Origin of the sequence: Chimaeribacter coloradensis (assembly GCF_002858715.1) — a bacterium.
Classification (GTDB): domain Bacteria; phylum Pseudomonadota; class Gammaproteobacteria; order Enterobacterales; family Enterobacteriaceae; genus Chimaeribacter; species Chimaeribacter coloradensis.
Map to the genome: position 1 here is coordinate 57,672 of NZ_PJZH01000009.1, position 81,227 is coordinate 138,898.

The 81,227-nt window shown below is 58.6% G+C and carries 75 protein-coding genes and 1 pseudogene (1 of these 76 only partly in view); 34 read left to right on the forward strand and 42 right to left on the reverse strand.

The window, feature by feature from the left end:
- The 5 genes and pseudogenes from CYR32_RS10890 to CYR32_RS10910 form a co-directional block, all read left to right on the forward strand.
- Positions 1-328: the final stretch of a sugar ABC transporter ATP-binding protein gene (locus CYR32_RS10890; RefSeq protein ID WP_101824494.1), read on the forward strand. 1,184 nt of this gene lie to the left of the window's left edge; 328 of the gene's 1,512 nt are visible here — the last part of the coding sequence; its start codon lies beyond the left edge, outside the window; its stop codon occupies positions 326-328.
- Positions 329-1,333, forward strand: a complete 1,005-nt coding sequence (locus CYR32_RS10895) for an ABC transporter permease (protein ID WP_101824426.1) — start codon at positions 329-331, stop codon at positions 1,331-1,333.
- Complete coding sequence (locus tag CYR32_RS10900; protein ID WP_101824427.1) at positions 1,330-2,343, forward strand: ABC transporter permease; 1,014 nt, start codon at positions 1,330-1,332, stop codon at positions 2,341-2,343. The genes CYR32_RS10895 and CYR32_RS10900 overlap by 4 nt, the downstream gene beginning before the upstream one ends.
- A gap of 475 nt (positions 2,344-2,818) precedes the next feature.
- Positions 2,819-2,938: pseudogene (locus tag CYR32_RS10905) on the forward strand (ash family protein); the annotation flags it as partial.
- Between the two features lie 83 nt (positions 2,939-3,021).
- Positions 3,022-3,225 (forward strand): hypothetical protein, encoded by a 204-nt coding sequence (locus tag CYR32_RS10910; protein ID WP_047065768.1) that lies wholly within the window; start codon positions 3,022-3,024, stop codon positions 3,223-3,225.
- 51 nt (positions 3,226-3,276) lie between these two features.
- Here CYR32_RS10910 and CYR32_RS10915 read toward each other — a convergent pair whose 3' ends face one another.
- From CYR32_RS10915 to CYR32_RS10930, 4 genes are all read right to left on the reverse strand, one after another.
- Complete coding sequence (locus tag CYR32_RS10915) at positions 3,277-4,278, reverse strand: potassium channel family protein (RefSeq protein ID WP_101824429.1); 1,002 nt, start codon at positions 4,276-4,278, stop codon at positions 3,277-3,279.
- 255 nt (positions 4,279-4,533) lie between these two features.
- Positions 4,534-5,586 carry a helicase RepA family protein gene (locus CYR32_RS21870; RefSeq protein WP_101824430.1) on the reverse strand — a complete coding sequence of 351 codons (1,053 nt, stop codon included), beginning with the start codon at positions 5,584-5,586 and terminating at the stop codon, positions 4,534-4,536.
- A 3-nt stretch (positions 5,587-5,589) separates the two neighbouring features.
- Positions 5,590-6,558 (reverse strand): primase-helicase zinc-binding domain-containing protein, encoded by a 969-nt coding sequence (locus tag CYR32_RS21875; protein WP_101824431.1) that lies wholly within the window; start codon positions 6,556-6,558, stop codon positions 5,590-5,592.
- Positions 6,555-7,430 carry an integrase domain-containing protein gene (locus CYR32_RS10930; protein ID WP_101824432.1) on the reverse strand — a complete coding sequence of 292 codons (876 nt, stop codon included), beginning with the start codon at positions 7,428-7,430 and terminating at the stop codon, positions 6,555-6,557. The genes CYR32_RS21875 and CYR32_RS10930 overlap by 4 nt, the downstream gene beginning before the upstream one ends.
- 758 nt (positions 7,431-8,188) lie before the next feature.
- Between CYR32_RS10930 and CYR32_RS10935 the strand changes: the two genes are divergently transcribed.
- Positions 8,189-9,064, forward strand: a complete 876-nt coding sequence (locus tag CYR32_RS10935; protein WP_101824433.1) for a hypothetical protein — start codon at positions 8,189-8,191, stop codon at positions 9,062-9,064.
- 25 nt (positions 9,065-9,089) lie between these two features.
- Positions 9,090-9,803, forward strand: coding sequence for an FRG domain-containing protein (locus tag CYR32_RS10940; protein ID WP_101824434.1), 714 nt, complete (start codon positions 9,090-9,092; stop codon positions 9,801-9,803).
- Positions 9,804-9,890: 87 nt separating this feature from the next.
- Here the strand turns inward: CYR32_RS10940 and CYR32_RS10945 are convergent, their stop codons facing one another.
- The 8 genes from CYR32_RS10945 to rpmH all read right to left on the reverse strand — a co-directional run bounded on the left by CYR32_RS10945 (position 9,891) and on the right by rpmH (position 17,168).
- On the reverse strand, positions 9,891-11,018 hold the full coding sequence (locus CYR32_RS10945) for a helix-turn-helix domain-containing protein (RefSeq protein WP_101824435.1): 1,128 nt from the start codon (positions 11,016-11,018) through the stop codon (positions 9,891-9,893).
- A gap of 3 nt (positions 11,019-11,021) precedes the next feature.
- Positions 11,022-11,639, reverse strand: a complete 618-nt coding sequence (locus CYR32_RS21880) for a hypothetical protein (protein ID WP_241523807.1) — start codon at positions 11,637-11,639, stop codon at positions 11,022-11,024.
- A 143-nt stretch (positions 11,640-11,782) separates the two neighbouring features.
- A complete protein-coding gene (locus tag CYR32_RS10955) occupies positions 11,783-13,003 on the reverse strand; it encodes a tyrosine-type recombinase/integrase (RefSeq protein WP_101824437.1) in 1,221 nt (406 codons plus the stop codon).
- 320 nt (positions 13,004-13,323) lie between these two features.
- Complete coding sequence (gene mnmE / locus CYR32_RS10960; protein WP_101824438.1) at positions 13,324-14,688, reverse strand: tRNA uridine-5-carboxymethylaminomethyl(34) synthesis GTPase MnmE; 1,365 nt, start codon at positions 14,686-14,688, stop codon at positions 13,324-13,326.
- Positions 14,689-14,785: 97 nt separating this feature from the next.
- Entirely contained in the window at positions 14,786-16,426 is a 1,641-nt protein-coding gene (gene yidC, locus CYR32_RS10965; RefSeq protein ID WP_101824439.1) for a membrane protein insertase YidC, read from the reverse strand.
- A gap of 2 nt (positions 16,427-16,428) precedes the next feature.
- Complete coding sequence (gene yidD, locus CYR32_RS10970) at positions 16,429-16,686, reverse strand: membrane protein insertion efficiency factor YidD (protein ID WP_101824440.1); 258 nt, start codon at positions 16,684-16,686, stop codon at positions 16,429-16,431.
- Entirely contained in the window at positions 16,650-17,009 is a 360-nt protein-coding gene (gene rnpA, locus CYR32_RS10975; RefSeq protein WP_101824441.1) for a ribonuclease P protein component, read from the reverse strand. Before rnpA ends, yidD begins: the two co-directional genes overlap by 37 nt.
- Before the next feature lie 18 nt (positions 17,010-17,027).
- Positions 17,028-17,168 (reverse strand): 50S ribosomal protein L34, encoded by a 141-nt coding sequence (gene rpmH / locus CYR32_RS10980; protein ID WP_015842368.1) that lies wholly within the window; start codon positions 17,166-17,168, stop codon positions 17,028-17,030.
- A 679-nt stretch (positions 17,169-17,847) separates the two neighbouring features.
- Here rpmH and dnaA point away from each other — a divergent pair.
- The 5 genes from dnaA (at position 17,848) to yidA (ending at position 24,938) form a co-directional block, all read left to right on the forward strand.
- Complete coding sequence (gene dnaA / locus CYR32_RS10990) at positions 17,848-19,236, forward strand: chromosomal replication initiator protein DnaA (RefSeq protein ID WP_101824442.1); 1,389 nt, start codon at positions 17,848-17,850, stop codon at positions 19,234-19,236.
- A 4-nt stretch (positions 19,237-19,240) separates the two neighbouring features.
- On the forward strand, positions 19,241-20,341 hold the full coding sequence (gene dnaN, locus CYR32_RS10995) for a DNA polymerase III subunit beta (RefSeq protein ID WP_101824443.1): 1,101 nt from the start codon (positions 19,241-19,243) through the stop codon (positions 20,339-20,341).
- Between the two features lie 84 nt (positions 20,342-20,425).
- Complete coding sequence (gene recF / locus CYR32_RS11000) at positions 20,426-21,514, forward strand: DNA replication/repair protein RecF (RefSeq protein ID WP_101824444.1); 1,089 nt, start codon at positions 20,426-20,428, stop codon at positions 21,512-21,514.
- A 19-nt stretch (positions 21,515-21,533) separates the two neighbouring features.
- Complete coding sequence (gene gyrB / locus CYR32_RS11005; protein WP_101824445.1) at positions 21,534-23,948, forward strand: DNA topoisomerase (ATP-hydrolyzing) subunit B; 2,415 nt, start codon at positions 21,534-21,536, stop codon at positions 23,946-23,948.
- Between the two features lie 174 nt (positions 23,949-24,122).
- Complete coding sequence (yidA, locus tag CYR32_RS11010) at positions 24,123-24,938, forward strand: sugar-phosphatase (RefSeq protein WP_101824446.1); 816 nt, start codon at positions 24,123-24,125, stop codon at positions 24,936-24,938.
- A 95-nt stretch (positions 24,939-25,033) separates the two neighbouring features.
- Here yidA and CYR32_RS11015 read toward each other — a convergent pair whose 3' ends face one another.
- Positions 25,034-25,237, reverse strand: coding sequence for a Hok/Gef family protein (locus CYR32_RS11015; protein WP_101824447.1), 204 nt, complete (start codon positions 25,235-25,237; stop codon positions 25,034-25,036).
- A gap of 282 nt (positions 25,238-25,519) precedes the next feature.
- Here CYR32_RS11015 and CYR32_RS11020 point away from each other — a divergent pair, with 282 nt between their 5' ends.
- Complete coding sequence (locus tag CYR32_RS11020; RefSeq protein WP_420912831.1) at positions 25,520-26,800, forward strand: YidR family protein; 1,281 nt, start codon at positions 25,520-25,522, stop codon at positions 26,798-26,800.
- Between the two features lie 60 nt (positions 26,801-26,860).
- On the opposite strand, the gene CYR32_RS11025 is transcribed toward CYR32_RS11020, so the two are convergent.
- Positions 26,861-27,202: a YceK/YidQ family lipoprotein gene (locus CYR32_RS11025; RefSeq protein ID WP_165698227.1), complete on the reverse strand. Its 342-nt coding sequence runs from the start codon at positions 27,200-27,202 to the stop codon at positions 26,861-26,863.
- 321 nt (positions 27,203-27,523) lie between these two features.
- On the opposite strand from CYR32_RS11025, the gene ibpA reads away from it, so the two are divergent.
- Together ibpA and ibpB are read left to right on the forward strand one after the other, a co-directional pair.
- Positions 27,524-27,934, forward strand: coding sequence for a small heat shock chaperone IbpA (ibpA, locus tag CYR32_RS11030; RefSeq protein WP_101824449.1), 411 nt, complete (start codon positions 27,524-27,526; stop codon positions 27,932-27,934).
- A 189-nt stretch (positions 27,935-28,123) separates the two neighbouring features.
- Positions 28,124-28,576 (forward strand): small heat shock chaperone IbpB, encoded by a 453-nt coding sequence (gene ibpB / locus CYR32_RS11035; RefSeq protein ID WP_101824450.1) that lies wholly within the window; start codon positions 28,124-28,126, stop codon positions 28,574-28,576.
- A gap of 76 nt (positions 28,577-28,652) precedes the next feature.
- Here the strand turns inward: ibpB and CYR32_RS11040 are convergent, their stop codons facing one another.
- The 6 genes from CYR32_RS11040 to CYR32_RS11065 all read right to left on the reverse strand — a co-directional run bounded on the left by CYR32_RS11040 (position 28,653) and on the right by CYR32_RS11065 (position 36,395).
- A complete protein-coding gene (locus CYR32_RS11040) occupies positions 28,653-29,903 on the reverse strand; it encodes a valine--pyruvate transaminase (RefSeq protein WP_101824451.1) in 1,251 nt (416 codons plus the stop codon).
- Positions 29,904-30,013: 110 nt separating this feature from the next.
- Entirely contained in the window at positions 30,014-32,080 is a 2,067-nt protein-coding gene (locus CYR32_RS11045) for an alpha-amylase (RefSeq protein WP_101824452.1), read from the reverse strand.
- A 115-nt stretch (positions 32,081-32,195) separates the two neighbouring features.
- Positions 32,196-33,173, reverse strand: coding sequence for a glyoxylate/hydroxypyruvate reductase GhrB (gene ghrB, locus CYR32_RS11050; RefSeq protein WP_101824453.1), 978 nt, complete (start codon positions 33,171-33,173; stop codon positions 32,196-32,198).
- Between the two features lie 116 nt (positions 33,174-33,289).
- Positions 33,290-34,558, reverse strand: coding sequence for an MFS transporter (locus tag CYR32_RS11055; RefSeq protein WP_101824454.1), 1,269 nt, complete (start codon positions 34,556-34,558; stop codon positions 33,290-33,292).
- Positions 34,559-34,682: 124 nt separating this feature from the next.
- Positions 34,683-35,639: a sugar kinase gene (locus tag CYR32_RS11060; protein WP_101824455.1), complete on the reverse strand. Its 957-nt coding sequence runs from the start codon at positions 35,637-35,639 to the stop codon at positions 34,683-34,685.
- A gap of 3 nt (positions 35,640-35,642) precedes the next feature.
- Positions 35,643-36,395 (reverse strand): sugar phosphate isomerase/epimerase family protein, encoded by a 753-nt coding sequence (locus CYR32_RS11065; RefSeq protein ID WP_101824456.1) that lies wholly within the window; start codon positions 36,393-36,395, stop codon positions 35,643-35,645.
- Positions 36,396-36,619: 224 nt separating this feature from the next.
- Here CYR32_RS11065 and CYR32_RS11070 point away from each other — a divergent pair, with 224 nt between their 5' ends.
- Entirely contained in the window at positions 36,620-36,856 is a 237-nt protein-coding gene (locus CYR32_RS11070; RefSeq protein WP_101824457.1) for a helix-turn-helix domain-containing protein, read from the forward strand.
- 9 nt (positions 36,857-36,865) lie between these two features.
- On the opposite strand, the gene CYR32_RS11075 is transcribed toward CYR32_RS11070, so the two are convergent.
- From CYR32_RS11075 to CYR32_RS11105, 7 genes are all read right to left on the reverse strand, one after another.
- Positions 36,866-37,891 carry a LacI family DNA-binding transcriptional regulator gene (locus tag CYR32_RS11075; protein WP_101824458.1) on the reverse strand — a complete coding sequence of 342 codons (1,026 nt, stop codon included), beginning with the start codon at positions 37,889-37,891 and terminating at the stop codon, positions 36,866-36,868.
- An 80-nt stretch (positions 37,892-37,971) separates the two neighbouring features.
- A complete protein-coding gene (locus tag CYR32_RS11080; protein WP_101824459.1) occupies positions 37,972-39,246 on the reverse strand; it encodes an MFS transporter in 1,275 nt (424 codons plus the stop codon).
- 57 nt (positions 39,247-39,303) lie between these two features.
- Positions 39,304-41,430 carry an alpha-galactosidase gene (locus CYR32_RS11085; RefSeq protein WP_101824460.1) on the reverse strand — a complete coding sequence of 709 codons (2,127 nt, stop codon included), beginning with the start codon at positions 41,428-41,430 and terminating at the stop codon, positions 39,304-39,306.
- Between the two features lie 152 nt (positions 41,431-41,582).
- Positions 41,583-42,587 (reverse strand): LacI family DNA-binding transcriptional regulator, encoded by a 1,005-nt coding sequence (locus CYR32_RS11090; protein ID WP_101824461.1) that lies wholly within the window; start codon positions 42,585-42,587, stop codon positions 41,583-41,585.
- 94 nt (positions 42,588-42,681) lie between these two features.
- On the reverse strand, positions 42,682-43,344 hold the full coding sequence (locus CYR32_RS11095; protein ID WP_101824462.1) for an OmpA family lipoprotein: 663 nt from the start codon (positions 43,342-43,344) through the stop codon (positions 42,682-42,684).
- Positions 43,345-43,510: 166 nt separating this feature from the next.
- Entirely contained in the window at positions 43,511-43,945 is a 435-nt protein-coding gene (locus tag CYR32_RS11100; RefSeq protein WP_101824463.1) for an N-acetyltransferase, read from the reverse strand.
- Positions 43,942-44,505: a DNA-3-methyladenine glycosylase I gene (locus CYR32_RS11105; RefSeq protein WP_101824464.1), complete on the reverse strand. Its 564-nt coding sequence runs from the start codon at positions 44,503-44,505 to the stop codon at positions 43,942-43,944. Before CYR32_RS11105 ends, CYR32_RS11100 begins: the two co-directional genes overlap by 4 nt.
- Positions 44,506-44,682: 177 nt before the next feature.
- On the opposite strand from CYR32_RS11105, the gene CYR32_RS21695 reads away from it, so the two are divergent.
- On the forward strand, positions 44,683-44,853 hold the full coding sequence (locus CYR32_RS21695) for a YgdI/YgdR family lipoprotein (protein WP_165698228.1): 171 nt from the start codon (positions 44,683-44,685) through the stop codon (positions 44,851-44,853).
- A 208-nt stretch (positions 44,854-45,061) separates the two neighbouring features.
- The gene (locus tag CYR32_RS11110; protein ID WP_101824465.1) at positions 45,062-47,059 is read left to right on the forward strand and encodes an autotransporter outer membrane beta-barrel domain-containing protein; all 1,998 of its coding nucleotides are present in this window, start codon (positions 45,062-45,064) and stop codon (positions 47,057-47,059) included.
- A gap of 43 nt (positions 47,060-47,102) precedes the next feature.
- On the opposite strand, the gene tssD is transcribed toward CYR32_RS11110, so the two are convergent.
- The 4 genes from tssD to CYR32_RS11130 form a co-directional block, all read right to left on the reverse strand.
- Complete coding sequence (gene tssD, locus CYR32_RS11115) at positions 47,103-47,588, reverse strand: type VI secretion system tube protein TssD (protein WP_101824466.1); 486 nt, start codon at positions 47,586-47,588, stop codon at positions 47,103-47,105.
- 1 nt (position 47,589) lies between these two features.
- Complete coding sequence (locus CYR32_RS11120; RefSeq protein ID WP_101824467.1) at positions 47,590-48,099, reverse strand: hypothetical protein; 510 nt, start codon at positions 48,097-48,099, stop codon at positions 47,590-47,592.
- A complete protein-coding gene (locus tag CYR32_RS11125) occupies positions 48,096-48,455 on the reverse strand; it encodes a tlde1 domain-containing protein (protein WP_101824468.1) in 360 nt (119 codons plus the stop codon). The genes CYR32_RS11120 and CYR32_RS11125 overlap by 4 nt, the downstream gene beginning before the upstream one ends.
- A gap of 180 nt (positions 48,456-48,635) precedes the next feature.
- A complete protein-coding gene (locus CYR32_RS11130; RefSeq protein WP_101824469.1) occupies positions 48,636-50,036 on the reverse strand; it encodes a PTS transporter subunit EIIC in 1,401 nt (466 codons plus the stop codon).
- Positions 50,037-50,330: 294 nt separating this feature from the next.
- On the opposite strand from CYR32_RS11130, the gene CYR32_RS11135 reads away from it, so the two are divergent.
- Complete coding sequence (locus CYR32_RS11135) at positions 50,331-51,530, forward strand: enolase C-terminal domain-like protein (RefSeq protein WP_101824470.1); 1,200 nt, start codon at positions 50,331-50,333, stop codon at positions 51,528-51,530.
- A 4-nt stretch (positions 51,531-51,534) separates the two neighbouring features.
- On the opposite strand, the gene CYR32_RS11140 is transcribed toward CYR32_RS11135, so the two are convergent.
- Positions 51,535-52,245 (reverse strand): GntR family transcriptional regulator, encoded by a 711-nt coding sequence (locus CYR32_RS11140; protein ID WP_101824471.1) that lies wholly within the window; start codon positions 52,243-52,245, stop codon positions 51,535-51,537.
- A 233-nt stretch (positions 52,246-52,478) separates the two neighbouring features.
- Positions 52,479-53,810, reverse strand: a complete 1,332-nt coding sequence (locus CYR32_RS11145) for an MFS transporter (protein WP_101824472.1) — start codon at positions 53,808-53,810, stop codon at positions 52,479-52,481.
- A gap of 285 nt (positions 53,811-54,095) precedes the next feature.
- On the opposite strand from CYR32_RS11145, the gene glyQ reads away from it, so the two are divergent.
- Positions 54,096-55,010: a glycine--tRNA ligase subunit alpha gene (glyQ, locus tag CYR32_RS11150; RefSeq protein WP_101815878.1), complete on the forward strand. Its 915-nt coding sequence runs from the start codon at positions 54,096-54,098 to the stop codon at positions 55,008-55,010.
- A 9-nt stretch (positions 55,011-55,019) separates the two neighbouring features.
- Positions 55,020-57,089: a glycine--tRNA ligase subunit beta gene (gene glyS, locus CYR32_RS11155; protein WP_101824473.1), complete on the forward strand. Its 2,070-nt coding sequence runs from the start codon at positions 55,020-55,022 to the stop codon at positions 57,087-57,089.
- Between the two features lie 95 nt (positions 57,090-57,184).
- Here the strand turns inward: glyS and CYR32_RS11160 are convergent, their stop codons facing one another.
- A complete protein-coding gene (locus tag CYR32_RS11160) occupies positions 57,185-57,469 on the reverse strand; it encodes a helix-turn-helix domain-containing protein (RefSeq protein WP_101824474.1) in 285 nt (94 codons plus the stop codon).
- 319 nt (positions 57,470-57,788) lie between these two features.
- Between CYR32_RS11160 and CYR32_RS11165 the strand changes: the two genes are divergently transcribed.
- From CYR32_RS11165 to CYR32_RS11190, 6 genes are all read left to right on the forward strand, one after another.
- Positions 57,789-58,505, forward strand: coding sequence for a DUF3053 domain-containing protein (locus CYR32_RS11165; protein WP_101824475.1), 717 nt, complete (start codon positions 57,789-57,791; stop codon positions 58,503-58,505).
- Positions 58,506-58,716: 211 nt separating this feature from the next.
- Positions 58,717-59,502 carry a DsbA family protein gene (locus CYR32_RS11170; RefSeq protein WP_101824476.1) on the forward strand — a complete coding sequence of 262 codons (786 nt, stop codon included), beginning with the start codon at positions 58,717-58,719 and terminating at the stop codon, positions 59,500-59,502.
- Positions 59,503-60,018: 516 nt separating this feature from the next.
- Entirely contained in the window at positions 60,019-61,947 is a 1,929-nt protein-coding gene (locus tag CYR32_RS11175) for a PTS mannitol transporter subunit IICBA (protein ID WP_101824477.1), read from the forward strand.
- A 167-nt stretch (positions 61,948-62,114) separates the two neighbouring features.
- Positions 62,115-63,260, forward strand: a complete 1,146-nt coding sequence (locus CYR32_RS11180; RefSeq protein WP_101824478.1) for a mannitol-1-phosphate 5-dehydrogenase — start codon at positions 62,115-62,117, stop codon at positions 63,258-63,260.
- Positions 63,261-63,388: 128 nt separating this feature from the next.
- Positions 63,389-63,970, forward strand: coding sequence for an MltR family transcriptional regulator (locus CYR32_RS11185; RefSeq protein WP_101824479.1), 582 nt, complete (start codon positions 63,389-63,391; stop codon positions 63,968-63,970).
- A gap of 131 nt (positions 63,971-64,101) precedes the next feature.
- Complete coding sequence (locus tag CYR32_RS11190) at positions 64,102-64,464, forward strand: YibL family ribosome-associated protein (RefSeq protein WP_101824496.1); 363 nt, start codon at positions 64,102-64,104, stop codon at positions 64,462-64,464.
- Between the two features lie 39 nt (positions 64,465-64,503).
- On the opposite strand, the gene yiiM is transcribed toward CYR32_RS11190, so the two are convergent.
- From yiiM to fdhD, 3 genes are all read right to left on the reverse strand, one after another.
- Complete coding sequence (gene yiiM, locus CYR32_RS11195; protein WP_101824480.1) at positions 64,504-65,187, reverse strand: 6-hydroxyaminopurine reductase; 684 nt, start codon at positions 65,185-65,187, stop codon at positions 64,504-64,506.
- Between the two features lie 129 nt (positions 65,188-65,316).
- The gene (sodA, locus tag CYR32_RS11200; protein WP_101824481.1) at positions 65,317-65,940 is read right to left on the reverse strand and encodes a superoxide dismutase [Mn]; all 624 of its coding nucleotides are present in this window, start codon (positions 65,938-65,940) and stop codon (positions 65,317-65,319) included.
- A gap of 186 nt (positions 65,941-66,126) precedes the next feature.
- Entirely contained in the window at positions 66,127-66,915 is a 789-nt protein-coding gene (gene fdhD, locus CYR32_RS11205) for a formate dehydrogenase accessory sulfurtransferase FdhD (RefSeq protein WP_101824482.1), read from the reverse strand.
- Positions 66,916-67,110: 195 nt separating this feature from the next.
- Between fdhD and fdhE the strand changes: the two genes are divergently transcribed.
- The 4 genes from fdhE to exaC all read left to right on the forward strand — a co-directional run bounded on the left by fdhE (position 67,111) and on the right by exaC (position 71,322).
- Entirely contained in the window at positions 67,111-68,040 is a 930-nt protein-coding gene (gene fdhE / locus CYR32_RS11210; RefSeq protein WP_101824483.1) for a formate dehydrogenase accessory protein FdhE, read from the forward strand.
- 122 nt (positions 68,041-68,162) lie between these two features.
- Entirely contained in the window at positions 68,163-68,837 is a 675-nt protein-coding gene (locus tag CYR32_RS11215; RefSeq protein ID WP_101824497.1) for a DcrB/PsbP domain-containing protein, read from the forward strand.
- 59 nt (positions 68,838-68,896) lie between these two features.
- Positions 68,897-69,502: a glutathione S-transferase gene (locus CYR32_RS11220; RefSeq protein ID WP_101824484.1), complete on the forward strand. Its 606-nt coding sequence runs from the start codon at positions 68,897-68,899 to the stop codon at positions 69,500-69,502.
- A gap of 281 nt (positions 69,503-69,783) precedes the next feature.
- Positions 69,784-71,322 carry an acetaldehyde dehydrogenase ExaC gene (exaC, locus tag CYR32_RS11225; protein ID WP_101824485.1) on the forward strand — a complete coding sequence of 513 codons (1,539 nt, stop codon included), beginning with the start codon at positions 69,784-69,786 and terminating at the stop codon, positions 71,320-71,322.
- A gap of 67 nt (positions 71,323-71,389) precedes the next feature.
- Here exaC and CYR32_RS11230 read toward each other — a convergent pair whose 3' ends face one another.
- A complete protein-coding gene (locus tag CYR32_RS11230) occupies positions 71,390-72,628 on the reverse strand; it encodes an MFS transporter (protein WP_101824486.1) in 1,239 nt (412 codons plus the stop codon).
- A gap of 238 nt (positions 72,629-72,866) precedes the next feature.
- Between CYR32_RS11230 and CYR32_RS11235 the strand changes: the two genes are divergently transcribed.
- The gene (locus CYR32_RS11235) at positions 72,867-73,862 is read left to right on the forward strand and encodes an acyltransferase (RefSeq protein ID WP_101824487.1); all 996 of its coding nucleotides are present in this window, start codon (positions 72,867-72,869) and stop codon (positions 73,860-73,862) included.
- Here the strand turns inward: CYR32_RS11235 and CYR32_RS11240 are convergent.
- The 4 genes from CYR32_RS11240 to xylA all read right to left on the reverse strand — a co-directional run bounded on the left by CYR32_RS11240 (position 73,804) and on the right by xylA (position 78,944).
- A complete protein-coding gene (locus CYR32_RS11240; RefSeq protein WP_101824488.1) occupies positions 73,804-74,820 on the reverse strand; it encodes a GlxA family transcriptional regulator in 1,017 nt (338 codons plus the stop codon). The two genes, CYR32_RS11235 and CYR32_RS11240, sit on opposite strands and share 59 nt — an antisense overlap.
- A gap of 50 nt (positions 74,821-74,870) precedes the next feature.
- Positions 74,871-75,893 (reverse strand): cysteine hydrolase family protein, encoded by a 1,023-nt coding sequence (locus tag CYR32_RS11245; RefSeq protein WP_101824489.1) that lies wholly within the window; start codon positions 75,891-75,893, stop codon positions 74,871-74,873.
- A 160-nt stretch (positions 75,894-76,053) separates the two neighbouring features.
- Positions 76,054-77,511, reverse strand: a complete 1,458-nt coding sequence (gene xylB / locus CYR32_RS11250; RefSeq protein WP_101824490.1) for a xylulokinase — start codon at positions 77,509-77,511, stop codon at positions 76,054-76,056.
- A gap of 113 nt (positions 77,512-77,624) precedes the next feature.
- A complete protein-coding gene (gene xylA, locus CYR32_RS11255) occupies positions 77,625-78,944 on the reverse strand; it encodes a xylose isomerase (protein WP_101824491.1) in 1,320 nt (439 codons plus the stop codon).
- 379 nt (positions 78,945-79,323) lie between these two features.
- On the opposite strand from xylA, the gene xylF reads away from it, so the two are divergent.
- Together xylF and CYR32_RS11265 are read left to right on the forward strand one after the other, a co-directional pair.
- Positions 79,324-80,319: a D-xylose ABC transporter substrate-binding protein gene (gene xylF, locus CYR32_RS11260; protein ID WP_101824492.1), complete on the forward strand. Its 996-nt coding sequence runs from the start codon at positions 79,324-79,326 to the stop codon at positions 80,317-80,319.
- Between the two features lie 78 nt (positions 80,320-80,397).
- A partial coding sequence (locus CYR32_RS11265) for an ATP-binding cassette domain-containing protein (protein WP_146000692.1) occupies positions 80,398-81,227 on the forward strand: 830 nt, incomplete at its 3' end.

An 81,227-nucleotide genomic window follows, 5' to 3' on the forward strand; every position in this document is an offset into this window, starting at 1 on the left:
GCCGGTGGAGACGCTCTCCGGCGGCAACCAGCAGAAGGTGGTGATCGGCAAATGGCTGGCGACCCAGCCTACGGTCATCATCCTCGATGAGCCGACCAAGGGCATCGATATCGGCTCCAAAGCGGCAGTACACCAGTTTATGTCGGAGCTGGTGGGGCAGGGGCTGGCGGTGATTATGGTGTCATCGGAGCTGCCGGAAGTGATGGGCATGGCGGATCGCATCATCGTCATGCACGAAGGGCTGATGGTGGCGGAGTTCCGCGCCGGGGAAGCCAGTGCGGAAAGGATTGTCAGCGCCGCCAGCGGCGCGGGCGAGGAGGCAGCATAAATGTGGCAAGCATTGCTGAAACACCGTGAAGCCCTGCTCGGCGGGGTGATTCTGCTGATGGTGCTGGCGATTGGCAGCCGGGTACCCTCTTTCCTGCGGCCGGGCAACCTGGTGGAGATCTTTAACGACACCTCTATCTTGATCATCCTGGCGCTGGGCCAGATGATGGTGCTGCTGACCAAAGGCATCGATTTGTCGATGGCGGCCAACCTGGCGCTGACCGGCATGATCGTGGCGCTGCTTAACTTCCACCATCCGGAAATCCCGGTCGGTGTGCTGCTGGTCATCGCCACACTGCTGGGACTGGTGATGGGGATGATCAACGGGCTGCTGGTGTGGAAGCTCGGCATCCCGGCGATTGTGGTGACGCTCGGCACCATGAGCATCTACCGCGGCATTATCTTCCTGCTCTCCAACGGCGGCTGGATCAACGCGCACCAGATGAGCAGCGACTTCCTCGGCCTGCCGCGCACCCCCCTGCTGGGCATGCCGGTGCTGAGCTGGTGCGCCGTGGCCGCGCTGCTGCTGGTGGGCTACTTCCTGCTCTACAGCCGCACCGGGCGCGCGATGTACACCGCCGGCGGCAACGCCACCGCGGCTTACTACACCGGCATCAACGCTGGGAAGATGCAGTTCATCAGCTTCAGCCTCTCCGGCGCGCTGGCCGGGTTCTGCGGCTACCTCTGGATCTCCCGCTTTGCGGTGGCCTACGTGGATGTGGCGAACGGGTTTGAGCTGCAAATCGTCGCCGCCTGCGTGATTGGCGGCATCAGTACCATGGGCGGCATCGGCCGCGTCTGGGGCTGCCTGATGGGCGCGCTGTTCCTGGGCGTGATCAATAACGCGCTGCCGGTGATTGGTATCTCGCCGTTCTGGCAGATGGCGATTTCCGGCGCGGTGATTGTCGTCGCGGTGCTGCTGAATGAGCGGGGCAATAAACGTAAAGGGCGGCTAATCCTGCGTGATGTGGCTCTCTCCAGACAACAAGAAGGGATGAAACCATGAACAAGACGCTGATTTCCGATCGCGCTGCGCCGGCCGTTTCACCGCCTTCCCGCATGAAGCGCCTGTTATGCTGGGAGAGTTTCCTGCTTGCGGTGACGCTGGCGGTTTTCCTGGCGAACGCGCTGGCCTCGCCCTACTTCCTGAACATCTGGAACCTGTCGGACGCCACCTTTAACTTCACTGAAAAAGCGATCATCGTGCTGCCGATGGCGATGCTGATTATCGCCCGGGAGATCGACCTGTCGGTGGCCTCAACCATTGCCCTAAGCTCAACGGTGATGGGCTTCTGCGCGCAGGCAGGCGTAGGCACGGCGGGGCTGGTGGGCATCGGGCTGGGGGTGGGGCTGCTGTGCGGGTTGATCAACGGCCTGCTGGTGACGCGCTTCAACCTCTCGTCCATCGTGATTACCATCGGCACCATGAGCCTCTACCGCGGGATCGCCTACATCCTGCTGGGTGACCAGGCGCTGAACGCCTATCCGCCGGAGTTTGCCTGGTTCGGCCAGGGTTACGTCTGGGAGGCGCTCTCTTTTGAGTTCGCGCTGTTTATTGTGTTGGCTATCGCGTTCGCCTTCCTGTTGCATAAAACCAACTTTGGCCGCCGCACTTACGCCATCGGCAATAACCCGACCGGTGCCTGGTATTCCGGCATCAACGTCAAACGCCATAACCTGATCCTGTTTGTGCTGGTAGGCGTGATGGCCGGGCTGGCCGCCGTGCTGCTGACCTCGCGCCTCGGCAGCACGCGGCCGACCATCGCCGTGGGCTGGGAGCTGAGCGTGGTAACGATGGCCGTGCTGGGCGGCGTGAATATCCTGGGCGGCTCCGGCAGTATGCCGGGCGTGATCATCGCCGCCTTCCTGATGGGGCTGGTAACCTTCGGCCTGAGCCTGCTGAACGTGCCGGGCATCGTGATGTCGATTATCGTCGGCCTGATGCTGATCACGGTAATCACCCTGCCGATACTCACCCGGCGGGTAATGCAGCGGCGGCGGGGCAACGCCGCCTGACAGGCTGCCCGGCAAAAAATAAAAAAGCCCGCATTAACCTTGGTTAATGCGGGCTTTTTACTGCCTGGCAGCGCGCGATGCAGAAACTGGAAAATCGAGCTAACTCGTTAATCTATCAGCGATACGTTGCCTTGAAAACATGGCTATGGGCACATTCAAGGACACAAAAACCAAATAGCTGGTGGAACCACGGTTAAAACCATCAACCTATGAGGACTTAGGGGAGTTCAGCTTTTATTGCGGTGTTCCCGTAATGGCGATAGCTTTTACCAATGAATCTCGCCTTCTTAATAACTGAGCATAAGATTTTATGCGGGACGCATAAGCTCCCCTGTTATGAGGTGATAAGCATAGTTTTTGCGTACTAACTTGCGTTATAGTCCCCACGTTGCGGCAAAACCGCAACCGGAATTGGCGTTCCGAATTATCACGAGTGTCGGTAGCGATGTTTGCAGTGCTACTGGCGTGGCCTGCGCTCGCCCCTTCAATGGTGGCTCAGGCAGGGGCTTCGAAAGAAGCGCCGGGTCGTGATAACCGGTACGCCAACCCTGTCTGGGTCACCACCAGTGAGCCTGGCGTCTCCGGTGGTGGCGTTAACCTGCTTATCACGAAGCGGAGCGCTGCGTATGTGTCCTGTCCCTGAATTTCCCATTACACCAGCCTCCGCCGGAGGTATCTATGAAAATCACCGTAGAACAACCCTCAGCCAGAGAACTGGTCGATCGCTCGCGAGTTCTGGTGCATGTGATGCTCGAACATCCTGATGATATCGGCCCGAATTATGCGTTGCTTCTCATCCTCGCCGATCAGCTACAACTGTTAAGAGATGCTTTTGAAGAGGATGAGGTCAGACGGCTTAGAGATGAAAAACTTCCTGTTTAAGTGTCCATCTCAAACAATATCAAGGACGATATTGTTTGAGATTTAATTAATTCAGAATGGCCCAAATTTTATTATAGGTGCAATGGCTGAACCTACAGATGGAGCTGTTCCATTTTGTAGATATATAATCATCTCCAACGACTCACACTTTGTTTTTTTCTCAATTAAATCAATTAGTGTTAACAGTAAATTGTGAAAGTCTTTTATTGTTGTTGGTTTCTCTGGAATCTGGATGCTGCTATGCTCAATACTAAGCATTGAAAAAGGTGGAATTTTTACACCATGAGTATGATTCCACTCTGCCATATTTAATGCTTGTTTAGCATGGTTCAGATAATGATGATCTTTTATATTCACCAATAGTTCAACTATGTCTATAGTTAATACGGTGGAGAATTTAATAAGGTAATTATCTATACTCTCCTTTAATTTATTGTTTTCAAGATCTATGAATTTTCCCCATGACATTATATTGGAACCATATTTTGTTTGCTGAGATGAAAAGTTTTGAACAGAAATTTGATCAAAATAGTCTTGGTTGAATAAAGATTTTGGTCGTATTCTCAATGTATCTCTTTCAGTGTTGAATGTTACTTTATATGTTTCTGCAAGTATCTCCAAATAACTAACTATAATTGGCTTTAGGATTATAAGTAATTTTGCTATTTTTTGCTCTTCTATTTCTTTCTCATGTTCTTCTTTTATTTTATCCTTTTTATCGCTTAGTTTTTGAGATATACCATTTAAAAACAAGCCAATCGTAATTACACCTAATACGACTTGGGTTGTTATAGCAATTAAAAGAGATGATGAGTCAAGTTTAGGGGTTATATCACCGAAACCGAGAGTTGTCACTGTGACAACACTAAAGTAAGTTGCTTGTATGAAATTTAAATATCCTGATTTAAAATCGTTGCTGAAGAAAATGTTGTATATTAAAGCAAATGAGATAATATTGATGAAGTAAAATAACGCATATGCATAAGGCGGGTATGATGTTACATCAAAAAATTTTTTTGATGTGTTGTTACTTGTCATTTCAATATTTTCCATTTTATAAAAATTTCTTGATATCGATATTTTATCTTGATTGATGACGAACGCCAAATAAATATTCTTATGCTGTCTTTAGATTTTAACACTTTATATATCTGGATGTTCCCCCATTTTTACTAGCATAACAAACAGAAAACCAGCAATGGCGCGGGTTAAAAGGGCATCCCCCATCTTTCGCTGTTAAAGGTGAATAATGTGGGGGGGAGTCGAGTACCTGCCAGTGTATCCCCCCACAGATTCCGAGTTCCATCATCATTTCCCCGTATCCAGGAGCCGGATCTGTTCTCCATCGAGCACAATCAGTTGCTCGCGCAGCAGCTTCTCCAGCCAGCGCGAAAATTTCTTCTCGACGTTAATTCCCTTTGCGCGTAGATCGTCGCGCAAGAGCGCGCGGGTACAGGGCTTATTCTGGCTGATGCGTTGGTTAATACAGCGCCATAGCGCCGTATGGTTGCGGGTGATATGAGGAACACCGGATGGAATGCCGCTACTCAGTAAGTCATTGTCTGGTTGCCGGGGATCGTCGTTCAGCACCAGCGAGGTCACTGGTTCGCCATCGCTATCGGTATAGATAACGACTTCCTCAAGATCGTAGGCGGTGACCTCCGGCATCTCCGCATCTTTCATCTTTGTACAACTCAGGGTGATAGCGTTGCGACGTCCCTCGCGCCTGACGTTAAACTCGGCATCCAGCGCGGCCTGAAAAGCACTTGAACCGCGTGCGCCCCGTTCCTGATCCTTACCCGAATGATGAACGATCATCATCGCCGCGCGGGTATGATACCGAATGGCGTCGCAACCCTGGATAAATGCGCCCATATCCCGCGCGGTGTTTTCATCTGAGTTACCAAAACAGCGGGCCAGCGTATCGAGGATGATCAGCCGTACCGGCATTCCGGTCATAGTCTGAATGTCATGCGTCGCCAGGATCACCTGTTCGATGCTTCCCGGAGCGGCTGGAAAGATCGGGCAGTCGACGCGAAACAGGTTATCGAGCGCCATCTCGTCATTAACGCTGAGTTCCCAGGCGCGGATCCGCCGCGATACACCGGTTCCTCCTTCTCCGGCGATAAACAGCACAGCCCCTTGATTGACTCGCCTTCCGCCCCATGACGTACCGCTGGCAATATGGCACGCCAGCGATACCGCCAGAAAGGATTTAAAAGAGCCGCCGGGGCCGTAAATACTGCACAGCGCCCCGGCGGGAATAAGCCCTTTCACCAGATAATCCTGACTGGTGTTAAACCCTTCAGAGCCCCGGCGCAGCGGAAGGGAGGTGGTGAGAGTACGGTCTGATGCTGTCATGGCTTACGACCTGAGATTTGCAGGAAGTTGCTGGTTGAACACAATCCGGGAAATGGATTCACCGTAGTGACGGTAAAATTCATCCCAGTCGCTTAATGTAGTGTCTGCAGGGAGAACCACACAGCCCTTCACTACCTCCGCAGCGGCGGTTGCATTCAGCGACCCGGTATTTTTCTCCTGACTGCAATCATTATCGCCAGCCAGGATAAGGTGGCATTCAGGCCACTGCGCCCGGAAAGCGATGGCCACATTTTTCAGGTTGTGCGCCGACAGGGCAGCAACGACCGGAAAATGATGAAGGCATGAGACCGCAAGCGCGGTTGCATATCCTTCGGTAATGATGATGCCTTCCGGTGGTTTGTTGTCCGGTGCCCAGGGTTCCGGTCTACCGTTGCGGCTCGCCTGATGTACCGGGCAAAAACAATCCTTCAGATGGCTACCGGGCAGCAGGTACTTTTTCCCTCCAGGATGAATGAACTGCGCACCTGTATTTCGAATTGGCAATACCAGCGTACCCGCCCCGAAATGCACGCCGCAGATTGTCCGGCTACTACGTTCAGTCAGAAGCCACTGGGCTCGTCGCCAGCCTCGCGTTGTCAGATATGGCGCTTCTCCGGATTCACAATGGCGAAGCAGTGTCTTAATACGCGATTCCATATTCAAAACCTGTGATTTTTCCCTGGCTGGCGGAACCAGCGGTACAGGATCCATGTCCTGCACCATTCCGGCGGCCGCAACCAGTGCGCAACCGAAGAAGCGGGAAACCGGATCCAGTCCGTCACCTGCGCCGCACTGATTGCAGAACCATGTGCCGCGCCCCTCCAGATCATCCATCCTGAAGCGATCCTTACCCCCACAACAGGGACACGGGCCATGCCGATGATTTGGTGGAATGGGAATACCAAGTTGTTCAAATATTTTCGGCCAGTTATTGCGTGCCCGATCGGAGACGGCAGAAACGTAATAGCTCATGATTGCCTCCCATACACCTGCTGGATGTAGCGCCCTCGACCATCGCCATGACCAAGATCCATCGCAACCATCGCCCTGGCTTCCTTTATACTCAGCCCCAGTCCCTGGTAGTGCGCCATCGCCTCCTGCGCCCATGAATAGCGCAGACTGTGTGGTGCATAGGGGCCAGTCAGCCCTGCGCGAACTGCGCTGGCACGCCAGTAATTCATTGCGGCGCGCAGATCGGGTTTATTGAGCAAACGTCCCCCGCGTTGTGCCATAAGGGGTATAGCCCGCTTCAGGATGTTGCGTAGCCTTTCAGGTTCGAGCACCACCGTCTGACGGGAACGTGATCCTTTGGTGCCAAAAATCACCTGCAATCGGTTTTCTCCACGCTCTAACGCAGCGGCCCAGGTCTTCAGAGACTGACAACACTGCACCGCTTCCTGTGAACGCAAACCCATTGCTCTGGCAAGCTCCAGCGTCAGAGCCAGTCCTTCATCTTTTTCATGAAGAGCAGACAGTGCCGACAACCAGCGTTCTGAGGTTAATGGCAGATGAGTTCCTGCACGACTGGTGTTACCCAGCCCAAGCGCTTTATTGCTGATGCGCTCCGATTGGGCAAATTTTTGACGTCCAGACTGAGCAAGGATGGTGCGCAGGGCGGCCATCTCGTTTTGTAGCGTGCGTGGCGTAATTCCTGCTTCCCGTCGTGCCATCACGTAGCTTTCAATATGTGACGATTTCAGATGCTGGAGATCCTGAATCTGGATATTCAGCTTGTGCAGATGCTGGCTTAAACGCCCGGCGATACGGAGGCGGTCATGGACTGTTTTAAAACTGCCGCCAACCAGCAGGGCGAGTTTTTCCATGCGTTTTGTAAGTTTCGACATAGCTACTCTCCACTCAATTCTCCGACGCGCGGTTGGGCACAGCGTGCTGTGCTGAACGATACCGGTGCGCCGGAGAATGCGCGGATGAGGTATGACGGGGTACGGTGATGCACGAATGCAGCCGCCTGCTCAGGCAGGTATATCCCCACAGGTAAAATAACCTGTCCTCCGGTATCGGTTCGGTAGTGCTGGTTTCTCCTCCTGGTAAGTGAATTTCTGACATCTGTTTGAGTGTCAGCCTGTTTGTTGCAGTGGATTTGCAGGCAGTAGCTGGGTTGAAGCTGATCTGCGCGCTGGCGTCACTTTCACTCGCTTGCGCTCTTAAAAGTGACGCCGCGTTTTGCACATTCAGCAGGAAGTACGGACGCAAAGCCTTCGGCAATGCCGTCCGACTTCTCTACAGCGTTCTGTCTGTCGCTACGCTTGCAACAGGGTAGCGATAAAGGGTGTGGTCACCTGTATCGAGACAGGAGGTCAGTTTCAGACCACGCTTCGTTCCCTGGTTGACCGGGGGGCTGACCGCCAAAGGCGCTTCTTACAGGTCGCAGTTCGTCTTAGAACAGGAAGCTTTTAGGGGTACTGCTATGAGTTGGGGATAGGGTAGAGCGTGGGGAGGGAGAAAGCTGTGGGAAACTGTTAGGGGGATTTGAAAGTTTTATATGTAATGAAATAAAAATTTATGGCAGGTATAATCGAAAACACTTATTCGATAATGCTATTAATTAGAATGTTAATTATACATATTAAGGTTGCGAAAAATGAATGCTCATAAAATATATATGCCACCCCCCTCGAATTGGCAGGATTTTCAAACGTTAGTGGGTGACGTTGCCAGATTGAAATATGTTCCAGAGTCAGTTCAAGAGTATGGAAGGCAAGGTCAAAAACAAAATGGAGTAGATGTTATTGCAGAGAGTATAAATGGAGATATAATTGGCTTTCAATGCAAAGAGACAAAGAAAGGCACTATTACTAAAGAGGTTGTTGACTGTGAGATTGAAAAAGCTAAAAACTTCGTGCCTAATTTATCTGTGTTCTTTATAGTTACAACTTCCCCTAGAGATGTACATTTGCAAGATTACTGTAATAAATTAAATAAAAATGGTGGTCTTGGGTTTAAAGTTTATATGAAGTTTTGGGATGATATGATTGACGATATTAATCGGTCTAGATCATTGCTTGTATCATCTTATAAGTATTACCTCGAGGAATTCGGAACGCGGGAAAAAGAAGCCCATCTGTATGCAATAGCTCAAGCCTTTAATCGGCCAGCATTTACAGATGATTTTTTGCATGAAAGAAATATATCTGACTTCGAGTCTGCATTGGTTGATACCAAGGCTTTGCTAAGAACAGGATATTTATATGATCGCTTTGGTAAAAATTTAGTATTGCAAACCATTCCCTCATCGGCAATCGGTTGCATAGAATATAAGGCATTTATCGATGAGGTTGATAAAAACATTGAGGTAATTTATCAGGCTGTATTAAAGGATAAAAAGTTGCTACAGAAAAACCCCCGGCAATTTGATGAGCGCGCTGGGGAGTATAATATAAAAAGGAGAAGGCTTATGCGTAAGATAAATGAAATCTTAAATGATAACAATATACAAAAAATAGATTGTCATTATTGATTTTTACTATTGTTGGAGATGGTAGATGGAAATTAACTCCTTTACAGAATTTCATAGTGTTTTTGGTGAATATAGGAAAAATAATCAATGGATGTTTCGTGGTCAAGCTAATAATTCATGGGAAGTAAAGCCTAAGGCAGGAAGGCATCCTTATCTTGAAAAGGATGATTTAGAATATCTTGAGGGTTGGAAACGAAAAGCGTCTGAATACATTAAAGCTAAGCCGCAAAATGATTGGGAATGGATGGCTATTGCACAACATCATGGATTACCAACGCGATTGTTAGATTGGTCTTATAATCCTTTAGTAGCTGCTTTTTTTGCGTGTCTCTCTGAACCTGAGGAAGATGCCGCTATTTACTGCTTATCCCCACATTGGGAGATTATCCCTGATAAAGCGAAACCGGGTAAGCATAGTAATATCGCTAGATATAAACCTACTATGGTTGCATCTAGAATTGGTTTGCAAAGTGGGTTATTTACAGCCCATCCAAACCCTGATGAAGATATTTCAAAAGGTTTAAGTAAAGAAGATAAATTTGAAAAACATATTATCAAGTCATCTTATAAGAAACAGATGCTCTTTGAGCTCAATCATTATGGTATTAATAGATTGACATTAATGGGGGATCTTGATGGATTGTCATCACACATGTGTTGGATTCTAGAAAACCGACGTTATTGGGTTGATCATGATGAGTTTTTAAGTGAGTTATCAGGGAAAAAACCTGTTAAGTGATATGGTTAATTTATTATGCCGCCTTTTGAATGACGGCATAAATAGTTATAGAAAACGCCTAATTATAAGAGAGGAATCTCTATTAATTTAAAATTTAAACGGAACCACTACATTTTCGTAATTATCTTGTTTAGGCGGAGTATACTCGATACCACATATATCTGCTAACAAATGAGGTTTTACACACAGTTTATCTGCAAGCATTTCGAATGAAATACCCAACTGTTCTTTTAAAACCAATAAACTCTCTTGTAGTATATGAGGTTCTTCCATTGGGATGGAATCATCATATTTTTCTTTTTTAGTTTGTCTAGTCTGGCTAAACCAAACATTGGCACTTCTGTACTGCTGAGCATTAATAAATCCTAAGAAATGAGCACGATATATGATCGCTCTTGCACTCATTTTCCACCTTAATTTTAGGTGGTATACTTTTTTCCAATCAATTGTTCCTCTTGATGTTATACAAACAGGAAATTCTCGGGCAAAAGATTTGCGTGGAAATAAAAATGCACTAGCAAAAGCATCGGCTTCTCTTTCTGTTTTTTTACAACCAGTTTCAATGCCATCATGCATGATTAGATGACCGCATTCATGTGCTATATCAAAACGCATTCTACAAACGCTTTCTTTCGCAGTATTACGAATGATAATGGGGTATTTCCTGTTAATTGAAAGAGCGTCAACTTTATCTGAGACACCATCAAAAGTCGTAACTATTGCTCCTTGGTTTTCAACAACGTTAACCATATTATCTATAGGGGCATCATCTGTTAATCCCCAGCGAACTCGAGCACCCTCTGCAATCTTTTCAATAATAGGAGCCGTGAGTTCAGGGATCTTCTCATTATCAATTAGATTAAAACGGTTCTCAGGTAAGTCTAAGTGCTCATATAATTCAGATACTAATTGTTCAAGAATAGTACTATACGATTGCACCCTTTCCTTCACACCCGCTGGTGTTGTCTGGCGTTTACGAAAATGGCACTGTTCTGGTTTTACATCACCAGCCAGAGGGTATTCAAAAAATTTAGGCGATACCTGCAAGAGTTCTGCCAAAGCATTGCGTATATCATGTGCAGGTGCTCTGGCATCACTCTCATACTGGTGGATGCTTTGTCTTGTAACCGCAACGGCATCCCCCAATTCTTGCAGGGTATAACCTTTTAGTAAACGGGCGAGCCTTAACCGCTCGCCATAAAATGTCATGGACATAGCTTACTGACCATTATTCGTATCATCATTTTTTGCTTTTTTCTCTTCTTTCTTTTTAACAGAAACGACTGGTTTCTCGACTTTCACAGGCTCAGGAAGTTCGGCATCAATTGAGCTGATAGCAGGCACTTTCTCATTGAGTGGAATCTCCCAGCATGAAACTTGGGCACCTTCAAGAAAACCAGTGAATGTGACCCGATCCACGTATCTGAATTCGTCTACTTCAATAGCAAAAAACCATATGATATCTGCTGCATCACCAACTTCCTCAAATAAAAAACTAGCCTGGCTCAAAGCTTCATAACATGGAATTAATCGACGTTCTTCAGGACTATCTGGCTTACCTCTATAGAGTCGCACTGGTACTGATTTGATGGAAAACGTAAATTTACCATCTTTTTTTACAATTCCAAGCCAGGGCCATTCTTCTGAGTCCATAGAAGCACGAGCTATCCGTGTTCTGCAACATTCATATGCCCGCATACCGGTTGCGCGCGCTGAGTCGCCTAAATCATCATCATGTCTGTCGACCACATCATCTCTAACGTCGCGGATGAGAGAGGCCAGTTTCTTTAGGCGTTCTTGTGTAAGTTCAGGATTTAGTTCCCATGGTTGTTTCATTATTAAAAGTAATCCTTGTAGCGTAGGGCTGGTGTAGATCCTGATCGGATTCAGGTGAAATGTAACTTAATAATCTTGCGTTTTTATGGATTTGTCAAGCTTGAATTGAAAAGTCACTTTATCGTCATCTTGTCAATTTTCTTTTAATTATTTGATTCATAAGCCTTCCCAAACTTCCCGATAACCACCTGCCGCCCTTCCTCAATCTGCGCATCAACAAAGTCCGCCCAGGACTGAAGCATCCCCCGGCGCTGATTCAGGTACTCCGCACGGTTGTAGACACCACGAACGCCGCCGATCTTATGCGCGAGGCATTTCTCCACCCAGTCGGAGTTGTAGCCTTGCTCATGTAGCAATGTGCTGGCAGTACGCCGGAAGTCATGAATAACAAAATCCCTAACGTTCAGATCCAACGTACGTACCGCGCAGTTAAGCGTTGTTTTGGAGATCGGGCGTCGGTGGTCGTTTCGGCTGGGGAAGACGTATGGAGAGTCTCCGGCCAGAAATTTTAACTCTTCGAACATCGCCAGCGCCTGCTTTGACAGCGGAACAATATGCGGGTTATCCATCTTCATTCTTTCGCCGGGGATACGCCATTCCAGCGCGTTGAAGTTAACTTCGCTCCATGTCGCTTCAATCATCTCCGATTTACGCACCATGCAGATGATCAGCAGGTGCAAAGCCAGCTTGTGGCGTCGATTCATGTTAGAGGTGTAGATCCCCCGTAGCAGGATACCGATCTCTTCTGCTGTTAGCGCCACGTCGCGGCTTGTTGCTTGTGCGATATAGCGGGCCTCGATAGCGGCTGCCGGGTTGTTGAAGATGATTCCCCTGGAAATCGCATAGGCCAGCATGCGTTTAAGCACGTTTCGCGTCAGTAGCGCGACGTGATCCGAACCTCGTTGCTTGATGCGGTCGAGCACGACCTGAATGTGGGCAGTTGTGAGTTCTTCGAGTTCCAGCTTCCCGATGATGGGAATGATGTCCTTCTCGATAACGCGAGTGATGTTGCGCGGATCGCGGTTACTTTTTTCAACGATATCGGTCAGCCAGCGTTTGGCGAATGTTTTGACTGTCGTTGGGTCTTTCTGTTTAAGCTTTTCTTCCTGCTTTTTCTGCGCGGGATTGATGCCATGGGCAACCATTGAGCGGCACTTTTCACGCCAAAGCCGCGCTTCTGCAAGTGAGAAAGCCGGGTATTCGCCCAGCGTGATCTTTTGCGATTTGTTGTCAAAGCGGTAGCGTAAACGCCAGATTTTCCGTCCGGTGGGAAGAACTTCAATCACCAGCCCGTCATGATCGGCAAGTTGCCAGGGGCGGTTTCTGGGAGTAAGTGTGCGTAGTTTGGTATCTGAAAGAGCCATATCTCACCTCTACAGTGTGTCCATGAGTATCCTTTCTAAGAGATTGTTTAATATTGAATTATTAACGCCTTCTTTTTCACTGTGTCCGTGAGAAGGCAGATTTGAGCGTTTTTTATACCGTTTTTTGTGTCCATTTGATGTGATTTTTAGCTCAAAAAATAAGCAATGACACGCGAGAAATTTAAAGATAGGCACAATTCAGGACACAAAAATCGCGGATGAACCCGCACGACTATGGACGAGTATGGAAAGTAAAAACCCGCATTAACAGGCAGTTAATGCGGGTTAGTGAACGTTCACGGACGAAGATGGACTAAAACTTACTTACCAATGCAGAAGCTGGAGAAAATTCGACCGAGCAGGTCATCGGAGGTGAATTCCCCGGTGATCTCACTCAGGGCCTGCTGCGCCAGCCGCAGCTCTTCGGCCAGCAGTTCACCCGCCCAGGCACCCAGCAGCTGATCCTTGCCCTGCACCAGATGCTGCGCCGCCAGTTCCAGCGCCTGCAAGTGGCGGCGGCGCGCCAGGAAGCCCCCTTCCATATTGGTGTTGAAGCCCATGCTGGCCTTGAGGTGGTCGCGCAGCACGTCCACGCCGTCACCGGTACGGGCAGAGAGGCGGATCAGCGTATGGCCGTGGGCGGCACTGATGCCCAGCGCCTCACCGGTGACATCCGCTTTATTGCGTACCACGGTGATCGGCAGGTTGGCAGGCAAGCGCGCCATAAACTCCGGCCAGATCTCAGCAGGTTCCACCGCGTCGGTGGTGGTGCCGTCCACCATAAACAGCACGCTGTCAGCCTGCTCGATCTCTTTCCAGGCGCGCTCAATGCCGATGCGCTCTACTTCGTCGCTGGCTTCGCGCAGCCCGGCGGTGTCGATGATGTGCAGCGGCATCCCGTCGATGTGGATATGCTCGCGCAGCACGTCGCGCGTAGTGCCGGCGATGTCGGTAACGATCGCGGCGTCGCGCCCCGCCAGCGCATTCAGCAGGCTCGATTTCCCGGCGTTTGGCCGACCGGCGATTACCACTTTCATCCCTTCACGCAGCAAACTGCCCTGGCGCGCCTCGGCCCGCACCGCGTCCAGATCGTCCATTACCGCGTTAAGCTGCTTCTCAATTTTGCCGTCAGAGAGGAAGTCGATCTCCTCATCCGGGAAATCGATCGCCGCTTCCACATAGATGCGCAGGTGGGTGAGGGCTTCAACCAACTGGTGAATACGGGTGGAGAACGCGCCCTGCAACGAGTTCATGGCCGAACGGGCCGCCTGCTCGGAGCTGGCGTCGATCAGGTCAGCAATCGCTTCAGCCTGCGCCAGGTCGAGTTTGTCATTCAGGAACGCGCGCTCGGAGAACTCTCCCGGCCGGGCGATGCGCACACCCGGCAGCGCCAGGATGCGCTTGAGCAGCAGATCCAGGATCACCGGCCCGCCGTGGCCCTGGAGTTCCAGCACATCTTCCCCGGTAAAGGAGTTCGGGCCGGGGAACCAGAGCGCAATGCCCTGATCCAGCGTGCTCTGGTCCGCATCGCGGAAGGGCAGGTAGTCAGCGTAGCGCGGCTTGGGCAGTTTACCGAGGACGACCTGGGCCACCTCGCGGGCAGCCCGGCCGGAAATACGCAGAATGCCGACGCCGCCGCGTCCCGGTGGCGTCGCCTGCGCAACGATCGTGTCGGAGGTACTCATAACGTTCTCTTTGGTAGTGGGCGTTAAAGGATGAAATAAAAAAGAAGGCGGTCATCTGACCGCCTTCTTTATGCTTTCCGTCGCTTACCGGTGCAGATTAACTCTTTTTCACCCGGCTGTGCAGGCCACGTTTTTCCAGGCCACGGTAAATCATCTGCTGCTGAAGAATGGTCACCAGGTTGCTGACGATATAGTACAGCACCAGGCCGGACGGGAACCACAGGAAGAACACCGTGAAGATGACCGGCATAAAGGTCATGATCTTCTGCTGCATCGGGTCGGTTACCGTGGTCGGGGACATCTTCTGGATGAAGAACATCGTCACGCCCATCAGAATCGGCAGGATGTAGTACGGGTCTTGTGCGGACAGGTCATGGATCCACAGGGCGAACGGCGCATGGCGCAGCTCAATAGAGCCCATCAGCATGTAATACAGCGCCAGGAAGATTGGCATCTGGATAACCAGCGGCAGACAGCCACCCAGCGGGTTCACTTTTTCTGCCTTGTACATCGCCATCATTTCCTGGCTCATGCGCTGCTTGTCGTCACCCAGGCGCTCACGCATGGCCTGGATTTTCGGTTGCAGCATACGCATTTTCGCCATCGAGGTGTACTGCGCCTTGGTCAGCGGGTACATGATGCCGCGCACGATGAAGGTGATCACGATGATGGAGAAGCCCCAGTTACCGATGAAGCTGTGCAGGAATTTCAGCAGCTTGAACAGCGGTTGGGAGATGAACCAGAGCCAGCCGTAATCTACGGTCAGGTCAAGGTGCGGTGCCACAGCAGCCATCTTGTCCTGGATTTCCGGGCCAACCCACAGGATGGCAGACACGTTCTGCTGCGCGCCCGGCTGCACCACAAACGGCACGCCTTTGAAGCCGATAGCGGCCAGGTCGCTGCCCATGCTGGTGGAGTAGAAGGTGTTGCTGTCTTTGGCAGACGGCACCCAGGCGGTGGCGAAGTACTGTTGCAGCATCGCTACCCAGCCGCCCTGCGTGGTGATGTTCAGGTTCTCATCTTTGATGTCGCCGAAGCTGTACTTTTTGTACTTGTCATCAGAAGAGGAGAAGGCCGCGCCGCGGTAAGTGTGCAGGGCGAAGTTGTTGCTGCCGGTGTCGCGGTGCTTCGGCAGGTCAACCGTCTGCTTGAGCTGGCCGAACAGGGTCATCTCTTGCGGGGTGGTGCTGGCGTTGTTGATATTGTAATCAACATTGACCGCATACTGGCCGCGCTTCAGCACGAAGGTTTTGGTGTACACCACGCCGTGGGCGTCGGTGTAGGTCATCGGGATACGCAGCTCGTCCTGGCCGTCAGCCAGGGTGAAGGTGTCCTGAGGAACCTGGAACAGCGGGCGCGGGCCGTTATTCGGGTTGTCCGGGCCATTTTTGCCGGTCAGGCCGCTTTGCGCCTGATAAACAAAGGAAGGGGAGGTTTCCAGTAACTGGAACGGCTCGCTGGCACCCAGGGTGTGTGGGTAGGCTAACAGCAGCGCTTGTTCGATGTCGCCGCCGCGGGTGTTGATTGTCAGCGACAAGACGTCCGTTTTAACGGTGATCAGTTTGCCCTGACCGCTGGCGGGAACCGCCTGGCTGGAGGCATCGCCGGAAGCTGTGTTGGCAGTCTGTTGCGTGGTCTGGTTGGCCGGTTGCGGAGCGTGGTCCGTTTGCCAGGCCTGCCAGATCATGAAAGACACAAACAGCAGAGCGATGAGAAAGAGATTGCGTTGCGAATCCATCGTTAATGTTCTCTGTTATTGTCGGTTTTCGGCGGCACCGGATCATCGCCACCTGGGTTCAGGGGATGGCATTTTAATACGCGTTTGATTGTCAACCAACTCCCTTTTACCATGCCAAAACGGCCCACAGCCTCAATTCCATAGTGAGAGCAGGTGGGCCTGAAACGGCAATGTGGCCCCAGTAGCGGGCTGATAAAAAGCTGATAGCCGCGTATCAGCCCGATCAGGAGGCGGGAGCCTGGCGACAGTGGCGGCGCCATAATTTTTCCAACGCTTCCGTCAGCGTCCGGTTATCAAGGTCTTGAATTCCCTTTTTGGCGACCACCACAAAGTCCATCGGCGGCAGCTCATGCTGGTGCAAACGGAAGCTCTCGCGCGTAAGGCGTTTGATCCGGTTGCGTTCATGGGCGCGTTTGACGTTCTTTTTGGCGACGGTAAGACCGATGCGGGGATGCCCCAGCGTGTTCAGGCGGCCGAGTATAGTCAGTTGCGGCGTGCCAGCCCGTTGTGGCTGCTGGAAGACGAAAGTGAAATGAGTGGGAGTTAACAAACGTAACTCCCTGGGAAATGCGAGCTTGCCCACTAAGAGGGTTAGCTTTTATTACTTAGAAACAGACAGACGAGCACGGCCTTTCGCACGACGGCGGGCCAGAACTTGACGACCATTTTTGGTGGCCATACGAGCACGGAAACCGTGGCTACGGTTGCGCTTCAGTACGGACGGTTGGAAAGTGCGTTTCATAGCGATTTCTACCTAAACTTAAATAATTACTGATCAGTAAACGCGTTTGGCTATTCGGCGTGACAACGACCGACGCCTCAATCGCAACATATAAAGAAGCGGGATTGTAATAATTGTACAGTCCTGAGTCAATTCACATTGCACGCCTACCCGGTTGTTTACCAAGTGGCCCGTGGTCACCCTCCCATCCCTTCAGGTTCGACCATCAGGAACACAGGCATCACACGTAGGGCGAAGATTATACGGACTCCCCCGGAAAGCGCAAGGATCGCAGGCCGATCCTCCGGCCGGCACCGCGATCCGGGCGCGCCCGATCGGACAATTCTCTTTTATTCACAGGGCCGGGCGAAGGTGGAGCAAATTTAGCCCGATCGCGTACACTTAATTTCGCCTCCGGATCGCCTTTACCGGCGCGATGTCACCAGGAAAGTCACAGGGAAACCAAAACCTGTGGATAAAAAGGATCTAATCTGTGAGGAAGGGGAGGATCTCTTGTGCGGATTGCGTTATGATCCGCCATTCCGATCGCGATCCCACCGCTGGATCACGGCGGACACAAACCGTCAAAATCGGTTCGCATGCCGCTGCCTCTGCATAACCTGGCATGTGTCAAAAATCATGAATTTAAAACGTATCCTGATCCTTTTCTTTTGTTGATCTTGTTCGAGTGGAGTCCGCCGTGTCACTTTCGCTTTGGCAGCAGTGTCTTGCCCGATTGCAGGATGAATTACCTGCCACAGAATTTAGTATGTGGATACGCCCCCTACAGGCGGAACTGAGTGACAATACCCTGGCACTGTATGCCCCAAACCGGTTTGTCCTGGACTGGGTTCGCGATAAATACTTAAACAATATCAATGGGCTGCTGAACGATTTCTGTGGTTCGGACGCGCCGCTGCTGCGTTTCGAGGTGGGCAGCAAGCCCGCCATGCCGGCGATGGCGGACGTCGCCGCCGCCAGCATCAGCGCCCCGGCGGCCCCGGTGGTCCGCGCCGCCCCTGCCCGGCCCAGCTGGGACCGCGCTGCGCTGCAACCGGAGCTCTCCTACCGCTCCAACGTCAACCCGAAACACACCTTTGATAACTTTGTTGAAGGTAAGTCGAACCAGCTGGCGCGCGCGGCGGCCCGCCAGGTGGCTGACAACCCGGGCGGCGCGTATAACCCGTTGTTCCTTTATGGCGGCACCGGCCTGGGTAAAACCCACCTGCTGCACGCCGTGGGCAACGGCATCATGGCGCGTAAGGCCAACGCGAAAGTGGTCTATATGCACTCTGAGCGCTTTGTTCAGGACATGGTCAAGGCGCTGCAGAACAACGCCATTGAAGAGTTCAAACGCTATTACCGCTCGGTGGATGCCCTCTTAATCGATGACATCCAGTTCTTTGCCAATAAGGAGCGCTCGCAGGAGGAGTTTTTCCACACCTTCAATGCGCTGCTGGAAGGCAACCAACAGATTATCCTGACCTCTGACCGCTACCCGAAAGAGATTAACGGCGTGGAAGACCGGTTGAAGTCCCGCTTTGGCTGGGGGCTGACGGTGGCGATTGAGCCACCGGAGCTGGAGACCCGCGTCGCGATCCTGATGAAAAAAGCGGACGAGAACGACATCCGCCTGCCGGGCGAGGTGGCCTTCTTTATTGCCAAGCGCCTGCGTTCCAACGTGCGTGAGCTGGAAGGGGCACTGAACCGGGTGATCGCCAACGCGAACTTCACCGGCCGGGCCATCACCATCGACTTCGTGCGTGAGGCGCTGCGCGATCTGCTGGCGCTGCAGGAGAAGCTGGTCACCATCGATAATATTCAGAAAACAGTGGCTGAATATTATAAAATTAAGGTCGCTGACCTGCTGTCGAAACGACGCTCGCGCTCGGTGGCCCGCCCGCGCCAGATGGCGATGGCGCTGGCCAAAGAGCTGACCAACCACAGCCTGCCGGAAATCGGCGACGCATTTGGTGGCCGCGACCATACCACGGTGTTGCACGCCTGCCGCAAGATCGAGCAGCTGCGTGAAGAAAGCCACGACATCAAAGAAGATTTTTCCAATTTAATCAGAACATTATCCTCGTAGCGCTATGAAATTTATTGTTGAACGTGAGCATCTGTTAAAACCGCTGCAACAGGTCAGCAGCCCGCTGGGCGGCCGGCCGACGTTGCCGATCCTCGGTAACCTGCTGTTGCAGGTGACGGACGGCGTGTTGCTGCTGACCGGTACCGATCTGGAAATGGAAATGGTGGCGCGCGTGGCGCTGTCCGGCGCGCATGAGCCGGGCGCGACCACGGTGCCGGCCCGCAAATTCTTTGACATCTGCCGCGGCCTGCCGGACGGCGCAGAGATCAGCGTTATGCTGGACGGCGAGCGGATGCTGGTGCGCTCCGGCCGCAGCCGCTTCTCGCTCTCCACGCTGCCTGCGACCGACTTCCCCAACCTGGATGACTGGCAAAGCGAGGTGGAGTTCACCCTGCCGCAGGCCACGCTGAAGCGCCTGATCGAAGCGACCCAGTTCTCTATGGCGCATCAGGACGTGCGTTACTACCTCAACGGGATGCTGTTTGAAACCGAGGATGAGGAGCTGCGCACCGTGGCCACCGACGGCCACCGCCTGGCGGTCTGTTCGATGCCGGTGGGGCAGTCTCTGCCGTCACACTCCGTGATTGTGCCGCGCAAAGGGGTGATGGAGCTGGTGCGCCTGCTTGATGGCGGCGACACGCCGCTGCAACTGCAGATCGGCAGCAATAATATCCGTGCGCACGTGGGCGACTTCATCTTTACCTCCAAGCTGGTGGATGGCCGGTTCCCGGATTACCGCCGCGTACTGCCGAAAAACCCGGACAAAACCCTGCAGGCGGGCTGTGACCTGCTGAAACAGGCGTTTGCCCGCGCGGCCATTCTCTCCAACGAGAAGTTCCGCGGCGTGCGGCTCTATGTCAGCCATAACCAGCTGAAGATCACCGCCAACAACCCGGAGCAGGAAGAGGCGGAAGAGATTCTGGATGTCATCTATGACGGTGCCGAGATGGAGATTGGCTTCAACGTCAGTTACGTGCTGGATGTGCTCAATGCGCTGAAGTGCGAGAACGTGCGCCTGCTGCTCACTGACTCCGTCTCCAGCGTGCAGATCGAGGATGATGCCAGCCAGGCCGCGGCCTACGTTGTCATGCCGATGCGCTTGTAATTGGTCATTTTGCCCCCATATCTATTCCTGAAACCGGCAGAGGTCACTGCGTGATCTCTGCCACCACAGTGGTTGCCTGATTACATGGCTTTGACGCGTCTCCTGATTAAAGACTTCCGTAATATTGAATCGGCAGACCTGCCGCTGGATGCCGGCTTCAACTTTCTGGTTGGGGCCAACGGCAGCGGCAAAACCAGCGTGCTGGAGGCGGTCTATACGCTGGGGCACGGGCGCGCGTTCCGCAGCCTCCAGGCCGGGCGGGTGATCCGCCATGACCAGCCGGAGTTCGTGCTGCACGGGCGGATCGACACCGGCGGCGAGCGCGACGTCTCCGTCGGCCTGGCAAAAAGCCGCCAGGGCGACACCAAAGTCCGTATCGACGGCGGTGACGGCCACAAAGTGGCGGAGCTGGCGCATCTGCTGCCGATGCAGCTGATTACCCCGGAGGGGTTTACCCTGTTGAACGGCGGGCCAAAGTACCGGCGCGCCTTCCTCGACTGGGGCTGTTTCCATAACGATCCCGGTTTCTTCCAGGCCTGGAGCAACCTGAAGCGGTTGCTGAAGCAGCGCAACGCCGCGCTGCGCCAGGTCAGCCGTTATTCACAGCTGCGCGCGTGGGATCAGGAGCTGGTGCCGCTGGCGGAGCGCATCAGCGCGTGGCGCGCCGCCTACAGCGAGGCGATCGCGGCGGACATTACCGCCACCTGTGCGCAGTTCCTGCCGGAGTTTGCCCTGAGTTTCTCTTTCCAGCGCGGCTGGGACAAAGAGAGCGACTATGCCGAACTGCTGGAGCGCCAGTTTGAGCGCGACCGGGCGCTGACCTACACCGCTGTCGGCCCGCACAAGGCTGACTTCCGCATCCGGGCGGAAAACACCCCGGTAGAAGATCTGCTTTCCCGCGGCCAGCTTAAGCTGTTGATGTGTGCGCTGCGGCTGGCGCAGGGTGAGTTCCTCACCCGACAGAACGGGCGGCGTTGCCTGTATCTGATTGACGATTTTGCCTCTGAACTCGACACCGACCGTCGCCGCCTTCTGGCACAACGCCTGAAAGCGACCCACGCCCAGGTGTTTGTCAGCGCTGTCAGCGCTGAACAAGTCACCGATATGGCAGGCGAAAAGGGCAAGATGTTCCGCGTAGAACAGGGTAAAATAACCGTTCAACCACAGGACTAAAAATGAGTGAGAAACGTTGATGTCGAATACTTATGACTCCTCAAGTATCAAGGTATTAAAAGGGCTGGACGCGGTGCGCAAGCGCCCGGGCATGTATATCGGCGATACCGATGACGGCACCGGTCTGCACCACATGGTATTCGAGGTTGTGGACAACGCTATCGACGAAGCACTCGCCGGCCACTGTAAAGAGATTCAGGTCACCATCCACGCGGATAATTCTGTGTCCGTACAGGATGATGGGCGCGGCATCCCGACCGGCATCCACGAAGAGGAAGGCGTCTCCGCGGCGGAGGTCATCATGACCGTACTCCACGCCGGCGGTAAGTTCGACGACAACTCCTACAAGGTGTCCGGCGGCCTGCATGGCGTGGGGGTGTCAGTGGTTAACGCCCTGTCCGAGAAACTTGAGCTGGTGATTCGCCGCGAAGGGAAAGTGCATGAGCAGACCTACGCCATGGGCGAACCGCAGGGGCCGCTGAAAGTCGTCGGTGAAACCGAACAGACCGGGACGATGGTGCGCTTCTGGCCAAGCTTCGCCACCTTTACCAACCACACTGAATTCCAGTATGACATTCTGGCCAAACGCCTGCGCGAGCTCTCCTTCCTGAACTCCGGCGTGGCGATCCGCCTGAGTGACAAGCGTACCGACAAGGAAGACCACTTCCACTACGAAGGCGGCATCAAGGCGTTTGTTGAGTACCTGAACAAGAACAAAACCCCGATCCACCCGAATGTGTTCTACTTCTCCACCGTGAAAGATGACATCGGCGTGGAAGTGGCGCTGCAGTGGAACGACGGTTTCCAGGAAAACATCTACTGCTTCACCAACAACATCCCGCAGCGCGACGGCGGTACGCACCTGGCCGGTTTCCGTGCCGCGATGACCCGTACCCTGAACAGCTACATGGACAAAGAGGGCTACAGCAAGAAGTCCAAGATCAGCGCCACCGGTGACGATGCGCGTGAAGGGCTGATTGCCGTGGTCTCCGTGAAAGTGCCGGACCCGAAATTCTCCTCCCAGACCAAAGACAAGCTGGTCTCCTCGGAGGTGAAATCCGCGGTTGAGTCGCTGATGAACGAGAAGCTGGTGGACTACCTGATGGAGAACCCGAACGATGCGAAAATCGTCGTCGGCAAAATCATCGACGCCGCCCGTGCGCGTGAAGCGGCGCGTAAAGCCCGTGAGATGACCCGCCGCAAGGGTGCGCTGGATCTGGCCGGCCTGCCGGGCAAACTGGCGGATTGCCAGGAGCGTGACCCGGCGCACTCCGAACTCTACCTGGTCGAGGGTGACTCCGCGGGCGGCTCCGCCAAACAGGGTCGTAACCGTAAAAACCAGGCGATCCTGCCGCTGAAAGGGAAAATCCTGAACGTGGAGAAGGCGCGCTTCGACAAGATGCTCTCTTCCCAGGAAGTTGCGACGCTGATCACCGCGCTGGGCTGCGGCATCGGCCGTGACGAATACAACCCGGACAAGCTGCGCTACCACAGCATCATTATCATGACCGATGCCGACGTCGATGGTTCGCACATCCGTACCCTGCTGCTGACCTTCTTCTACCGTCAGATGCCGGAAATCATCGAACGCGGCCATGTGTTTATCGCCCAGCCGCCGCTCTACAAGGTGAAAAAAGGCAAGCAGGAGCAGTACATCAAAGACGATGAAGCGATGGATCAGTACCAGATCGCCATCGCGCTGGACGGTGCCACGCTGCACAGCAACGCCCACGCCCCGGCCCTGGCCGGTGAGGCGCTGGAGAAGCTGGTGGCAGAGCACTACAGCGTGCAGAAGCTGATCAAGCGTATGGAACGCCGCTACCCGCGCGCCCTGCTGAATAACCTGATCTACCAGCCGACGCTGGCAGAAGGTGACCTCAGCGACCAGGCGAAAGTGCAGGCGTGGATGGAGCAGCTGGTGAATGCGCTGAACGAGAAAGAGCAGCACGGCAGCACCTACAACGCAGTGGTACGCGAAAACCGTGAGCGCCAGCTGTTTGAACCGGTGCTGCGCATCCGTACCCACGGTGTGGATACCGACTACGATCTGGACTTCGACTTCATCCACGGCGGCGAATACCGCAAACTCTGCACCCTGGGTGAGAAGCTGCGCGGCCTGATCGAAGAAGATGCCTTCATCGAACGTGGTGAGCGCCGTCAGCCGGTGGCGAGCTTCGAACAGGCACTGGAATGGCTGGTGAAAGAGTCACGCCGCGGCCTGTCGATCCAGCGCTATAAAGGGCTGGGCGAGATGAACCCGGAGCAGCTGTGGGAAACCACCATGGACCCGGAAAGCCGCCGTATGCTGCGTGTGACCGTGAAAGATGCGATCGCTGCTGACCAGCTGTTCACCACCCTGATGGGTGATGCCGTGGAACCGCGCCGTGCCTTTATTGAAGAGAATGCCCTGAAGGCGGCCAACATCGATATCTGATGCACCATCGCGGCAGGCGCAGGCTATGCGCCTGCTGCTGAGCGGTAAAACCATCCGGCCCAGGCAACTGCGGCCGGATTTTTTTTCGGAAAAACACGGGCGGCACTGTTCTATTAATGTGCGGTGAATCACGCTAGCATGGCGTGACACCTTTCCCCTGATACTGAGGACGCTATGGCTATTGAATTAATCGCAATCGATATGGACGGCACGCTGCTCAACCCGCAGCACGAGGTCACCCCGGCCGTGAAACAGGCCATAGCCGCGGCCCGCAAACAGGGCGTCCGGATCGTGCTGGCGACCGGCCGTCCCTATATCGGGGTGGAGCGTTACCTGATGCAGCTGGATTTGCAGCAGGAGGGGGAATACTGCATCACCAATAATGGCGCGCTGGTGCAGCGCGCGGTCAATGGGGAGTGTGTGGCGGAAGTGACGCTCTCATTCGATGACTACCTGTTCTTTGAGAAGCTGTCCCGTGAACTGGGCGTGCATTACCACGTGCTGACGCACTCTACGCTCTATACCGCCAACAAAGACATTAGCCCCTATACGGTGCATGAAGCCAACCTGACCGGTATGCCGTTCAAATACCGCAGCGTGGAGGAGATGGATCGCTCCCTGACGTTCCCGAAAGTGATGATGATCGATGAGCCGGAGATTCTGGATGCCGCGATCCGCCGTATCCCGGACGAGGTTAAAGCCAGCTACACCATTATGAAAAGCGCGGAGTACTATCTCGAAATCCTCAATAAACGCGTCAACAAAGGCGAAGGTGTGAAGGCGCTGGCGCAGAAGCTCAATATTCCGCGTGAGAACATCATGACGCTGGGCGATCAGGAAAATGACATCGCCATGCTGGAATACGCCGGGCTGGGGGTGGCGATGGGCAATGCGATTGATAAAGTCAAAGAGTCGGCGCAGTACATCACCAAAAACAATACGGAAGATGGCGTCGCATACGCGATTGAGAAATTTGTGCTGAATGCCTGAAAAAAGCCCGCCGGAGCGGGCTTGTTGAAAGGGTGCATGGCAGCGATGCGTTGCAACGAAGGGGCGGGCAAGCGCCCGCCCCGGTTGCCTTACCCTCAGGATTCGTAGTCCATGATGACTGCAACGTCGATTTGGTTATTTCTGAACCGCACCTCGCAGAGCGAACTGCGCGTTATCCACATAAAAATCAACAGGGTGACGCAGATAACGATCAAACAAATAACCCCACTTTTTTGCAGCATACTGGCCTCCAATTCCTTGCCTCGCGGCGGGTAAAAGGCTAACCTGATGTTGTTCATGCATCGAGATTGGCCTCACTTGATTTACATTGAGTGGGGCCTTTTCTTTGTCTGCACCGGATAACCCGGAACAGACATGTCCAGGCACCCGCCGGTAGCATACGCCTTTCTTTTTATTACGCAACGCTTTGATTATTTAGGATTTTATTTAGATAATGTCTGCGTTATGTTTCGTATGCGCGTTATTTTTTCCGGAAATAGATTGCGCCGTTTTTCCCCCTGCCTTGCGGCGTTCACAGGATCGGTTACCCTGACGCTATACGTGCAACAGGAATCCCCCTTGTGACTAACGAAACCCAACTGACCTTTGATGACCGCGGCCATCAACTGACCAATATCAATGTCTGGACGCCTGACAGCCAGTGGCTGGTGTATGACGTCCGCCCCCACGGCGGGGAATTCAGCGGCCTGACCATCGAACGGGTCAATGTGAAAGACGGCACCACCGAGGTGATCTATACCGCCCGGGACGGTGCGCATGTCGGGGTGGTGACGGTCAGCCCGGACGCGCCTGCACGCTATGCCTTTATCCACGGCCCGGAGCGGCCGGACAGCGAATGGCGTTATGACTTCCACCACCGGCGAGGCGTGATTGTCAGCGAGCCGGATCGCCGGGAGGCCGTCACGCTTGATGCCATGAGCATCACCGCCCCCTACACGCCCGGCGCGTTGCGCGGCGGCAGCCATGTGCATGTTTTCAGCCCGGACGGCAGCCGTCTCAGCTTCACCTATAACGATCATGTGCTGCATCAGCGTGACCCGGCGCTGGATCTGCGCAACGTCGGCATCGCCGTGCCGCTCCATGCCGTTGTCCCGGTGAAGCACCACCCCCGTGAATATGACGGCAGCCACTTCTGCGTGCTGGTGAGCCGCACGACGCCGCAACCGCAGCCCGGCAGTGATGAGGTCAGCCGTGCCTATGAAGAGGGTTGGGTCGGCCAGCAGGGCTATGTGAAAGAGGATGGCCGCCGCCAGCGCTGGGCGCTGGCCTTTATCGGCGATACCCGCGCGCCGTCGGGCGAGAAACTGCCGGAAGTGTTTATCGTGGATTTGCCGGAAAATGATGCTGACCTGGCGCACGCCGGTGAGATCCCGCTACAGGGCACGGAAACCGACATGCCGGCCCCGCCGCGTGGCGTGATGCAGCGGCGGCTGACTTTTACCGCCTCGCGCGCTTTCCCGGGCGTGGTCAGCCAGCCGCGGCACTGGCTGCGTGCCGCGCCGGACGGCAGTGAAATCGCCTTCCTGATGAAAGATGAGCAGGGCGTGGTGCAACTGTGGGGCATCTCGCCCAACGGCGGCGAGCCGCGCCAGATTACCCACAGCCCGTGGGCGGTGCAGTCCGCCTTCAGCTGGCGGGCCGACGGCAAAAAGCTGGCGCTGATCTGCGACAACAGCGTCATGCTGTGTGATGCCGCCACCGGCGCGCTGTCACGGCTGACCGCCCGCAGTGACGAGCCGCCACTGGGCGATGCGGTGGTGTTCTCCCCGGACGGCACCCAGGTGGCGTTTATGCGCAACATCGGGGGCCGGGCGCAACTCTTCGTCACCCACGTGCGCTGAAAAGCAGCAGGCCGGGGTGCGGTTCGGGCAACCCGGCCGGGGTTTCACGGTGATAAGCGGTCAGGGGTTCGCGGCGACCTGGGTCGCGCCGCTGGTGGCCAGGGTTCTGGCCTCACTCTGGCGGATACGTTCACGCGGCGAGTCGGGCGCTTTGTCACGCCCGGCGCGGTAGTAGTCATACGGCAGCATCAGGGTGTCCGCCACCGCGCTGAAAGGCAGGTCGACCGCCAGCAGCGGCGTCAATGCCCAGCTGGTGTCGTCACTTTTCATCATCGCCACATTGGCACGGGTACCGGGGTAATACCCCTGATCGGCGCCGGTGTGGCTCATTACGCTGGAACAGCCGGCGGTTGCCATAAATGCACAGCCGGTTGCTATCGGCAATAATGTTGTTCTTATCATAGTAATCCATCCCACGCTACGCGCTGGCCTGTCTGCTGTGTCATCAGACTTATAGCATTAGTCCGCTCTTTTTAGGTGCTTACACACAGGCACTGTGGCGGTCGTCTCATTTCAGTGTAAATCATCAGGCGGATTTCGCCGGTTTGTTTTGCGCCGCGCCAAAAAAGCGGTAAAAAAATGAAAAAAATGATCTTGAAAAGCACGGCACCGGCACCATCTTATTCTTGCGGTCAGAAAAGAGTACGCCGTCAGGGTATTCGCACCGCAGCCTGTCCATCCGGAAGGCTTTTATATTCACTCGCTGCCTGTCAGGAGAAGAAAATGCGTAATTATGATCTTGCCCCGTTATACCGTTCCGCCATCGGCTTTGACCGTCTGTTTAATCTGATCGAGTCCGGCCAGAATCAGGGCGGCGGTTACCCCCCTTACAATGTCGAGCTGGTTGACGAAAACCACTACCGTATCGCCATCGCCGTGGCCGGTTTTGCTGATGACGAACTGGATATCACCGCCCATGACAACCTGCTGGTGGTGAAAGGCGCGCGGGCCAATCCGCCGGCTGACCGCACCTATTTATATCAGGGCATTGCCGAGCGCAATTTCGAGCGTAAATTCCAGCTGGCCGAACATATTCAGGTAAAAGGCGCCAATATGGAAAACGGTTTACTGTTTATCGACCTGGAACGTATTGTGCCGGAAACCCTGAAACCACGCCGGATTGAAATTAAATAAGCCAGCGAAGGTTTACCGGTTATATATGACATGGTGATGACATTCTCTGGCGGTAATTTCATAACGAATTAATTCCGTCAGGAAAACATCACCTGTACAGCCTGTTATTGTCTATTTCCATCAGCCTGCCGTCAGGAGGCTGCCCGGTTTACCGGGAATATCATCTCGCTTCATAGAAGGAGTTTTAGTATGCGTAACTACGATCTGTCCCCTTTACTGCGTCAGTGGATTGGCTTCGACAAACTGGCCAGCTCCATGCAGGGCGGCCCGGACGCCCAGGGCTTCCCGCCCTATAACATCGAAAAAAGCGATGACAACCACTACCGCATCTCACTGGCGCTGGCCGGCTTCAAACAGGATGAACTGGATATTGAAGTCGAAGGCCCGCGGCTGACCGTGCGCGGCACGCCGACACCGCCGAAAAAAGAGGTGCAGTACCTGCATCAGGGCCTGATCTGCAAAGAGTTCAGCCTGAGCTTTACGCTGGCGGAGCATATGCAGGTGACGCAGGCGGAGTTTACCAACGGCCTGCTGCACATCGACCTGGTGCGTGAAGTGCCGGCCGAGCTTCAGCCGCAGCGTATCGCCATCGGCAACAGCAGCAGCCAGAGCCGCCCGGCGCTGGAAAACCAGCAAAGCTGATGCCTGCCTGAGCAGCGCACAAAAAAAGGGAGAGCCGTGAGGCTCTCCCTTTTTTATGGCTTGATGGCGTGCGCACTCAGCCTTCGGCGTGGGCGCGTTCGACCTCTTCCGCTAGGATCGCGACGCCGCGCTCAATTACTGCCGGGTCCGGCACATAGTTCATGCGCATACACTGGTGGGTGTGCGGCCACTCGTGCTCCAGCCCCGGGAAGAAGTAGTTGCCCGGCACCATCAGCACCCCGCGCTGTTTCAGGCGCTGGTAGAGCGTTTCGGTGGTGATCGGCAGGTCTTTAAACCAGAGCCAGAGGAAAATTGCCCCCTCCGGTTTATGGATCAGGCAGCGATCTTCCGGCAAATAGCGGCGCAGAATCTCAATCGTGTGGTGTACGCGCTCGAAGTAGAACGGGCGGATCACCTCGTCCGAGAGCCGCAGCAGATCGCCGCGCTCAATCATCTCTGCGGCAATCGCCGGGCCGATGCCGCCCGGTGCCAGGCTGATGATGCCGTTCATATTGCTGATGGCGGTGATCACCTTCTCATCAGCAATCACGATGCCGCAGCGCGCACCCGGCAGGCCGAGTTTTGACAGGCTCATGCAGAGGATGGTGTTCGGGTTCCACAGCGGCGTGGCTTCGCTGAAGATGATGCCCGGGAACGGCACACCGTAGGCGTTATCGATCAGCAGCGGCACATCGTGCTGTTGTGCCAGCGCATCCAGCCGCATCAGCTCCTCATCGGTCAGCACGTTGCCGGTGGGGTTGGTGGGGCGGGAGACGCAGATCACGCCGATGTCATCGGTGATGTTCAAATGATCAAAATCGACATGATATTTGAACAGCCCGCCCGGCAGCAGCTCGATGGTGGGCTTGGTGGAGACGAACAGATCCTCATCCAGCCCGGCATCGGCATAGCCCAGGTATTCCGGGGCGAGCGGGAACAGCACGCGGCTCATGGTGCCGTCAGCGCGGCGGCCGGCAAACAGATTAAACAGGTAGAAGAAGGCGCTTTGGCTGCCGTTGGTCAGGGCGATATTTTTCGGCGAGATCTCCCAGCCCAGCTCTTCGCGCAGCATGGCCGAGAGCGCCCGCAGCAGCGCATCTTTGCCCTGCGGGCCGTCATAGTTGCACAACGCCTCATTCAGTTTGCCCTGCGCCAGCATCTCCTGAAACAGCTCCTGGAAATAGGTCTGCATTGCCGGGATCTGCGCCGGGTTGCCGCCGCCCAGCATCACCGCGCCCGGCGTACGCAGGCCGTCATTCATGTCGCCCATCAGGCGGGTGATACCGGAGAACCGGGTAAATTTTTCGCCAAAACGTGAAAACTTCATACAATGCTAATCAGTTGTTATCGGTGTGTGGTGATTCACCTTAACGCTACTGAGGGGCCGGTGCAATCAGTGTGCGGTTTCGGCGGCCACACCCTTTTCCAGGTAACGGCTCAGGGGGCGGGGTTGCCCGCCCACACCACCATCACCCGGTCGCGGTCTGCGGTACGGCTAAAGGCGAAATAGCCTTTATCCGGCATCAATTGCTGCTGCCCGCTGCCGATTGCCGGGTGGCGCGCCCGGAACTGCGCCACTTTCTGCCAGTGCGCCAGCAGCGCCGCATGGGTTTCTTCCTGCAAGGCCGCCCAGTTCATGCCGGAGCGGGTGCCCTGAATCGGATCGGAGCCGGTCGCGCCGAACGGGCGGGCGCTCTCATCGCCGTAATAGATCTGCACCGCGCCGGGGGCCAGCAGCAGCAGGTCAGCGGCCCGCTGCTGCGCGCGCAGGTCACCTTTGGCGTCCTCATTGAAAAACAGCCGCGTATCGTGCGAGGAGAGGTAGCTCAGTACATTGAACTCCTGCAATTTGTCTGCCATCTGCTGGTAAACCGGGCCGATCTGCGCATAACAGCCCAGCGCCTTCGCCGCCTGATCCTGGAAATCGAAGTTAATCATGGCGTCGAAACCGTGCTGGTAGTAATCGCTTTTCAGCACGCCGTGGCCCCAGGCTTCGCCGGTCATCCAGAACGGGGCGTTGTCCGGTGCCTGTTGCGGGTGTGCCGCCTTCCACGCGGCCAGGGCGGCGGTGGCCTGCTGCTTGAGCTGCGCCAGCGTGGCCTTGTCGACATGTTTGGCGGTATCGACGCGGAACCCATCGATGCCGTAATCGCGCACCCATTGGCTGAGCCAGTGGGTCAGGTAGTCACGCGGCGTCGCGCCGGGGATCTCGCGGGCGGCGCTGTCCGGTTTATGGCGGTAGAACAGCGGCAGCCCGGCAGCCGTGGTGGATTCGGTTTTAATGTCCGGCAGGAACGCCAGTGACATGGTCTGGTCATCGTAACCCGGGGCGTCATAGTCGCCGATGTCGGTGCGGATCCAGTTTTTCCCCCACCAGTTAGCCCAGCCCGCCTTGTCGCTGAAGTTGATGTAATCGTTGAAGCTGTGCCAGGTCTGCCCTTTGCCGGGCGTCCAGTCCGTCCAGCGTTTGCCCAGAATCGTCTCCCGTTCCGCCTCCTTCAGGTAGAGCGCACCGAACCCGAACTGCTGCATATCGGCCAGGGTGGCGTACCCGGCGTGGTTGACCACCACATCAAACAGGATGCGGATGCCGCGCCGGTGCGCCTCCTCCACCAGCCGCTTCAGGTCATTTTCGTCGCCCATGTTGGCGTCGAGCCGTGTCCAGTCCAGCGTGTAGTAGCCGTGGTAGGCGTAATGGGGGAAATCCCCTTTGGTGCCGCCGCCAACCCAGCCGTGGATCTGCTCCAGCGGCGAGCTGATCCAGAGTGCGTTGACGCCGAGCTGTTGCAGGTAGCCGAGTTTCTGCGTCAGCCCTGCCAGGTCGCCGCCGTGGAAGGTGCCGATCTCCTGTTTACCGTCTGAACGGCGGCCATAGCTATGGTCGTTGGCCGGGTTGCCGTTGGCGAAGCGGTCGGTCAGCACAAAATAGACCGTGGCGTTGTGCCAGCTGAAGGGCGCGGCCGCCGGGCTGTCCGCCGCCTCCAGTAACAGCAGGCCGCCGCTGTGGGCGGCAGGCAGCAGGGTGACATGGCCGCCGGTGACCTGCTCCGTCTGGCCGGAATAGGCGTCGCGCACCGTTTCTCCCTCCCGGAACAGCGGGCTGACCGCCACCCGCAGCGGGTTGCCGTCCCAGCGCGGGCAGGTGGCGATCGGCGCGGCGGCCGGGGCGGCGCTTTCCGCAATGGTCAGCCGCAGGGTCGGCGTGCCACTGCGCATATCCACCTCAGCCTGATAGTGCCCGTCCCGGAACCGCCGCCACGCGGGCGCTTCTGTCTCTCCGCAGGGTTGCAGGGAGAGCGTCTGGTTAAGCCTGACCGGTTCCACCGGTTGCCAGCAACGGCCATCCTGCTGGAGCTGTAACGGCTGCTGCCCCTTTTTCAGGTCAGCCTGGCTGGTAAAGAGGCCGGCAGGGCGCTCATTGAGCGGGGGAAAACCCGGCAGGCTCCATTGGGCGAGGGCGGAAAACGGCAACAGCAGGGCGAGGGCGAGCGGCGTGGGTTTCATGGCGATCCATCTTCCTTGTGCGAAAAAGCGGGAAAGGGCCATGACAGTGTGCGGATTGCAGAGAAATCCGCCTCCTCCCCGGCGTAAATCGCGGTGGAGGAGGCGGGAGGAGGAGTTATTTTTTGAGCACTTCCGGGTTAACGCAGAACTCTTTGACCTCACCAGTCAGCGCGGCGATCAGGTTATCCACGGCACAGGCCGCCATGCCGTAGCGGGTTTCATGGGTCGCGGAGCCGATGTGCGGCAGCGCCACCACGTTCGGCATTTTCAGCAACGGGGAGTCTTTCGGCAGCGGCTCCTGCTCAAATACATCCAGCCCGGCGGCGTGGATCACGCCGTTTTGCAGCGCCTCGATCAGCGCCTCTTCATCCACTACCGGGCCGCGCCCGGCGTTGACCAGAATGGCGCTGGATTTCATCTTCGCCAGCTGCTCGCGGCTGATCATATGGAAGGTTTCATCGGTGTGCGGCAGGCTGATGCAGAGGAAATCGGACTCAGACAGCAGCGTGTCGAGGTCACAGCGGCGCGCGTTGAAGCTGTTTTCCGCCTCGGCGTGCTGGCGGCGGGCGGTGTAGAGGATCGGCATATCGAAGCCGAGGTGGGCGCGTTTCGCCAGCGCCAGGCCGATGCGGCCCATGCCCAGGATGCCCATGGTTTTGTGGTGCACGTCCACGCCGAACCAGTCCGCGCCGATGCTGCCGTTCCACTCACCGGCTTTGACGCGCTCAGCGGATTCCACCGCGCGGCGGGCGGTCGCCAGCACCAGGGTCATCATGGTGTCGGCCACGGTGTCGGTCAGCACCGTCGGGGTATGCATCAGCGGAATGCCGCGGCGGGTCAGCTCTTCGACATCAAAATTATCGAAGCCCACGGAAATGGTAGAAACACCGCGCAGGCGCGGCGCGTGGTCCAGCAACTCTTTATCTACCTTGCCGTTTGAGCCAATCAGCCCCTCCGCCTGTTGCAGGGCATCCAGGATCTGGGGGCGGGTGGTGCTGTTCATTCCGTTGAATTCAATGACATTGAAATGCTGGTCAAGGCGCTGGCGCAGATCGGCAGGAAGTTTTTTATACAGGACGATGGATGGCTTCATTGCACACTCCGGCAAATAGGTTGTTGTAGAAGGGATTCTTCAAAATAGCACAACCTCCGCGCGGGACGATTGGGCGTTTGCCACAATGTTGCGCGGAGGTTAACAAATTGGATCAATCAGGCAGCCTGGGCGTGCGGTTGCCTGGGCGTGGGTTTCACCACCAGCGTCAGCACCACAGAGACCAGCAGGGCAATGGCCATAAACATGTAGGACGCGGCCGGGGTGCCGGTGGCCCCGTTCAGGTAGCCCACGAACCAGGAACCGAAGAACGAGCCGAGCGCGCCCATGCTGTTGATCAGTGCCATCGCGCCGCCCGCCACGTTACGCGGCAGCATCTCCGGGATGATGGCGAAGAACGGGCCGTAAGGGGCGTACATCGCCGCACCGGCCACCACCAGCAGGCCATAGGAGACCCAGAAGTGGTTGGCACCGACCAGGTAAGAGCCGAGGAACGCCAGCGCGCCAATCAGCAGCAGCGGCCAGACGAACAGTTTGCGGTTCTGCATTTTGTCCGACAGCCAGGAGACCACGATCATCGCGACCGTCGCGGCGAGGTACGGCCCGGCCGAGAGCCAGCCCGCTTCCACCATGCCCATCTCCATGCCGCTGCGCAGGATAGACGGCAGCCAGAGCACAAACCCATACACGCCGATACTCCAGGCGAAATACTGGATGCAGAGCAGAATCACATTGCGCGAACGGAACGCCTCGCCGTAGTTACGCACCGCTTTAATGCCTTCCTGCTCTTTCTGCAATTGTGCTTCCAGCGCCGCTTTCTCTTCGTTGCTCAGCCAGGTGGCCTGCGACGGTTTGTCCTTCACCAGCACCCACCAGCAGAAGGCCCAGATCACCGCCGGGATACCCTCGATGATGAACATTTCACGCCAGCCGAACGCGTGGATCAGGTAGCCGGAGACCACCGACATCCAGAGCACCGTCACCGGGTTACCGAGGATCAGGAAGGTGTTGGCGCGTGAGCGCTCCGACTTGGTGAACCAGTTACTGATGTAGATCAGCATTGCCGGCATCACGGCCGCTTCCACCACACCCAGCACAAAGCGGATGGCCGCCAGCATCGGGATGTTGCTCACTACCCCGGTCAGGGAGGCGCAGCCGCCCCAGACAATCAGCGACCAGAAGATCAGCTTTTTCACGCTGCGGCGTTCGGCATAGATCGCGCCGGGGATCTGGAAGAAGAAGTAACCGAGGAAGAACAGCGCCCCCAACAGGGAGGAGATGCCCTTGGTTACGCCGAGATCCTCATTGATACCGGCCGCCGAGGCAAAGCTGAAGTTAGCGCGATCGAGGTACGCCAGGCTGTAAGTGATAAACACGATCGGCATGATGTACCACCAGCGTTTGGCGGCTATTTTGGCTTCGTTCATGTTCTGGTCCTTTATCAGGTCGGAGCATTCACTGCATATCTGTGTAGGGCAGAGGTCGTGATGCTCAGGAATAGGGTATGTGTTCTGTTATCGGATGAACGCCTGCAAGGGGTTAATCACGCCGTTATTCACCCAGCGCAGCACGGGTCGGCAGCCCTTCACTGTCGCCCACCGCCTGTACCGCCAGGCTGCCGATCTTATTGCCGCGTTCTACTGCCCGGTACAGCGGCAGCCCTTCGAGCAGGGCGCTGATCACCCCGACGGCGAAGCCGTCACCGGCACCCACAGTATCTACTACATTCTCCACGCGACAGGCCGGAACAGTGGCCTGTTCGCCGTCAGCACTTTTAAACCAGGCCCCGTCCGCACCGAGTTTGATCACCACCGCTTTCACACCGCGTGACAGGTAGAAATCGGCGATCTCCTCCGGCGTCTGTTTACCGGTGAGGATCTGGCCCTCTTTCAGCCCCGGCAATACCCAGTCGGCCTGGAAGGCCAGCTCATTGAGCGCCTCGACCATCGCCGCCTCGCTGGGCCACAGCACCGGCCGCAGGTTAGGGTCGAAGGAAATGGTTTTCCCCATCTGGCGCATCGCCTTGGCGGCATGGCGGGCCAGCGCCAGCGAGCTTTGAGACAGCGCCGCCGCCACGCCGCTCAGGTGCAGGTGGCGCGCCGCGCCGAAATAGTCCGGGTTGAAGTCCTCAGGCGAGAGGTGGCTGGCGGCAGACCCTTTGCGGAAATATTCCACCGTGGGATCGGTGCCATCCAACCGCTTGTCTTTTAACTGGAAACCGGTGGGGTAGTGCGGGTCTACCGTGACCTGCCCGCTGTTGATCTGCTCTTTTTCCAGCTGTTGCAGCGTATAGCGGCCAAAGGAGTCGTTGCCGACCCGGCTGGCCCAGCCCACTTTCAGCCCCAGGCGCGCCAGGCCGATGGCCACATTCAGCTCCGCCCCGGCGATGCGCTTGGTGAAGTGCTCTGCCGCGGCCAGGTCGCCGGGCTGGTCGGCAACAAACATCGCCATCGCTTCACCAAAGGTCACGGCGTCCAGCGGGGTTACCGCATTGTTTTCAATCGTCATTCTTTACTCCGCGCGCAGCAGGTCAACATAGTGGCGGGTGACGGCAACCAGGTCGTCGCCCTCCAGGGGGAATTCGATGCCGCGGGGGGCATCTTCCGGCAGGCGGGTCAACAGCTCGCGCCACTGGCCGTCGCTGTTGTCCAGCGCCACCGCGTGCCATTTTCCGGCGCGCTGCGTTGCGGCTTTCACATGCACATAGGTGACGTGGTCGGCCAGCGTGTCCGCCGCGCAGTGCGGTGCCTGGCCGACCCAGTGCCAGTTGCCCATGTCGAAGGTCATGCCGATCGGCAGCGCGGCATCCGCCGCCGCACGCAGGAATGCGCTCATCGGCAGCAGCAGGCCGCAGTCCGGCGTCTGGTCATTTTCCACCACCAGCCGCACCGGCTGGGCATCCAGCAGCGCTTTCAGCGCCCGCAGGCTGGTGCAGGGGCGGTAGTGGCCCAGCGAAAGCTTCATCACCCGCGCGCCCAGTTGCTGCGCCTCCAGGAAGAAGCTCTCCAGCTGCGGGTGGCAGGTGCCGTCCTCACAAAACAGCGCCTCAGGCACTGAATAGACGCACCCGAGCTGATGCTGGGCGATGTCGTCCCCCAGCGCCGGGAGCTGATCCAGTGACAGGCGGTCAAACAGCTCGCGGCGAATCTCCACGCTGTCGGCTCCGGCCTGTGCGATCACCGGCAACAACGCGGCCTGGCCGCCCAGCTCACGCACGCGATCGCTGCCGTAAGCTGCTGTCACTACTACAATTTCTCTGGTCATTTCTGTTCCTCGTTGGCGGAATGTCCGCCGCACTCAACCCTGATGAACGGTTAACGTTCAAAAACCGGCCGTTGATGTTAATAATACGTTAGGTGGAACCGGTTCCAGTGGAAAGCGGTGAAATGTCAATTTACGATCGCCGTCACAGACTTCGTTGAATCAGATAAACGGTTTTACAGAGCTCTCATTTATTCTGTTTTGGGATAAATAGCGGGAAAGGGTGCATGTCATCAATTTATGCAGACGAGTATCAGCTGTTGATCAAACTATTACGGGCCGCAAGGCGTGAGAAAGGGCTGACCCAGCAACAGCTGGCGTCAGCGTTGAAGCGGCCACCGTCTTTTATCGCGAAAGTGGAAAACGGTGAAAGGCGGTTGGACGTGATCGAGTTTGCGCATTTCGCCCGTTTGCTTTCACTGGAACCCGCCGGGGTGTTGGAAACGGTGATGAAGGGCGTCTGATACCCTGTGTTACAGCGACGTCGAGCCGCGCACAATCAGCTCGCCGGAGAACGCCTGTTCGCGCGGGTCGTCCTGGCTGCCCTGAATGCGTTTTACCACCTGCTCCAGCGCGGCAAACCCCATCTCATAGGTCGGCTGCTTAAAGGTGGTGATGCCGACGCCCGCCAGCTCCGCCCACTCCAGCTCATCAAAGCCCAGCAGCCCGATGTCACTGCCCCAGCGGATGCCGAGACGGCGCATAGCACGGGCAATCTGCAACGTCAGCGCGCCGTTGGCCGACAGCACCGCCTTGCGGCGGCCGCGGTTGCTGCGGCTGAAGTCACTGAGCACCGCATCCAGCTGCGCGCCGTCATTCAGCAGCACTTCGGCGCTGCGCGCCTGGAGATCGGGGCAGGCCTGCATGGTGGCGCGGTAGGCGTCCAGCCGCTCCAGCCGGGTGTTCACCGTGCCGACCGGCTCGCTTAAGAACAGAATCGCCTCGAAGCCCTGATCGATCAGGTGCTGGGTGGCGAGCGTCGCCGCCTCGCGGTTGTTCAGCCCCACCACGTCACAGGTGAAGTCGGGGATTTTGCGGTCAATCAGCACCATCGGCAGCAGCGACTGTTGCAGCATGGAGAGCGCCTCTTCCCGCATCCCCACCGCATTCACCACAATGCCCTCGACCTGATAACTGCTCAGCAGTTGCAGGTAGTGCTGCTCCTGGTTGATTTCGTTGTTGGTGTTACACACCAGCAGGGTAAAGCCCTGGCGGCGGCAGGCGGCTTCGACGCCGCGCATCACGTCGACAGAGTAGGGGTTGGTTATGTCGGCAATAATTAACCCGATAAGCCGGGTCTGGCCGCCCTTCAGGCTGCGTGCCATCTGGCTTGGCCGGTAATTGAGGGCGTGGATCGCCGCCTCAATGCGCTGCTTCAGGTCGTCGGAGAGCAAATTCTGTTCGCCGTTAAGATAACGCGACACACTGGTCTTGCCGGTGTTTGCCGCTTTGGCCACATCGCTGATGGTTGCCCGCCCCGCACCCTTACTTCTGTTCACTGCATATCCTCCTGGCTAACTGACACAGGAGACTACCATACTGCAACGGCTGCCGAATATACGGCAGCCGTTTTTGGCCGTTATGACGCTGCGCGGCCGGGCAGGGCGGCGGTCTCCGGCAGGGTTTTGGGCCGGTTGCTGAGGGTAAAGGCGGAGATGACCGTCACGCTCAGCGCAATGCCGCCGAGGATGAAATAGGTGTCGCTGAAGCCGATGCGGTCATACATCGTCCCGGCGAAGGCCGACAGGAAAATCGCCGCCAGTTGCTTCGAGAAACAGAAACCGATCAGGTAGATAGAGGCGGAGAAGCGGACGTCAAAAATCGAGGTGATGTATTTGAACGCCCCGACCAGCAGGAACGGCACCTCCAGCGCGTGCAGCATTTTCAGCACGATCACCTCGGCCGCCGTGGTGGCGAAGGCGGAGCCGATAATCCGCACCGACATAATGGTGCCTGCCACCAGCAGGGTATTTTTCGCGCCAATGCGGTTAATGATCCACGGCGAGCAGAACATGATCAGGGCGTTGGCCAGCTCGCCTGCGGTGGTGACGAAGCCAAACACCTCGGTGCCATGCTGCGGCGAGGTAAAGAAGGTCTTAAAGAAGTTGGCGAACTGCTGGTCGAACACGTCATACACGCAGGCCACGCCGACAATATAGAAGATGAACAGCCAGAGCGCCCGCATCCGGAACAGCTCGCCCACCTGCTTCAGGCTGAACTGGCGCGAATTGGCCCCCATGCCGTCAACCACCAGGGCGCTGCGGTTCTCCTGCGGTTTGGCGATCAGCAACAGCAGTATCAGCAGCACTGCCGCGCCGGAGCCCATCCAGAACACGATGTCCGGGTTGATGCTGAACATCACCCCGGCGGTGGAGGCGCACAACCCCCAGCCGAAACAGCCGAACATCCGCGCTTTGCCATATTCGAAGTGGCTGTTGCGGCTCACCCGCTCGATGTAGGCCTCGGTGGCCCCGGAGCCGCCGGCGAAAACAAAGCCGATGTAGGCCCCGCCGCACAGCGCGCCCAGCAGTACATTAAAGCGCAGCAGCGGCGCGAAAACGTAGAGGAAGAAGGGGGCGAAGAAAAACAGCAGCACCGCGATCACCCACAGCAGGTGTTTCTTCAGCCCGAGCTTGTCGGAAATCAGGCCGAACACCGGCTGAAACACGATGGCGAACAGCGACATACTGGCGAAGACCACGCCGGTTTCGGTTTTGGTCAGGCCGATCACATCCGCCAGCCAGATCGGCAGGAACGGGTAGCAGGTCGCCATAATGAAGAAATAGAGGAAGAAGAAAGCGCCGAATATCCAGAAATTCTTGTTGTTTTTGTAGGTACAGACAGGTGAGTTCATGGGGTTTTCCTTGCTCGGTCTGCGGTAAAAAGCCGGGCGGAGGCCCGGCCTGTCGGGTTAACAGCGTTCAATGCCCAGCAACAGCGCGCTCTCCGGGTCGAGCACCGGCAGCGCCAGCCCGGCCTGGGCCAGCCAGCTGCCGCTGGCCTCCACCGGCGCGGTGATCCAGCCCGGCAGCACCCGCATCACATGGCCGCCCTGCTCCTCAGCAATCACCGGCGGTGCATCCAGCACCGTCACGCGGTAGCGCGCCTCCGGCAGCAGCCCAGGAATGCGCAGCCGCCCCGGCATCGAGTAGGTGGGCATCGCCAGTTGCGCCACGGAGAAGATCGCCCGGTCGCGCGCCGGGCTTATCACGCCATGCGCCAGGGTGGCCGGGTCGGGGTGATCGATCCGCACGCTATCGCCGCTGTGCAGCAGGTCGCGCCACTGGCGGTGTAAGGCAATATAGTGCGCAAACGCCTGCTGCTCCTGCTCACCGGCGCGGGCCGGGTCAAGCTCGATGCCCATATGGCCGAACAGCGCGGTCAGGCCGCGAAACTGGATGTCATGGCGACGGTAGGTGGCGTGGCAGCGGTCGGCCCCGATATGTGCGCCCATCACCTCCGGCGGGAAGAAGTAGCTCATGCCGCGCTGGATGCGCTGGCGCTCCAGCGCGTCATTGTTGTCGGACGTCCAGAAACGGTGGCTGCGCTTAAGCACTTCGTAATCGATGCGGCCGCCGCCGGAGGCGCAGGCCTCAAACTCCACCTGCGGGAAGCGCGCCACCAGCGCATCCGCCAGCCGGTAGAACTGTTCCGTCTGCGCGGTGGCCGCCGCCCGCCCCTCATGCCCCGGCTGCACCACTTCGCGGTTCATGTCCCACTTCACATACTGGATGTCATGCTCGCCGAGCAGCCAGCTCATGCGCGCCAGCAGGTAATCGAACACGGCGGGGTTGCTTAAATCCAGTACATACTGGAAGCGCCCCGGCGGCTGCTGGTAACCCGGCAGCGCCAGCAGCCATTCCGGGTGCGCGCGGTAGAGGTCGGAATCCGGATTGATCATCTCCGGCTCGACCCAGATGCCGAACTCCATGCCGAGCTGGTGGACGTGCTCGATCACCGGCGTCAGCCCGTTGGGGTACTTTTTCTCATCCAGATACCAGTCACCCAGCGCGGCGCGGTCGTGGTCGCGGCCGCGGAACCAGCCGTCATCGATGATAAAGCGCTCCACGCCCAGCTCTGCGGCCCGGGTCGCCATCGCCATGATGTAATCAGGGTCGTGGTCGAAGTAGATCCCCTCCCAGGTATTGAGGTGTACCGGGCGCGGGCGCTCGCCGGAGAAGGGTAGGATCTGGCGGCGCACATAGCGGTGGAACTGCTGGCTCATCAGGTTCATGCCTTCGCTGCTGTAGCTGGCGTAGAGCCACGGGGTGCTGAGGCTCTGCTGCGCAGCAAGCTGCTGCTCACCGGCGAAATAGAGCGCCTCGGCCTGCAACTGGCGGCGGCCGTCGGTTTTCACATCCGCCCGCAGGCGGTGGTTGCCGCTCCAGGCGAGGTGCGCGCCCCAGACTTCACCCTGCTGCTCCGAAAAGCCCGGCCGGCCGAGGATCATGCCGGGGAAATATTCATGGGAGGTGCGGCCGCGCCGGTTCTCCTGCACCACGCCGCCGTGGGAGAGCAGCGTGCGGTGCGGCTGGAACTCCCGCACCCAGCGGCCGTGGAACGCCATCACCTCCGCCGCCTGCTCCGGCAGCGGCAGGGTCACGGCGAGGCGGCTGACCTGATAGGGCTGCGCGTGCAGGTTGGTCAGGGTGTTGCGGGTGCGCAGCACGCCGGTCTCCGCATCCAGGTGCAGCTCGCTGGTGAAACGCAGCGCGGCCTGCGGGTCTTCTGCGGTGATCACCACGCCGTCCGCCTGCTGGTCAACCCGGCAGGTAGTAAACACCGGCGACCAGTCCAGCCCGTCGCGGTGCCCCTCGACGCCCGGCGAGCCGAACAGCCCCCGGCCATTCTCCGCCGCCAGGGTCAGCGGCACATCCACATCCAGCCGGCCATTCGGTACCGGGCGGCTCAGGGTCGCGATCTCCTCCGCGCTGAACGCGGGCAGGTGCGGCCCCCAGTAAAGGATTTCAGCCACCGGCGCGCAGCGGATCACAATATCCGAGGTGCGGCTGGTCAGGCGACAAATTGGGGCATCCATGGCAATTCTCCGGGAAAAAGGGGAAATAAGTGCCGTAAGCATTGATCCGAAACGTTTCGGATGCGTAGTGGAAGAGATGGGATTTGTGATCGGGATTAAAGATCAGCGCGACTTTTTGCCGGAAACCGGGAGCGGGTTAACAGGATGCCCCGCTATCGCGGCGGGTGCGAACTGATGCCCGGTTGCAGGCCGGGCTGCCAGAGCACCTGTAATTCACTGAGCGGTTCGCCGCGGATCAGCGCCAGCGTCATTTCTGCGATCTGCCGCCCGACCGCTTCGCGCGTCGCCTGGGTCACGGCGGTAATCGGCAGGTCGATCAGGCTGTCCGGCGGCAGGCCGTCATAGATCACCAGCGAGACCCGGCCGCTCTCCAGCAGCCCCGCTTCGTGCAGCGCCATCACCGCGCCTTCACCGTGCATGTTGTTATCGGTGATCAGCGCCGTGGGCGGCTCCGGCAGGGCGAGCAGGGCGCGGGTTGCCTGATATCCGGCGCGGCGGGTCGGCAGAATCTGGCCGAGGTAGCCGGGCGGCAGCGGCAGGTGGTGCGCGCGCAGCCCGTCCAGAAAGCCCTGGCGGCGCTGGCCGACAAAGGTCTGCGGGCTGGTTTCGCCCAGGTAGGCGATGCGCCGGTGGCCGAGGCTGACCAGGTGGTCTACCGCCAGCAGGGTGCCGGCGTGGTTATCGAAGTCGAACCAGGCGTAAGGCTGGGGAAGGGCGCTGCGGCCGAGCGCCAGGAACGGGAAGCCGATCTGTTGCAGCACCTGCAGGCGCGGGTCATTGGGCTGGGTGTGGGCCACCAGCAGCGCATCGACCCGTTTGCTCTCAATCAGCCGGGCCATGCCTGCGGGCTCCTGCTCCTCCGCCACCAGCAGCAGGTCGATCTCCTGGCGCGCCAGCTCATGGCTGATGCAGCCTACCATCTCAATAAACGCCGAGTTGTTCAGCGGGCGCGGTTCAAACGGGAACAGCAGCCCCACGGCATCGATTTTGCCCATTTTCAGGCGGCGGGCCAGGGTATTGGGGCGGTAACCCATGCGTTGCGCGGCGGCATCCACCCGCTGTTTGGTGGCGGCGGCCACGTCATCGTAACCGTTCAGCGCGCGGCTGACGGTGGTGACAGAGAGGCCCAGCTCGCGGGCCAGCGCTTTGAGTGACATAGGAAATTCCACGCAGCGGGGGGAGACGCAGCGAGAGTAGCACAGAGTCGGGGGGAAGGTTGAGAAGCCCGGCGCACAGCGCCGGGCAAAAAGCTTACTGCAGCGGGCTGAGGGTGATCTCGACGCGGCGGTTCTGCGCCTTGCCTTCTGCGGTGCTGTTGGAGGCGACCGGGTTGTCCGGGCCGGCACCGGCGGTGCGGATGCGCGCCGCAGAAACGCCCTGGGTGATCAGCGCGCTGGCGACGCTGTCGGCACGTTGCTGGGAGAGCGTCATGTTGTGGGCGCGTGCGCCGCTGCTGTCGGTATAGCCAATCACGTTGACCGCGGTCTTCTCATACTCTTTCAGTACCATCGCCACGCCGGAGAGGGTGTTGGCCCCGGCCGGTTTCAGGTTACTGGCGTCGGTGTCGAAGGTGACGTTATTCGGCATGTTCAGCACGATGTTGTCGCCTTCACGGGTCACGCTGACGCCGGTGCCCTGCATTTTCTGGCGCAGTTTGGTTTCCTGCACGTCCATGTAGTAGCCTGCGCCGCCGCCCAATGCCGCACCGGCCGCCGCGCCAATCAGCGCGCCCTTGCCGCGGTCTTTTTTGGAGGAGGAGAGCACGCCGACGCCTGCGCCCAGTGCGGCCCCCAGCCCGGCACCGATGCCGGCTTTCCCGGCTTCACGCTCACCGGTGTAAGGGTTGGTGGTACAGCCCGCCAGGGCCAGTGACAGGCTTAATGCGCCGGCCACACACAGAATACGCTTTTTCATGGTTAATCCTTTGTAACAAGTCAGTGCGGTGAAGAGCAACTCCACCTAATCATTGGGGCGTCAGGTTATTATGTGTTCATCCCGGTGGCGGCAAACGCACACCGGCCGGGCATTATGACCGGGAAAAGTAAGAAAAGTGCTAGAGATAATTCTCAAAGTGTAAGTGTCAGTTGCCCGCCTGCCACATCATGATCAGCGTCATGGCGTGGGTGTCGCGGTGGCGGAGTTTGCGTTGCGGAATAAATCCCCATTTGCGGTAAAAGGCCACTGCCCGGTGGTTGCGCATATAGACCTCCAGGCTGAGCAGCGGGAAACGCTGCTGCACCCAGGCCATCAGGCCGTCTGCCACGCCAGTGCCGAAACGCTGGGGGGCCACGAACAGCGCGCCGACAAAGCGGCTGTCCATCACGCTGATAAACCCGGCCAGCGCGCCGTCGCGCTCATCCACCCAGGTGTCGGCCCGCGGCAGGTACGCCTCCCGTACCAGCGGCGCGCTTTCGTGCCAGTAACGCGCCTCAATAAACGGGTGCCCGGCCGTGGTGCTCGCCAGCCACAGCGCCATCAGCGGCTCCATATCGGCAGGCCGGAACGCCCGGATCATGCGCCTGCCTGCGCCGGGCAGCAGAAGCAGTCGGCCTGGTGATCGTTCACCAGGCCGCACGCCTGCATAAAGGCGTAACAAATGGTTGCGCCGACAAAGGTAAACCCGCGTTTTTTCAGCGCCCTGGAAAGCGCCTCAGAGGCGGCAGTTTTCGCCGGGATCGCCTCCCCCTGCGGGCGGTTGACCTGCGGCTGGTGGTCGACAAACCCCCAGATAAAGCGCGAAAAATCCTCACCGGCGGCGGCCATCGCCAGCCAGGCGCGGGCATTGGTGATGATCGCCTCCAGCTTGCGGCGGTGGCGGATCAGCCCCGCCTCCTGCATCAGCGCATCGACATCCTGCGGCGTCATCGCGGCGATGTGATGCGGGTCAAACCCGTGGAAGCACGCCCGGTAGCGTTCGCGCTTTTTCAGCACCGTGATCCAGGAGAGCCCGGCCTGCTGCCCCTCCAGGCAGAGCATCTCAAACAGCGCACGGCTCTCCCGCTGCGGGACGCCCCATTCACGGTCGTGATAATCGATGTATAACGGGTCAGCGGTGACCCAGCGGCAACGTACCATAACGGCTCCTTTCTCCCTTTTACCCACGGTATTTCCCAATCATAGCGCGGCAGCCGCGGGGAAGGCGGCAGAAAATCGCCCGGTAAGAAGGCCATTCCCTGTCTATGCTTTAACGTTCACGTTTTCGGAAAGATGTTTTTTATTCACGTTATTTTTTACTGACTACGAGGTGGTTATATGAAAAAGATCTCAACGGTATTGCTGGTTGTCGCGGCACTGACATCACTGGCCGGGTGTTCACACCGCAGCAGCGCAGTCAAAGAGGACGGGCGCCCGCACGCGCCGAGCGGCCAGGCCTCCCCGGGCGGCACCCTCGGCACCGGGCCGGTGGGCCAGCCGCAATCCTGATTCCCCCCGCCCCGGCCTCTGCCGGGGTTTTTAGTGCCCATTTCCCCCCGCCTGTGTGCCTCCCCGCATTTTTTCAATCAGATACCTTGACGCCCGCCAGAAGCGGACAATAGTTATACTTGCATTGCACAAAATTAAAACAACGACTATGGCGTTTACCTAACCCATTCTGTTCCTTGAAACAGCCTGATGGCTCTCAGGAGTCCCCATGCCGGATATAAAAAAATCTGACGGCCGCCCAAAAGCGGTCGCACTGGCAGTGGCAATGATGTTGTGGGGGGGAAGTCCGGCACAGGCCTATGACGCCGTCTACGTCTTCGGCGACAGCCTGAGTGATTCCGGAAATATCGGCCGCTTTACCTATAACGGCAGCAGCGTCCCTCTCTATGATGAAATCCTGGCGCAGCGCGCCGGGCAGACGCTGACGCCCTCGCAATCCGGCGGCACCAACTACGCCACCGGTGGGGCTACCGCCATCCCGGAGCTTGACCCCTACTTCAACACCACCGGCGATCAGGTCAGCCAGTACCTGAGCCAGACCGGCGGGCGGGCGGACAGCAACGGCCTCTATATCCACTGGGTTGGCGGGAATGACCTGGCCGCCGCCGCGCTGAGCATTGACACTGCCGCCGCCCTGGCCAGCGCCAGCGCCACCTCGGCGGCCGGGCAGGTACAGGCGCTGATCAACGCCGGGGCGGGCACGGTGATTGTGCCGACGGTGCCGAACATCGGGCTGACCCCGGCGATCGTCGAGCTGGTTGTCTCCGCCGCGCTGCCTGCCAACGCCGATGCCGCCTTGCAGGCCGCCTTTAACGTGCTCAACGGCCAGGGCACGGTAGACACGGCCGCACGCCTGGCGACGATTCATCAGGCCCTGGCCGCGGCCGTGCAGTCCACCGGCGCGCCCGATGCCGTGGCGCAGCCGCTCACCCAGACCCTGATCGGTGCCTATGACCAGCTCGCCGCCGCGGCAGGCACGCTGACCGCGGTCTATAACCAGACGGAAGATGCCGCACTGGCCGCCACCGGCGGTAACATCGTGCGCGTTGACGTCGACGGCCTGCTGAATGAGGTCATTATCGACCCTGCCGTTTATGGCCTGACCAACACCGCCGGGATGGCCTGCCCGCCGGGCCTCACAGCGGCGCTGTGTAACGCCTCTACGCCCGGTTTCAGCAGCGCCCAGGCGTTCCTGTTTGCCGATCGCCTGCACCCCAGCCCGCAGACCCACGCGCTGATCGCCGACTACATCCAGTCAGTGCTGGACGGCCCGGCACAGGCGGTGGCGCTGAACCAGGCCACGCTGGCGCTGGGGCGTAATGCGCAGGGGATCCTCGACAGCCGCTACCAGCAGTTGCGCACCACCCCCAACCCGCAGGGCAGCCTCGGCATGTTCGGCGGCTATATGGGGCAGCATATGGAGTACAGCGCCAACACCGCCGCGGGGGACGGCAACGCCACCTCGCATAACGTCAGCCTCGGCATGGACTATCAGGTGACCGATAACTGGCTGGTGGGCGCGATGCTGGCCGGGGCCGACGACCGCCAGCGCCCCTCCAGCCGGTATAACTACAATGCGCGCGGCTGGCTGCTGTCGGCCTACAGTTCGGTGAACGTGCTGGAGAATGGCTGGCTGAATGCTGACGTCCACTGGGCGACGGTGAATTTCGATGACATCAACCGCAGTATGCGGCTGGGCGGGGCGACCCGGCGGGAAGAGGGCGACACCGACGGTAAGCAGGTCGGCGCACGGCTGACGGCAGGCTGGGATTTCCCGGTCGCCAGCTGGCTGACCACCGGCCCGATGGCGCAATTCGCCTGGGATTACAGCAGCGTGGACGGTTACAGCGAGAAAAGCCGCCGCAGCACCGCCATGCGTTTTGACGACCAGACCTACCACTCACAGGTTGGCGCACTGGGCTGGCGGCTGGACGGCCGCTTCGACCGGATCAACCCCTACGCGGAGCTGAGTTACCAGCACCAGTTCGGTGACGACGTCTACCGCGCCGGCGGCGGCATTAAATCGACCCAGACCCATTTCGCCCGCACCAGCGCCACGCAGGACACCAACTGGGTAGATGTTACGGTCGGGGCCAACCTGCCGCTGACCGATAACGTCGCGGCCTTTGCGGCCGTTTCCCAGACCGGCGGCCTCAGCAGCGGCGAGCAGTTTATGTATAACCTCGGCGTCAGCGCGCGGTTTTAGGGGAAGTGATAAACAGGCAGGCCGCCTCAGGGCGGCCTTTATTTTATGCGCGTTTCAACCAGCTATTGCTGTGCAGGATATTGCCGTCGAGATAGTGCCAGGTGATTTTTTCATAGCGGAATTCCACCAGTTCGAGGTGGTTGAATTTCTCTTTGGTGGCATCTTTTATGTCATGCATAAGGGGAAATACGTTGACCACTTTCGCCTTTTCCAGCAGGACGGTGTAATACGCCTCTTCCTGCCCGGCATCATTAATCCGGTAATGTATTAATTCAACCGAATTCAGCGTTTGACCGGAGGTCAGCGCTTTATATAAATAGGGCGTCGAGCAGTCGATCTCTTTTTCAATCAGAAAAGGCAGGTGTCGGCATTTTCCGCTGATTCTCCCGGTATGGTCATCGGTCGGCATATCAACGCTATGATGCAGCCCCAGCACTTCCACACTGTTTTCCCGGCCATACACATTCACGCCGCCTTTGATGAGATTGTTCGCATCATCTTTCAGGTACATATAGACGGGGATTGCCATATTAATCTACCTCGCGGAATTGGCTGGACTGGCCCACGGTCATGATTAACTGCTGCAAACATTTCTGCGCCTGCACGCTGTTGCTTTTATAGAGCGCCTGAATGGCTTTGACGACATACTCATTTTGTTCGGGAACAGTCTCATGATAAAGAGGCATTGAACAGACGGATGCCGTAGAAATAGAGATGTTCAAGTCGTCAATAACTTCCATCACGCCGTTTACATTTTTGGGTATGGCTTGCGCCAAGGCTGTACCAAGTTGTTCATTCCAGGAAACAGCACCAGTCATTGAGATGGAAGGAATGAGTTTCAGCCACGCGGCCTCGCCGTTAGAAATATGCTTGAAAATTTCGTTCCATAATCCATCGTCTGTTTCTGGAATGCCGGAAATCACCTTTGCTGCACCGTAATCCTGCACCTGTTGAGCAAACTCCTCGGCAGTAGGGGAGCGTTCAGCCATTACAGAATAGCTGGCAGAGGCTAACAATAATGAAAGAATTATTTTTTTCATCTGACCACCAATACGGTGTCGCCTGAGTTATAAATCCCCCTGCGTATTTCAGCACCATTAATTATTATACAGCCTTGGGAAGAGCGACCAATCGTATCACGTCTATCACCATGTATTTTAAAGCCAGTACGGCCAAAAACATTTGTTCCTGCCATTGGCGTAAGCTGAATAGACCACGGCCCCTGATTGCTGTCATAGCCAGAAATTCGCCAATAGCCTTTAGGAATTGGTCCGGTATCCCTGACATGTTGCATTGATGGTTTATCCTTAGCTATCCCTTTCCCACTATACCCCTTAGCAATAAACTCGCCGTTATGCCTTAATTCGCCTGTTTGCTGATTATATTCCCATGTCATATTTCTCTCCTGGTATCACCTTGCGTGACCGGGAATAATTAGCTGCCTGCATGGTGAAAATTTCAACTGAATTATTATGTTAGGGATAATTAACTAATTGATGAAAATTATAATATGTTGTGAATTATTCAGAAAAAGAATTGCTAGCAAAAAGGCCACCTTTAAGGCGGCCGGAACGGGTCAGCGGGCGGTTTCGGGGTCGGGCTGAATAAGCGGTTTGCCTTTAACCACCATAAAATAGGTCAGCAGAAAAGCCAGGCCTAATGAGAGCGTGACGCCCATCAGAATATAGATAAAGTAAGGGCCGATATAGGCGGGCAGGCTGAAAATACTCGACAAAATATAACCGTAGAGCCGCACACCGAAAAAGGCAATAAAGGCTGAGGCGAGGGCGCTGCTGACCGTGGTGGCAATAAACGCTTTTTTATATTTCGTCAGTACGCCAAACAGCGCCGGTTCCGTAATGCCTAACAGGGCGGAGACCGCTGCGGAAAGCACCACTGATCTATCCGCCCGGTTCTTGCTGTGAAAACAGAGTGCAAAGGTAGAGCCGGCAATGGCCATATTGGCCATAAACATCATCGGCATCAGCATGTCATACCCTTTGGTGGCGAAATTTTGCAGCGCCACCGGCGTCATGGCGTGGTGCATCCCGGTTAATACCGCCACCGGGCGGATAGCGCCGACAATCACCCCGGCAAAGACGGCGGAAATATCAAACAGCCCCTGGATAAACAGCGCCAGCGCTTTGCCGACATAGATCCCCAGCGGCCCAATTAATGTCAGGGAGACCAGCGCGGTAATAAACAGCGTCAGCGTCGGGGTAAACACCGTTTTTAATACCTCGGGCATCACGGCGTTGACGCCGCGGTAAATATAGCTGAGCGCCCAGACAGACATAATCACCGGAATCACGCTGGCCGAATAGTTGAATACTGATACCGGGATAATATCAATAAAATAGAATGCGGTGGCCGCGCCCGGCGTATGCGCCGCCAGCGCTTTGGCGGCGTCGATCAGCGTCGGGTACATCAGGCAGGCTGCCACCGCGGCGGCGAGGTATTCATTGGTTTTAAATATCCGGGCGGCCGACACCGCCAGGAAAAAGGGCAGGAAATAGAATACCCCGCTGGCGATCAAGTCAATCACCATCACGGTATCACTTTTGGCGGAGACAATATGCAACGCCACCAGCCCGGCCAGCAGCCCTTTTATCATCCCGGCGCCGGCGATAGCCGGGACAATCGGGCCAAACACGCCGGAAACGGTATCCATAAAGCGCGAGATCAGGCCCTTATGCACTTTTCCGGCGGCCGGTGCCTGTTCTTCTTTGGCGGGAACGCGGTTTTCCATTATGGCCTGATACCAAAGCGTGACCTGCGGGCCGATAATCACCTGCGCCTGATCGTGCTGATATTGCGCACCCAGCACGCCGGGTAATTTTTTAATGCCGTCCCAATCGATCCGGCTTTCGTCAACGACGTCAAAACGCAGGCGCGTCATACAATGCCAGATCTTATTAATATTATTATTGCCGCCCATCAGCGGAATAATGGCCGGCGCTACCTGGGTATTTTCCATAAGGCCCCACTGCTGTGAAGATAAGGAACGTCTGATAAAAACGATGGTAGGGGGGCCTCTTTTGAAAAACAAGCCAATAAACCATGCGTCCCGTCACATCCTCAGGGGTGCGGCGGTGCGTGCGGGAAATTGGTCTGGTTTTTATTGCCCTTATTTCCCTTTTTCCAGACCAAAATAAAAGCCGGAATTGGCGGTTTACAAACACCGCCGGAATAGGATGAAATCAGCGGGTTAATTATTTATTTCCGCTATCGCTACCCGCCGGAAAATACCGCTTCCGCGAAGGAGAAAGAGATGCAGCCCACCCTGATTACCGATATTGATTGCCACATCACCCGCCCCGATCGCCATAATCTGGTGGTGGTAAAAATTCACACCGATAAAGGCATCACCGGCCTGGGCTGTGCCACTTTTCAGCAGCGGCCGCTGGCGGTAAAAGTGATGGTGGAGGAGTACCTCCGGCCGTTGCTGATCGGGCGGGATGCGAACCACATCGAAGATCTCTGGCAGATGATGATGGTTAACGCCTACTGGCGTCATGGTCCGGTGATCAACAACGCCGTCGCCGGCGTCGATATGGCACTGTGGGACATCAAAGGCAAGCTGGCGGAGATGCCGCTCTACCAGCTGTTTGGCGGCAAATCCAAAGATGCGATTGCCGCCTACAGCCACGCCGCCGGAGACACGCCGGCGGCGCTCTGCCTGGAGGTCGACCGGCTGCTGGCTGAGGGCTATCGCCACATCCGCTGCCAGCTCGGGTTTTATGGCGGCCATGCGCCGGATCTGCACGCCACCCGCACCCCGACGCCGGGCGCGTACTACGATCAGGAGCGTTATATGGAGAACACGCTCGCCATGTTCCAGGCATTGCGTGAGAAGTACGGTAACCAGTTCCACATCCTGCATGATGTGCATGAGCGGCTCTTCCCGCAGCAGGCGGTGCAGTTTGCCAAGCAGCTTGAGCGCTATCAGCCCTATTTCATCGAAGACATTCTGCCGCCGGAGCAGAACGACTGGCTGGCCCAGATCCGCCAGCAGACGGCGGTGCCGCTGGCGACCGGGGAGCTGTTCAACAACCCGGCGGAGTGGAAAGAGCTGGTGATCAACCGGCGCATCGATTTCCTGCGCTGCCACGTATCGCAGATTGGCGGCATCAGCCCGGCGCTGAAACTGGGCCATTTCTGCCAGAGTTTCGGCGTGCGGCTGGCGTGGCACTGCCCGCCGGACATGACGCCCATCGGCGCGGCGGTGAACACCCACCTGAACATCCACCTGCACAATGCGGCGATCCAGGAGTTTGTCGCCTACCCGGAACAGACCCGGCGGGTCTTCCCGGGGGCGGCCGCGCCGGAGAACGGCTACCTCTACCCCGTTGAGCAACCGGGCATCGGCGTCGGGTTTGATGAGGCGGCGGCCGCAGAATTCCCGGTGGTCTACCGGCCCCATGAGTGGACGCAAAGCCGCCTGCCGAACGGGGCGATCCATACACCCTGAACCGTCAGCTCTGGCGGAAGGCGAGGTTGTCGCGGTTAAACGGGATCACGTAAGAGCAGGCGTAGTCGATGTCGATGATGTCACTGAAGATCGCCACCCGCCCGTCGGGCAGAATGCCGCGGTTCAGGATGTGCATGGCAGCAATCCCTTTTTTGCAGCCCAGCAGCGCGGCCTGCGTCTTGCTGACGGTGGTGGCGCGGTAGTGGGTCAGGGAGTGGGAGAGGGCGCACCCCTTGCTGAGCAGGTATTGCTGGATCGAGTGCTCGATGGTGTGCGGCGTCAGGTCGGCAAAGCCCGCCGCGGGCATCCGGGCGTATTCGAGCTGCACCGTCACCCCTTCCACCTTGCGCAGCCGGGTAAAGGCCCAGATAAAGTCGCTATCCGTCAGGCCGAAAATCTGCCGCTCGTCGCTGTCCGGGCGGCGTTTATGCAGCTCCAGCAGGCGGTAGCGGATCTGGTTAAATTTCTTCTCAGTAATCGAGTTATAGATCAGCGGGTTATTGCCGACGCCGGGGTTAATGAAAATCCCCGCGCCCTGGACGATCCGCACCGCGCCAATCGCCACCAGCTTCTCCAGCGCTTTGCGCAGGGTAAAGCGTGACACGCCATACTCCTCAGCCAGCTTGCGCTCAGGCGGCAGCTTCTCCAGCGGGGTGTCACGGTGCTGGTAAATTTTGCTGAGCAGATCCTGCGCGATGAACTCTCTCTTTTTCATGGTCGGTTGTCCGTAACGCCTCGGTGGCCACACTATAGCGCCGAACGCCCATAAAAAATGCCGCCCGGGCAGGCGGCATCTCGTTTACTTCTTCTTGCCGAAGACCTTCATCAGGACGCCGATGATCAGGCCGATGGCGATCCCCGTCATAATCCAGCCGACAAACCCCATCTTGTTTCTCCTGTTCTTACGAATGCTTGCGCGGAGTATAAGGGATCCGGCCGGGATGCGCTTCAGGAGGCCACCCCCTTTTTCCAGGCGGGCGCGGCAGCGGGGGCGTGGAGTTTCTTCTCCGGCTGCAACAGCGTCATGCAGAACATGCTGCAAAACGACACCGCCGCCGTGGCGAAGAACATCGCGTTATAGCCGTGGTGCTGCGCCAGCCAGCCGCTCAGGGTTGGCGCGAGGATAGACGCCAGGTTGGCTACCGCCAGCGTCATGCCGCTGTACGCCCCCACCGAGGATTTGGGCGAGACATCAATCACCACCGACCAGTAGACATTATTCACCAGCGCATTCAGGGCGTTACCCAGCGTCATCAGCGCGATGATCGCCGCCGGGGAGTGCATAAAGGGGATCAGCACAAAACAGCAGGCGGTCAGCAGCAGCGTCACGGCGGCAAACAGATTGCGCGCCAGCCGCAGGTTGCGGGTGCGCCTCAGCAGCGTGTCGGCAATTTTCCCGCCCAGCAGCACCGTGAAACAGGCACCGCTCCACGGGATCATCGCCACATACCAGAGCGAGTGCAGGTCATAGTTGAAGGTGTCCTGCAAATATTTCGGGCTCCAGGTGACCAGCACAAAGGTGACGTAGAGAAACGAGAAGTAGCCCAGCGCGTTAAACACCAGCGTGCGGCTGCTGAAAAAGCGCCACCACGGCAGGCGCGGCTGCGCGCTCTCCGCGGCCTGGTCGCCGTGGATGATCGCCAGCTCCGCGGCATTCACTTTCGGGTGCTGGTGCGGCGCATCGGTAAAGACGCGGGCGAACAGGATAATCGCCAGCAGCGAAAACAGCCCCAGCAGGATGAACATACTGCGCCAGTCATCGGTGAGCAGCAGCAGCCCCACCGCCAGCGGCGCGGTAAGCAGGGAACCGACCTGCGTACTGAGCAGCCCGATGCCGAGCGAGAAGCCGCGCTCTTTCTGCGGCGCCCAGTGGGCGATGGTTTTGTTCATCAGCGCGTAAGCCGGCCCTTCGGAGAAACCGAACAGGATACGCAGCGCGGCAAAGCCCATAATGGCGGAGCCGCCGAACAGCGCCACGCCGACCTCCCCGGCCCAGGCAGTGGCGATCTCCAGCAGTGACCAGAGCGCCCCGGCCAGCAGCCACACTTTTTTGGTGCCGACGCGATCGGCCAGAAAGCCGCCGCAGAGTGACCCGAACAGATAACCGAAGCCGAAATAGCCCAGCACGGCGCCCAGTTGCGCCTTATTAAAGTGAAACTCATTGGCGATGTCGTTGGCCGCAAAAGACAACGCGCCGCGGTCGACGTAGTTAATCAGGGCGATGAAAAACACCATCGCAAAAATACGGTAGCGGTACCGGCTGTCTTGAAGGGTGGGCATAACCTGCTCCTTGTGCGTAAAAGTGCTCAGAGAGAGCTAGCAAAGTTGATGCCACCCCTTTTCGCCGGAAAACCGGGCCGGTTGCGCCGTGGCGGTGCGTGAACGCGCCCGATCGGCGTACCTTTTGGGGCAGAAAAGGTAAAAGGGCGGTAACAACCGGCACACCGCCGTAACAACGCCGGGGCAGCAGCGGCAGCCGGCGCGGGATTGAGGCTGTATATCTGCCGGTCAACGGGTATACTGGCCCATTCCATCTAAATCCACTTGTATCGCTGCGAATCCAACATGCAAAAGTTTGATACCAAGACCTTTCAGGGCCTGATCCTGACCCTTCAGGATTACTGGGCGCGGCAGGGCTGCACCATTGTCCAACCTCTGGACATGGAAGTCGGTGCCGGCACCTCCCACCCGATGACCAGTATGCGCGCCCTCGGCCCGGAGCCGATCGCCGCTGCCTATGTCCAGCCTTCGCGCCGCCCGACGGACGGCCGCTACGGCGAGAACCCGAACCGCCTCCAGCACTACTACCAGTTCCAGGTGATCATCAAGCCGTCGCCGGACAACATCCAGGAGCTCTACCTCGGCTCGCTGAAAGAGCTGGGGCTGGACCCGCTGGTGCATGACATCCGCTTCGTGGAAGACAACTGGGAAAACCCGACCCTGGGTGCCTGGGGTCTCGGCTGGGAAGTGTGGCTCAACGGCATGGAAGTGACGCAGTTCACCTACTTCCAGCAGGTGGGCGGCCTGGAGTGCAAGCCGGTGACCGGCGAAATCACCTACGGCCTGGAGCGCCTGGCGATGTACATCCAGGGCGTGGACAGCGTCTACGATCTGGTCTGGTGTGACGGCCCGCTGGGCAAAACCACCTACGGCGACATCTTCCACCAGAACGAAGTGGAGCAGTCGACCTATAACTTCGAATACGCGGACGTCGATTTCCTGTTCACCTGTTTCGAACAGTATGAGAAAGAGGCCCAGAAGCTGCTGGCGCTGGAGAAACCGCTGCCGCTGCCCGCTTATGAGCGCATCCTGAAAGCGGCCCACTGCTTCAACCTGCTGGATGCCCGCAAGGCGATCTCCGTGACTGAGCGCCAGCGCTATATCCTGCGCATCCGCACCCTGACCAAATCCGTGGCCGAAGCCTACTACGCCTCGCGCGAGGCGCTGGGCTTCCCGATGTGCAAAAAGAACGAGAAGTGAGAGACAGCCATGACTGACAAGACTTTCCTGGTGGAAATCGGCACGGAAGAGCTGCCGCCGAAGGCGCTGCGCTCACTGGCTGAATCCTTTGCCGCCAACGTCACGGCAGAACTTGACGCTGCCGGCCTGCACCACGGCGACGTGCAGTGGTTTGCCGCGCCGCGCCGCCTGGCGCTGAAAGTGCTGAACCTGAGCGACGCACAGGCTGACCGCGAAATTGAAAAACGCGGCCCGGCGATTGCCCAGGCGTTTGACGCCGACGGCAACGCGACCAAAGCGGCCGAAGGCTGGGCGCGCGGCTGCGGGATCACCGTGGATCAGGCGGATCGCCTGGTGACCGACAAAGGCGAGTGGCTGGTCCACCGCGCCCACGTCAAAGGCGAAAGCGCGCAGACCCTGCTGCCGGGCATGATCGCCACCGCCCTCGGCAAGCTGCCGATCCCGAAACTGATGCGCTGGGGTGACTCCGACGTGCAGTTCGTGCGCCCGGTACACACCGTGACCCTGCTGCTGGGTGATGAGCTGGTGCCGGCGACCATTCTCGGCATCCCGTCTGACCGCGTGATCCGCGGCCACCGCTTTATGGGCGAGCCGGAATTCCGCATCGACCACGCTGACCAGTACCCGGCGATCCTGCTGGAGCGCGGCAAGGTGCTGGCCGATTACGAACAGCGTAAAGCCAAAATCAAAGCCGATGCCGAAGAAGCGGCACGCCAGATTGGCGGCCATGCCGATCTCAGCGACAGCCTGCTGGAAGAGGTCACCTCGCTGGTGGAGTGGCCGGTGGTGCTGACGGCGAAATTTGAAGAGAAATTCCTGGCAGTACCGGCGGAAGCGCTGGTCTACACCATGAAAGGCGACCAGAAGTACTTCCCGGTGTATGACGCCGCGGGCAAACTGCTGCCGAACTTCATTTTCGTCGCCAACATCGAGTCGAAAGACCCGCAGCAGATTATCTCCGGTAACGAAAAAGTGGTGCGCCCGCGCCTGGCGGATGCCGAGTTCTTCTTCAATACCGACCGCAAACAGCGCCTGGAAGATAACCTGCCGCGCCTGGAAACCGTGTTGTTCCAGAAACAGCTCGGCACCCTGCGCGACAAAACCGACCGCATTCAGGCACTGGCGGGCTGGATCGCTGAACAGATCGGCGCAGACGTGGAGCACGCGCGCCGTGCCGGTCTGCTCTCCAAGTGTGACCTGATGACCAACATGGTGTTTGAGTTCACCGACACCCAGGGTGTGATGGGGATGCACTACGCCCGCCATGACGGCGAAGCGGAAGATGTGGCCGTGGCGCTGAACGAGCAGTACCAGCCGCGTTTTGCCGGCGATGCCCTGCCGGCGTCACCGGTGGCCTGCGCGCTGGCGATTGCCGACAAAATGGATACCCTGGCGGGCATCTTCGGCATCGGCCAGCACCCGAAAGGCGCGTCTGACCCGTTCGCCCTGCGCCGTGCCGCGCTCGGCGTGCTGCGCATCATCGTGGAGAAGAACCTCAACCTCGATCTGCAAACTCTGGCGGAAGAAGCGGTGCGCCTCTACGGCGACAAGCTGACCAACGCCAAGGTGGTGGATGACGTGGTCGAGTTCATGCTGGGCCGCTTCCGCGCCTGGTATCAGGAAGAGGGCCACGCCGTCGACACCATCCAGGCGGTGCTGGCGCGCCGCCCGACCCGCCCGGCGGACTTCGACGCCCGCATGAAAGCGGTGTCGCACTTCCGTGGCCTCGAGGCCGCCGCCGCCCTGGCGGCCGCCAACAAGCGCGTCTCCAACATTCTGGCGAAATCCACCGAAACGCTGAACGACAGCGTGCAGGCGTCGCTGCTGAAAGAGAATGAAGAGATCCAGCTCGCCACCTTCGTGATGGCGCTCGGCAGCAAGCTGCAGCCTTATTACGCCGAAGGGCGCTACCAGGAGGCGCTGGGTGAACTGGCCCAGTTGCGTGAAGCGGTGGACAACTTCTTCGAGAAAGTGATGGTGAACGCGGACGATCAGGCGGTGCGCATCAACCGCCTGACCCTGCTGAGCAAGCTGCGCGACCTGTTCCTGCAAGTGGCGGACATCTCGCTGTTGCAGTAATGCCTGGCCGGATGAACGCATAAAAAAACCCGCTCCGGCGGGTTTTTTTATTACGTGGCCCCTCAGGGAAGGGCCGGGTGCGTCGGGTTGCCGGGTTAACTTTCCAGCAACTGACGGCTCAGATAGGGGTTGGCATTCAGCAGGCGCATCAGCTTCTGCGCGGTGGAAGAGGGGCGGCAACTGTTCGCTTCCCACTTTTTCACCTGCGCCACGCTGACGCCCATGCATTGGGCAAACTCATCAATTTGCATCCCTGCGCGCTCACGCAGCTTTTTCGGTTCCGGCAACTGATCATCACCTTGATTCGCCATGAGATTTACGGCAGGCAAGGCCCCATATTCAAAACTATCAAGTAACTCATTGAACAATTCACGATCCATAGTGGCTCCCGAAACTAGCTGTTACGACGACATTCAACAACCGTCATTCCATTTTGCTTAACACTATAAGCAGAATGACTATAAGCCAAATTTCATCCGGGAGGGGGAAATTTTGTGCATATTTTGCTGTTATTTTGTCCCTGCCTGGTCACTTTTCTGAGTGCCCCACGGGAAAGGTTCCCGGGCGTGCGCGGCTGGATCGCGATCGCAACCCCGCACGGCATGAGTACCTTATCAACGCCGGATGATCTATTCTTAGGGCACAAAACCTGCCTGTGCAGCGGGCGGAAATCATGGACAGCAAAGGGGAGTCGGGCAGATGGCAGTAGGGATTAACAGCAGAGGTGTCGCGCGCTGGATGGCGCCGTTCCTGGTACTGATGGTGGTGTTGCAGCTCACGGCCTGTGGCGACAAAGAGGGCGACGAGCGCAAGGCGTTTATTGACTACCTGCAAAACACCGTGATGCGCAGCGGGCAGAACCTGCCGACGCTGAGCGAAGACCAGAAACAGAAGCTCGGTAACTACGCCAATGACTATCAGGTGCTGGTGACCTTCTCCCGCCAGATGAAACAGGGCATCAACAACAGCCTGGGGCCGGTGGTGAGCACCCTCGGGCAGATCCGGGTGCCGCAGGACTATATGCAGCAGCACGACACGCTGGCGCAGGAACTGGGCGCGCTGAACATGCTCGGCCAGCAGATCCAGACGGCCAAAGCGCAGGCTGACACCGCCCACGCGGCGATGAAACACCCGGATGACCTGAAAGGGGTCTACAACCAGGCGTATGACACCCTCGTCACCCGCCCGGCCAACAACATTATGCCGGTGATCCCGGCGCTGGCCGGTTTCGCCCAGTCGGTGGTGCAGGTAGGGGACTACCTGATCCAGCAGGGCAACCAGGTCAGCTTCGACAATAACCAGGTACAGCTCCAGACGCAGCAGCAGGTGACGCAGTACAACACCATGATGTCCGAGCTGTCGGCCAAACAGTCGGTGCTGCTTACCGCCCAGAAAGCGCTGCTCGGCCAGTTCTGACCCGGGCCCGGGCACCAGCCACCTGCGGGTGGCTTTTTTACGCCCGGCGTCTCAGTGAGCCATGCGTGAGAAAACATGGCCGTTTTTGACGACCCATGGCGCAGCAGATACCGTACGCTGCCTGCTTCACCGCAGAACACGTTTGCCTGAAAGACGATTTTCGCCTCAAAAAAGCGTCACCAGAGACGGTGACAACGAAAAGGAAACCTTTATGAAACACCCGTTAATCACCCTGGCTGGCGTGCTGATGCTGGCCCCTATGCTGGCCAGCGCCGCAGACAACGCCGCCTTTACCCCTGCCCAGCAGGAGGCGATCGGCAAGATTGCTGCCGAGTACCTGGTGCAGCACCCGGAAGTGCTGGTGCAGGCCAGTCAGAAACTGGAAGCACAACAGCAACAGCAGCAGCTTCAGGCGTCCCTGAATGCGGTGCTGCAAAACCATGAGGCGCTGCTGAAGGATGCCGACACCCCGGCCATCGGCCCGAAAGACGCGAAAGTGGCGCTGGTGGAGTTCTTCGATTACCAGTGCGTCTATTGCAGCCACATGGCCCCGCTGGTCGAGCAGACGGTCAAAGCCAACCCGCAGGTGCGCTTTGTGTTTAAAGAGTGGCCGATCTTCGGCCAGCGCTGGGAGCCGTCCATCACCGCGGCGGAAACCGGCATGGCGGTCTACAAAGAGAAGGGCGCTGACGCTTACTTCACCTACCATAACGCCATCTACAAAACCGGCCATGACGAAGGCAAGCTGACCCAGGCTGACATTACGGCGGCAGTGAAAGCGGCAGGCGCGACGGAGCCGGATGAGGCAACCCGCAAGAAAACCCACGATGCGCTGGCGAAAACCGACGATCTGGCGCGGGTGCTGGGCTTCAGCGGCACCCCGGCCTTTGTGGTGATGCCGACCCAGGGCGCGACGGTGGAAAACAGCACTGTGCTGCCGGGCGCAGTCTCCGCCGAGGATCTGCAAACCGCCATCAACAAAGCGCAGGGCAAATAACCTGCCGGCCTGCTCTGCCCTGCGCAGGGCAGGCCCGTTTCCCCCTGCCTGCCCCTGTTTCTGCCCGCCGCGGCCGCGGTAAACCATTCATCCGCGTCACATCACGTTCTTTCAGAATTCATCACATTGTTGGCTGGATTGTCTACAGTTGGGTGTAGGACGAATCTTAGGCAGGAATACCCGGCCGCACCGATAAATAAATTGTGATAAGAATCACAATTTCAGGAAAAACCGACATTTAACAAATGTGATACAAATCACGGTTTCTTCTTTCCGTAACCGGTTTACGGCGTTATCTGGTGAAGATGTCAGGCATTTTTGTGATGAATATCACGCTAAGTACCGGGTTAAACCGGCTAAAAAGGTGATCTGATTCACAAAATTATGGGGTGCTACGCGCGCAAAAAAGAGCGTGGTAGAGTCCGCCCTGCATACGGCAACAGCGGCGGGAGACCATCCCGTCTCAACGACTTCACGCGCTCTTATTGGCAGCGCGTATCAATAGGGGTGTGTTTTATGTTTTCACCGGACGTTAAGGTCAAAGTCCAGAATTTTGGCCGCTTTCTCAGCAACATGGTGATGCCCAACATCGGCGCGTTTATCGCCTGGGGGATCATCACCGCACTCTTTATCCCAACCGGCTGGTTGCCGAACGAAACCTTAGGCAAGCTGGTCGGCCCGATGATCACCTACCTGCTGCCGCTGCTGATCGGCTATACCGGCGGTAAACTGGTGGGCGGCGAGCGCGGCGGCGTGGTGGGTGCCATCACCACCATGGGCGTGATCGTCGGTGCGGACATGCCGATGTTCCTCGGCGCGATGATTGCCGGCCCGCTGGGCGGCTGGGCGATCAAGCACTTTGACCGCTGGGTAGACGGCAAAGTCAAAAGCGGCTTCGAGATGCTGGTGAACAACTTCTCGGCCGGTATCATCGGGATGCTGCTGGCGATCCTCGCCTTCCTCGGCATCGGCCCGCTGGTGGAAACCCTCTCCAAACTGCTGGCGGCGGGCGTCCACGTGATGGTGGTCAACAACCTGCTGCCGCTGACCTCGATCTTCGTGGAACCGGCGAAAATCCTGTTCCTCAACAACGCCATCAACCACGGCATCTTCTCCCCGCTGGGCATCCAGCAGGCCACCGAAGCGGGCAAATCGATCTTCTTCCTGATCGAAGCCAACCCCGGCCCGGGCATGGGCGTGCTGATGGCCTACATGTTCTTTGGCCGCGGCAATGCCAAGCAGTCTGCGGGCGGGGCGGCGATTATCCACTTCCTCGGCGGCATCCATGAGATCTACTTCCCCTATGTGCTGATGAACCCGCGCCTGCTGCTGGCGGTGATCCTCGGCGGGATGAGCGGCGTCTTCACCCTGACCCTGCTGAACGGCGGCCTGGTCTCCCCGGCGTCCCCGGGTTCTATCCTGGCGATTCTGGCAATGACGCCGAAAGGGGCTTACTTCGCCAACATCTGTGCGGTCGCGGTGGCCTTTGCCGTCTCCTTCGTTGCCTCAGCGATTCTGCTGAAAAGCACCAAGGCGAAAGAAGAGGATGACCTGGAAGAGGCGACCCGCCGCATGCATGACATGAAAGCCCAGTCCAAAGGCGGCCAGCCTGCGGCAGCGGCGGCCATCGCGAACGACGGCGACATGAGCACCGTGCGCAAAATCATCGTGGCCTGTGACGCCGGTATGGGGTCGAGTGCGATGGGCGCGGGTGTGCTGCGCAAGAAAGTGCAGGATGCCGGGCTGAAAAATGTGTCGGTGACCAACAGCGCCATCAACAACCTGCCGGACGACGTGGATCTGGTGATTACCCACCGTGACCTGACGGAACGTGCGATGCGCCATGCGCCGCAGGCCCAGCACATTTCGCTGACCAACTTCCTCGACAGCAAGCTCTACAGCGACCTGACCAGCCGCCTGGTGGCCGCCAACAACAGCAGCCTGCACCAGCAAAAAGTGATCACCACGCTGGATGACAGCTTCGACGCCTCAGAGCAGAACCTGTTCCGCCTGACGGCAGCCAACGTCTTCCTGGGCCAGCAGGCCAGTGACAAAGAGCAGGCGATCCGCTTCGCCGGTGAGCAGCTGGTGAAAGGCGGCTACGTGCAGCCGGAGTATGTGGAAGCGATGCTGGCGCGTGAAAAACTGACCTCTACCTATCTGGGTGAGTCGATCGCCGTGCCGCACGGCACCATCGAAGCCAAAGACCGGGTGCTGAAAACCGGCGTGGTCTTCTGCCAGTACCCGCAGGGCGTGCGCTTCGGTGACGAAGAGGATGAGGTGGCGAAACTGGTGATCGGTATCGCGGCGCGCAATAACGAGCACATCCATGTGATCACCAGCCTGACCAACGCACTGGATGATGAAAGCGTGATTGCGCGGCTCTCCACCACCCGGGACGTGCAGGAAGTGCTAAACCTGCTGACCGGAAAACAGGTCGCCTGACCGTAAACAGACCGGGCCATGATGGCCCGGTTGCTCTTTATAGGTGCGGCACCGCGCCGCGCTGTACAGGGCACAGCATGATTCAGGGGAAGCGCCGGGTCTGCGCGCTTCCCGGTGTTCAGCAGGGTGGCGGGCAGCATCGTCACCGGATTTTAAGGATTATCTTTATGAAAGCATTGCATTTTGGTGCCGGGAATATTGGCCGTGGCTTTATCGGCAAACTGCTGGCGGATGCCGGCTTCGAACTGGTGTTTGCAGACGTGAACCAGACCGTGCTGGACGCGCTCAACAGCCGCGGCAGCTATGACGTGCATGTGGTGGGTGAGCAGGCGCGCGTGGAGCCGGTAAGCAACGTCTCCGCCGTGAACAGCAGCAGCCAGGAGGCGATTGACCTGTTCGCCTCGGTTGATCTCGTCACCACCGCCGTCGGCCCCAATATCCTGGCGCGCATCGCCCCGGCCGTCGCCAAAGGGCTGGTGAAACGCCACCAGCTCGGCAACCAGCAGCCGCTGAACATCATCGCCTGTGAAAACATGGTGCGTGGCACCAGCCAGTTCAAACAGCACGTTTACGACGCGCTGCCGGAAGAGGAGAAGGCGTGGGTGGACGAGCACGTCGGCTTCGCTGATTCCGCCGTGGACCGCATCGTGCCGCCTGCCGCCGCCGGCAGCACCGACCCGCTGGAAGTCACGGTAGAAACCTTCAGCGAGTGGATCGTGGACAAAACCCAGTTCGTCGGTGAGCCGCCGCAGATCGCGGGCATGGAACTCACCGATAACCTGATGGCCTTCGTGGAGCGCAAGCTGTTTACCCTCAATACCGGCCACGCCATCACCGCCTACCTCGGCAAACAGGCCGGGCACGCCACCATCCGTGACGCCATTCTTGACCCGGCGATCCGCGCAGTGGTGAAGGGCGCGATGGAGGAGAGCGGCGCGGTGCTGATCAAGCGCTACGGCTTTGATGCGGAAAAACATGCGGCCTACATCAACAAGATCCTGAGCCGCTTCGAAAACCCCTATTTACAGGATGATGTGGAGCGCGTCGGCCGCCAGCCGCTGCGTAAACTCAGCGCCGGTGACCGCCTGATCAAGCCGCTGCTCGGCACCCTGGAGTACAATTTGCCGCACGCCAACCTGATCACCGGCATCGCCGCGGCGCTGCATTACCGCAGTGAAAGTGACCCGCAGGCCGCCGAGCTGGTGGACCTGCTGGCGAACCTCGGCCCGCGCGGCGCGCTGTCTCAGATCTCCGGCCTGCCGGCTGACAGCGCCGTAGTGGCGGAAGCCGTTGACGCCTATAACGCCATCTAAGCGCGAAATGTGGTAAAAAGAGCGGCCGGCGGCGAGTTGCTGCCGGCCCCCGCGCTGTTTTTCACGGCTGTCTCTTCAGCTGTTTCACAACCACGGGGGCATTGCCTCCGCCCGCATGGAGGCCAGGTATGGCCGGGTTTCCGGACGTGGTGACTCCCCTAACGCAAAGTATTGCCATGATTGACGCTGCACAGGCCTTTGAAAACCGGGTACTGGAAAAACTGAACGCTGGGAAAAGCGTCCGCGGGTTTATTATCGCCGCGGTCGAGCTGCTCACCGAGGCGGTGAATATTCTGGTTCTCCAGGTTTTCCGCAAAGATGATTACGCGGTGAAGTACGCCGTCGGGCCGTTGCTGAGCGGCACCGGCCCGCTGGGTGAATTGTCGGTGCGGCTGAAACTGATGTATGGGCTGGGCGTGATCGGCCGCAACGAGTATGAGGACGCCGAACTGCTGATGGCGATGCGTGAAGAGCTGAACCACGACGGCAACGAATACCGCTTTACCGATGATGAGATCCTCGGGCCGTTTGGCGAGCTGCACTGCGTGCCCGCGCTGCCGCCCGCGCCGGTGCTGGCACCGGGCGTGGTGCCGCTGGACGACGCCCTCCAGGCGATGCAGCGCCAGCGCTACCAGCAGATGGTGCATTCGACGATGGTGCTCTCCGTGACCGATCTGATCGCCGGTATCAGCCTGAAAAAGGCGTTCTGAGCCGGGCCACCGCGCCTGCCGCCCCGTATTCCGCTGCTGCCGGGCTGATGAAGCGCCCACTTCCTGCTACACTGTGCGCCAATCCCCCCTTTTGATAACGTGCCTGACAGCGGCATGAACGGGCCATGACCATGAAAGAAAAAGAAAAAGCAGAGATTAAACTCCTCAGCGACAAGCTGGACGCCCTGCGGCACAAAGACGCAACGCTCCTCGCACAGGGCAACGGCGAGCTGATCGCCAAGCATGAAGAAGAGAAAGAGAAGCTGGTGAAAGAGATCGCCCGCCTGAAAGAGGTGCAGGTCAGCAAGCTGAGCACCCAGGCGCAGGAGCTTTCCCGCCTGCCGTTCAGCCGTGAAATCTCCAAAAAAGAGCAGGCTGACATGGGCACGCTGAAAAAGAGCGTGCGCGGGCTGATCGTGGTTCACCCGATGACCGCACTGGGCCGTGAGATGGGCCTGAAAGTGGTCACCGGTTACGCCAAAAAGCCGTTCTGATGATCCGGGCCGGTGCCATACCGGCCCGCATTGCCGCCCTCAGTTATGGCGCGGCGTGCCGTCAAGGCGGCGGCTGAAATCCTCAATTTTCCGGCTCTCCAGCCGGGCCTGCATCTTCTGGCTCCAGGCCGCCGCCAGCCCGGCGGCGCTGAGCAACCGGCGGTACTGCTCCTCATCATAAGGTTGGTTAAAGGCGATAGAGATCGCTTCCGCCACGCTGACCTCGCTGTTGCGGGTCAACAGCGCCAGCGGCTGCCCGTCACTGATATAGCCCGGCGACAGCACCCGGTAGAGCCAGCCGCAGCGCCCGCTCTGCTGCACATAGTGCGAAAGCTGCGTCACCCCCAGATGAATGCCCATCTTGTAACAGGGTGAACGCGGCTGCGTCACCTGGATCAGCGCCTCGCCCCAGCGGAAAATGTCCCCGATAAACACATTCTGTTCCGTGAGGCCCAGGGTCGAGATGTTTTCGCCGAAGCCGGGCGGCTGGAAATGTTCCGCCTGCTGCGGGAACTGCTGGCTGAGGTGGGCGTAGTGCTCGCGCGGAAAATGGCACAGGGCGCGATCCGGCCCGCCGTGGAAGCGCGTCTCCGCCTGCTCGTCGCCCTCCAGCCCGAGGGGCGTCAGCAGAATGCGGCCTTCGGCGGCGCGTTTGCTGATGCCGCTGGGGGGCATGGTGTCGAACGCCCTGACCGGGCCGATAAATACCTGAGGATAATGCATAGACTCTCCTTTGCGGGCGGGCCACGCCCGCCGCCTCTTCCAGCTTATGGCAGCCCATAAAAAATGCCAGCGCAGGCGCCGGCATTCTCAGGGTTAACGGCGGCCATCACGGCCGGCGCTTAACGGGGATTACTTTTTCGCAGCAAAACGCGCTGCCGCTTCGTCCCAGTTCACCACGTTCCAGAACGCTTTGATGTAGTCCGGGCGTTTGTTCTGGTATTTCAGGTAGTAAGCGTGCTCCCACACGTCCAGGCCCAGCAGCGGGTAACCGGATGCACCGGCAACGGCTTCGCCCATCAGCGGGTTGTCCTGGTTTGCGGTAGAGACCACGGCCAGTTTGCCGTCATCTTTCAGCACCAGCCACGCCCAGCCGGAACCGAAACGGGTCGCGGCGGCTTTCTCGAAGGTCTCTTTGAAGCTGTCGATGCTGCCGAAGTCACGCTCGATCGCCTCTTTCAGCTCACCCTGCAGGGTGGTGCCGATTTTCAGGCCTTTCCAGAACAGGCTGTGGTTGGCATGGCCGCCGGCGTTGTTGCGCAGCACGGTTTTCTTGTCAGCCGGAACCTGGTCCAATTTGGTGATCAGCTCGTCAACCGGCAGGGCAGCCAGTTCCGGCAGGCTTTCCAGCGCGGCGTTGGCGTTGTTGACGTAAGTCTGGTGATGTTTGGTGTGATGGATCTCCATCGTCTGCTTGTCGAAATGCGGCTCAAGTGCGTCGTATGCGTAAGGCAGGGATGGCAGTGAGTAACTCATATTCTTCATCTCCATTGGTGTTTTGCGGCGCAGAGTAGGGGTTAGCACCGCGTAAGCAGTGGGATCATTATAGTTAATTAAATGATATTGAAAATGATTATCTCAGGCCGCCCCGGCCGCGGCGCGGGGCGGAATCAGCGACTTATAGCGCACTGACATATGGGCAAAAAAATCGGTCTAAGCCGCTCAGCGCAGCCGTTGCGGATGGGTGTAGACGGTGGCGCGGCCTGGTTTGCTGAAGCCGACCAGCGTCAGGTTGCAGCGCTCGGCCACCTCGACCGCCAGCGTCGTGGCGGCGGAGACGGCAAACAAAATCTCTGCGCCGCACATCGCCGCTTTCTGCACCATCTCATAGCTGGCCCGGCTGGAAACCAGCACCGCGCCTGCCTGCCAGTCCGGTTTGCCGCTGCGCACGCCGAGCAGCTTGTCGAGCGCCACATGGCGGCCGACATCCTCGCAGCCGCCGAGCAGCCCGCCTTCCGGTGCCACCCAGGCGGCGGCGTGGGTGCAGCCGGTAAGCTGGCCAACCGGCTGGTAATGTTTAAGCGACGCCAGCGCGCCGTCGAGCCGCGCCAGATCAAACTGCTGGGTAAACGGCAGCGGCACCAGCGGGCGGAAAAGATCGCCGAGCTGCTCCACCCCGCATACCCCGCAACCGGTGCGGCCCGCCATCGCACGGCGGCGCTCCTTCAACCCCACAAAGCGGCGGCTGGAAAGCTCCACCTGCACCTCAATGCCGTTGCAGGAGGGAAGAATATCGATGCCGTAGATCTCCTGCGGCGTCTCGATAATGCCTTCCGAGAGCGAGAAGCCCACCGCGAACGCCTCCAGATCTTTGGGCGTTGCCATCATCACCACATGGGAGATGCCGTTATACACCAGCGCGACCGGCACCTCTTCCGCCAGCCAGTCCGCTTCTGCGTGTTCCAGCGTTGCGCGCTGGAACACCGGGCGCTGTTGCGCCCCGTCACGCATTTCCTTGTCTGAAGCGACCGCGCCGTTACTCTGTTTTGTACGTTCGTTCACGTGCCTGTACCTGATTTTTAACACCCACCGGGCGACTGTGTTAAGGTGCCGGAAAGGGCAGAAGTGCCCACCTTAGCGCTGTTCGGGCGGGAACAGAACCGATTTGTTTCGTACCGCAGCCATTCACCACGGAGAGCGATCGCCATGAGCATCCGCATTGTCCCTAAGCGCGCAGCCGGTGCCCCGCAGACCCGGATGACCGCCGCCCATGCTATTCCGCCGCTGCTGTTCGCCAACCTCAAAAGCCTCTATGCCCGGCGCGCCGAACGGTTGCGGCATCTGGCCGAAGAGAGCCCGTTACAGGATCTGCTGGCGTTTGCCGCCCTGATCGCTGACGCCCAGCAGCACGCGCTGCACGATCACCCGCTGACCATGGATATGGCGGCGCTGCTGGCGCGCACGGCGAAAACCACGCTGCCGCCGCTGGATAACCACACCTTCGTGCGTGACCCGCACTGGCGCACGCTGCTGCAGGCGATCATCGCCGAGCTGCGCCCGCAGGTTGACCCGCACCTGCGGGCGTTGCTGGAGAACCTGGAGAAGTGCCCGGAGAGCCAGCTGGAAAATTACGCCGACGCGCTGCTGACGCGTGAATTCACCGGCGTGGGCAGCGAAGCCGCGCCGCTGATCTGGGCGGCCCTCTCGCTCTACTGGGCGCAGATGGCGGCGCTGATCCCCGGCAAGGCGCAGGTGGAGCACGGCGAGCACCGCCAGTTCTGCCCGACCTGCGGCAGCATCCCGGTCTCCAGCCTAGTGCACCTCGGCACCGTCAGCGGGATGCGCTACCTGCACTGCAACCTGTGCGAATGCGAATGGCATGTGGCGCAGGCCAAATGCAGCAACTGCGAACAGGCCCACGGGCTGAATTACTGGTCGCTGGACGACGTCGCCTCGCCGGTCAAAGCGGAGAGCTGTGACAACTGCGGCACCTACCTGAAAATCCTGTTCCAGGATCATGACCCGAACGTGGAGCCGGTGGCGGATGACCTCGCCACCCTGGTGCTGGATGCCAAAATGGAAGATGAGGGGTTCGCCCGCAGCAGCATTAACCCCTTCCTGTTTCCCGACGGGTGAGCAGGCTGCTACGCTTAAAAGGTGCGCCGGTGTTTCAGAGCATTCTGTGGCAGGCGCGGCCCCCGCGTAGGTTACCCTTGTGGCAGGCAGTCAGATAACCCCCATAACGAGGAACAAGGATGATGTTGAAGAGCGCAATGAAATTTACCGCCGTGGCACTGTTGGCGGCCGGGCTGATGGCCTGTGATGACAAGCCGGACACCACGCCGACCCCGCCGCCGCCGGCCACCAAACCCACCGTGGCCGCCAACCCGTCGTCGGTTGCGCCGGAAACACAGGTGGTGCAGGGCAGCCAGCCTGCGCCGGTCGCCCCGGCGAATGGGGTGGATGTGTCGCTGGTCACCGGCAAAATCGGTTTCCACCTGCCGGCCGGCTTCTCAGACCAGACCCAGCAGGCGGGCATCGCCAATACTGAACAGTCCCACACCCAGCTGTTTATCGACAGCCACAGCCGCCAGCTGGCGGTGACCTCTGAGGTGGTACCGCCGCCGGGGCAGGTGATCGACACCAGTGACGAGGCGTTTGCCGGGCTGTCCAAAGGGTTGCTGAGCGGCCTGAGCAACCAGTATCAGGACATCAAGAAAACTGATGAAAAAACCCTGACCCTGGGCGGCCAGCGTTTCCGCCGCATGGACACCGAACAGCGCGTGAAGGGCCAGCCGGTGCTGGCGTCCACGCTGTTCACGGTGCTTGATAAAAAGGTGATCACCCTGCAGGTGGTGACCCCGGTCAATAACGGCGCGGCGCACGAGACCCTGATGAAATCGATCACCGACAGCCTCAAGGTCAAAGGCTGACGCCGGGGCGGCTTTACGCTTTTCTGAACCTTACGCTTCTCTGAAAAAGGACGGTAACGTTGAAACTCATCGGCAGTTATACCAGCCCTTACGTGCGCAAGATTTCGGTCATGCTGCTGGAGAAGGGCATCCAGTTTGATTTCGTGAACGACTCCCCCTGGGAGAAAGAGACGCAGGTGCCGCACTACAACCCGCTGGGGAAAGTCCCGGCGCTGGTCGCTGATGATGGCGAGATCTGGTTCGACTCCCCGGTGATCGCCACGTATGTCGACACGTTGCCGGGCGGCAGCGCGCTGATCCCGGCTGACCCGGCGGCCGCGCTGCGGGTGCGGCGGCTGGAGGCGCTGGCGGACGGTGTCACCGATGCGGCCGTGGCGCTGGTGCTGGAGACGCGCCGCGAGGCGGACAAGCGGGATGAGGCGTGGGTGGTGCGCCAGCGTGAGGTGCTGAACCGCGGGCTGGATGCGCTGGAGCAGCAGGCTGCCGCGCGCCGGGACCTCAACGGTGAGGCGCTCAACCTGGCGGACATCGCGGTGGCCTGCGCCCTGGGCTACATCAATTTCCGCCGCGTTGCGCCCAACTGGTGCGTGCAGCGGCCGACGCTGATTGCGCTGGTGGAGCGGCTGTTCCAGCGGGAAAGCTTCGCCCGCACGACGCCCCCTTAACGCCGCCCTGCCTGATACCCTGGCCGGTGCGCGATGCACCGGCCTTTTCCCCCTGTTTGTTCCCTCAGCCCGTTCCCCAGAAAAAATAGTGTGAGATGACTCGAAGAGTTGCGGCGCGCGCCCGGCGTGCGGTGTGCCTGCGTCTACATTTTAAGCAATCCCGGCAACCCGGCGCGGCTGCCCGGTTAGCGCCGCCATACGGTTTGACTGTCCGCTTTTTACTGTCCGCTTTTTTACTGACCACGCGTGCGGGCGCGGCCCGCCACCTCAAGGAGCACACCATGCCTTATGACCAACCCTCCAGCGCCGTGATCCCCGGTGAATATGGCTTCCCGCTGAAACTCAAAGCGCGCTATGAGAACTTCATCGGCGGCGAGTGGGTGCCGCCCGCCAATAACCAGTACTTCCCGAACGTGACGCCGGTGACCGGCCAGGTGATGTGCGAAATCGCCAGCTCCGGCACTGACGATGTAGACCGCGCGCTGGACGCCGCCCACCAGGCCAAAGGGGAATGGGGGCGCATGTCGGTGCAGCAGCGCGCCACCATCCTTAACCGCATCGCTGACCGCATGGAGCAGAACATCGAACTGCTGGCCGCTGCTGAAACCTGGGACAACGGCAAACCGATCCGCGAGACCACCGCCGCCGACGTGCCGCTGGCCATCGACCACTTCCGCTATTTCGCCGCCTGCATCCGCGCGCAGGAAGGGGGCATCAGTGAAATTGACCAGGACACGGTGGCCTACCACTTCCATGAGCCGCTGGGTGTGGTCGGGCAGATTATCCCGTGGAACTTCCCGCTGCTGATGGCCTGCTGGAAAATGGCCCCGGCGCTGGCGGCCGGGAACTGCATCGTGCTGAAACCGGCGAAACTCACGCCGATGTCGATCCTGCTGATGATGGAGCTGATTCAGGATCTGCTGCCGCCGGGGGTGATCAACGTTGTCAACGGCTCCGGCAGTGAGATCGGTGAATATCTGGCGACCTCAAAACGGATCGCCAAAGTCGCCTTTACCGGCTCCACCGAGGTCGGCCAGCAGATCATGGGCTACGCGGCGCAAAACGTGATTCCGGTGACGCTGGAGCTGGGTGGCAAGTCGCCGAACATCTTCTTCGCCGACGTGATGGACAAAGAGGACGCCTTCTTCGACAAGGCGCTGGAGGGCTTCGCGCTGTTCGCCTTTAACCAGGGCGAAGTCTGCACCTGCCCAAGCCGCGCGCTGGTGCAGGAGTCGATTTATGAGCGCTTTATGGAGCGCGCCATCAAGCGCGTTGAGAGCATCCGCAGCGGCAACCCGCTCGACTCCGCCACCCAGATGGGCGCGCAGGTGTCGCAAGGGCAGATGGAAACCATCCTCAACTATATTGAGATCGGCAAAAAAGAGGGCGCGGATGTGCTCACCGGCGGCCGCCGCAAAACCCTGGGCGGCGATCTGGCGCAGGGCTACTACCTCGAGCCGACCATCCTGTTCGGTAAAAACAGCATGCGCGTCTTCCAGGAGGAGATTTTCGGGCCAGTGCTGGCCGTGACCACCTTTAAAGATATGGACGAGGCGCTGGCGATCGCCAACGACACCGATTACGGGCTGGGCGCGGGCGTCTGGAGCCGCAACGGCAATGTCGCCTACCAGATGGGGCGGCAGATTCAGGCCGGGCGGGTCTGGACGAACTGCTACCACGCTTACCCGGCCCATGCGGCGTTCGGCGGCTACAAACAGTCAGGCATCGGGCGCGAAACCCACAAAATGATGCTGGAACACTATCAGCAGACCAAATGTTTGCTGGTCAGCTACTCGGAAAAACCGCTCGGCCTGTTCTGATACCGGCTCCCGCGGCATAAAAAAACGGCAACGCAATGCGTTGCCGTTTTCTCTTGCGCCCGTCAGATCACAACTGACCGGCGACGCTGCCCTCGCGTTTACGCCCGCGCATAAACAGCACCACCAGCGTCAGCCAGCAGAGGCCGCTGAGGAAGTTAAACAGGTTGAACAGCCCGCTGCCGCCCCAGCCGTACGCCACTTTGGCGATCTCAATCCCGATGGTGAACACCATCATACTCAGCACCCCCATCGCGGCCGACACCGTGCCTTTGCTCATGTCGCTGGAGAACAGCGTCAGGCGGTACAGCCCGGCGTTGGCGATGCCGATGCCGAAAGCGTAGAAGCTCAGGCCCGCCACCATCCAGAGGTAAGCGTGAGACGCGTAGAGCGTGGCGGCGGCGGCCAGCAGCAGCCCGGCCACCATCGGCACCGCCCCCAGCCAGATCAGCGTGCCCACCGGCTTTCTGCCGGTCAGGCGTGCCAGCGTGATATTGCCGATAATCAGCGCGCCGAACACCGGCACCTGCATCAGGCCGTAGCCCAGCGTGCTCATCCCTTCGCCCCGGATCAGCAGCACCGGTGACTGGGCAATCCAGGCCAGCAGCGGCAGGCTGGCAAACCCGATCGCCAGCGCGCCGCAGACGAAGCGGCCATTGCCCAGCACCACGCGGTAATCCCGCCCCAGCCCGGAGAGGGAGAGCGGCTCGCCCCGGCGGGTGGCGGTTTCCGGCATCGCCCGCCACAGGCCATAAAAGGCAAAGGCGGAGAGCAGGGCGAACAGCACAAACATCGCCTGCCACGGCAGCCAGGCGATCAGCGCCGCCCCCGCCAGCGGGCCGAGCAGCGGGGCGATCAGCGCCACGTTCGCCATCAGCGCGGTAATTTTGATGCACACCGACTCTTCAAACGACTCCTGAATGGTGGCGTACCCCACCGCGCCGATGAAGCACAGCCCGATGCCCTGCAAGAAGCGCACCGCGATGAACTGCTCAATGGTCTGGGTAAACAGGATCGCCAGGCAGCTCAGGGTGAAAAAGGCGACGCCGGAGAGCATCACCGGGCGGCGGCCGCGCCGGTCAGAGAGCGGCCCCAGCAGCCATTGCAGGAACATGCCGCCGGCGAGATAGGCCGTCATGGAGGTGGGCACCCACTCCTCTCCGGCATGAAACGCGGCCACCACCGCCAGCATACCGGGTTGGATCATATCGTTGCCGATATAGGTCGCAAATTCGAACAGCACCAGAGAGAGCGGAAACCAAAGCGCCCGGCGGCCCAGCCGGGCAACAGGCGGTATTGTGTTTGTCATAAATTAACTTAATGAATGTAAAAAGGAAAAACCGAAGCAGCCTCACAGGCCGGCGTCGGGAAAGCGGTAAGGGCGGCTATTTTGCTGCCAATTGCCGGGCTTGGCAATCACGCCCGGTAAATATCGCACAAACTGAGTTTAGCTGATTTCAGGTTGTTGAATTCTCCGGCTGTATATAACCTCTTCTTAACAATAAACCGTTTTTAACAGTAAACAGTGACAAGGATGCGGCGGCCGCATGACAAACCGACTTATCTGGATTGATAACCTGCGGGCGCTGGCCTGCCTGATGGTTATCCTGATTCATACCACCACCTACTATGTGACCACCGGCGTGTCGGTCGGGGATATGAACTGGGACATCGCCAACCTGCTGAACGCCCTGTCACGGGTCAGCGTACCGCTGTTTTTCATGATCTCCGGCTACCTGTTTTTCGGTGACAAAAGCGCCGGAAAAAAGCACCTGCTGCGGATCGGCTGCTGTCTGCTGTTCTACAGCGCCATCTCATTGGCCTATATCGCCCTGTTTACCCGCATCGGCTTCTGGCCCTCACTGCGTAACCTGCTGTTTAAGCCGGTGTTTTACCATCTCTGGTTTTTCTACGCGATTGCGGTGATCTACCTGCTTTCGCCGCTGATTAACGTCAAACCGGTGGCCGCCCGCACGGCGCTGGTGATTGGCGTGGTACTGGGTATTCTCGTCAACCCGCATATGGCGCAGATCGCCTGGCATCAGGTTCACCTTATCCCGGTAAACCTGTTCGTGGCCGGTGACACCTTCTACTACGTGCTCTATGCGCTGCTGGGCCGGGCCATCGGCATGATGAATACCCAGTCGCGCGGCCTGACCACACTGGCCGGGCTGATGTTCGCCGCCGCCGTAGGGCTGATTGCGGTGGCAACCAAAAAGCAGATGTTTATTAACGGTGATTTTGCCGACACCTATTACGTGTACTGCGGCCCGCTGGTGTTCATCGCCGCCACTGCGCTGTTTGTCTGGGGCAAAAACAGCCTCGCCGGCGCAATGCTGCCGGGAATGAAACGGATTGCCGATCACTCCCTGGCGATTTACGGCTTCCACGCGCTGATCATCAACATCATCCGCAGCCAGAAGTGGGATGTAGTGCGCTGGCCGCTGCTGGATATGGTGTATGTCTTTGCGGTGGCGCTGGGCCTCAGCCTGCTGCTGGGCAGCGCGGTGCGCCGCCTGGATGCGCGGCGGCTGGTGAGCTGACCTCCCAGCGCGCCTGGGCGCGGCGTAACTGGCGGGCGGAGGTAAACCCGGCCGCCAGCGCCGCCTGCTCAACCCCACTCCCCTCCTGCAAATGCTGGCGCGCCACCGCCAGCCGCAACTGCTCATGGTAGTCACGCACGCTGATGCCGAGATGCTCACGGAACAGCCGCGCCAGATGGCGTTCACTGACATGGGCGCGCGCCGCCACCTCTTCCACCTGCCAGCGCGCCTCAGGGGTGGCGATCAGCGCATTCTGCGCCCGGTGCAGCGCCGGGTGCAGGTGGTTACGGTAGCGCAGCCAGGGGGAGAGCTGCGGGTCATCGCCGGAGCGGCGGAAGTAGACCACCATGTCACGCGCCACTTCCGTGGCCGCCTGCGGCCCCTGCACGCGGGCGATGATATGCAGCGCCACATCAATCCCTGCCGTGATGCCCGCGCTGGTGAGCACCTGCCGGTCTTCAATAAAGATGCGGTTTTCCCGCACCTGCGCGGCCGGGGCCTGCGCCCGCAGCCGGGCGATCACATCGTGATGGGTGGTGCACTGGTAGCCATCCAGCAGACCGGCGCGGGCGGCAAGCAGCGTGCCGGAACAGACGCCGACCAGCAGCCGGTCACCCTGTTCCAGCGCCGTGCGCTGTGCGCGCAACCATGTTTCCACCCTCTGCGCCTCGGGGGTATCAAAGCCGGTGCGCGAGTCATTTACCCCCGGCACCAGCAGGATCGCGCCGGGCGGCAGGGCATCCGGCAGTGGTTCAATGCCGCCCAGCACCAACCCGGTGGAGCTGGTCACCTGCGGCACCGGGCCGATGTAGTGCAGGGTGAACTGCCCGGCCAGTTGCAGCGCCTCTGCCGGGCCGGTGACATCCAGCGCCATCACCCCCGGCAGCACGATAAAGTACGCATCCCGCTTCGGCAGGCCGTGGCCCCGATCTGTCTGTTCCGCATTCCCGGTGTTCATTGCCGTCTCCTCTTTTTATCGCGGTGTGCGCCTTACGCAGCCTGCGCCTGTCAGCCGCCCGGCGCAATGGTGAGTTGCTGCGCCAGATAGCCCGCCCGATCCGGCGACGCCTGTAACAGCATGGCGACAAACGCCTCGCGCTCAAAGGCCATCACCTGCATATCCCAGACGCAGAATGACTCCTCACGCGCCCGCCGCCAGACGCCGCTGTCCGTGACCCAGACGTTCATCCGCAGTTCGTTTTCATTGTCCCACCAGCCGGCCACCAGATAGTTCATGGTTTTGCCCTGGTGCTCAATCAAAAAGCCAACACCGGGGCGCTGGGGCGTTTGCGCCTGCTCCGGCAGCCACTGGGTGACCAGCGGATGCGCCGCTGCAAAATCCGCGTCGCCGGTCGCCTGTGGGTAACGGATGGCGTAACGCTTCAGCGCCCAGCGGCCGAACGTTGTCACCCCCAGCGGCGTTACCGGGCGCGGCTGGTAGGGCTGGGGCTGCCAGTGCTCCTCTGCCGGGGGCGTGACCGGCGGCTCATCATCCAGCGCCCGCAGTGCGCCCGCCACATCGCAGACCTGGGCGAAGCGCCCCGCCAATACCAGCTCCGTCTGGTGCTTGATGGCGGCCGCCGTGCTGGTCTCCCCGTTGGCGTGGGTCATCGGGAAGGTCAGCGTGGCCTCAGTGACGAAGGTCACGCGGTAGCCGAGATCATACGCCACCCGCGCCGTGGTCTCGCAGCACTGCTCAGTGCGTATCCCGCTGATAATCAGGTGGTCAATGTTCCGGTCACGCAGCCACTGATCCAGGCCGGAGTCCGTCAGGGCGTTATGCACCCGCTTATGCACCACCAGATCCGGCTGATGGGTCAGGAACGGCAGCCGCGTCACCAGCCCGGAGTCCAGGGAGAATGGCCCCTGCGACACGTGGAACACATCCACCACTGCGACGCCGCGCGTCCGGCACCCCGCCACCAGCTGTTGCAGATGCTGCCGGAATGGCGGCAGATCTTCCTCCTGCCAGAACGGCCGGTGAAGGAAGGAGTGTTGAACATCAATAACCAACAGTGCGCTCTGTGACATATCCGGACTCCGCTTTGAGAAAGTAACCCCATACTGGCGTAACTAAAAAAGAAGCGGAATGCCAAAAACGGCCATGCGTCTGTCAGCACGGGACGACCTGCCGGGCGGGCGCGGCCACCGCTTCCTGCGTCACGATCGCGACAGCGATGGCCCCCGGTATTTACGCCTGCATTAACGGCGCGAGCTGTTGGTAAAGCTGCCGGAACGTCTCCCGCTGTGCAGCATAGGCCTGATGTTTCTCCGCATCCGGCTCATGGGTCTGCTCCAGCGGCAGGGGCGGCAGCAGATCGCCCAGCGGCGTATCCGGGCTGAGGGCGATCTGCGCCAGCCTGGCGGCACCCAGCGCCGGGCCGACATCGCCACCGGTGCGGTACTCCAGCGTCTGGCCGCTGATGTCTGCCAGCATCTGCCGCCAGTAGGCACTGCGCGCCCCGCCGCCGATAAGCGTCACCCGCTCAGGCCGCAGGCCGGTGGCGTGCAGCACGTCCATCCCTTCGGCCAGCGCGAAGCCGACGCCTTCCAGCACCGCGCGCCCCAGATCGGCCGGGCCGTGCTGGTGGGTCAGGCCAAAAAAGGTGCCGGTGGCATTCGGGTTGTTGTGTGGTGTGCGCTCGCCCGACAGATAGGGCAGGAACCAGACCGGGGAGGCGGCAGGCGGTGCCTGTTCCACCTGTTGCAGCAGCGCCGGGACGCTTTCACACCTGGTCAGGCGGCACACCCAGTCGAGGCAGGAGGCGGCACTCAGCATTACTGACATCAGGTGCCAGGTCTCCGGCAGTGCGTGGCAGAAGCTGTGCACCGCCTGCTCTGGGTTACTGAGGAAGCCGTCACTCACCGCAAAGTAGACGCCCGAGGTGCCCAGCGACAGCATCGCCTGCCCGGCCTGATAGAGGCCGACGCCGACCGCCCCGGCAGCGTTGTCACCGCCCCCGGCGATCACCGGCACCTCCGGCATCTTCCAGCCGCGGGCGATGTCCGGTTTCAGCCGCCCGGTGATGGCGCTGCCCTCATACAGCGCCGGCATCTGTGCGCGCGTCAGGCCGCAGGCCGCCAGCATGGTGTCACTCCAGTCACGTTTGCCGACGTCCAGCCACATCGTGCCTGCGGCATCGGACATGTCGGTGGCGAATTCACCGGTCATCCGCAGGCGCAGGTAATCTTTCGGCAGCAGCACCTTATCCACCCGGCGGAAAATCTCCGGTTCGTGCTCAGCCACCCATGCCAGTTTCGGGGCGGTAAAGCCCGGCATCATCAGGTTGCCGGTAATCCGGCGTGAATCGGGCACCTTCTGCTCCAGTGCGCGGCACTGGGCAAAACTGCGGCCGTCATTCCAGAGAATCGCCGGGCGCAACACCTGTTGCTCCGCGTCCAGCAGCGTGGCGCCGTGCATCTGCCCGGTCAGCCCCAGCGCCCTGACCCGGCTGAGGTCATGCTGCCCGCCCAATTGCTGCATGGCGCGATCGGTGGCCTCCCACCACGCCTGCGGTGCCTGTTCTGACCACAGCGGATGCGGCCGCGATACGGTCAGGCTCTCACTCTGCTGGGCGATCACCTCGCCCGCCTCATTCATCAGGATCGCTTTCACGCCTGATGTGCCCAGATCAATACCGATGTACATGCTTTCTCCCCGAAACAGGCAAACAGATGGCAACAGAATGGCATAAGCAACACAGGCCGGCATCTGCGCCGGCCTGTGAACGGACTTGCGCCCGGTGCATCAGAAAAGGGTCATCAGCCAAACAGATAGCGGTTGACCAGGTTTTCCAGCTGCTCCTGACGGCCGCTCTGGTGGTGCGGTGCCAGGTTATGCTGTTGAGCATAGGCAGCCAGCGCCTCCAGCGACAGCTTCCCTTGCAGGATCTGCTGGCCCAGCTCTTCGCTCCACCCGGCGTAGCGTTTGGCGACCAGCGTATCCAGCCCGCCATCTTCCACCATTTTTGCCGCCACTTTCAGTGACAGCGCCATGGTGTCCATCGCACCGATATGGCCGTAGAACAGGTCATATTTATCGGTGCTCTGGCGGCGCACTTTGGCGTCAAAGTTCAGGCCGCCGGTGGTGAACCCGCCCGCTTTGAGGATCTCATACATCACCAGCGCGTTCTCTTCCACGCTGACCGGGAACTGGTCGGTGTCCCAGCCGAGCTGCGGGTCGCCGCGGTTGGCGTCCACGGAGCCGAAGATGCCGAGCGCAATGGCGGTGGCAATCTCATGGTGGAAGGAGTGGCCGGCCAGCGTCGCGTGGTTGGCCTCGATGTTGACCTTGATCTCTTTCTCCAGGCCGAACTGTTTCAGGAAGCCATAAACGGTGGCGACGTCGTAATCGTACTGGTGCTTGGTCGGCTCCTGCGGTTTCGGCTCAATCAGCAGGGTGCCCTGGAAACCGATCTTATGTTTATGCTCCACCACCATCTGCATAAAGCGGCCAATCTGCTCACGCTCCTGGCGCAGGTCGGTGTTCAGCAGCGTTTCGTACCCTTCACGGCCGCCCCACAGCACATAGTTCTCGCCGCCCAGTTTCTGGGTGGCATTCATGGCGGTGAAGACCTGCGTCGCGGCCCAGCTGAAGACTTCCGGGTCCGGGCTGGTGGCCGCCCCGGCGGCATAACGCGGGTGGGTAAAGCAGTTGGCGGTGCCCCACAGCAGCTTCACGCCGCTCTCCTGCTGCTTCTGCGCCAGGATGTCGACCATCTCAGCAAAGTTGCTCAGGTACTCTTTCAGGGAGTGGCCTTCCGGCGAAACATCCACGTCGTGGAAGCAGTAGTAGGGCACCCCCAGCTTCTGGAAGAACTCAAACGCGACGTCCGCTTTGCGTTTTGCCAGCGCCAGCGCATCACCGGCCTGCTGCCACGGGCGCTCAAATGCCCCGACGCCGAACATATCCGCGCCGTTCCAGCAGAAGGTGTGCCAGTAACAGGCGGCAAAACGCAGATGATCAGCCATGCGTTTGCCCAGAATAAGTTCATCCGGGTTGTAGTGACGGAATGCTAACGGATTGGTACTGGTGGTGCCTTCGAACCGGACTTTATCAAGCTGATCAAAATAGGATGGCATTATGGGCTCCTCGGGATCTGGCCCAGCACTGGCTGAGCATGCGGAGCCGTTATCTTGGGATCCTTCGGTGCGCCTCACAATTACGTTATTTCACACTCAACTTCAGAGAATACACAAATGTGCAGCAGATCTCATAAATAGCCCCGGCAGCCGTTAAAAAAGGCGTTATTTACGAGATGCTTCCCCGCTTAAGGGTGAGAGAAAATAAGTTTCAGCAGTGAACCATGATCTCCATCATAAAACGAAAAATAAACTAAAAAACGTAATAGGCCAGTTAAAATCTGCAATTGCTGATAATTTATGCAGCGTTAACAATTCACCAGCCATTAAGGTGGGCCATTTCTCTTACCCTGTAGGTTTCATTAAAAAGGTTTATAAAATGAAAATGAAAAAAGTCTTGCTTGGCGTGTGTGCGGCACTGGCGCTGATCAGCCAGCCGGGGATGGCAAAAGAGATTAAAATCGGCATGGCCATTGATGACCTGCGGCTGGAACGCTGGCAGAAAGACCGCGATATTTTTGTAAGCCAGGCGAAAACACTGGGGGCGGATGTATTTGTGCAATCCGCTAACGGCAATGAAGAAACCCAGATGTCGCAGATTGAAAATATGATTAACCGCGGCGTGGATGTGCTGGTGATTATTCCTTATAACGGGGAGGTGTTAAGTAACGTGATTGCCGAGGCCAAACGCGAAGGAATTAAAGTGCTGGCCTATGACCGGATGATAAATAATGCCGACATCGATTTTTACATCTCCTTTGATAATGAAAAAGTTGGAGAATTGCAGGCCAAAAGTATTGTAGAGCGGGTGCCGCAGGGCAATTATTTCCTGATGGGCGGCTCCCCGGTGGACAACAATGCCAAGCTGTTCCGCAAAGGGCAGATGAATGTGCTTAAGCCACTGATTGACAGCGGTAAAATTAAGGTGGTGGGCGACCAGTGGGTAGACGCCTGGCTGCCGGAAAATGCCCTGAAAATTATGGAGAATGCGTTGACCGCCAATAACAACAAAATTGATGCGGTGGTGGCCTCCAATGATGCCACGGCAGGCGGGGCTATTCAGGCGCTGTCAGCCCAGGGGCTGGCGGGCAAAGTGGCGATTTCCGGCCAGGACGCCGACTTGGCCGCTGTAAAACGGATTGTGGCAGGCAGCCAGACCATGACGGTCTATAAACCCATTACCCAGCTCGCCACGGACGCAGCAAAAATCGCCGTGGAATTAGGCAAAGGCGAAGCGCCGAAAAGCAATGCCACCTTAAATAACGGCAAAAAAGAGGTGCCCTCTTATTTGCTGACGCCAATCCAGGTTGATAAGAGCAATATTGACAGCACCATTGTCGCGGACGGGTTCCATAAAAAAGCCGATATTTACTGACGCAATATGATCACGCCTGTGACCGGTGCCGGCTTGTCAGCGGCACCGGCCGGCATCACACGGCACCTGGAGGGACGTATGCCCTGCCTGCTGGAAATGCATAATATCACTAAACAATTCGGCGTGGTGAAAGCCGTGGATAATGTCAGCCTGCAACTGGATGCCGGGCAGGTACTCTCTTTGTGCGGCGAAAATGGATCGGGTAAATCCACGTTAATGAAGGTCTTATGCGGTATTTACCCGCACGGCAGTTATCAGGGGGAGATCTATTTTGCCGGTGAACTGCTGGCGGCGAAAAATATCCGTGAAACCGAGCAGCGCGGCATCGCGATTATTCATCAGGAGCTGGCGCTGGTGAAACAGATGTCAGTGCTGGAAAACATGTTCCTCGGCAGCGAATGGGGCCGCTACGGCGTACTGGATTACGACGGCATGTATCTGCGCTGCCGGCGTATGCTGGCGCAGGTGCGGCTGGAGATTGACCCGGATACGCCGGTCGGGGAGCTGGGGCTGGGGCAGCAGCAACTGGTGGAGATCGCCAAGGCGCTGAATAAACAGGTGCGGCTGTTGGTACTCGACGAGCCGACCGCCTCCCTCACCGAGCGCGAAACCGACATTCTGCTGGATATTATTCGTGACCTGCGCAACCACGGCATCGCCTGTATCTATATCTCCCACAAGCTGAACGAGGTCAGCGCCATTTCTGACCTGATCTGCGTCATCCGTGACGGCAAACATATCGCCACCCGTGAGGCGGCCACCCTGAGTGAGGAGAACATCATCGCCATGATGGTCGGGCGTGAGCTGACGGAGCTTTACCCGCCGCATCAGCACCAGCCGGGGGATGAGATCCTGCGGGTAGAACACCTGACGGCGTGGCACCCGGTGAACCGCCATATCAAGCGGGT

Excerpts from the sequence above, each read along its gene's own strand:
- CYR32_RS10895 (WP_101824426.1), top strand. The coding sequence starts at position 329 with ATGTGGCAAGCATTGCTGAAACACCGTGAAGCCCTGCTCGGCGGGGTG.
- CYR32_RS10900 (WP_101824427.1), top strand. The coding sequence starts at position 1,330 with ATGAACAAGACGCTGATTTCCGATCGCGCTGCGCCGGCCGTTTCACCG.
- CYR32_RS10910 (WP_047065768.1), top strand. The coding sequence starts at position 3,022 with ATGAAAATCACCGTAGAACAACCCTCAGCCAGAGAACTGGTCGATCGC.
- CYR32_RS10915 (WP_101824429.1), bottom strand. The coding sequence starts at position 4,278 with ATGGAAAATATTGAAATGACAAGTAACAACACATCAAAAAAATTTTTT.
- CYR32_RS21870 (WP_101824430.1), bottom strand. The coding sequence starts at position 5,586 with ATGACAGCATCAGACCGTACTCTCACCACCTCCCTTCCGCTGCGCCGG.
- CYR32_RS21875 (WP_101824431.1), bottom strand. The coding sequence starts at position 6,558 with ATGAGCTATTACGTTTCTGCCGTCTCCGATCGGGCACGCAATAACTGG.
- CYR32_RS10930 (WP_101824432.1), bottom strand. The coding sequence starts at position 7,430 with ATGTCGAAACTTACAAAACGCATGGAAAAACTCGCCCTGCTGGTTGGC.
- CYR32_RS10935 (WP_101824433.1), top strand. The coding sequence starts at position 8,189 with ATGAATGCTCATAAAATATATATGCCACCCCCCTCGAATTGGCAGGAT.
- CYR32_RS10940 (WP_101824434.1), top strand. The coding sequence starts at position 9,090 with ATGGAAATTAACTCCTTTACAGAATTTCATAGTGTTTTTGGTGAATAT.
- CYR32_RS10945 (WP_101824435.1), bottom strand. The coding sequence starts at position 11,018 with ATGTCCATGACATTTTATGGCGAGCGGTTAAGGCTCGCCCGTTTACTA.
- CYR32_RS21880 (WP_241523807.1), bottom strand. The coding sequence starts at position 11,639 with ATGAAACAACCATGGGAACTAAATCCTGAACTTACACAAGAACGCCTA.
- CYR32_RS10955 (WP_101824437.1), bottom strand. The coding sequence starts at position 13,003 with ATGGCTCTTTCAGATACCAAACTACGCACACTTACTCCCAGAAACCGC.
- mnmE (WP_101824438.1), bottom strand. The coding sequence starts at position 14,688 with ATGAGTACCTCCGACACGATCGTTGCGCAGGCGACGCCACCGGGACGC.
- yidC (WP_101824439.1), bottom strand. The coding sequence starts at position 16,426 with ATGGATTCGCAACGCAATCTCTTTCTCATCGCTCTGCTGTTTGTGTCT.
- yidD (WP_101824440.1), bottom strand. The coding sequence starts at position 16,686 with ATGGCGCCGCCACTGTCGCCAGGCTCCCGCCTCCTGATCGGGCTGATA.
- rpmH (WP_015842368.1), bottom strand. The coding sequence starts at position 17,168 with ATGAAACGCACTTTCCAACCGTCCGTACTGAAGCGCAACCGTAGCCAC.
- dnaN (WP_101824443.1), top strand. The coding sequence starts at position 19,241 with ATGAAATTTATTGTTGAACGTGAGCATCTGTTAAAACCGCTGCAACAG.
- recF (WP_101824444.1), top strand. The coding sequence starts at position 20,426 with ATGGCTTTGACGCGTCTCCTGATTAAAGACTTCCGTAATATTGAATCG.
- gyrB (WP_101824445.1), top strand. The coding sequence starts at position 21,534 with ATGTCGAATACTTATGACTCCTCAAGTATCAAGGTATTAAAAGGGCTG.
- yidA (WP_101824446.1), top strand. The coding sequence starts at position 24,123 with ATGGCTATTGAATTAATCGCAATCGATATGGACGGCACGCTGCTCAAC.
- CYR32_RS11015 (WP_101824447.1), bottom strand. The coding sequence starts at position 25,237 with ATGAACAACATCAGGTTAGCCTTTTACCCGCCGCGAGGCAAGGAATTG.
- CYR32_RS11025 (WP_165698227.1), bottom strand. The coding sequence starts at position 27,202 with ATGATAAGAACAACATTATTGCCGATAGCAACCGGCTGTGCATTTATG.
- ibpA (WP_101824449.1), top strand. The coding sequence starts at position 27,524 with ATGCGTAATTATGATCTTGCCCCGTTATACCGTTCCGCCATCGGCTTT.
- ibpB (WP_101824450.1), top strand. The coding sequence starts at position 28,124 with ATGCGTAACTACGATCTGTCCCCTTTACTGCGTCAGTGGATTGGCTTC.
- CYR32_RS11040 (WP_101824451.1), bottom strand. The coding sequence starts at position 29,903 with ATGAAGTTTTCACGTTTTGGCGAAAAATTTACCCGGTTCTCCGGTATC.
- CYR32_RS11045 (WP_101824452.1), bottom strand. The coding sequence starts at position 32,080 with ATGAAACCCACGCCGCTCGCCCTCGCCCTGCTGTTGCCGTTTTCCGCC.
- ghrB (WP_101824453.1), bottom strand. The coding sequence starts at position 33,173 with ATGAAGCCATCCATCGTCCTGTATAAAAAACTTCCTGCCGATCTGCGC.
- CYR32_RS11055 (WP_101824454.1), bottom strand. The coding sequence starts at position 34,558 with ATGAACGAAGCCAAAATAGCCGCCAAACGCTGGTGGTACATCATGCCG.
- CYR32_RS11060 (WP_101824455.1), bottom strand. The coding sequence starts at position 35,639 with ATGACGATTGAAAACAATGCGGTAACCCCGCTGGACGCCGTGACCTTT.
- CYR32_RS11065 (WP_101824456.1), bottom strand. The coding sequence starts at position 36,395 with ATGACCAGAGAAATTGTAGTAGTGACAGCAGCTTACGGCAGCGATCGC.
- CYR32_RS11070 (WP_101824457.1), top strand. The coding sequence starts at position 36,620 with ATGTCATCAATTTATGCAGACGAGTATCAGCTGTTGATCAAACTATTA.
- CYR32_RS11080 (WP_101824459.1), bottom strand. The coding sequence starts at position 39,246 with ATGAACTCACCTGTCTGTACCTACAAAAACAACAAGAATTTCTGGATA.
- CYR32_RS11085 (WP_101824460.1), bottom strand. The coding sequence starts at position 41,430 with ATGGATGCCCCAATTTGTCGCCTGACCAGCCGCACCTCGGATATTGTG.
- CYR32_RS11090 (WP_101824461.1), bottom strand. The coding sequence starts at position 42,587 with ATGTCACTCAAAGCGCTGGCCCGCGAGCTGGGCCTCTCTGTCACCACC.
- CYR32_RS11095 (WP_101824462.1), bottom strand. The coding sequence starts at position 43,344 with ATGAAAAAGCGTATTCTGTGTGTGGCCGGCGCATTAAGCCTGTCACTG.
- CYR32_RS11100 (WP_101824463.1), bottom strand. The coding sequence starts at position 43,945 with ATGATCCGGGCGTTCCGGCCTGCCGATATGGAGCCGCTGATGGCGCTG.
- CYR32_RS11105 (WP_101824464.1), bottom strand. The coding sequence starts at position 44,505 with ATGGTACGTTGCCGCTGGGTCACCGCTGACCCGTTATACATCGATTAT.
- CYR32_RS21695 (WP_165698228.1), top strand. The coding sequence starts at position 44,683 with ATGAAAAAGATCTCAACGGTATTGCTGGTTGTCGCGGCACTGACATCA.
- CYR32_RS11110 (WP_101824465.1), top strand. The coding sequence starts at position 45,062 with ATGCCGGATATAAAAAAATCTGACGGCCGCCCAAAAGCGGTCGCACTG.
- tssD (WP_101824466.1), bottom strand. The coding sequence starts at position 47,588 with ATGGCAATCCCCGTCTATATGTACCTGAAAGATGATGCGAACAATCTC.
- CYR32_RS11120 (WP_101824467.1), bottom strand. The coding sequence starts at position 48,099 with ATGAAAAAAATAATTCTTTCATTATTGTTAGCCTCTGCCAGCTATTCT.
- CYR32_RS11125 (WP_101824468.1), bottom strand. The coding sequence starts at position 48,455 with ATGACATGGGAATATAATCAGCAAACAGGCGAATTAAGGCATAACGGC.
- CYR32_RS11130 (WP_101824469.1), bottom strand. The coding sequence starts at position 50,036 with ATGGAAAATACCCAGGTAGCGCCGGCCATTATTCCGCTGATGGGCGGC.
- CYR32_RS11135 (WP_101824470.1), top strand. The coding sequence starts at position 50,331 with ATGCAGCCCACCCTGATTACCGATATTGATTGCCACATCACCCGCCCC.
- CYR32_RS11140 (WP_101824471.1), bottom strand. The coding sequence starts at position 52,245 with ATGAAAAAGAGAGAGTTCATCGCGCAGGATCTGCTCAGCAAAATTTAC.
- CYR32_RS11145 (WP_101824472.1), bottom strand. The coding sequence starts at position 53,810 with ATGCCCACCCTTCAAGACAGCCGGTACCGCTACCGTATTTTTGCGATG.
- glyQ (WP_101815878.1), top strand. The coding sequence starts at position 54,096 with ATGCAAAAGTTTGATACCAAGACCTTTCAGGGCCTGATCCTGACCCTT.
- glyS (WP_101824473.1), top strand. The coding sequence starts at position 55,020 with ATGACTGACAAGACTTTCCTGGTGGAAATCGGCACGGAAGAGCTGCCG.
- CYR32_RS11160 (WP_101824474.1), bottom strand. The coding sequence starts at position 57,469 with ATGGATCGTGAATTGTTCAATGAGTTACTTGATAGTTTTGAATATGGG.
- CYR32_RS11165 (WP_101824475.1), top strand. The coding sequence starts at position 57,789 with ATGGCAGTAGGGATTAACAGCAGAGGTGTCGCGCGCTGGATGGCGCCG.
- CYR32_RS11170 (WP_101824476.1), top strand. The coding sequence starts at position 58,717 with ATGAAACACCCGTTAATCACCCTGGCTGGCGTGCTGATGCTGGCCCCT.
- CYR32_RS11175 (WP_101824477.1), top strand. The coding sequence starts at position 60,019 with ATGTTTTCACCGGACGTTAAGGTCAAAGTCCAGAATTTTGGCCGCTTT.
- CYR32_RS11180 (WP_101824478.1), top strand. The coding sequence starts at position 62,115 with ATGAAAGCATTGCATTTTGGTGCCGGGAATATTGGCCGTGGCTTTATC.
- CYR32_RS11185 (WP_101824479.1), top strand. The coding sequence starts at position 63,389 with ATGGCCGGGTTTCCGGACGTGGTGACTCCCCTAACGCAAAGTATTGCC.
- CYR32_RS11190 (WP_101824496.1), top strand. The coding sequence starts at position 64,102 with ATGAAAGAAAAAGAAAAAGCAGAGATTAAACTCCTCAGCGACAAGCTG.
- yiiM (WP_101824480.1), bottom strand. The coding sequence starts at position 65,187 with ATGCATTATCCTCAGGTATTTATCGGCCCGGTCAGGGCGTTCGACACC.
- sodA (WP_101824481.1), bottom strand. The coding sequence starts at position 65,940 with ATGAGTTACTCACTGCCATCCCTGCCTTACGCATACGACGCACTTGAG.
- fdhD (WP_101824482.1), bottom strand. The coding sequence starts at position 66,915 with ATGCGTGACGGGGCGCAACAGCGCCCGGTGTTCCAGCGCGCAACGCTG.
- fdhE (WP_101824483.1), top strand. The coding sequence starts at position 67,111 with ATGAGCATCCGCATTGTCCCTAAGCGCGCAGCCGGTGCCCCGCAGACC.
- CYR32_RS11215 (WP_101824497.1), top strand. The coding sequence starts at position 68,163 with ATGTTGAAGAGCGCAATGAAATTTACCGCCGTGGCACTGTTGGCGGCC.
- exaC (WP_101824485.1), top strand. The coding sequence starts at position 69,784 with ATGCCTTATGACCAACCCTCCAGCGCCGTGATCCCCGGTGAATATGGC.
- CYR32_RS11230 (WP_101824486.1), bottom strand. The coding sequence starts at position 72,628 with ATGACAAACACAATACCGCCTGTTGCCCGGCTGGGCCGCCGGGCGCTT.
- CYR32_RS11235 (WP_101824487.1), top strand. The coding sequence starts at position 72,867 with ATGACAAACCGACTTATCTGGATTGATAACCTGCGGGCGCTGGCCTGC.
- CYR32_RS11240 (WP_101824488.1), bottom strand. The coding sequence starts at position 74,820 with ATGAACACCGGGAATGCGGAACAGACAGATCGGGGCCACGGCCTGCCG.
- CYR32_RS11245 (WP_101824489.1), bottom strand. The coding sequence starts at position 75,893 with ATGTCACAGAGCGCACTGTTGGTTATTGATGTTCAACACTCCTTCCTT.
- xylB (WP_101824490.1), bottom strand. The coding sequence starts at position 77,511 with ATGTACATCGGTATTGATCTGGGCACATCAGGCGTGAAAGCGATCCTG.
- xylA (WP_101824491.1), bottom strand. The coding sequence starts at position 78,944 with ATGCCATCCTATTTTGATCAGCTTGATAAAGTCCGGTTCGAAGGCACC.
- xylF (WP_101824492.1), top strand. The coding sequence starts at position 79,324 with ATGAAAATGAAAAAAGTCTTGCTTGGCGTGTGTGCGGCACTGGCGCTG.